The 115,343-nt window shown below is 70.6% G+C and carries 104 protein-coding genes and 2 tRNA genes (2 of these 106 cut by a window edge); 52 read left to right on the forward strand and 54 right to left on the reverse strand.

All coding sequences use genetic code 11. The features are described 5' to 3' along the window. A protein-coding gene (locus ABNF97_RS03905) for an HD domain-containing protein (RefSeq protein WP_349337667.1) crosses the window boundary here: on the forward strand, positions 1–425 show its 3' portion. It extends 142 nt beyond the left edge of the window; 425 of the gene's 567 nt are visible here — the last part of the coding sequence; the start codon falls outside the window, past its left edge; the stop codon is at positions 423–425. On the opposite strand, the gene ABNF97_RS03910 is transcribed toward ABNF97_RS03905, so the two are convergent. Together ABNF97_RS03910 and ABNF97_RS03915 are read right to left on the reverse strand one after the other, a co-directional pair. Next, positions 413–880: an NUDIX hydrolase gene (locus tag ABNF97_RS03910; protein WP_349337668.1), complete on the reverse strand. Its 468-nt coding sequence runs from the start codon at positions 878–880 to the stop codon at positions 413–415. The genes ABNF97_RS03905 and ABNF97_RS03910 overlap by 13 nt on opposite strands. A gap of 2 nt (positions 881–882) precedes the next feature. Next, positions 883–1,641, reverse strand: coding sequence for an XRE family transcriptional regulator (locus ABNF97_RS03915; RefSeq protein ID WP_349337669.1), 759 nt, complete (start codon positions 1,639–1,641; stop codon positions 883–885). A 524-nt stretch (positions 1,642–2,165) separates the two neighbouring features. Between ABNF97_RS03915 and ABNF97_RS03920 the strand changes: the two genes are divergently transcribed. After that, complete coding sequence (locus ABNF97_RS03920; protein ID WP_349337670.1) at positions 2,166–2,459, forward strand: hypothetical protein; 294 nt, start codon at positions 2,166–2,168, stop codon at positions 2,457–2,459. Then, complete coding sequence (locus ABNF97_RS03925) at positions 2,452–2,709, forward strand: hypothetical protein (RefSeq protein WP_349337671.1); 258 nt, start codon at positions 2,452–2,454, stop codon at positions 2,707–2,709. The genes ABNF97_RS03920 and ABNF97_RS03925 overlap by 8 nt, the downstream gene beginning before the upstream one ends. 286 nt (positions 2,710–2,995) lie before the next feature. Here ABNF97_RS03925 and ABNF97_RS03930 read toward each other — a convergent pair whose 3' ends face one another. Beyond that, positions 2,996–3,922: an SEC-C metal-binding domain-containing protein gene (locus tag ABNF97_RS03930; RefSeq protein ID WP_349337672.1), complete on the reverse strand. Its 927-nt coding sequence runs from the start codon at positions 3,920–3,922 to the stop codon at positions 2,996–2,998. A 52-nt stretch (positions 3,923–3,974) separates the two neighbouring features. Further along, positions 3,975–4,151 (reverse strand): type II toxin-antitoxin system RelE family toxin, encoded by a 177-nt coding sequence (locus ABNF97_RS03935; protein WP_349337844.1) that lies wholly within the window; start codon positions 4,149–4,151, stop codon positions 3,975–3,977. A gap of 387 nt (positions 4,152–4,538) precedes the next feature. Between ABNF97_RS03935 and ABNF97_RS03940 the strand changes: the two genes are divergently transcribed. After that, entirely contained in the window at positions 4,539–5,948 is a 1,410-nt protein-coding gene (locus tag ABNF97_RS03940; protein ID WP_349337673.1) for an IS1380 family transposase, read from the forward strand. A gap of 325 nt (positions 5,949–6,273) precedes the next feature. Here ABNF97_RS03940 and ABNF97_RS03945 read toward each other — a convergent pair whose 3' ends face one another. Beyond that, positions 6,274–6,534, reverse strand: a complete 261-nt coding sequence (locus tag ABNF97_RS03945) for a hypothetical protein (protein ID WP_349337674.1) — start codon at positions 6,532–6,534, stop codon at positions 6,274–6,276. A gap of 1,247 nt (positions 6,535–7,781) precedes the next feature. Here ABNF97_RS03945 and ABNF97_RS03950 point away from each other — a divergent pair. Next, positions 7,782–8,552 carry a DUF5131 family protein gene (locus tag ABNF97_RS03950; protein ID WP_349337675.1) on the forward strand — a complete coding sequence of 257 codons (771 nt, stop codon included), beginning with the start codon at positions 7,782–7,784 and terminating at the stop codon, positions 8,550–8,552. Positions 8,553–8,579: 27 nt separating this feature from the next. After that, entirely contained in the window at positions 8,580–9,743 is a 1,164-nt protein-coding gene (gene tcmP / locus ABNF97_RS03955) for a three-Cys-motif partner protein TcmP (RefSeq protein ID WP_349337676.1), read from the forward strand. 1,496 nt (positions 9,744–11,239) lie between these two features. Here the strand turns inward: tcmP and ABNF97_RS03960 are convergent. The 3 genes from ABNF97_RS03960 to ABNF97_RS03970 form a co-directional block, all read right to left on the reverse strand. Next, positions 11,240–11,596, reverse strand: coding sequence for a hypothetical protein (locus ABNF97_RS03960; protein WP_349337677.1), 357 nt, complete (start codon positions 11,594–11,596; stop codon positions 11,240–11,242). A 75-nt stretch (positions 11,597–11,671) separates the two neighbouring features. Further along, positions 11,672–12,226, reverse strand: a complete 555-nt coding sequence (locus ABNF97_RS03965; protein WP_349337678.1) for a GNAT family N-acetyltransferase — start codon at positions 12,224–12,226, stop codon at positions 11,672–11,674. A 15-nt stretch (positions 12,227–12,241) separates the two neighbouring features. Then, entirely contained in the window at positions 12,242–13,552 is a 1,311-nt protein-coding gene (locus tag ABNF97_RS03970; RefSeq protein WP_349337679.1) for an NsdA family TPR-like regulatory protein, read from the reverse strand. A 628-nt stretch (positions 13,553–14,180) separates the two neighbouring features. On the opposite strand from ABNF97_RS03970, the gene ABNF97_RS03975 reads away from it, so the two are divergent. From ABNF97_RS03975 to ABNF97_RS04040, 14 genes are all read left to right on the forward strand, one after another. After that, a complete protein-coding gene (locus ABNF97_RS03975) occupies positions 14,181–14,429 on the forward strand; it encodes a hypothetical protein (RefSeq protein WP_349337680.1) in 249 nt (82 codons plus the stop codon). Positions 14,430–14,511: 82 nt separating this feature from the next. Next, positions 14,512–14,664, forward strand: a complete 153-nt coding sequence (locus ABNF97_RS03980; RefSeq protein ID WP_349337681.1) for a hypothetical protein — start codon at positions 14,512–14,514, stop codon at positions 14,662–14,664. Between the two features lie 378 nt (positions 14,665–15,042). Further along, positions 15,043–15,774: a GntR family transcriptional regulator gene (locus ABNF97_RS03985; protein ID WP_349337682.1), complete on the forward strand. Its 732-nt coding sequence runs from the start codon at positions 15,043–15,045 to the stop codon at positions 15,772–15,774. A gap of 129 nt (positions 15,775–15,903) precedes the next feature. Beyond that, positions 15,904–16,326 (forward strand): hypothetical protein, encoded by a 423-nt coding sequence (locus tag ABNF97_RS03990; protein ID WP_349337683.1) that lies wholly within the window; start codon positions 15,904–15,906, stop codon positions 16,324–16,326. Positions 16,327–16,441: 115 nt separating this feature from the next. Further along, a complete protein-coding gene (locus ABNF97_RS03995) occupies positions 16,442–16,609 on the forward strand; it encodes a hypothetical protein (protein WP_349337684.1) in 168 nt (55 codons plus the stop codon). Next, positions 16,602–16,820, forward strand: coding sequence for a hypothetical protein (locus ABNF97_RS04000; protein WP_349337685.1), 219 nt, complete (start codon positions 16,602–16,604; stop codon positions 16,818–16,820). Before ABNF97_RS03995 ends, ABNF97_RS04000 begins: the two co-directional genes overlap by 8 nt. Positions 16,821–16,822: 2 nt before the next feature. After that, positions 16,823–17,053, forward strand: coding sequence for a hypothetical protein (locus ABNF97_RS04005; RefSeq protein WP_349337686.1), 231 nt, complete (start codon positions 16,823–16,825; stop codon positions 17,051–17,053). Next, on the forward strand, positions 17,044–17,964 hold the full coding sequence (locus ABNF97_RS04010) for an FtsK/SpoIIIE domain-containing protein (RefSeq protein ID WP_349337687.1): 921 nt from the start codon (positions 17,044–17,046) through the stop codon (positions 17,962–17,964). The genes ABNF97_RS04005 and ABNF97_RS04010 overlap by 10 nt, the downstream gene beginning before the upstream one ends. Then, positions 17,961–18,473, forward strand: coding sequence for a hypothetical protein (locus tag ABNF97_RS04015; protein WP_349337688.1), 513 nt, complete (start codon positions 17,961–17,963; stop codon positions 18,471–18,473). Before ABNF97_RS04010 ends, ABNF97_RS04015 begins: the two co-directional genes overlap by 4 nt. Next, on the forward strand, positions 18,470–19,327 hold the full coding sequence (locus tag ABNF97_RS34090; protein WP_502930436.1) for a DUF2637 domain-containing protein: 858 nt from the start codon (positions 18,470–18,472) through the stop codon (positions 19,325–19,327). Before ABNF97_RS04015 ends, ABNF97_RS34090 begins: the two co-directional genes overlap by 4 nt. Positions 19,328–19,338: 11 nt before the next feature. Beyond that, complete coding sequence (locus ABNF97_RS04025; protein ID WP_502930447.1) at positions 19,339–21,153, forward strand: replication initiator; 1,815 nt, start codon at positions 19,339–19,341, stop codon at positions 21,151–21,153. After that, positions 21,150–21,335 carry a helix-turn-helix transcriptional regulator gene (locus tag ABNF97_RS04030; protein ID WP_349337690.1) on the forward strand — a complete coding sequence of 62 codons (186 nt, stop codon included), beginning with the start codon at positions 21,150–21,152 and terminating at the stop codon, positions 21,333–21,335. Before ABNF97_RS04025 ends, ABNF97_RS04030 begins: the two co-directional genes overlap by 4 nt. Position 21,336: 1 nt before the next feature. After that, positions 21,337–22,311 (forward strand): site-specific integrase, encoded by a 975-nt coding sequence (locus ABNF97_RS04035; RefSeq protein WP_349337691.1) that lies wholly within the window; start codon positions 21,337–21,339, stop codon positions 22,309–22,311. Then, complete coding sequence (locus ABNF97_RS04040) at positions 22,296–22,577, forward strand: tyrosine-type recombinase/integrase (RefSeq protein ID WP_349337692.1); 282 nt, start codon at positions 22,296–22,298, stop codon at positions 22,575–22,577. Before ABNF97_RS04035 ends, ABNF97_RS04040 begins: the two co-directional genes overlap by 16 nt. 62 nt (positions 22,578–22,639) lie before the next feature. On the opposite strand, the gene ABNF97_RS04045 is transcribed toward ABNF97_RS04040, so the two are convergent. The 6 genes from ABNF97_RS04045 to gyrB all read right to left on the reverse strand — a co-directional run bounded on the left by ABNF97_RS04045 (position 22,640) and on the right by gyrB (position 30,111). Then, a tRNA-Ala gene (locus ABNF97_RS04045) sits at positions 22,640–22,715 on the reverse strand. 48 nt (positions 22,716–22,763) lie between these two features. Further along, positions 22,764–22,892, reverse strand: a complete 129-nt coding sequence (locus ABNF97_RS04050; protein ID WP_225945452.1) for a DLW-39 family protein — start codon at positions 22,890–22,892, stop codon at positions 22,764–22,766. A 43-nt stretch (positions 22,893–22,935) separates the two neighbouring features. Beyond that, positions 22,936–23,009: transfer RNA gene (locus ABNF97_RS04055), tRNA-Ile, on the reverse strand. A gap of 171 nt (positions 23,010–23,180) precedes the next feature. Further along, positions 23,181–24,245, reverse strand: coding sequence for a DUF3566 domain-containing protein (locus tag ABNF97_RS04060; RefSeq protein WP_349337693.1), 1,065 nt, complete (start codon positions 24,243–24,245; stop codon positions 23,181–23,183). A 3-nt stretch (positions 24,246–24,248) separates the two neighbouring features. Beyond that, positions 24,249–28,031 (reverse strand): intein-containing DNA gyrase subunit A, encoded by a 3,783-nt coding sequence (gene gyrA, locus ABNF97_RS04065; RefSeq protein WP_349337694.1) that lies wholly within the window; start codon positions 28,029–28,031, stop codon positions 24,249–24,251. A 136-nt stretch (positions 28,032–28,167) separates the two neighbouring features. Next, the gene (gene gyrB / locus ABNF97_RS04070; RefSeq protein ID WP_130461241.1) at positions 28,168–30,111 is read right to left on the reverse strand and encodes a DNA topoisomerase (ATP-hydrolyzing) subunit B; all 1,944 of its coding nucleotides are present in this window, start codon (positions 30,109–30,111) and stop codon (positions 28,168–28,170) included. Between the two features lie 579 nt (positions 30,112–30,690). Here gyrB and ABNF97_RS04075 point away from each other — a divergent pair. After that, positions 30,691–31,245, forward strand: a complete 555-nt coding sequence (locus tag ABNF97_RS04075; RefSeq protein WP_130461242.1) for a hypothetical protein — start codon at positions 30,691–30,693, stop codon at positions 31,243–31,245. Between the two features lie 22 nt (positions 31,246–31,267). Here ABNF97_RS04075 and ABNF97_RS04080 read toward each other — a convergent pair whose 3' ends face one another. The 5 genes from ABNF97_RS04080 to dnaA all read right to left on the reverse strand — a co-directional run bounded on the left by ABNF97_RS04080 (position 31,268) and on the right by dnaA (position 38,077). Next, positions 31,268–31,975, reverse strand: coding sequence for a DciA family protein (locus ABNF97_RS04080; RefSeq protein ID WP_502930448.1), 708 nt, complete (start codon positions 31,973–31,975; stop codon positions 31,268–31,270). 19 nt (positions 31,976–31,994) lie between these two features. Then, positions 31,995–33,170, reverse strand: coding sequence for a DNA replication/repair protein RecF (gene recF / locus ABNF97_RS04085; protein WP_130461243.1), 1,176 nt, complete (start codon positions 33,168–33,170; stop codon positions 31,995–31,997). Positions 33,171–33,173: 3 nt separating this feature from the next. Beyond that, positions 33,174–34,046 (reverse strand): phosphogluconate dehydrogenase (NAD(+)-dependent, decarboxylating), encoded by an 873-nt coding sequence (gene gnd / locus ABNF97_RS04090; protein ID WP_130461244.1) that lies wholly within the window; start codon positions 34,044–34,046, stop codon positions 33,174–33,176. Positions 34,047–34,072: 26 nt separating this feature from the next. Beyond that, the gene (dnaN, locus tag ABNF97_RS04095; RefSeq protein ID WP_349337696.1) at positions 34,073–35,206 is read right to left on the reverse strand and encodes a DNA polymerase III subunit beta; all 1,134 of its coding nucleotides are present in this window, start codon (positions 35,204–35,206) and stop codon (positions 34,073–34,075) included. 828 nt (positions 35,207–36,034) lie between these two features. Next, positions 36,035–38,077: a chromosomal replication initiator protein DnaA gene (dnaA, locus tag ABNF97_RS04100; RefSeq protein ID WP_349337697.1), complete on the reverse strand. Its 2,043-nt coding sequence runs from the start codon at positions 38,075–38,077 to the stop codon at positions 36,035–36,037. A 622-nt stretch (positions 38,078–38,699) separates the two neighbouring features. On the opposite strand from dnaA, the gene rpmH reads away from it, so the two are divergent. The 10 genes from rpmH (at position 38,700) to ABNF97_RS04150 (ending at position 48,505) form a co-directional block, all read left to right on the forward strand. Continuing rightward, positions 38,700–38,837 (forward strand): 50S ribosomal protein L34, encoded by a 138-nt coding sequence (rpmH, locus tag ABNF97_RS04105; RefSeq protein ID WP_101368834.1) that lies wholly within the window; start codon positions 38,700–38,702, stop codon positions 38,835–38,837. A gap of 35 nt (positions 38,838–38,872) precedes the next feature. Then, complete coding sequence (rnpA, locus tag ABNF97_RS04110; protein ID WP_130461247.1) at positions 38,873–39,307, forward strand: ribonuclease P protein component; 435 nt, start codon at positions 38,873–38,875, stop codon at positions 39,305–39,307. Then, positions 39,304–39,597, forward strand: coding sequence for a membrane protein insertion efficiency factor YidD (yidD, locus tag ABNF97_RS04115; protein ID WP_486484511.1), 294 nt, complete (start codon positions 39,304–39,306; stop codon positions 39,595–39,597). Before rnpA ends, yidD begins: the two co-directional genes overlap by 4 nt. Next, positions 39,594–40,646 (forward strand): membrane protein insertase YidC, encoded by a 1,053-nt coding sequence (gene yidC, locus ABNF97_RS04120; protein ID WP_130461248.1) that lies wholly within the window; start codon positions 39,594–39,596, stop codon positions 40,644–40,646. The genes yidD and yidC overlap by 4 nt, the downstream gene beginning before the upstream one ends. Positions 40,647–40,864: 218 nt before the next feature. Beyond that, a complete protein-coding gene (locus ABNF97_RS04125; RefSeq protein WP_349337698.1) occupies positions 40,865–41,539 on the forward strand; it encodes a Jag family protein in 675 nt (224 codons plus the stop codon). Positions 41,540–41,546: 7 nt separating this feature from the next. Beyond that, positions 41,547–42,503 carry a 16S rRNA (guanine(527)-N(7))-methyltransferase RsmG gene (locus ABNF97_RS04130; RefSeq protein ID WP_502930437.1) on the forward strand — a complete coding sequence of 319 codons (957 nt, stop codon included), beginning with the start codon at positions 41,547–41,549 and terminating at the stop codon, positions 42,501–42,503. Between the two features lie 220 nt (positions 42,504–42,723). After that, on the forward strand, positions 42,724–43,635 hold the full coding sequence (locus ABNF97_RS04135; protein WP_349337845.1) for a glycoside hydrolase family 5 protein: 912 nt from the start codon (positions 42,724–42,726) through the stop codon (positions 43,633–43,635). Positions 43,636–44,636: 1,001 nt separating this feature from the next. Further along, positions 44,637–45,653 (forward strand): ParA family protein, encoded by a 1,017-nt coding sequence (locus ABNF97_RS04140; RefSeq protein ID WP_486484915.1) that lies wholly within the window; start codon positions 44,637–44,639, stop codon positions 45,651–45,653. Positions 45,654–45,680: 27 nt separating this feature from the next. Next, a complete protein-coding gene (locus ABNF97_RS04145) occupies positions 45,681–46,712 on the forward strand; it encodes a ParB/RepB/Spo0J family partition protein (protein WP_130461251.1) in 1,032 nt (343 codons plus the stop codon). Between the two features lie 836 nt (positions 46,713–47,548). Continuing rightward, a complete protein-coding gene (locus tag ABNF97_RS04150; protein WP_349337700.1) occupies positions 47,549–48,505 on the forward strand; it encodes a hypothetical protein in 957 nt (318 codons plus the stop codon). A gap of 140 nt (positions 48,506–48,645) precedes the next feature. Here ABNF97_RS04150 and ABNF97_RS04155 read toward each other — a convergent pair whose 3' ends face one another. Next, the gene (locus ABNF97_RS04155) at positions 48,646–49,677 is read right to left on the reverse strand and encodes a D-alanine--D-alanine ligase (protein ID WP_130461252.1); all 1,032 of its coding nucleotides are present in this window, start codon (positions 49,675–49,677) and stop codon (positions 48,646–48,648) included. Between the two features lie 8 nt (positions 49,678–49,685). Next, positions 49,686–51,002, reverse strand: coding sequence for an aminotransferase class I/II-fold pyridoxal phosphate-dependent enzyme (locus ABNF97_RS04160; protein ID WP_130461253.1), 1,317 nt, complete (start codon positions 51,000–51,002; stop codon positions 49,686–49,688). A gap of 489 nt (positions 51,003–51,491) precedes the next feature. Between ABNF97_RS04160 and ABNF97_RS04165 the strand changes: the two genes are divergently transcribed. Then, on the forward strand, positions 51,492–52,151 hold the full coding sequence (locus ABNF97_RS04165; protein WP_130461254.1) for a GNAT family N-acetyltransferase: 660 nt from the start codon (positions 51,492–51,494) through the stop codon (positions 52,149–52,151). 80 nt (positions 52,152–52,231) lie between these two features. Here the strand turns inward: ABNF97_RS04165 and ABNF97_RS04170 are convergent, their stop codons facing one another. From ABNF97_RS04170 to murJ, 7 genes are all read right to left on the reverse strand, one after another. Beyond that, on the reverse strand, positions 52,232–53,401 hold the full coding sequence (locus ABNF97_RS04170; RefSeq protein WP_130461255.1) for an N-acetylmuramoyl-L-alanine amidase: 1,170 nt from the start codon (positions 53,399–53,401) through the stop codon (positions 52,232–52,234). A gap of 507 nt (positions 53,402–53,908) precedes the next feature. After that, the gene (gene trxA / locus ABNF97_RS04175; protein ID WP_130461256.1) at positions 53,909–54,232 is read right to left on the reverse strand and encodes a thioredoxin; all 324 of its coding nucleotides are present in this window, start codon (positions 54,230–54,232) and stop codon (positions 53,909–53,911) included. A gap of 35 nt (positions 54,233–54,267) precedes the next feature. Continuing rightward, positions 54,268–55,224, reverse strand: coding sequence for a thioredoxin-disulfide reductase (gene trxB, locus ABNF97_RS04180; protein ID WP_130465710.1), 957 nt, complete (start codon positions 55,222–55,224; stop codon positions 54,268–54,270). A 183-nt stretch (positions 55,225–55,407) separates the two neighbouring features. After that, positions 55,408–56,556 (reverse strand): RsmA family anti-sigma factor, encoded by a 1,149-nt coding sequence (locus ABNF97_RS04185; RefSeq protein WP_349337701.1) that lies wholly within the window; start codon positions 56,554–56,556, stop codon positions 55,408–55,410. Next, a complete protein-coding gene (gene sigM, locus ABNF97_RS04190) occupies positions 56,553–57,470 on the reverse strand; it encodes an RNA polymerase sigma factor SigM (RefSeq protein ID WP_349337702.1) in 918 nt (305 codons plus the stop codon). The genes ABNF97_RS04185 and sigM overlap by 4 nt, the downstream gene beginning before the upstream one ends. A gap of 46 nt (positions 57,471–57,516) precedes the next feature. Then, the gene (locus tag ABNF97_RS04195; protein WP_130461258.1) at positions 57,517–59,142 is read right to left on the reverse strand and encodes a protein kinase domain-containing protein; all 1,626 of its coding nucleotides are present in this window, start codon (positions 59,140–59,142) and stop codon (positions 57,517–57,519) included. Between the two features lie 501 nt (positions 59,143–59,643). Beyond that, positions 59,644–61,362, reverse strand: coding sequence for a murein biosynthesis integral membrane protein MurJ (gene murJ / locus ABNF97_RS04200; RefSeq protein WP_349337703.1), 1,719 nt, complete (start codon positions 61,360–61,362; stop codon positions 59,644–59,646). A gap of 153 nt (positions 61,363–61,515) precedes the next feature. Between murJ and ABNF97_RS04205 the strand changes: the two genes are divergently transcribed. Next, positions 61,516–62,994, forward strand: coding sequence for a CCA tRNA nucleotidyltransferase (locus tag ABNF97_RS04205; RefSeq protein WP_130461260.1), 1,479 nt, complete (start codon positions 61,516–61,518; stop codon positions 62,992–62,994). A gap of 20 nt (positions 62,995–63,014) precedes the next feature. Here ABNF97_RS04205 and ABNF97_RS04210 read toward each other — a convergent pair whose 3' ends face one another. Then, on the reverse strand, positions 63,015–63,566 hold the full coding sequence (locus ABNF97_RS04210; protein ID WP_349337704.1) for an NIPSNAP family protein: 552 nt from the start codon (positions 63,564–63,566) through the stop codon (positions 63,015–63,017). After that, positions 63,563–63,916 (reverse strand): Rrf2 family transcriptional regulator, encoded by a 354-nt coding sequence (locus tag ABNF97_RS04215; protein WP_502930438.1) that lies wholly within the window; start codon positions 63,914–63,916, stop codon positions 63,563–63,565. Before ABNF97_RS04215 ends, ABNF97_RS04210 begins: the two co-directional genes overlap by 4 nt. A 102-nt stretch (positions 63,917–64,018) precedes the next feature. On the opposite strand from ABNF97_RS04215, the gene ABNF97_RS04220 reads away from it, so the two are divergent. Beyond that, complete coding sequence (locus tag ABNF97_RS04220; RefSeq protein ID WP_130461263.1) at positions 64,019–64,645, forward strand: hypothetical protein; 627 nt, start codon at positions 64,019–64,021, stop codon at positions 64,643–64,645. Between the two features lie 426 nt (positions 64,646–65,071). Here ABNF97_RS04220 and ABNF97_RS04225 read toward each other — a convergent pair whose 3' ends face one another. The 5 genes from ABNF97_RS04225 to ABNF97_RS04245 form a co-directional block, all read right to left on the reverse strand. Then, positions 65,072–66,601 carry a flotillin family protein gene (locus ABNF97_RS04225; RefSeq protein ID WP_349337705.1) on the reverse strand — a complete coding sequence of 510 codons (1,530 nt, stop codon included), beginning with the start codon at positions 66,599–66,601 and terminating at the stop codon, positions 65,072–65,074. Positions 66,602–66,736: 135 nt separating this feature from the next. Beyond that, positions 66,737–67,249 carry an NfeD C-terminal domain-containing protein gene (locus tag ABNF97_RS04230; RefSeq protein ID WP_349337706.1) on the reverse strand — a complete coding sequence of 171 codons (513 nt, stop codon included), beginning with the start codon at positions 67,247–67,249 and terminating at the stop codon, positions 66,737–66,739. A gap of 57 nt (positions 67,250–67,306) precedes the next feature. After that, positions 67,307–68,299 carry a DUF6528 family protein gene (locus ABNF97_RS04235; RefSeq protein WP_349337707.1) on the reverse strand — a complete coding sequence of 331 codons (993 nt, stop codon included), beginning with the start codon at positions 68,297–68,299 and terminating at the stop codon, positions 67,307–67,309. A 254-nt stretch (positions 68,300–68,553) separates the two neighbouring features. Next, positions 68,554–69,798 (reverse strand): TolB family protein, encoded by a 1,245-nt coding sequence (locus ABNF97_RS04240; protein ID WP_349337708.1) that lies wholly within the window; start codon positions 69,796–69,798, stop codon positions 68,554–68,556. 48 nt (positions 69,799–69,846) lie between these two features. Next, entirely contained in the window at positions 69,847–70,371 is a 525-nt protein-coding gene (locus tag ABNF97_RS04245) for a SigE family RNA polymerase sigma factor (protein WP_349337709.1), read from the reverse strand. A 243-nt stretch (positions 70,372–70,614) separates the two neighbouring features. On the opposite strand from ABNF97_RS04245, the gene ABNF97_RS04250 reads away from it, so the two are divergent. Further along, complete coding sequence (locus tag ABNF97_RS04250) at positions 70,615–71,619, forward strand: phosphotransferase family protein (RefSeq protein ID WP_349337710.1); 1,005 nt, start codon at positions 70,615–70,617, stop codon at positions 71,617–71,619. Positions 71,620–71,696: 77 nt separating this feature from the next. Here ABNF97_RS04250 and ABNF97_RS04255 read toward each other — a convergent pair whose 3' ends face one another. Both ABNF97_RS04255 and ABNF97_RS04260 read right to left on the reverse strand, forming a co-directional pair. After that, positions 71,697–73,982 carry an MMPL family transporter gene (locus ABNF97_RS04255; RefSeq protein ID WP_349337711.1) on the reverse strand — a complete coding sequence of 762 codons (2,286 nt, stop codon included), beginning with the start codon at positions 73,980–73,982 and terminating at the stop codon, positions 71,697–71,699. Between the two features lie 83 nt (positions 73,983–74,065). Then, positions 74,066–74,629 (reverse strand): TetR/AcrR family transcriptional regulator, encoded by a 564-nt coding sequence (locus tag ABNF97_RS04260; protein ID WP_349337712.1) that lies wholly within the window; start codon positions 74,627–74,629, stop codon positions 74,066–74,068. A gap of 288 nt (positions 74,630–74,917) precedes the next feature. Here ABNF97_RS04260 and ABNF97_RS04265 point away from each other — a divergent pair, with 288 nt between their 5' ends. After that, on the forward strand, positions 74,918–75,421 hold the full coding sequence (locus tag ABNF97_RS04265) for a methylated-DNA--[protein]-cysteine S-methyltransferase (RefSeq protein WP_130461273.1): 504 nt from the start codon (positions 74,918–74,920) through the stop codon (positions 75,419–75,421). 1 nt (position 75,422) lies between these two features. On the opposite strand, the gene ABNF97_RS04270 is transcribed toward ABNF97_RS04265, so the two are convergent. From ABNF97_RS04270 to ABNF97_RS04280, 3 genes are all read right to left on the reverse strand, one after another. Further along, positions 75,423–77,585, reverse strand: coding sequence for a heavy metal translocating P-type ATPase (locus ABNF97_RS04270; RefSeq protein ID WP_349337713.1), 2,163 nt, complete (start codon positions 77,583–77,585; stop codon positions 75,423–75,425). A gap of 92 nt (positions 77,586–77,677) precedes the next feature. Then, entirely contained in the window at positions 77,678–78,757 is a 1,080-nt protein-coding gene (locus ABNF97_RS04275) for an inositol-3-phosphate synthase (protein WP_130461275.1), read from the reverse strand. 50 nt (positions 78,758–78,807) lie between these two features. Then, positions 78,808–79,425 carry a helix-turn-helix transcriptional regulator gene (locus ABNF97_RS04280; RefSeq protein WP_130465712.1) on the reverse strand — a complete coding sequence of 206 codons (618 nt, stop codon included), beginning with the start codon at positions 79,423–79,425 and terminating at the stop codon, positions 78,808–78,810. A gap of 190 nt (positions 79,426–79,615) precedes the next feature. Here ABNF97_RS04280 and ABNF97_RS04285 point away from each other — a divergent pair, with 190 nt between their 5' ends. From ABNF97_RS04285 to ABNF97_RS04295, 3 genes are all read left to right on the forward strand, one after another. Beyond that, positions 79,616–80,083, forward strand: a complete 468-nt coding sequence (locus ABNF97_RS04285; protein ID WP_130461276.1) for a DUF5318 family protein — start codon at positions 79,616–79,618, stop codon at positions 80,081–80,083. A gap of 200 nt (positions 80,084–80,283) precedes the next feature. Continuing rightward, positions 80,284–83,154: a transglycosylase domain-containing protein gene (locus tag ABNF97_RS04290; protein ID WP_502930439.1), complete on the forward strand. Its 2,871-nt coding sequence runs from the start codon at positions 80,284–80,286 to the stop codon at positions 83,152–83,154. Between the two features lie 171 nt (positions 83,155–83,325). Beyond that, positions 83,326–84,846 (forward strand): glycosyltransferase 87 family protein, encoded by a 1,521-nt coding sequence (locus ABNF97_RS04295; RefSeq protein ID WP_130461281.1) that lies wholly within the window; start codon positions 83,326–83,328, stop codon positions 84,844–84,846. 62 nt (positions 84,847–84,908) lie between these two features. Here the strand turns inward: ABNF97_RS04295 and ABNF97_RS04300 are convergent, their stop codons facing one another. Together ABNF97_RS04300 and ABNF97_RS04305 are read right to left on the reverse strand one after the other, a co-directional pair. Further along, positions 84,909–87,164, reverse strand: a complete 2,256-nt coding sequence (locus tag ABNF97_RS04300) for a hypothetical protein (protein ID WP_349337715.1) — start codon at positions 87,162–87,164, stop codon at positions 84,909–84,911. A gap of 13 nt (positions 87,165–87,177) precedes the next feature. Continuing rightward, positions 87,178–87,957, reverse strand: coding sequence for a deoxyribonuclease IV (locus ABNF97_RS04305; RefSeq protein ID WP_349337716.1), 780 nt, complete (start codon positions 87,955–87,957; stop codon positions 87,178–87,180). A gap of 194 nt (positions 87,958–88,151) precedes the next feature. On the opposite strand from ABNF97_RS04305, the gene ABNF97_RS04310 reads away from it, so the two are divergent. The 5 genes from ABNF97_RS04310 (at position 88,152) to rplI (ending at position 90,618) form a co-directional block, all read left to right on the forward strand. Next, positions 88,152–88,583: a hypothetical protein gene (locus ABNF97_RS04310; RefSeq protein WP_130461284.1), complete on the forward strand. Its 432-nt coding sequence runs from the start codon at positions 88,152–88,154 to the stop codon at positions 88,581–88,583. Between the two features lie 382 nt (positions 88,584–88,965). Next, positions 88,966–89,256 carry a 30S ribosomal protein S6 gene (rpsF, locus tag ABNF97_RS04315; RefSeq protein WP_101368798.1) on the forward strand — a complete coding sequence of 97 codons (291 nt, stop codon included), beginning with the start codon at positions 88,966–88,968 and terminating at the stop codon, positions 89,254–89,256. Positions 89,257–89,330: 74 nt separating this feature from the next. Then, positions 89,331–89,870 (forward strand): single-stranded DNA-binding protein, encoded by a 540-nt coding sequence (locus ABNF97_RS04320; RefSeq protein ID WP_130461285.1) that lies wholly within the window; start codon positions 89,331–89,333, stop codon positions 89,868–89,870. 44 nt (positions 89,871–89,914) lie between these two features. After that, positions 89,915–90,154, forward strand: a complete 240-nt coding sequence (gene rpsR / locus ABNF97_RS04325) for a 30S ribosomal protein S18 (protein WP_007073789.1) — start codon at positions 89,915–89,917, stop codon at positions 90,152–90,154. A gap of 14 nt (positions 90,155–90,168) precedes the next feature. Then, the gene (gene rplI, locus ABNF97_RS04330) at positions 90,169–90,618 is read left to right on the forward strand and encodes a 50S ribosomal protein L9 (RefSeq protein WP_349337717.1); all 450 of its coding nucleotides are present in this window, start codon (positions 90,169–90,171) and stop codon (positions 90,616–90,618) included. A gap of 216 nt (positions 90,619–90,834) precedes the next feature. Here rplI and ABNF97_RS04335 read toward each other — a convergent pair whose 3' ends face one another. Further along, complete coding sequence (locus ABNF97_RS04335; protein WP_349337718.1) at positions 90,835–93,474, reverse strand: hypothetical protein; 2,640 nt, start codon at positions 93,472–93,474, stop codon at positions 90,835–90,837. Positions 93,475–94,094: 620 nt separating this feature from the next. On the opposite strand from ABNF97_RS04335, the gene dnaB reads away from it, so the two are divergent. Beyond that, on the forward strand, positions 94,095–97,673 hold the full coding sequence (dnaB, locus tag ABNF97_RS04340) for a replicative DNA helicase (protein ID WP_502930449.1): 3,579 nt from the start codon (positions 94,095–94,097) through the stop codon (positions 97,671–97,673). Positions 97,674–98,009: 336 nt separating this feature from the next. Here the strand turns inward: dnaB and ABNF97_RS04345 are convergent, their stop codons facing one another. The 6 genes from ABNF97_RS04345 to ABNF97_RS04370 all read right to left on the reverse strand — a co-directional run bounded on the left by ABNF97_RS04345 (position 98,010) and on the right by ABNF97_RS04370 (position 104,404). Then, positions 98,010–98,405, reverse strand: coding sequence for a zf-TFIIB domain-containing protein (locus ABNF97_RS04345; protein WP_130461289.1), 396 nt, complete (start codon positions 98,403–98,405; stop codon positions 98,010–98,012). Positions 98,406–98,424: 19 nt separating this feature from the next. Then, positions 98,425–99,060 (reverse strand): phosphoribosyltransferase family protein, encoded by a 636-nt coding sequence (locus ABNF97_RS04350; RefSeq protein WP_130461290.1) that lies wholly within the window; start codon positions 99,058–99,060, stop codon positions 98,425–98,427. A gap of 360 nt (positions 99,061–99,420) precedes the next feature. After that, positions 99,421–99,789: a fluoride efflux transporter FluC gene (locus ABNF97_RS04355; RefSeq protein ID WP_349337720.1), complete on the reverse strand. Its 369-nt coding sequence runs from the start codon at positions 99,787–99,789 to the stop codon at positions 99,421–99,423. Between the two features lie 73 nt (positions 99,790–99,862). Continuing rightward, positions 99,863–100,354 (reverse strand): fluoride efflux transporter CrcB, encoded by a 492-nt coding sequence (gene crcB / locus ABNF97_RS04360; protein ID WP_349337721.1) that lies wholly within the window; start codon positions 100,352–100,354, stop codon positions 99,863–99,865. Further along, positions 100,351–101,769 carry a glycosyltransferase 87 family protein gene (locus tag ABNF97_RS04365; RefSeq protein WP_349337847.1) on the reverse strand — a complete coding sequence of 473 codons (1,419 nt, stop codon included), beginning with the start codon at positions 101,767–101,769 and terminating at the stop codon, positions 100,351–100,353. The genes crcB and ABNF97_RS04365 overlap by 4 nt, the downstream gene beginning before the upstream one ends. Positions 101,770–101,881: 112 nt before the next feature. Further along, positions 101,882–104,404 (reverse strand): putative bifunctional diguanylate cyclase/phosphodiesterase, encoded by a 2,523-nt coding sequence (locus ABNF97_RS04370; RefSeq protein ID WP_349337722.1) that lies wholly within the window; start codon positions 104,402–104,404, stop codon positions 101,882–101,884. A 900-nt stretch (positions 104,405–105,304) separates the two neighbouring features. On the opposite strand from ABNF97_RS04370, the gene ABNF97_RS04375 reads away from it, so the two are divergent. From ABNF97_RS04375 to ABNF97_RS04400, 6 genes are all read left to right on the forward strand, one after another. Continuing rightward, positions 105,305–105,781 carry a hypothetical protein gene (locus tag ABNF97_RS04375; protein WP_130461294.1) on the forward strand — a complete coding sequence of 159 codons (477 nt, stop codon included), beginning with the start codon at positions 105,305–105,307 and terminating at the stop codon, positions 105,779–105,781. Further along, positions 105,778–106,080 carry a winged helix-turn-helix domain-containing protein gene (locus tag ABNF97_RS04380; protein WP_349337723.1) on the forward strand — a complete coding sequence of 101 codons (303 nt, stop codon included), beginning with the start codon at positions 105,778–105,780 and terminating at the stop codon, positions 106,078–106,080. Before ABNF97_RS04375 ends, ABNF97_RS04380 begins: the two co-directional genes overlap by 4 nt. A gap of 93 nt (positions 106,081–106,173) precedes the next feature. Then, positions 106,174–106,665: a cyclic pyranopterin monophosphate synthase MoaC gene (gene moaC, locus ABNF97_RS04385; RefSeq protein ID WP_130461295.1), complete on the forward strand. Its 492-nt coding sequence runs from the start codon at positions 106,174–106,176 to the stop codon at positions 106,663–106,665. Further along, positions 106,662–107,144, forward strand: coding sequence for a molybdenum cofactor synthesis domain-containing protein (locus tag ABNF97_RS04390; RefSeq protein ID WP_130461296.1), 483 nt, complete (start codon positions 106,662–106,664; stop codon positions 107,142–107,144). The genes moaC and ABNF97_RS04390 overlap by 4 nt, the downstream gene beginning before the upstream one ends. A gap of 95 nt (positions 107,145–107,239) precedes the next feature. Further along, complete coding sequence (locus tag ABNF97_RS04395) at positions 107,240–108,508, forward strand: molybdopterin molybdotransferase MoeA (RefSeq protein ID WP_502930440.1); 1,269 nt, start codon at positions 107,240–107,242, stop codon at positions 108,506–108,508. A 1-nt stretch (position 108,509) separates the two neighbouring features. Further along, positions 108,510–108,977 carry a molybdenum cofactor biosynthesis protein MoaE gene (locus ABNF97_RS04400; protein WP_349337724.1) on the forward strand — a complete coding sequence of 156 codons (468 nt, stop codon included), beginning with the start codon at positions 108,510–108,512 and terminating at the stop codon, positions 108,975–108,977. A gap of 15 nt (positions 108,978–108,992) precedes the next feature. On the opposite strand, the gene ABNF97_RS04405 is transcribed toward ABNF97_RS04400, so the two are convergent. Together ABNF97_RS04405 and ABNF97_RS04410 are read right to left on the reverse strand one after the other, a co-directional pair. Then, positions 108,993–110,438 (reverse strand): glycosyltransferase 87 family protein, encoded by a 1,446-nt coding sequence (locus ABNF97_RS04405; RefSeq protein WP_349337725.1) that lies wholly within the window; start codon positions 110,436–110,438, stop codon positions 108,993–108,995. A 342-nt stretch (positions 110,439–110,780) separates the two neighbouring features. Continuing rightward, positions 110,781–111,326: a DoxX family membrane protein gene (locus tag ABNF97_RS04410; RefSeq protein ID WP_130461300.1), complete on the reverse strand. Its 546-nt coding sequence runs from the start codon at positions 111,324–111,326 to the stop codon at positions 110,781–110,783. A gap of 82 nt (positions 111,327–111,408) precedes the next feature. On the opposite strand from ABNF97_RS04410, the gene ABNF97_RS04415 reads away from it, so the two are divergent. After that, a complete protein-coding gene (locus ABNF97_RS04415) occupies positions 111,409–111,948 on the forward strand; it encodes a GNAT family N-acetyltransferase (protein ID WP_130461301.1) in 540 nt (179 codons plus the stop codon). A 176-nt stretch (positions 111,949–112,124) separates the two neighbouring features. On the opposite strand, the gene ABNF97_RS04420 is transcribed toward ABNF97_RS04415, so the two are convergent. The 3 genes from ABNF97_RS04420 to ABNF97_RS04430 form a co-directional block, all read right to left on the reverse strand. Beyond that, entirely contained in the window at positions 112,125–113,387 is a 1,263-nt protein-coding gene (locus tag ABNF97_RS04420; RefSeq protein ID WP_130461302.1) for a DUF8462 domain-containing protein, read from the reverse strand. Between the two features lie 240 nt (positions 113,388–113,627). After that, positions 113,628–114,092 carry an LppU/SCO3897 family protein gene (locus ABNF97_RS04425; RefSeq protein ID WP_130465717.1) on the reverse strand — a complete coding sequence of 155 codons (465 nt, stop codon included), beginning with the start codon at positions 114,090–114,092 and terminating at the stop codon, positions 113,628–113,630. A gap of 599 nt (positions 114,093–114,691) precedes the next feature. Further along, on the reverse strand, positions 114,692–115,343 hold the 3' portion of the coding sequence (locus ABNF97_RS04430) for an LppU/SCO3897 family protein (RefSeq protein ID WP_349337726.1). Its footprint extends 263 nt past the window's final position; the window shows 652 of its 915 coding nt (coding positions 264–915); its start codon lies off the right edge, out of view — the gene reads right to left on this strand; it ends in the stop codon at positions 114,692–114,694.

A 115,343-nucleotide genomic window follows, 5' to 3' on the forward strand; every position in this document is an offset into this window, starting at 1 on the left:
TCTTGATGGCTGCGGCCTGGCTTCATGATGTGGGGTACAGCCCGGACCTGGTGGATACGGGTTTCCACTCGTTGGACGGGGCTCGTTGGCTGCGGCGGCAAGAGGTTGACGAGCGTGTGGCGGGCCTGGTGGCGCATCATTCCTGTGCCTGGTTGGAGGCTGAGGAGCGTGGGCTCGGCTCGGTGTTGGGTGCGGAGTTCGAGCGGGAGGAGGGTCCGGTGGCTGATGCGCTCTGTTGCGCCGACATGACGACCGGGCCGGACGGGCAGAGCTTCGAGGTCCTGGATCGGCTTGCGGAGATTCGTTCCCGGTATGGGGCTGATCATCTGGTGACCCGGTTCATCAGCCGGGCCGAGCCGGAGATCGTGGCGGCGGTGCGCCGTACGGAGGAACGTCTTGGGGTCGGTCCGTCTCAGCCGATGTAGGGGGCGTGGCGGTCGTAGCCGTGTGCGATCCGTAGCCGGATCGAGGGATGGATGTCGAGGGCGTCCAGCTCGTCGCGTGGTACCCAGCGGACGTGGGTTGACTCGTCGCTCTGGGTCGGAGTCCCGGCCCGGAACTCGGCTCGGAAGCAGACGGAGAATTGTTGGCGTACTTCGCCGTTTGAGTATTCGACGACGTGGTGTGGGTCGGAGTAGACGCCGACGATGCCGGTGACTTCGACTTCGATCCCGGTTTCCTCGCGTGTTTCTCGTACCGCTGTTTCGGCGATGTATTCGCCGATTTCTTGTCCGCCGCCGGGGATGGACCATAGCCCGTTGTCGGTCCGCTGGATGAGAAGAACGCGGCCTTGGGCGTCTTTAACGAAGACGGTGACGGCGACGACGATGCTGTTGGCCTTTGGGGCGTCGGGTTCGTGGTAGTGGTCGATCCTTGCCATGGTTAGGCTGCTACCTCGGCTGGCCAGGCGGGGCGTGAGGCGGTCACGACCCGGTCGAAGCTGTCGGAGTAGGTGTCGAACAGGTCTCCGCCGGAGAGTTTGCGGATGTGCATGACGGGGGCGTGTGGGGCGGGGAAGCCGTAGACGTGGGTGTTGACCAGCATCTCGTCATCGAAGCGGTAGATCGAGTTGTAGAGGGTCGTTTGGTGGAAGCTGACGTGCGTGTTGTCGACGCCTCGTAGGTGTCGGTAGTACTGCATGACCTGTTCGATTTTTGCTTTCATCACTCCGACGGTGCCTTCCTCGACACTCTTCAGTGCGATTGCCTCGGCGTCGGGGTCGCCGAGCAGGATGCGAACCTTCACGCCTTCGGCTGCCTTGGCTTTCAGGAGTTGGATCAACCTCGGCTCTTGCTCGACCAGGAACAGGCCAGCGTAGACGAGAATCCCGATCTGGCTGGCGGCGTTACGGAGCAGCCGCCCCCACAGGTCGTGGGGTACGGCGGCCCGCCGGGGGTAGACCTGGACGACTTCGGATCGGGCGATCCGGGCTGCCTTCTCTGGGGATACGGCGCGGGGCCAGAGGTATGACTCGCTCTCGCGGACGAGGGCGGCGATGGCGTGGCGGTGCCGGGGGTAGGGGGTGCGGTCCTGCGTCATCCACCGTTCGACGCTCTTCGGGTCGACGCTCAGCTTCTCGGCGACGGTGACGGGGGTCAGCCCGTTGCGCAGGAGTGCGTCCCGTAGTCGGTCGTTCGGCATGTCCAGTAACTCCGCAGCAGGGGTGACAGGTAGGGACGACTTGAAGCTAGTCAAGACGTCCCAAGTTGTCCAGCGGTGGAGTCTGGGTGTCTCTCTTTCTGATCAACCCTGTTCGTATCGGTCCTACGACCTTCGACCGGTTGTCACCTGGAGAGAGATTCGATGTCGGATGGTGCAGGAACCACGAGCGATCCGCAGCGTTCCGCTGCCGGGCTGACGAACATCATCGACGCGTCTGCGGCGGTCGGCTCAGTGTCGATCTGTCCGCACTGCTCCGGCGCTGGCTGGAAGTACGTGACTGGTCGGGCTGGGCTTCGCTCGGCCGCGGTGGCGTGCGCTCCGGCGCGGTCGTTGGCGCGGCGGTCGTGTCTGGACTGCTCGGGCTTGGGTCTGCGTCTGGCGTCGGCCTCATCAGTTTGGCGTCGGGGGTGGGTGCCGACGCCTGGCCGTACGGTCGACGTGCGGCCGTCTGAATGCCCGCCCGCCTCGACGCCCCTCCAACCTCGGGAAGGGACGGCGTACTGATGCCGGGACCAGGCGGCGCCGTGGTGCCGAAGCCGGGTGAGGTGCTGTTGCTGGACAGACAAGCCTCGGTGCAGTTCGCCGGAGATCGGACGCTGGTGCTGCGGGTGATCAACGTATCGGAGCGTCCGACGTACCACGGTTGGTGCTGGCTGACCGGGTATGCCCTCGACCGGGACGGGCAAGCGACCGACCGGCGGGAGGTCTTCGTACAGCTGGCCGGGCTGCGCGTCGCCCCGCAGATCGTGCGGCCTCCCCAGCGGCCGGCCGCGCCGACGAGGGGGCGCGGTGTTTGACGTACGGGTCCAGCTCGGTGACGTGATCCGGATCGACGCCGCTGACCGGCTCCGGTCGACCGACGGGCCGGTCACGCTGTGGGTGACCGGGGTACGGCTGGTGGCGAACCGGCCGGAGCAGGACGAGTGGGTCTGGCTGGAAGGCGTGAAGATCGGGCAGGATGGCCGGTCGTCCGACCGGGCGCGGATCCTGGTGCGGGCCTCGCTCCTGGCCGTTCATCGGCAGCATCGCCCGGGGTCGGCGCGGTGAGTGTCTATCTGCCCGCTGCTGCCCTGGCAGAGCTGCGGGCGGCAGGTCCGGCTTGACTCGCATAGGCCGTCCAGCATGGATGAAACTTGTACTGACGTTGCACTCGATGATCATGAATCAAGCGTTACGTCTGGTCAGGGCAGTGTGTGGTGGGCCGGAGGTACCACCATGCGAACCACACCGCCACGATCGCCGGTGACCCGCTACCCCTGCCATCAACAAGAGCGATGGCGGGCAGGGCCGCGTTGTGACGGACTACCGTGTGCCGCGCGTCGGAGGGCGCCACTCAGACCGCACGGCCGCAACACTTCTTGTACTTGGCTGTCGATCCGCACCAGCATGGAGAGTTGCGCGGTGGCGGCCACGCGATCGTGCGCTCCTCTGGAAGTGTCTCGCTGTAGCGGGCCTTGAGCGCCGGATCGAGGGGAGACCCGCCAACCCGGTCGGCGAACTCGCAGAGGTCGGTGACAGTTGCCGGCACCACCCGGATGGTTGGCACACCGTCGTCTGCCAACTCACGCCACCGACGCTCCGCAGCCTGATAGTGCTCGTCGTCGGTCGTGTCGTGTTCCTGGGGCCACCGCCGTCGCGCCTCGGCCCGCTCCTGACGCTGAAAGATCACCATCCGCACCTGCCCTGGCACCCGTCCAGACTCCACGGCCTCCCGCACACCATCCACGTCGACGATCCGCTGCCGCTGCGGCGGCGTGGCCGGAACCAGCTCATCGGTAACGTCCGGTACCAGCCCCAACCGTCGACGGACATCACGACGGTTGCGAAGCATCACCGACGACATCTGCATCCAGCCATCCGAGCCGTTCAGCGCCCGCAGCTCCTCGGCCGACAGGCGGGCCACCGCCCGGTCGTACCAGCGCAACGCACCGTGCAGGTCCCCGCGCTCGGCAAGCAGTTCGGCGACCAGCGTGCAATGACCGTCGCTCGTCGCTGCGTCGTGAGCCAGGCGATCCAGCACGATACGCGCCTCATCGATGTCGCCTTGCTCGAATCGCACCTCGGCGAGCTGCACCATGGCGAGGCAGCCGTCCTCGCCGCCGTCAATGATCAGCCTGCTCAGCAGGTCAGCTGCCCGGTCGAGCCGCCCCGCCCGCCGCCATGCGTCGGCAGCCTCGAGCAGGATCTCACCTCGCTCGTCCGGATACTGCTCCGCCTCGGCCTCAAGGGCTGCTGCCTCGTCAGCCACGCTCGTCGACACGGTGCTCACGGTACTGAATGCCATCGCACATGAGGCAGGAGGGCCAGGGGCGTCAGGAGCGGTACACATCTCTTCGGTGATCAATGTCCACTACGGTCACGGTGTGGTTGTCGTCGTGGATGCGGTAGATGATCCGGTAGGTGCCTCGCCGGGCGCTGAATCGATCAGACAACGGAGGCAGCAAGGGCTTCCCGACCCGGTAGGGCTCTCGTACCAACGGCCCGGTCATGAACTCGTACGCGGCGACCGCGACGGCCTCTGGCAACCGTTCGGCGAGCGCTCGACGAACGGTTGGCGTGGTGCGCTGCACATCCCGCCACGAACCAGCAGGTCAGGAAGGTGAGTGGAGCCGAGGGGACTCGAACCCCTAAAGCGCGAGCACCAGGAAGATCGACGCGAAACGGACCGATCGCTGCCCCGACCTGCGCCACCGTCCTCGGCATCTCTCGACGTCTCGCATCTCTTACGACTCTCGTTTGTACTGGCGCTGTACTAGCCCGGGTGTTTCACGAGTGGTGATCCACATTGCGGGCAGGGATGACGAAAGTGCCTTCTGAACTGGGATGATGTGGCTTGTCGAAGGCTTTACATCATCGGAACGGAAGGCACTTTCCGCGTGCAGAGTACCTGGTCGCGTCCGAAGCTGATGGTCAGCACTGACGGCGCGGGCGTGGCCGCGCATGCCGGGACCCGGCTGCTTGCCGACCTGGCTGATGTCACCGGTCTGACCCGCTCGGTGAGCGACGTCCTGGCCGGGTTACGGCGTCGGGAGGTCGGTCATGACCCGGGACGGGTCGCGGTGGACCTGGCGGTGATGCTCGCCGACGGCGGGGAGGCGATCAGCGACCTCGTGGTGCTGCGTGACCAGCCCGGGGTGTTCGGGCCGGTGGCTTCCACACCAACGGCGTGGCGGGTCCTGGCCGGCATCGACACCGACCGACTGGCCGCCCTTCGGCAGGCGCGGGCGGCCGCGCGTGAGGTGATGTGGGCGCAGGCCGCCGAGACCGGCCGGCCAGTCCCCGCCGCGCGGGCCGGTGGACGCGATATCCCGGGTCTGGTCATCGACCTGGACGCCAGCCTGGTGATCTGCCACTCCGAGAAGGAGAACACCGGACCCACGTTCAAGCATTCGTACGGCTACCACCCGTTGTTCGGGTTCCTGGACAACACCGGAGAAGCCCTCGCCGCGCTGCTGCGGGCGGGTAACGCCGGGTCGAACACCGCCGCGGATCACATCACCGTGCTGGACGCCTGCCTGGCGCAGATCCCCGAGCCGCAGCGGTACGGCACCCCGGTCCTCGTCCGGGCCGACACCGCCGGCTGCACCAAGGAGTTCCTGGCCCACATCCGCAGTCTACGCGAGCACGGTGTCGACATCCGGTTCTCGATCGGCGCGGCGATCACCACGCCGCTACGGCAACGGCTGGCGTGGCTGGTCGACCAGCCGCAGCTGTGGCTCCCGGCCCTGGACACCGACGCCGATCTGCGGGAACACGCCGAGATCTGCGAGATCACCGGCCTGGTCGACCTCACCGGCTACCCGGCGGGCACCCGCATGATCGTCCGGCGGGAACGACCGCACCCCGGCGCACAGTTGTCCCTGTTCGACGAGGTCACCGGCTGGCGGCACCAGGTCTTCATCACCGACACCCCGCACGGTGACGCTCCGATCCAGCACCTCGAGGTCCGCCACCGCGCCCACGCCCGCGTCGAAGACCGCATCAGATGCGGCAAGAACACCGGCTTCGGCAGATTCCCGTCCCGGATCTTCGCCATCAACGCCGCCTGGCTCGAACTCGCCCTGACCGCCATCGACCTGCTGGCCTGGACCCAACTGTTGCTCCTCGACGGCGACCTGGCCCGTGCGGAGCCGAAGAAACTGCGTTATCGACTCCTACACGTCCCCGCCCGCCTGACCCGTGGTGGCCGACGGTTACGCCTGCGTATCGCCGCGACCTGGCCCTGGCGACACCACCTCGCCACCGCCTTCGCCCGCCTGACCGCGCTACCCCAACCCGCCACCTGACCAGCCACAACCCGCCCCCACAACCACAACCGGAAGGTCCTGGAGGACGCCGACACCCACGTCGGTTACCTCACCACACCCACCCCGGAACGCATGCATCAACATCGATACAAGGTAGATCGCCAGCCGCTGCCACAAGCCTCATGAAAGAGCAGGGCTAGTTGATCTTCTCGGCTCGGCGACGACCGAGTCCTGCTTTGCAGAGATCAAGACCGGTGGCGGCCGATGTCGACCACCGTCGCTGACCTGGGCGCCGTGTCTGGCAGCGTCGATCGTCGCCGTACGCCAATCGGCTAATTTGGCTGTACGAATGGCTGTACAGCGCTCACGCCTCCGGGCCGGTCTTGGCGCGCCTGTCGCGCTCGCGAAGCCGCCGCAAGCGCCGGAGGTACTGACCCGCGTAGGAGCGCTGCGCATCGTCCAGCGCCTGAGCATCTGGGTCTGCAAACGCCTCATAGTAGGAGACCTCGGCCGGGTCCTGGTCCTGCTCTATCAGCCGGCCGAGCGCCTCAGCATCCTGGGCAAGCGGCGACCTCTTCGCAGCCTCCTCGCGCCAGACGTGCCCGCTGATGTCGTCGTCCCACATTCAGCGATGGTAGACCGAACCAGGGTCGGCACCGTCAGTTTGGAAGATCGTTTCCGGCTGTCCGGGTCTGTCCGGAGTGCCTGGTCAGCGGCGGGGTAGCGCTGACCACTCCTGCCCGCTGGTGACCGTCTACGGCACCGGCTTATGGCCCGTGAATGGCCCGGCTCGGCGGCGCGGCCGACCGGCGTCGTGCGGCTTCCCGCCCCGGCCTTTTGGGCCGGGGCGGCTTGCCATGGCGCCGGGTCACCGCGCGCATGGACCACGTACTCCGGTGCCAAGCCGCGAAGCGGCGCGGCAGCGATCGCCCCACCCTCGACGGCGCCGGCCACCCTCGCGATCGTCACGGCCCTACTTCCGGAGCGTGTAATCGGCGTGGCATGATCGAATCATGGCCTTGGCCCCAGAGAGCTATGCCGCGTAGGGCACCGGATCGCGTACGCGCCGACACACATCGGCGCCGACGTCCTGGGGAGCGGATTGCCGTACTGCCGGGTGTGTCTCGGCGGGGCCAAGCGGAGATCGCCCGACTGGAGCGGACGCGGTTTCGTCCTGGCGCGGTCGCGGGCGCCTTGCGAGTGTGGGATTCGTTCGTTCGCGCGCCGCGTCGAGAGAGACAGGGCATGCTCGGGTGCGGGCGGGCTGAGTGCTGTCCCGACCCGACCGACTATCGACGCCTGATGGCACTGGCTATCCAGGTGCTGCCAGCCGCAGATGCTGCCGTCCTTCGTCGACGAGTCGATGCGCTCGACGCGCTGATCGACGACTGGGACGACTCGTTAGAGCCTTAGCACGCACGTGGCCCGCCGCGCCGGCCGATGCCGGCCGGAGGCCGCCAGCAGGCCGAGCGTGGCGGGCCGGCGCCGCGCTCGCGCGGCGCCCTTGATCCCAAAGAGAACGTTTCGGCAGTGAGATGGTGTCGTTGCCTCCCGGTCCACGACCTGATGTCGAGGCAAGCTGCTCTCGACAGCAGCGGTGACAGCAACTGGCGGGGACGCGGGCAGTGGCGGACCACCGGGCGCGGCCAGCCTTTCCGAGGTCGCGCACGCGGGCGGATCGAGGCGCCAAAGGCACACCTTCTGCGCCGGTCGGGGTCTGGTCACAACCACCCGGGCCACCCAAGCGTTACCTGTTGGAGCTAGAAGCAGAGCTACGTACGCTGCTTGTCTCGTTGGTCACAAGAAAGATTGAGCGTACACCTATCTATCCGTACGCATGTTCGACAGAATGGGCTTCGCCGGCGAGGAGGTATGAAGATGGCAGACAAGAGTCCCATCGAGTGGACCGAGGCCACCTGGAACCCGACCACCGGCTGCGATCGAATCTCTCGCGGCTGCGACCACTGTTACGCCCTCACACTGTCGAAACGGCTCAAGGCGATGGGCTCGCCTAAATACCAGACGGACGGAGATGCACGCACCTCAGGGCCGGGTTTCGGTGTTGCGGTTCATCCGGCCGATCTCACTTTGCCCTTGCGCTGGCGAGACCCACGAATCGTGTTCGTCAACTCCATGAGCGACCTCTTCCACGCCAAGGTGCCCTTTGAGTTCGTCGAGCAAGTCTTCGACGTCATGGCGGCGACTCCTCAGCACACGTACCAAGTACTGACGAAGCGGGCTTCCCGTCTGGGTAAGGTCGCCCGTCGACTGACCTGGCCCTCCAACGTTTGGATGGGCGTCAGTGTCGAGGATATGTCCGAGATTGACAGAATCGACCACCTACGAGCCGTACCGGCAGCGGTCCGCTTCATCTCTGCCGAGCCCCTCCTCGGCCCGCTGACATCTCTTGACCTCACTGGCATTCACTGGCTCATTGCGGGTGGAGAGTCCGGAGCAGGCGCCCGCCCCGTGGATCCGTGCTGGGTGCGCGCACTCCGGGACCAATGCCAGAGAGACAACGTTGCCTTCTTCTTCAAGCAATGGGGAGGCAGGACACCCAAGGCTGGCGGCCGAACATTGGATGGCGAGATTTGGGATGAAATGCCGGTATCACGGGCGGCATCCAGGTCGACGGTCGGCTAGACGCTGGGGGTAGCCGATCGCCTCAACATGTCGTACGGTATCGAGACAACTGCGTACCGTAGACAGGAGGAGGCCTTGCCGACGCCTGACGAAGTGCTCTGGGACAAGGACCTGCACACAGCAGTCAAGCACCTCGTGTACCGCAGTTACCTCAACGCCTGGTTTCCGATCCTGCTCCAATCGGCCTACGGGTCCAGCGGAATAACCTACGCCGAGGGTTTCTCAGGACCAGGCGAGTACAAGGACGGGTCGCCGGGTTCACCAATTATTGCTCTGAGATCCGCTCTCGGCTGTAGTTCGCCACCAAATCCAAGCAGGGAAGGCCGTTTTTTGCTGCTTGAAGACAACGAAGCAAGGGCCGACCACCTGCGTAACGTGCTTATACGCGAACTCGGGACGCTCGACAAGACCAAACTCGGAGCGCGTGGCTTGGTGGTCGACCCGCAGAAGGGTAACTGCAGGGAGGACCTTCTTCCTCTCCTTGATAGGCATCAGGTCTGGAATAAGCCACTACTTCTAATCCTCGATACCTGGGGCTCCGCTGTCGATTTCGAGATCCTGACTAGGACGGCCAATAGCAAGGCCGGCGAGGTGATCGTCACGATGCAGCCTAGCCAGTTTTGGCGGTTCGCCTCCGATCCTCGACATTACGGGGACAGGGTATTTGGTCCGGTGGTATGGCGGGAAGTCCAATTGCAGCCAAAAGACCAAAAGGCCCAGTATATCAAGTCCCAGTATCGCCGAGTGCTAAATGAGGCGGGTTTCCAATACGTGCTCGATTTTGAGTTAGCGGACGCGCGAAAGAACCTGTTGTACCTCGTCTACGGCACTAATTCAGATAGAGGCGTCGAGAAGATGAAGGACGCAATTTGGCGCGCGGACCCGTATCAAGGAATTGGCTATCGCGACCCCAGGGACCCCAATCAGGAAACTCTTCCGATACAGCCGGTGCCTCAACTAGGGCCGCTCCGGCGCCTTCTTCTGGAACACCTTGCAACTCTCCCCGAGCGGACTGCGACGCTGGATGAGTTGCGCCGGTTCACTCTCCTCAAGACCATCTTTCGCCCTGGGCAGACCTTGCAGGCTGTGCGTACGCTCGTAAGCGAAAGAAACGTTACAATTTTTCCCGAAAGTAGCCGTCTCGTTGGATCGACACAGATCACGCACACAGGTTCGATGACGTTGTTCTAGCTAGGTCTACTGCAAGGTCGAGACGACAGGACGCGGCCGACCAATTCGACGCGAGGAAGCTCGCGTGGCCTGACGTGGCTCGACCCAGGCTGTAACCTGCGGCAACGGTCCATTAGCGCCCGTGCGCGTTCGGTATGGTCCGTCCCGTCGCCGCCAACTTGGTCACCCAGTTCATCGAGACGGTCAGTCTGGGAGGTGCATGGCCTGGGTTTGGCCGGTGAGCGGCCCACAGGGCTGAGTAGTGGTGTCGTTCGGGACGAAGGGCGGAGCGGTGAGGGTGAGAGCGCTCCGCGCGCCGCTACTGACTGGTGTTGACCTTTGCATCGGGCACGCAGCGGGCACGCGGCGGGATTCCATGTCGATCTTGACGAAGACGCAGTGCGGCGACCTCGTCTCTGCCCGTCCGCCGATGTTCGCACCCGTAGTCGCCCAGGTCGTCGCCCGACCCGATCAGAGGGATCTTGATGTCAGCTTAGTGGGCTCTATGACACCTGGACCGCATCGCTTAGCTTGTGAGCATGCAGGCACAGACGCTGGCAGCCATCGCGGCATGCGTTGCCGCTACCCTAAGTCTCGTAAACGTTGGCTATCAAGCCTATTTGTCGAACAAGAACGAGGCCCGTAAGTGGCAGCGAGACAAGCTCCCTGACATCATCCGTTCCTTCAGTGGCTCCAATCACAAACTAAACGTTATGACCTTCTTCCAGATAGAGAATTGGCGGACTTCCAAAGAGGAGCAGGAGTCCGCCCTAAAGTCCGAGTATGAGCGATCGATGGAACTCCTCGATGCCATAGAAGTGACGGCAAGTCCTAAGGTTACCCTCGCAGCACGACAAGTCTCGCAATCAATCGCACAAGGAATAGACTACTTGCGCTTCAACAGCGACTCACAAGAATACGATAAGACTAAAGAGCGCGAACTGTACTGGCGATATGCCGAGGCTAGCTATGCATTTCTTTGTGCTTCTCGGAAGGAGTTAGGGCTACGTCCGGTGCCGCCGCCACCCGGTTTGCTTCGTTGGATGCAACGCGACTCCCCGCACGGACGCTGGCGGGTCGGGCGGTGGTCTGCTCGGCTTGCCCGGGTCGATGGCGGGCGGGATGGCCTACCGCAACCATCCACGGGCCGCGACCAGCCGACGGGAGCCCCGGCCATCCTGGAGCCGGAGCGCCCCCGCCGGAGGCGCTCTAACCGCAACCCCGGCGACCGCCACCAGGCCGCCGACGCGGCCGGTGTGCGCTCCCCCTAGGCCGCGCGGGCTCGTGGCCGCGCGGCCCGGCCGGCTGCCGGCCCACCACACCACCGGTCAACGGCCTGTCGTTCTGCGGCGGCTCACCGGGCTCCCCCGCTCTCCGCGCCAGCCGCCGGGCATCAGGCGTGACGGCTGCAGAGCGACAGCGGCAGCGGCCGGCGCGCGCCCAGGCGGCGGCGCGTGCGGCCCGTTGCGGGCCGCCTTGAAGGCGTATAGAAGTTTTTCACCGAACGGATGGGGTGTTTAGCGGGCTGCGCGTTGCAGCCTCTCCACCGAAGCGAAGATGGCTTGTTCGGGGCCTGGGCGGCTGGGGCGCCATGCCGCGAGGACGGGGCCGATGGCGTCGACCAGCGGGGAACCAGTCTCCTGCGATTCCGGGTTGGGCAGCTTGTCGAGCATGGCGATGGTGTCCAGCGTGAGCTGATACCGGTGGTGGTTGGCGTCATTGTCGTGCCAGTTCGGGGAGTTGCGCCATTCCTGTACTCGCGCGAGGACTTCGGCGGCAGCAGAGCGGATGGCAGCAGCGCGTTGCTTGGGTGTGGGGGTGGTGTCGGGGTGTGCGTCGTGGCCGTCGTCTGGGGGCGTGGCTGCGTCGCGCATGTCCGAATGCTACAGACCTGCGACGCATCGTGATCTTTCCCTACCGGCCCGGTGTACTGACCAGGAGCTGGAGTGCTACGTGTCGGCCGGACTGGTTGGCCATTCGTGGGCGAGGATGGAGTAGAGGAGGGAGTCTCGCCAGGTGCCGTTGGTGTGGACGTGGTCTCGTAGGTGGCCTTCGTACTGCATGCCGAGGCGTTTGGCTACGGCGATGGAGGCGGCGTTTTCGGGACCGATGGCGGCGGTGATGCGGTGGAGGTTGAGTGTGGTGAAGCCGTAGTTGATGAGGGTGCGGGCGGCGTCGGTGGCGTAGCCGTGGCCCCAGTGGTCGGGGTGGATGGCGTAGCCGAGTTTGGCGGCTTTGACTCCGCCGAGACCGAGCCGGCCGAAGCCGATCATCTGGTCGTGCTTGTCGGTGATGACGAGGTAGTACTCGTTGCGGGGCTCGGTCTGGGCTCGTTGGATGGCGCCTTCGATCATCGCGGTGGTCTGGTCGTGGTTGCGGCTGTCGTGGGAGAGCCATCGGGTGACGCGGTCGTCGCCGACGATGGCCAGGGTGTCGGTGACGTCGTCGGGGGAAAATTCGCGAAGGTTGACCAGGCTGCCGGTGATGGTGTCGATCGGGTACACGCGTCTGATCCTGGCTTATCGAGGGAGGGCGTTGGCGGGGGTGTGGGTGAAGTGCTCGATCCCGTCGACCAGGTCCCGGGCGTCGGCGGTGAGTCCAGCGCGGGTAACGGCCTGGTGGACACGGCGGACGGAGTGAACGATGCCGTTGATCCGCTGCTCGGCGGGCAACTCCAATACCGGGGTGATGGCGTCGGTGGCGGCGTCGAGGTCACGGCCGGCGATCCGGGCGATGGCTAGGTCGGTGTGGGATCCGGCCTGGTCGCCGAAGGCCCATGCCGGGTCGTGGGGGTCGGCGTAGGCGGTAACAGCTTGGGTGGCGTAGTCCTCGGCTTCGGTGGCCTGGTCGGGGAGCCAGGCCAGGGCGTCGGCGGCGTAGTAGAGGGTGCGGGGCTGGTTGAAGGTGCAGATGCCGCCCATGGCGTCGAGGTCGTCGGGGCGTACCCGGGTCCATGCCTGCTCGGCCTCGGTGATGGCGGCTTTGGCTTGTTCGGCGTTGCCGAGGGCGGCGTATGCGCGGGCGGCGTTGGCCGGGAGCCAGACCGCGGTGGTGCCGCCGGCTTCGGTGGCGTGTTCGCGGCCGGCGTCGGCGTAGCGGACGGCTTCGGCGTACCGGCCGGCCCAGTAGGCGACGAGGGATTGCATGCCGCGTAGCCAGGCTTGCAGTCCGGGGTGTCCGGCTTGTTCGGCGCAGAGTACGGCGGTGCGGGATTGGAGCATCGCGGCGTGTGGGTCGGCCAGGTCGTGCGACACCTTGGCCAGTAGACCGCTGGTGATCCCGGCCAGGAAGTGCAGGTCCCTCGACTGGTTCGGTGGTTGGCGGCGCTCCAGGAGGGTGAACAGGGTGTCTTGGGTTTCGGCGAGGTCGCCGATGAGCTGGTTGACCGGCTGTTGTGGGTAGGCCAGGGCGAGGCGTTGTACGTCTTCGGCGAGTTGTTGGATGGCGGCGGGGGTGGTGGCTTCGGCGGCGAGCATGGCGTACTGGCGGGCGCGTTGGGCGGCCATGGCGAGGATCGTCCTTTCCGGACCTGTCCCGGGTATGCCGAGGGTGGCGGCCTGTTCCGGGATGTTGGAGGGGTTGTCGGGTGCCCAGGGGCGTTGCAGCTCGTCGACCGGTCGGCCGAACAGGGCTTGCAGGGCGCGGCGGGTTGCCGGTGTCGATCCGGACAGGTCCCGTTCGCCGCGTGCCAGGCGGCCGAGGTGGCGGGCGCTGATCGCCGCACGGGGGTCGAGCCGGGAGAACTCCTCGGCCAGTTCCTCGTACGTGCGGTCACTCTGCTGGATCAGGTGCTCCAGCAGGGTGCGGGGTTCGCGCCGCTCTCGGGCCATCCGGCTCTGCCTCTCGTTGGTTGGGCTTGTCCCTACGCTGACCCGTCCAGGTCCTTGCATCAATACAGGTCCTCGGGATGTCCGCCGCATGTCCTCCACAGATGTCGATACGGGTCCTCGAACGGTCCCCGTCGATCAATCCACGATCGGTGTGTGACCGCTCCACACAGCGCAACCGCTGATTCGAGGCTAACCCGGACCGAGCCCGGTTCCGAGGGCTGGCGGGTTCACGTCGTGATCCGGGCGCGCCAGCAAGGGTTGCGGTGTCCAACCGTGCTTCGGCTGAGGTCCCCGATCGACCTCGGGGCCGGGCTGACGGTGTGGTGCCGGGGGTGCGGGGGCCACGGCTGGAAGGTGGCCAGTCCTCGCCGCGCGCTGCGCGCTCCGGCCCACCCCGGCCGGGTACAGCGGCGGGACTGCATCGACTGCGGCGGTACCGGTGCGAGCGGTTCATGGGTTCCCGGCGCGGACGGGGAGCCGGCCGGGGTGAGATAGGCCCGGGGTGGGTGCTGGGCAGAGAGTCGTGTCCGTCGACCCGACGGCGGCCGGTCCGTAGAACCCGCCCACCTCGGCGCCACTCCATGAGGGGACATCTGCCGTGGTGCCGAAAACAGGAGACCTCGTACGCGTGACCGGGCGTGCCTCGGTCCAGTTCGCCGGTGATCAGGCGTTGATCTTCCGGGTCGTGAAGGTGGATCCGAAGCCCACCTATCACGGGTGGGCGTGGATCACCGGCTACGTCCTCGACCAGGCGGGTCAGGCGGTGGACCGGCGGGAGATCTTCGTCCAACCCGCCGGGCTACAGATCCTCCGAACCCCGGCCCGGGTCCGGCCGGCAGGGGCGGTGCGGCGTCCGGCCGGCGGTCGTCGTGCTTGACGTACGCGTACAGCTCGGCGCGGTAATCCGCCTCGATGCCAGGGACCGGTTTCGACCCGAGATGGGACCGATCGCGGTGTGGGTGACCGGCGTCCGCCTGGCGTTGAACCGGCCGGAGCGGGATGAGTGGGTCTGGCTGGAGGGGGTGCAGATGATGCACGATGGCCAGTCCGGCAAGTCGGTGGAGATCCTCGTGCGTGCGTCGTTCTTCTCCCCGTACCGCGCCGACCGATGAGCGTCTACCTGTCCGGCGCGGCGCTGGACGAACTACGGGCGGCGCAGACGGAGGTTAACCGGCACACCGAGTCGAGCGCGGACGGCCGCTGTCCGTTGTGTGGTGAGGTCGGCCCGTGCGGGCGACGGGTGGCGGCGTTGCTGGTCTTCCGTCGTTACGGGCGGCTGCCTCGTCGGTTGCCTGGTGGGTCTCGCCCGGACCTGGTCGGCGCCTCCGGTTCGTGGCGGTGGTGGGGTGGGTAGGTATCGGCTCGCATGATCGGCTGATGGTGGCCCGGCTAGTGATCTGCGTTGGAACCCCTGGGGGTGATGGACAGGGCGCCAGCAGCATAGATAGCCTCTTGGCAAGTTGAGTTGTCGACTGAGGATGTGGGTACGGGTGCCAATCGAGGTCGCCGCGCCGAAGTACGTCGTGATCGTCAACGCGCTGCAAGAGCGGATCGAGAGTGGCGCCTACCCGCTTGGTTCGATGTTGCCCAGTGAGACGGAGTTGATCCGGGAGTTCAAGGCGTCACGCCCGGTCGTCGTGCGGGCGCTGGACCTGTTGCGCCAGGACGGGTGGATCGAGAGCAGGCAAGGCAAGGGCCGCTTCGTCCTCGGCCGGCCGGCGCGGGCCGGGCAGCGGAGTCGGGAACGGGCCTACGCGGCGCTGGACAGCGCCGAGCGGACCGATTCGACGGTGCTTGCCGCCGAGGTGGTGCCCGCTCCCCCGCGTGCGGCGTCCGCGTTGAACATCGCGCCCGGGACTCCCGTTCTCGCCCGGCGTCGCCTGGTCGTCGTCGACGACCTGGGGCCGGTCGAGCTGGGAACCGCGTTCGTGCCCCTCGACCTGGCCGACGGTACCAATCTCGGCACGACAGACCCGCTCTCGGACGGGCTGCTGCGCCATATCGCGTCCCGGAAGGCGGTCCGGTTCGATCACGTCGCCGAGCGGATCTCCGCCCGGCTCCCCTCGGAAGACGAAGCGTCGCTACTGCGGGTCGACCCAACAGAGCCAGTGCTGACGGTCCTGCTGTCCATCTGCGACCGGACCGGGTCGCCACTGCTGGCGGTTGACCTGCTGCTGCCGGCGTCCCGGCACGATCTCGAAGACGTCTACCCGCTCGACTGATCCAGCACCTTCGCTCAAGCACTTGACAAGTCAAGTTGGACAGACCTACCTTTGAAGCCACTTAACAAGTCAACTGGTTGAGTTGCTAGAGCGGTTGCTTCTCGGCCAGTTCACAAGGGGAGGCGCTACGTGGTTCCTGGTTCGATCAAGGTCCCGGTTCCGTTTGACTACGCGTTCCCGGCCGGTGCGCTGTTCCTCGGCGTCGGCCCACAGGTCGACTTCGACCGGCGGGGCGAGTCCGACGACCAGGCGCGGGACAAGGAGACCGGCGAGCGGATCTGGGTGGTCCGGGTCATTGACCTCGACCCGGAGGCGGGCAAGTTCGGCCGCTCCACCGAAGTCAAGGTGAAGGTCATCAGCCCGCAACAGCCGGTGCCGCCGGCGTCGGCGGTGCCGGGCTACCCGGCAGCGATCCAGTTCGAGGGCCTGACCGTCACGCCGTACGTCGACTCGCACCGCTGCAAGGCGTCCGGCCAGTGCAGGGCGCGCATGGCCTACTCGCTGCGCGCCACCGGGATTGTCCCTGCGTCGGCGGGCACCGCCGCCGGCTGACCGGCAGTTACGAACGCGCGGGGCGGGCTTTCGTCCGACCAAAGATTCCGGCCCGTCCCGCGCCTCCCAACCCGATCAACCCTGGAAAGGGGGATGGGCTGTGACGCCCATGGTAATGACTCCTGCCCGCGTCACGACGCTGCGTAGGGAGGTGTGGCGGCACTGCGAGTGCTGCGACGAACTGGCGGCCATGCCGCCACACGCGAGCATCTGCGACGTCTGCGCGGCCGGCGCCGGCCAGGCGTACCCGGCTGACCTGGTGGGCGGTGGCCGCGATGAGTGACCGGCTCTCGTCGTTCGCCGCCGACCTGTCCGCGCTACTGCGGACCATGCCCGGCCTCACCGCGACTCCGGCTGAGCGGGCCGCCTGGTTCGACCGTAAGGCGAACCTGCTGGAGCAGGTCGCCGACGATCCCGGCTCGGATCGGGCCGAGGTGTCGGAGCTGGCCCGTCTCGCCCGGGTGCAGGCCGATGAGCTGCGGCGGAGGTGCTGACGATGACTCGTTTCCGCTTCCCTGGCGTGCGGTTCCTGGCGTGGCACCTGCTCGTCATCTTGCGGCAGTTGTTGGGGTTACCGCCGGGGCCGCTGCTGGTCGATGCGATCCGTTGCCCGCGCTGTCGGCAGTGGGTGAAGCCGCGCCGGTTCGACCTGGAGCACATGGCGTGCAAGACCTGCGTGGCCACCCTTGCCCGCCCGGTTCGGGGTGGTGACTGGTCATGCCGTTGATCAACATCATTCCGGGGGAGAAGATCCCGGTTGCGCCGATGAACATGCGGCTTCCGGCGTGGCGGGTGCCCGGCTGGCTCCTCGTCGGCTGGTGGCTGCTACGCGGCCTCGTCCGCCTGGCCGTGCTTGCCGTGCGGTACTGGTGGCTGACCGGCCCGACTCTCGCCGCGCTGTGGGTGCACGCCCGGTACGGCCGGCTTGTCCTGGCCGCCGTCGTCCTGGCCGTCGCCGTGGGCTGTGTCGGCTGGTGGCGGTGGCATCCGCGGTCGTGGCTGCGGTTCGGCTGGTATCCGATAGTGGGCCGGTGGCGTCGGTTGTGGGTCTACCGGCGTGGCTGGGCGTCGACCATGGCCACCTGCGGCCTCGCGACCGCGTTCGCCGGTGACCGGTACGTGCCGCAACTACTCAAGGTGCGCTGTGACCGGCATGTCGATGAGGTCACCGTCCGGATGCTGCCCGGCCAGCTTCCCGACGACTGGGCGGGAGCGGCGCAACGGTTGGCGTACGCGTTCCGGCTCCGCGACGGCCAGGCACGCACCACCAGCCGCCCGGACCGGGTCGTCCTGCGGTTCCTACGCCGTGACCCCCTCGCCGCCACCGTGGCACCCCTGCCGGTTCCCGAAGTGCCGGACTTCACCGGGCTGCCGCTGGGCGTGCGCGAGGACGGGGCAACGTACCGGCTGCGGCTGGCCGGTTCGCATGTGCTGATCGCGGGGGCGACGAACTCCGGCAAGGGCTCCGTGCTCTGGTCACTGGTTGCATCCCTCGCGGGTGGTGTCCGGTCGGGGCTTGTCGAGTTGTGGTGTTCGACCCCAAGGGCGGCATGGAACTGGCTGCCGGGCTGCCGTTGTTCGCCCGGTTCGCTTACGACGACCCGGAGGGCATGGCCGGTGTTCTGGAAGAAGCCGTGAAACGGATGCGGCTACGGGCGGCCCGGCTGCGTGGCGTCGCCCGCCAGCACACCCCCACCGTCGATGACCCGTTGATCGTCCTCGTCGTCGACGAGCTGGCGTCACTGACGGCGTACATCTCCGACCGGAAGGTCAAGGAACGCATCAAGGACGCGCTGTCCCTGCTGCTGTCACAGGGGCGGGCGGTCGGGGTGCACATCGTCGCCGCGTTGCAGGACCCGCGCAAGGAGGTGCTGCCGTTTAGGGACCTGTTCCCGACCCGGATCGGGCTACGGCTGACCGAACCCGAGCAATGCGACCTCGTCCTCGGCGACGGTGCCCACGACCGGGGCGCACTGTGTGACCAGATCCCCGAAACAGCGGCCGGGGTCGGCTACGTCGCCTTGGACGGCGTGCGGGAACCGGTCCGGGTCCGCTTCTCGTACCTCACCGACGCCGATATCCGTGACCTCGGCCGCACCTACCGCCGGCTCTGCGGCAGCGACCCGCAGCCGGAGGTGTCGGCATGACCGGCGTGACCCGTAGCGAGCGAGTGGAAAGTGTGGTTCTGGTCGGCATCCTCCTGATCGTCGGCGGGCTGGCCGGTGCGGCGTCGTTCACCCATGTCCACGACTGGACGATGGCGAACTCCCCGGCCGGTACGGGGGACTGGTTCGGCTGGGCCAACGCCGCGATCTCCGAACTCATCCCCCTCGCCGCCCTGCTGACCATCCGCCGCCGTCGCCGCATCGGCGGTCCGGTCGGCTACCCGATGTTCCTTCTCGTCGCCGCCGTCGCCCTGTCCCTGTCGGCGCAACTGGCGGTGGCGAAACCGGGACTGTCCGGATGGCTGCTGTCCGCCGTCCCCGCTCTGGCGTTCCTCGGCCTGTCCAAACTCGTCCTCACCACCAAACCCGCCCCGCCGCCGTCCTCCGTCGCGTCCCCGGCCGGCGTCCCGGACTCGGCTTCATCAATGGTTGAGGACGAGCCTCGTCCTGTACCGGTACCCGCCCAGGTCGGCGGCCAGGACCAGCAGGACGGGACCGGCGACGGCCAGGACGAGAACGCCAATCGTCCCGACGGCCGGGACGAGCAGGCTGACCCCCAGGACGGCGGGGACGGATGGCAGGACGAGGGCCAGGCGGCGCCCGTAGACCTGGTTCAGCTCGCCCGGCAGGCTGCCGCGCAGCATCGGGCAGCAACCGGGCGGCCGATCACCCGTGACGAACTTCGCGCCGCGCTACGGGTCGCCAACGGGACGGCGTCCGACCTCCTGCGGCTGATCCGCGAACCCGACCGGCCCGCGCTCGTCCCCGTCCCCGCAACCGCGTTCGTAACCCGCAACGGCACCCAACGACCCGCAAGCCCCGAGGTGAACCGTTGACCGTCACCCCAATGCCTCCACCCACCCCGACCGTCCCGGTCGGCAATACTGGGCAACCTCGGCCCGGGTCTCGGGCCGACCGGATGCGTAAGCCGTTGGCGAAAGACGCGCTGCGGCAACTCGCCGAACAGCACGGCGTCTGCGTCCGCCCGCTGGCCCTACGCCGCACCGACACCGAAACCGGCGCCACCGAAGTCATCGAAGTGCCGTGCGGCGCGACCCTGGCAGCGAAGTGCAAGCCCTGCGCCGAACGGGGGCGGCGGCTGCGGATCCAACAGATCCGGGAGGGCTGGCACCTCGCCGACGAACCTGCCATCCGCCCCGACCACCCGGGCGAGGATGTTCTCGCGCTGGTCCGGGTCCGGGCACACATGGAGTTCGAACGCGAAGCACTCCAGTACCAGCCGATGCACCCCGACGAACGAGCCGCGCAACTCGCGGACCTCGACCAAGGCATCACCGAGCTTGACGAAGTCCTGGCGGCCACGGACCTGCGGGGGCACCTCACGCCCCGGGAGCGGATCGACCGGCCCCGGCGGAAGCGGTCGACCAAACGGCGGCAGGACTCACCCGACCTGCCCCGGCTGCCCGTTGACCCCCGCACCGTCGGCCGTGCCTACGCGGGCAGGGACGGCAAGACCTACCGGCCGTCGATGCTCGTCACGCTCACGCTCGGCTCGCACGGGCCGGTCCACTCCCACCTACGGCGCGGCGCCTACATCGCGCCCTGCGAGTGCGGCCAGCGACACGGCCCACACGATGACCTACTCGGCACACCCGTCGACCCGGCCAGCTACGACTACCGACGCGCGGCCTTGGACTCGATCCACTTCGCCCGGGTCCTCGATCGCTGGTGGCAGAACGTCCGCCGTACCGCCGGCTGGAACGTCCAATACGCCGGAGCCGTCGAACTCCAACGACGGCTCGCCCCACACGCGCACTTCGCGATCCGGGGCACCCTGCCCCGACGACTGTTGAAGCAGATCGCCGCCGCCACCTACCACCAGGTGTGGTGGCCAGCGTTCGACGAACCGGTCTACACCGTCGACAAGCCGCCGGTCTGGGATGTCGAGCAACAGGCGTACGTCGACCCCAAGACACGCGAACCGCTGACCCCGTGGTCGCTGGCGCTCGACGAGCTGGAGGAACCAAACTCCCGGCCGGCGTACGTGGCCCGGCTGGGCCGGATCGACGCCCGGGGGATCGAGCAGGGCACCAAGGATGCTGAGCGGTCGATCCGGTACGTGACGAAGTACGTCACCAAGGACCTGACCGACCAGGCCCGACCACGCTCCGACGCACAGAAGGCGCACTTCGACCGGCTCCACGCCGAACTCTCCGTCCTGCCCTGCTCGCCGACCTGCGCAAACTGGCTGCTGTACGGCGTTCAACCCGACGGGGTCAAGGCAGGCTTGACCCCCGGCCGCTGCACAGGGAAAGTCCACCAACGCTCCACGCTCGGCTTCACCGGCCGGCGCGTCCTCGTCTCCCGGCAGTGGTCCGGCAAGACCCTGGCCGACCACCGCGCCGACAACCGGGCCTGGATCCGCGCCATCCTCGCCGGCGGCATGGCCGACACCGACGCCGCCGACGAAAACCAGGGCGACGGGCACGGCCAGGCGGCCGACGACAACCCACAGCGGTACCGGTTCGAACTCGCCCGACCCGAAGACCCCGACGTCCTACCCCTGGAACACCGGATCCTGCGCGCCGTCTCGGCCCGCATCCGCTGGCGAACAGACCTCGACGCGGCTCGGCGACGCGCGACCGACGCTGTTTCGGCAACCGGACGCGAGACCACCGACAACGGGGAGAAAGGCAAGTGACCATCCAAACGATCGAGCCATTGTGGACAGTTGAAGACGTCTCCTCTTTCCTCGGCGTTCCCGTGTCGACGCTCTACCAGTGGCGCTATCGCCGTACCGGGCCGAAGGCTTCCCGGGTCGGCCGTCACCTCCGGTACGACCCGGCGGCCGTCCGTGCGTGGCTCGACCGGCAGGCAGGCTGACATGCCCATCGATGACCTGTGGTACCTGAAGGACCGTGGTGCGAACGGCAAGCGCCAACCGGCCAAGCGGCACGGCCAGGGCAAGCGCTGGCGCGTCCGGTTCACCGACGCTGCCGGGGAACCGCGTACCCGATTCTTCGAGCGGAAGGCTGACGCCGACGCCTTCGACGCGCGGGCGCGTTCTGGCATCGCCGATGAGCTCAGGGTCGAGCAGGCCAAACGCAAGGTGACCTTCCAGGAGTACGGCGAGCGGTGGCGGCTGTCCCGCGAGATCGGCTGGGCGCTCGAAACCCGCAAGCGGGTCGAGTCGAACCTTCGATGCCACCTCTACCCGGTGTTCGGCAGTCATCCGCTCCGCACGATTCGGCTCACGGCGGTGCTGGAATGGCTCACCCGCCGGCTCGACCAGGGCACCCCAAAGTCGTCGCTCAAGCTGTACTTCGAACTGCTCGACGCCGTACTCAACGCCGCAATGACCGACAAGATCATTACGGATAACCCCTGCGACGGGGTGAAGCTCGCCCAGGTGCTACGCGGCCTGTCCCGTGCCCCGAAGTGGGTACCGACCGAAGATGAGGTGTTGGCACTGCTCGACGCCGTACCGGCCCGGTATCGGGCGGCCATCTGGCTGGGGGCGGGGCACGGTTGCCGGCTGGGCGAAGCACTCGGCATGGAGGATGGCGCACGCTGTGTCGACTCCGACCGGGCAGAGCTGCACATCATCCAGCAACTCCGGTACGCGCCGCAGGAGCACGGCGGCTTCTACCTGAGTGAGCCGAAGGCGGGATCGTCCGGCACGGTCGACCTGGACCCCGTCGTCGCCCAGGTCCTCGACGAGCACACCCGCGACTTTCCGCCCGTCTCGGTCAACCTCGTCGACCTCACCACCGGGGAACCCGCTCGGCGGTCGGTGCCGCTGCTGTTCACCACCACCCACGGCAACCCGTCCACCGATCGGACGTGGTCCCGCGAGTAGGCCGGCTGGCGGGACGCGGCCGGCTGGCCGAAGGAATACGGGGCTTCCACGCGCTGCGGCACTTCTTCGCCACCACGCTGATCACGAATCACGCCGAACCGCAGGAGGTGCAGCGGCTGCTCCGACACAAGACGCTGCGGATCACGCTGGAGACCTACGTGCACTGGTGGCCGAAGCGGGAGCGTCCTCGGGGCGTGATCGGCTCGGTTCTCCGCTCGGCGTCTGCCCGGTCGAACCGCACCACGACGAACCAAGATCAAGCCTAGATTGTACTGACGTTGTAGTCGATGATCTTACATCAAGCGTTACCCCTGATCAGGGCAATGTGTGGTGGAGCCGAGGGGACTCGAACCCCTAACCCCTGCCTTGCAAAGGCAGTGCTCTGCCAGTTGAGCTACGGCCCCGGGCGGGACGATGCCGCCCCGAGGATGACAGGCGGTCCGGTCGACGACCTACCGCAGGTCGGGTGCGGTGGTGGCCTCGTGCCAGAGGGCGCGCTCGTCGTTGGATTCCTTGACCTTCTTGTAGACGAGAGCCGCGACACCCACCACGCCGACAACGAGCAGGATCTTCTTCAACATGGACGCATCCCTCACGCTCGACAGGCCGTCGGACGGTATGAAGTGGGGCTAGATGGAATCGAACCATCGACCTCAGAGTTATCAGCTCTGCGCTCTAACCGACTGAGCTATAGCCCCCCGCTGCGACGAGCAAGGTTACCGTACCTCCGGCGCCGACCCCAACTCGGGGCGACGGTTCGGAACCCGACCCGTCGACCAGGTACGACGCAGACCGTACCGTACCGGAACGACGAGCGCCGGGGCCACCGCTTTGCGGAGCCCCGGCGTCGGTAGCCGCTGTCCTGCCGCTCAGTCGCGCTCGGCGAGGGTCAACTCGACACCGCCGACCAGGTCGGCGCAGACGTTGTAGATGAACGCACCGAGGGTGGCCAGCGCGGTGAACAGCACCACGTTCACCAGCCCGATCAGGCCGGAGGTGAGGATGACGCCCTTGGCGGTGATCTGGAAGGTGTTGCCGCTCTGACCGCCGCTCGCATTGATCATGTCGGCCAGCGTGCCGTTCACACTGTCGAAGACGCCCATCGCGTCGAGCGCCAGGTAGAGCACGGAGGTCGCGACGATGACCACGATGAACAGCACCAGCGAGACGGCGAACGAAAACTTCATCACAGACCAGGGGTCGATCCGCTTGAGGTTCAGCCGGGCCCGGCGGGGACCGCGGGAGGCGGCGGAGCTGACCGTACTGCGGGCCGCGCGGACCGCCTCGGTCACCCGGGCTGCGCCGACCGCGCCCGGGGCTGCCGTGCCGACGCCCGCGGTTCCGGGAGCACCCGTCGCGGTACGCGTCGCCGTGCCGCCGAGGCCGAACCGGCTGCTGCCCGCCGCCGGGGCACCCCCACCGGCCCGCCCCGGCCGGAACGCGCCCTGCGGCGCGCCCCCGGAGATCGGCTGGGTCGCCTCGGCGGCGCTGGTGGCACCGGCAGAGCCCGGTCGGTCGGTACGGCCGGGGATCCGCTCGGTACGGTTCGCCTCGGCGGGCCGCTCCAGCCGGCTGGTGACGGTGGAGTCGCTCTTGCCCGCCTGATCGGACCGGTCCACTCCGGAGCTGCCCCGGGAAGCCGCGGCGGTTGCCGCCGGAGACGTCGCGGCAGCCGCGGCTTCCGTCGTCGCAGCCGCCGGCTTTCCGTCCTCGGCTGCCCCGGCCGACGGCGTGGTCGACTCCTCGGGCAGCTGGTCGGGTGGCGGCGGCATGCCCGGCGCCCGGGTGAACTTGGGGGACGGCGTGTCGGCACTGACCATCGCACGGCCGACGGCCGCGCGGCCGGTCGCCGGGGCACCGCTGGCGGCGGTCTCCTCGTCGACCGGGTTGGCCGAGGTCCCCGCAGCCCCCGACTTCGCCTGTGTCTCCGTCATCAACTAGTCCTGTTCGTCAGGCTCGTCGGCATTGCGAGCAATCGCCACAATAGTCACGCCGTCTGGTAGGTCCATCAGTTTGACCCCCATTGTGTTCCGATCACGCGTTCGGCGTACAGGCTTCACCGGAGTCCGGATCACACCGCCGTTGCTGGTGATGGCAAACAGCTCGTCGTCCGGGCTGATGACGACCGCGCCGACCAGACCGCCGCGGCGCTCTGTGATCTTCGCGGTCAGCACCCCTTTACCTCCCCTACCCTGCACGGGGTACACCTCGATCGGGGTACGTTTCGCGTAACCCCCGTTCGTCGCCACGAGGACATCCAGGTCCATGCCCTCGCGGACCACCTCCATCGCCAACAGCACGTCGTCGTCGGTGAACCGCATCCCGATCACTCCGGAGGTGGCCCGGCCCATCGGCCGGAGCGCCTCGTCGGTGGCGTTGAACCGGATCGCCTGCGCCTTCTTGGACACCAGTAGGAGGTCGTCCCCGGGTCCCGCCAGCGCCGCTCCGACCAGCTCGTCCTCGTCGCGGAGGTTGATCGCGATGATGCCGCCGGAGCGGTTGGAATCGAACTCCTCCAACCTCGTCTTCTTCACCAGACCGTTCCTGGTGGCCAGTACCAGATACGGCGCGACCTGGTAGTCCGGGATCTCGATCACCTGGGCGATCTGCTCGTCGGGCTGGAAGGCGAGCAGATTCGCCACGTGCTGGCCTCTCGCCACCCTACTGGCCTCCGGCAACTCGTAGGCCTTGGCCCGGTAGACCCTCCCCTTGTTGGTGAAGAAGAGCATCCAGTCGTGCGTGGAGCAGACGAAGAAGTTGCTGACGATATCGTCCTGACGCAGCGTCGCGCCACTGACCCCCTTGCCGCCCCGACGCTGGGAGCGATAGAGGTCGACCTTGGTCCGCTTGGCGTACCCGGTCCGGGTGATGGTGACCACCACGTCCTCGCGGGCGATCAGGTCCTCCATCGAGACCTCGCCCTCGAAGGGCACGATCTTGGTCCGGCGTTCGTCGCCCCACTTGGCCACGATCTCGCCGAGCTCCTCGGAGACGATCCTCCGCTGCCGCTCGGGCTTGGCCAGGATGTCCTTGAGATCGGCGATCTCCAGCTCGATCTTGGCCAACTCGTCGATGATCTTCTGACGCTCCAGCGCGGCGAGCCGGCGGAGCTGCATGTCCAGGATCGCGGTGGCCTGCACCTCGTCGATGTCGAGGAGCTGGATCAGGCCCTGCCGGGCCTCCTCCACCGTCGGTGACCGCCGAATCAGCGCGATCACCTCGTCCAGCGCGTCCAGCGCCTTGACCAGACCCCGCAGGATGTGCGCCCGCTCCTCGGCCTTGCGCAACCGGTACGCCGTACGCCGCCGGATCACGTCGATCTGGTGGTCGACGTAGTGCCGGATGAACTGGGCCAGGTTGAGCGTGCGCGGCACCCCGTCGACCAGGGCCAGCATGTTGGCGCCGAAGGTCTCCTGGAGCTGGGTGTGCTTGTAGAGGTTGTTCAGCACCACCTTGGCGACCGCGTCGCGCTTGAGCACCAGCACGATCCGCATGCCGGTACGCCCGGAGGACTCGTCCCGGATGTCGGCGATCCCGGCGAGCTTGCCCTCCTTGATCAGCTCGGCGATCCGCTCGGCCAGGTTGTCGGGGTTGACCTGGTACGGCAGCTCGGTGACGACGAGGCTGGTCCGGCCCTTCTTGTCCTCCTCCACCTCCACCACCGCGCGCATCCGGATCGAGCCCCGCCCGGTCCGGTAGGCGTCCTGGATCGGGGTGGTCCCCACGATCAGCCCGTGGGTCGGGAAGTCCGGCCCCTTGACGATCCCGATCAGCGCGTCGAGCGTGGTGGCCTCGTCGGCGTCCGGGTTCTCCAGGCACCACTGCACCGCGTCGGCGATCTCCCGCAGGTTGTGCGGCGGAATCTTGGTGGCCATGCCGACCGCGATGCCCTCGGAGCCGTTCACCAGCAGGTTCGGAATCCGGGACGGCAGGATCGTCGGCTCCTTGGCCCGGCCGTCGTAGTTGTCCTGGAAGTCGACGGTGTCCTCGTCGATGTCCCGGAGCATCTCCATGGCGAGCGGGTCGAGCTTGCACTCGGTGTTGTGGCTGACGAATCCGTTGCTGACGAAGGAGTGGTCGTCGGTGTCGACCCGCAGGCTGTAGACCGGCTGCACGCCCGCATCGGCAACCTCGGCGACTTTGGCGTAGTAGAACCGGCCGTCCACCAGCGGCTCGACGACGTCGCGCACCTCCCGGTCGGTGATCCGGGCCAGGATCTCGTCCCGGTCCCGCTCCCAGCGCTCGATCCGGTCGACGTTGTGCCGGCGCAGCCAGTCCCGCTCGGTCCAACGCTGCGCGCCGTGCTCGCGGATGAAATCGCCGACGTACGGCACGTGATCGCTCGACAACGCGGTGCTGCTGCCCGGCGAGCCGGCCAGCTCGGACTCCAGCTTCGCCTGCTTGCGGCCGAGGAAACCGACGTGCTGCGCGAAGAGCCGGGCGTCGCGCCGGTTGGTCACCACGACCTTGATCTCGCCGTTGTCGTACCGGCACTGCCTGCTGATCACGCCGAACTCCAGCAGCAGTTGCTGGACCTCACGGGCCAGCCGCTCGCTCCGGGTCGAGTACGAGATCTGCATCGTGTTGCGGGGCAGCAGCGAGGACGAGCCGTCGCCCTCGAACAGTGCCTGCAGGAAGGCCCGCTTGACCGCCGCCGGCCCCTGCCAGACGAACTCCGGCACGAACTTCGCCGCGCTCCGCGCCCCGACCAACTCGCCGACGATGGAACGAGCCACGTCGTCCCGCCAGCCGCGCAGTTTGTGCAGCGTCTTCCCCGTCACCGTCGTCTCGGTACCGACGTGCCGTCGACCTCCCACTGCGAGGTCGTAGGCGGCAAGTATCCGGACAAAGAACTCTCGGTCACAGTTGTCGAACCCGACGCGCTCCTGGGACGTCCACCCTTCACTGACGAGTGCGCCGGCCAGGACCGCCGCCTCGACGTGCTCCAGCATCGGGTAGCCGATCTCGTCCGGCACCGTCCGCTGAAGCACCACCCGGTCACCGGGGCGGACCTCGGCGAGCAGCTTCCAGAGGAGGGTCGGCACCCCGGCCACCTGCACCAGGCAGAGCACCGGATGGTTGTGCGTACCGGTCAGCTCGTAGCCCTCGCGGGTGCGCAGCCGCAGCGTCGGATGCTCGCCGGAGTGGAAGAACTTCGAGGCCCGGACCAGGTCGCCGTTGCGGTCCCGGACCTTGAGGTCGATGTCGGTCTCGGAGCTGGGCGCGGCACCGGGAACGATCTGGTCGATCCGAACCGACCCCTCGGCGGCACGAATTCGGGCATTTCCGCTGATGCAGTAACGCATCGCCGCAGCTGGATCATTTCCGGGCGAACCGAAGTTGCCGTTGCCGTCGACCAGCGGGTAGCGCAGCGACCAGGTCTGGGCCATCCGGACCAGCGCGTCGTAGATCGCCGAGTCGCCGTGCGGGTGGAACTGACCCATCACGTCGCCGACCACCCGGGAGCACTTCACGTACCCCCGGTCCGGGCGGTAGCCCGAGTCGAACATGGCGTAGAGGATCTTCCGGTGTACGGGCTTCAACCCGTCCCGTACGTCCGGCAGCGCCCGCCCGACGATCACGCTCATCGCGTAGTCGAGGTAGGAGCGCTGCATCTCCACCTCGAGCCCGACCGGCTCGATCCGGTCGTGCTGGGCTACCGCGCTCGCGGCCGCTTCCTGCTCCGGCTCGTTAGCGGAGGACTCGGGAATATCCGTCACTGTCAACCCTTATCAGACTCAAAGCCGTGTTTCGCTGTGGATAACGGCTGTGGAAACCGTGGAAGCTGTGGATAACTGTGTGGAAACGGCGGTCCCGGTCAACCGTTCGGCCGACCCGGGGACCGCCGTACCGCCACTAGATGTCGAGGAACCGGACGTCCTTGGCGTTGCGCTGGATGAACGAGCGGCGTGCCTCCACGTCCTCGCCCATCAGGACGCTGAACAGCTCGTCGGCGGTGGCCGCGTCGTCCAGGGTGACCTGGCGGAGGGTGCGCGTCGCCGGGTTCATCGTGGTCTCCCACAGCTCCGGGTAGTTCATCTCGCCCAGACCCTTGAACCGCTGGATGTCGTCCGGCTTGGCGTTCGGCTTCTTCTGCTGGCGCAGCGCGATCAGCCCGTCCCGCTCCCGGTCGGAGTAGGCGTACTGGGCGTCGTCGCCCTTGCGGTTCCACTTGATCTTGTAGAGCGGCGGTGCGGCCAGGTAGACGTGCCCCAGCTCGACCAGCGGCCGCATGAACCGGAACAGCAGGGTCAGCAGCAGGGTCTGGATGTGCTGCCCGTCGACGTCGGCATCGGCCATCAGAACGATCTTGTGGTAGCGCAGCTTCTCGATGTCGAAGTCGTCGTGGATGCCGGTACCGAGCGCGGTGATCAGCGCCTGGACCTCGTTGTTTTTCAGCACCCGGTCGATGCGGGCCTTCTCCACGTTGAGGATCTTGCCCCGGATCGGCAGGATCGCCTGGGTACGCGGGTCCCGGCCCTGCTTCGCCGAGCCGCCCGCCGAGTCACCCTCGACGATGAACACCTCGGACTCGCGCGGATCGGTGGACTGGCAGTCAGCCAGCTTGCCCGGCATCGAGCCGGACTCCAGCAGCGACTTGCGCCGGGCCAGCTTGCGGGCCTGCTGTGCCGCGATCCGGGCCCGGGCCGCCTGGGTCGCCTTGGTGATGATCAGCTTGGCCTCGCCCGGGTTCCGGTCGAACCAGTCGATCAGCCACTCGTTGCAGACCCGCTGCACGAAGCTCTTCACCGGGGTGTTGCCGAGCTTGGTCTTGGTCTGCCCCTCGAACTGCGGGTTGGTCAGCTTGACCGAGATGATCGCCGCCAGCCCCTCCCGGATGTCTTCGCCGGAGAGCTTCTCGTCGTTCTTGAGCAGCTTCTTGTCCGCGCCGTACCGGTTGACCACGCTGGTCAACGCCGCCCGGAAGCCCTCCTCATGGGTACCGCCCTCGTGCGTGTTGATGGTGTTGGCGAAGGTGTAGACCGACTCGCCGTACGACTCGTTCCACTGCATGGCGATCTCGACCGACATCCCCTCCTCCTCGGCCCCGAACTCGACCACGGTCTTGTGGATCGGGCTCTTGGAGGCGTTGAGGTGGCGCACGAAGTCGGAGATGCCGTTCTTGTAGCAGAAGGTCACCTCGCGCGGCTTGCCGTCCTCCTCCTGCACCCGCTCGTCCCGGAGCTGGATGGTCAGCCCCCGGTTGAGGAAGGCGTACTCCTGGATCCGGCGGTAGATGGTTTCGAAGACGAAGTCGACGCTCTCGAAGACAGACGGGTCCGGCCAGAAGGAAACCGACGATCCGGTGATGTTGGTGGTCTCACCCTTCTCCAGCGGTGAGGGCTTGGAGTTGTGGTAGCTCTGACGCCAGACGTAGCCGTCCTTGTGGATCTCCACGAACATCCGGGTGGAGAGCGCGTTCACCACCGAGACACCGACGCCGTGCAGACCGCCGGAGACCGCGTACGCCTTGCCGTCGAACTTGCCGCCCGCGTGCAGCACGGTCAGCGCCACCTCGACGCCCGGCTTCTTCAGCTTCGGGTGCAGGTCGACGGGGAAACCCCGCCCGTTGTCGGTGACCCGGACCCCGCCGTCGGCGAGCAGCACCACCTCGATGGTGTCGCAGTAGCCGGCGAGCGCCTCGTCCACCGCGTTGTCGACGACCTCCCAGACCAGGTGGTGCAGACCCCGCTCACCGGTCGATCCGATGTACATACCGGGCCGCTTGCGGACGGCCTCCAGGCCCTCCAGAACGGTGATCGACTCGGCGCCGTACTCCTGCTTCTTCTGCGCTGCCACCTTGGCCACTTTCTCGCGCGTCCACACCCTGCGGGCGTGGCTGCGCGGGTTCGGTGGGCGGCCCGCGACAGGCGCGCGGACCGGCACCACGAGGAGTTCCGGGTACGGTCGAACGCGCCGGTCGCCGCGGCTGCCCACGGATCGCGATCGGCTCGGACCCGGTGCGGTGCCGGCCGGACCGATTCCGGGATCCGGATCCCGCTCCACACCGTGTCGTCGTCTCGCCGTCAATCCTACTGTGCCCAGATGACATATTGGGTATGCGGCACCCCTGCGCGGCGCCCTGAGAACCTCGTAGGCGGCCGTACCCCCTCGCCCACGACTCCCCCCACACGCCTGAGATCCAATCGGGGCCGGATCCGGGGGACCGTCCCGCCCTCACCGGCCGAGACCCCCCAGCCCGGCCGTCGGCGCCCGGTAGAGGTCAGGATGGGCGTACCCACCCGGGGGTCGCGCGGAGGGTGAGCGGTGCCGTAACTTGGCGACGCCGGAAGTAAGCTCCGTGGCCAGGATGCCCGGTAAGCGCATCGGGCGGTTCAACCGACCGGTTTCGTCAGGTGCATGGAGAGGTGACGCCCGATGGGGCTGGACAACGTCGCGGTGCGCTGGCCGCGGACCGGCCGCTTCTACGATCCGGTCGCTCCGGCCGAGTTCGTCGACTTCGGCGAGCTGGCCGACGCGCCCGAGGTGGCCGCGCCGACCGCGGCCCTCGCCGGTTACATCGCGAAGAACGGTTCGGTCCGGGCAACCGCCTACACCGAGCTGGTCGACCTGCTACTCGGGCTGGACGGGGTGCTCTACGCCACCGAGGCCGCGGCCGAGGACGAGGACCCGGTGATCGACCCGGACGGCTGCGCCTGGATAGCCGGCGGTCTGGAACGCTTCGTGGACGGGCACCGCGAACACGGCGAGTCCGTGACCTTCGACACGGTCAGCGCCGTACTGCGGGCCGCGCTGGCCGACGGCCGCCTGGCCGAGCAGCAACTGCGCTGGCTGGACAGCCGGCTCGACGCACTGCGCGACGAGTCCGGGGCGCCGCCGCAGTGGAGCTTCCCCCGCTCCGAGCTGGCCGTACTGGCCGGTTTCTACCGCAGGTGCGCCGAACGCGGCTTCGCCGTCTACGCCGACTCCTGACCGTTCCCCCGCCACCGGCGACTCAGCCGTAGGTGTCCCGGGGGCCACGGCCGAGCACCCGTCGCGGACCCCGGGACCAGGACGGCGCCGTCGGGCCGTGCACGTGCAGCCGACGGACCACGCCGTGCCCGACCTCGGCGGCGATCCGCCGCAGCAGCGAGCCGGCGAGCAGCCGGAGCTGCGTCGCCCACGCCGTCGACTCGGCCTCGACCGTGAGTTCGCCGTTCTCCAGCTTCACCGGGCGGCTGTGCTCGGCCACGTCCGGGCCGACCACCCGCTCCCAGGCGCCGAAGACGGTCGCCTCGGCGGCCGGCTGCTGCCAGCCCCGGGCCTTCACCAGCCGGGCCAGCACCGTACCCAGCAACTGCGGATCCCGGGGATCTGGCCCGGGTCCGGAGTAGCCGCGCGGCCGGCGCCGCTGCCCGCCCGCCCGGCCACCGGCCGAGCCGGCACCGCCCGCCGCGCCGTCGGCCGCCGGGTCCGCGTCCAGGTCGCCTCCCTCCGGGGTACGCCGACGCGGGCCGGACGCCCTCCGCTTGGCGAGTGCGGCATCGAGGACCGCCCGGGCCAGCGCCGGGCCGGCCAGCTCGCCGTCTCCGGCCGCCGTCGGGTCGGCCTGGGCACCCGCCGACTCGGTCGGGTCGGGGGCACCCGCCGACTCGGTCGGGTCGGGCCGGGCCGGGCCGGGCGTCGTAGCACGCGGCCGGTCCCGATCGGCCGGCGCCCGCACCGGACGGGACGCCCCCGGGTCAGTCGTCACGGGACACCCGCCCGTCCGAGACCTCGTACCGGGCGCCCCGCAGCGCCTGCGGTACGTCGTCGGCGACCGCGCAGGTCACCAGGAGCTGGCTGGCCCCCGCGACCAGTTCGGCAAGACGATCCCGGCGGCCACTGTCCAGCTCGGCGAAGACGTCGTCGAGCACCAGCACCGGTTCGACGCCGTCGGCGCGGAGCAGGTCGTAGCCGGCGAGCCGGAGCGCCAGCGCGTACGACCAGGACTCGCCGTGGCTGGCGTACCCCCGGGCGGGCAGGGCGCCGAGGGTGAGGGTCAGCTCGTCGCGGTGTGGCCCGACCAGTGTCATGCCACGGTCGATCTCCGCCGACCGGGCCTCGGCCAGCGCGGTCGACAGTGCCGCCTCCAGCGTCGACCGGTCCGGCACCGGGTCGGTCAACTCCACCGACGGCCGGTACGCGATCGACGCCGCGCCGCGCCCCGCCGCCACCGCGTCGTACGCCTTCGTCACGTGCGGGCCGAGCGCGGCAACCAGCTCCAGCCGGCCGGCCAGCAACTCCGCCCCGTGCCGGGCCAGGTGGGTGTCCCAGACCGCCAGGGTCGACAGGTCGCCGCCGCCCTCGGCCGCTCGCTCGGGGTCGGCGCGGGCGGCCCGTCCCCGCCCACCGGCGGTCTTCCGGGCCAGATAGGCGGTACGCAGCAGCGCGTTGCGCTGCTTCACCACCCGCTCGTAGTCGGTGCGGACGGCGGCGTACCGCGGCATCCGGGTGACCAGCAGGTCATCGAGGTAGCGCCGTCGCTCGGCCGGGTCGCCCCGGACCAGTTCCAGGTCTTCCGGGGCGAAGAGCACCAGCCGCAGCGCACCGAGCACGTCTCGGGCCCGGCGAGCGGGCGAACGGTTCAACCGGGCCCGGTTGGCCCGGCCCGGCGCGATCTCCAGCTCGACCAGCAGCTCCCGGCCGTCGTGCACGATCGCGCACCGGAGCACCGCCGTCGCGGCACCGGCCCGGACCAGCGGGGCGTCGGTGGCGACCCGGTGGCTGGCCAGGGTCGCGACGTAGCCGAGCGCCTCGACGAGGTTGGTCTTGCCCACCCCGTTCGGGCCGACGAACACGTTCCCACCCGGCTCCAGGTCGACCCCGACCCGCTCGTACGAGCGGAAGTCGACCAGTTCGAGCCGGCGGACGTACACGGGTCAGTACTTGCGGACGGCGTGCCCGCCGAACTGCTGACGCAGTGCGGAGACGGCCTTCAGCGCCGGCGAGTCCTCCTGGCGGGAGGCGAACCGGGCGAAGAGCGCGGCGGTGATGACGTTCAGCGGTACGGCGAGCCGGACCGCCTCGTCCACCGTCCAGCGTCCCTCGCCGGTGTCCTCGGTGTAGTCGCTGAGCTGGGCCAGCTCCGGGTCCTCGTCGAGAGCCCGGTCGAGCAGGTCGAGCAGCCAGGACCGGACCACGGTGCCGTCCCGCCAGGACTTGAAGACACCCGGCACGTTGGTCACCAGTTCGGAGGCGGTGAGCAGCTCGTAGCCCTCGGCGTAGGCCTGCATCAGGCCGTACTCGATGCCGTTGTGCACCATCTTGGCGTAGTGCCCGGCGCCGACCGGTCCGGCGTGCACGAAGCCGAACTCGCCCTCCGGCTTGAGCGCGTCGAAGATCGGCATCAGCCGTCCGACGTGCTGCTCGTCGCCGCCGACCATCAGGCCGTAGCCGCTCTCCCGCCCCCAGATGCCGCCGGAGACCCCGACGTCGATGTAGCCGAGGCCGTGCCGGTCGAGCTTCTCCGCCCGGGGCAGGTCGTCACTGAACTTGGAGTTGCCACCGTCGATGACGATGTCTCCGGCCGAGAGAACCTCGATCAGCCCGTCGACGGTCGACTCGGTGTAGGCCACCGGCACCATCACCCAGACCGCCCGGGGTGCGGCCAGCTTCTCGGCCAACTCCGCCAGGCTCGCCACGTCGGACAGCGCCGGGTTCTGGTCGTAGCCGATCACCTCGTGCCCGGCGGCGCGCAGTCGCTCGCGCATGTTGCCGCCCATTCGGCCGAGGCCCACCAGGCCGAGTTGCATGAACTTTCCTTCCAGAACCGGTGCGATCAGCGGGTGACCCTGATCGGCATGATCAGATAGCGATAGCCGGGGATGATTTCCCCGTCCTCCCCGGAGGGGGAGATCACCGCGGGTTTGAAGGCGTCGACGAAGGTGAAGACCGCGAGCGCCGAGCCGAGGTTCTGGAGTCCGTCGATCAGGTACTGCGGGTTGAAGCCGATGGTCAGCGGCTCCCCGGTGAAGGTGGCGTCCATCGCCTCGCTCGCCCGGGCCTCCTCGGTGCTGCCGGCCTCGACGACGAGGCCGTCCGAGCTGAAGTTGAGCAGCACCGGCGTGGTCCGGCCGCCGACCAACGACACCCGCTTGACGACCTCGACGAGTGCGGAAACCGCGACCCGGGCCTCCGCGTTGGAGCTGGCGGGGAAGAGCGACCGCACCGGCGGGTAGTTGGCGCCGTCCAGCAGCCGGCTGGTGGTCCGACGGGTACCGCCGGCGAACCCGATCAGCCCCTCACCGGCGGCGCCCTGGGCGAGCGCCATCGTGACGTCGCCGCCGAGCGGCCCGAGGGCCTTGGCGGTGTCGTGCAGGGTCCGGGCCGGCACCAGCGCGTTGATGCTGACCTCCGGGTCGTCCGGCCGCCACTCGATCTCGCGCAGCGCCAGCCGGTAGCGGTCGGTGGCGAGCATCGCCAGGGTCGAGCCGTTCAGCTCGATGCGTACCCCGGTCATCATCGGCAGCGTCTCGTCCCGGCCGGCGGCGATCGCGACCTGGCCGACCGCGGCGGCAAAGGTGGCCGCGTCGATGGTGCCGGCGCTGCCCGGCATCTCCGGCAGGGTCGGGTAGTCCTCGACCGGCATCGTCGGCAGGGTGAACCGGGCACTGCCGCAGACCAGTTCCAGGTGCGCCCCGGCGGCGGCGATGTCCACCGGCTTCGCGGGCAGCGCCTTGGTGATCTCGGCCAGCAGCCGGCCGGAGACCAGGGCCGCCCCCTCCGCCTCGCTCTGCACGTCGACGGTCACCTGGCTGGACACCTCGTAGTCGAAGCCCGAGACGTGCAACCCGCCCTCACCGACCCGGAGCAGTACGCCGGCCAGCACCGGGACCGAGGGACGGTTGGGCAGACTCTTCGCGGTCCACGCCACGGCGTCGGCGAGCGCGTCACGCTCCACGCGGAACTTCATGCCATGCCTCCGGGTCGACGTCAGCGACAACTGTCTCATGCCGGCGGCCGCCTTCCGGCCCCGCCAACCGTGCGGGTCTTCCTCGCACCTTAGGACCCGGTCGCATCGGCTGTGCGTCCGGCCCCGGTACTTCGGCAGATCCTGACCCGTGGGTACGACGGATCAAAAGAGTCCACAGGATGCCCAACGCCGATGATTGGTTTTTGTTCTCTTGAAGAGATAACTCAATCGTCTTCATCGGTGCTGTGCAAACTGTGGAGAGGCGACCTCTGCGCAGGTCAGCGCTTTGTCCACCGGTGTACGAGGTGTGGACAACCGGGGTCGGAACCGGGGTCGCGATCCACAGGCACCGCCGTCCGCGAAGTTGTCCACGCTTGTCCACCGGTCATCCACCGGGTTACCCACCGGCTTTTCCCCATCTGTGGGTACAGCCGGACAAAGATCGATAGGCACTGTCCCCAGAACCTTCAACAGCCCGTACACAGGCCGCCGCGACCGGTGGACAACTCCGTAACCGTCGGTAACTGTCCACACACGTTTCCCCAACCCTTGTCCACAGGTTGTGGGTTCTCCGTCGGAGGCCGAACCGAGGTTATCCACCGACGGTGGACAACCGGCTGTGGACAGCCTGGGTACAACGGACCGCCCGTGCACGACGGGACGCCTCCCGGCCCTGCCGCGACGCCACCTCCGGCGGCAGCTCCGGTCCGGTGCCACCCGATCGGCGGTACGACCGGCCGGGGACCGGACCGAGGGCCGGGTACGACCGAGGGCCGGGTACGGACCGGTGCGGCCCGTACCCGGCCCTCGCGGGTCCGGTTGGTCGGGTCAGGTGTTCTGCTTGATCCGGTTGGTCAGCTCGGCGATCTGGTTGTAGAGCGAGCGGCGTTCCGCCATCTGCTGCCGGATCTTCCGGTCGGCGTGCATCACGGTGGTGTGGTCACGCCCGCCGAACGCCTGGCCGATCCGGGGCAGCGACAGGTCGGTCAGCTCCCGGCACAGGTACATCGCCACCTGTCGGGCGTTGACGAGTACCCGGGACCGGGACTGCCCGCGCAGGTCCTCCAGGCTCACCCCGAAGTAGTCTGCGGTGGAGATCATGATCTGGTCGGCGGTGATCTCCGGCCCGGAGCCGTCCGGGATGAAGTCCCGGAGCACCTCCTCGGCCAGTGCGAGCTCGACCGGTGACCGGGTCAGCGACGCGAACGCGGTGACCCGGATCAGCGCCCCCTCGAGTTCCCGGATCGAGTTGGCGATCCGGGAGGCGATGAACTCCAGCACGTCCGGCGGGGCGAAGAGCCGCTCCTGGGCCGCCTTCTTCTGCAGGATCGCGATCCGGGTCTCCAGGTCGGGCGGCTGGATGTCGGCGAGCAGCCCCCACTCGAACCGGGTACGCAGCCGGTCCTCCAGCGTCGCCAGGTCCTTCGGCTTCCGGTCCGAGGTGATCACGATCTGCTTGTTGGCGTTGTGCAGGGTGTTGAAGGTGTGGAAGAACTCCTCCTGGGTCCGCTCGCGGTTCTCCAGGAACTGGATGTCGTCGATCAGCAGGATGTCGACGTCCCGGTAGCGGCGCTGGAACGCACTCGTCTTGTCGTCCCGCAGCGAGTTGATGAAGTCGTTGGTGAACTCCTCGGTCGAGACGTACCGGACCGAGCGGGCGTTGCCCAACGTCGTCGCGTAGTGCCCGATGGCGTGCAGCAGGTGGGTCTTGCCCAGGCCGGAACTGCCGTAGATGAACAGCGGGTTGTACGCCTTGGCCGGTGACTCGGCGACCGCGACCGACGCCGCGTGGGCGAACCGGTTGGACGAGCCGATCACGAAAGTCTCGAACATGTACTTTGGGTTGAGCCGGTTGCCGCCGACGTCCCCGGCCCCGCCCACCCCGCCCGGCCGGCGGTCGTCCCGGCCACCCGGCCGGTGTAGGGCGTTGCCGCCGCCCCGACCCGGACCGTTGTCCGGCCCGCCGTCCCGACCCGGTCCGAGCCGTCCGGCGCCGTCCCGGGTGTCGTGGTACCGGCGGTCGGCCGGCCGGTGGTCCCCGAACTGGCCGAGGTCCCCGGTCTCGCCCCCCCGCTCGTCGAAGCCCCGCCGGTCCTGGTGCGGAGCGCTCGGCCGGTACGGCTCCGGGTACGGCGCGCTGAACAGCGGCTCCTGTCCGTCCCGGCTGGCCGGGATCAGGTTGCCCCGGGCGGTGTCGTGGCGTCCGGCACCACCGGGAGGCACCTGCGCCGAGCCGGTGAACGTCGGCGGCTTACGGCCGTCGGCCTGGTCCGGCACCGGGTTCCGGCGCTCGGGCGCCTCAGGGCCGGCACCGGCCGGAAACTCCTGCTCGGGTCGGACCGGGTACTCCCGCTCGGACTCACCGGGGAACCCGCCGGGAAAGCGGAGCGGCTCGGCCCGGTATCCGCCGGGCGGGTCGGGGTCGGCGTACCCGGCGGGATCCGGGTCGTAGCCGGCCGACGCGTCGGCACCGTCGTGTCCACCGGGCTGGTCGGCGCCGCCCGAATAGCCGGGCGCACCGCCGGGGACGGGATACCCCGCGGGTACGGCCGTCCCCGCCGGTTCGGTGCCGGCCGGATAGCCGGAGCCGGCCGGGCGGGACTGACCGTCCTCCGGCGGCCGTACGGTGACCGCCACCTGGACGGCCCGGCCCAGCCGGCGGGAGAGCGCCTCGGTGATCGCCGGGCGGAGTCGCGACTCGATCACGTCCCGGGTGAAGGCGTCCGGTACGGAGAGCAGCGCGGTGTCCTCGATGATGGTGTGCAACCGGGTGAGCCGGAGATAGGCGCGCTGCTGGGCCGAGATGATCTCGTCTGCCAGCTCCTCGGTCGTCGCCGCCCACACCGCGCCAAGGTCGATCGTGTCGGCCACCGTCGCGCCACCCCCATCGCCTCTGCGTCTCCGGCCGCCGTTGTCGTTCCAGTCGACCGTTCCAGGCTTGCTGACGTGCTCGAACAGGCACGACGCGGCGCTCGGCGGTTGCCGGCGCCGTCCACAGGTTATCCACAGCCTGTGTATCGACCGATTGTGTCGCCCGGCCGGGCGGCCGTGTCGTCGGCCCCCGGCTCGACCGGCGTTGACGCGGGTTCATCTGTCGAACGATCGACGAGCTTGTCCGGTTTTGCCCGCCAGCGGCATCCCCACCCCTTGACGCTGACGTGCAATCGGGCACGCTAACAGCGTTGTCCACAACCCTTCAACCGTCAGTCCCGAGGAGACCTGTCGACATCAGCGAAAACCCCGCCGACCGTCCTCGGCCCGGCGACGGTCACCGATCATGGTCGTTTGACGGCGGTTGTTGGGCTGCGTAGGCTCCAACGGTTGCTCTCCCACCCCTCTGCTAGGGTGACGGGAGACTGTTGACCGCGGCCCGACACAGGCCGTCGCTGATGCCTGGACGGCATCGGCACCCGGCCGTCCCGGCGGTCGACGCCTGACAATCACACGACCCCGCTGTCGCACGACCGGGGCGTACGACGACGGAGAGCCTGACGTGAGCAAGCGCACCTTCCAGCCGAACAACCGCCGGCGCGCGAAGACCCACGGCTTCCGGCTGCGCATGCGCACCCGGGCTGGTCGCGCCATCATCGCGGCCCGCCGTGGCAAGGGTCGCACCCGCCTGTCGGCCTGACGGCTGGCAGGGCCGATCCGGGGATGTAGGCAGTCGTGCTGGCGGCCGCACAGCGACTGCGGCGCAGCAGTGACTTCGCCGCGGCGATCCGGGGTGGGCGTCGTGCCGGTCGAGGATCCGTGGTGGTCCATCTCGATCCGGCCGGTGACCCCGGTCCACCTTCTTTCCCGATGACCACGACGACATCGCAGCCGGCTCGCAGCGCCGGCGCGGGAGATCAGCCCGCGCCGGCCCGGGCCGGCTTCGTCGTCTCCAAGGCGGTGGGTGGCGCGGTGGTCCGGAACAGGGTCCGGCGTCGGCTGCGACACCTGGTCCGCGATCGGCTGCCGGGCCTGCCGGCCGGCACGACCCTGGTGGTACGCGCACTTCCCGGCGCCGCCGAGGTCTCCTACGCCCGGCTCGGCGCCGACCTGGACGCCGCGATCGCGGCGGCGCTCGCGCCCCGGAAGTCCCCCCGGCGGTCCCGATGACGGCGCCGCCCGACGGTACGCCGGGAATGACACTCGGTGCCCGAGTGCTGGCCGGAGCCATCGTCGCGTACCGTCGTTGGATAAGCCCGGCGCTGCCGGCCCGCTGTCGGTTCTACCCGTCGTGCAGCGCGTACGCCCTGGAGGGGGTCGCGCGGCACGGTGCGCTCAGGGGAGCCGTCCTGGCGGTCCGGCGGCTGTTGCGCTGCCACCCCTTCCACCCCGGTGGATTTGACCCGGTACCGGAGCCGGGCGCACGCCGCCATGCCGATGTGACTGGAGCCCCGAATTGAGTCTCGACTGGATCTACTGGGCGATCTCGTGGGTCCTGCTGAGCTGGCACTCCGCCTGGGACGCCATCGGAGTGTCGGAGAACGCGGTCCTGGGCACCAACTGGTCCTGGATCCTGGCGATCATCTTCCTGGTGGTCACCCTGCGGGTGGTCCTCTTCCCGATCTTCGTCAAGCAGATCAAGTCGCAGCGGGCGATGCAGGCGCTCCAGCCCCAGCTCAAGGCCCTCCAGGAGAAGCACAAGGGTGACCGGGAGACGCTCCAGAAGGAGATGATGGAGCTCTACCGGAGGGAGAAGGCCAACCCGCTGATGGGCTGCCTTCCGATCTTCCTGCAGGCTCCGGTCTTCATCGGCCTCTTCCACGTGCTGCGCCGGCTCAGCCCGACGAACGAGCAGAAGACCCTGTACGGCTGGACCGAGACGCAGTTTGAGAGCGCGACCCACGCCCGGCTCTTCGACGTGCCGATCGCCGCCAAGTTCGGCTCCACCGCGGCGGAACTGGCCCAGCTGAACGCCAGCGGCACCTCGGTGAAGATCCTGGCCGGCGTCCTGGTCGCCATCATGATCGCCACCACCTACCTGACCAGCCGGCAGATGATCCTGAAGACCGGGTGGGCCGAGGACCCGCAGCAGCGCATGATCCAGCGACTGATGCTCTACGGCATCCCCGCCTCGCTGCTGGTCTCCGGCGCGATCTTCCCGATCGGTGTGGTCATCTACTGGGTCACCAACAACCTCTTCACCCTCGGCCAGCAGCAGTGGGTGCTGCGCAAGTACCCGCCGCCGCCGACCCCCGGCCGGCTGCCGAAGCCGGGCGAGTCGGCTGCCCGGCGTACCACCGGAACCGCAGGCGGCACCCGCCGGGGCACCGACGCCCGCAAGCCGGTGCAGCCCGGCAAGCCGGCGAAGCCCGCCGGACGGTTCGGGCGGTCCAAGGCCAACGGCGCGCAGCCGGAGAAGCCGGCCGTCGACACGAAGGCGCTGGCTCCCAAGCCGGGCGCCAAGCCGGTCAACCCCAAGAAGGGGCGTCCGGCGAAGCGTCAGGGTTGACGCGACCGGCCACCGACCGCGACTGTCGATCGGTGGCCGGGTAGGACTTCGGGCCGTGCTGCCACACCAGCGCTGGCGCCGGCCGGAATCCGCCGCGCCCCGTGACGTCGGGCATCGTTGCCCGTGCAGACGTGCCCGTGGCACTCGGCGATCTCCCGTCGGGCCCGGGAAACCAGCGGGACCGTACGGTCCGGCAGAGAGAGTACGGAGATGAGACGGTGACCGACACCAGTATTCCGCGCGCCGAGCAGCCCACCGGCGACGCTGACCCGGTCCTGCCGGCGGGCTCGCCCGAGGACGCCGAAACCACCTCGGCCGCTGCGGTCGCCGAGGACAACGCGGACGCCGGCCCGGAGCAGGACGACGACGTGGAGGGCGACGAGGTCGAGCAGGGCGGCAACAACGGCGGAAAGCCGGCAGCGGCGACCAGCGACGCCGACCTGTTCCGGCAGAGCGAGATAGCCGCCGACTACGTCGAAGGGCTGCTCGACATCCTCGACTACGACGGCGACATCGACGAGTTGGTCTCCGCCGGCCGGCCGGTGGTCGAGGTGGTCGGCGGGCGCCTGCAGGCGCTGGTCGGGCAGCGCGGCGCCACCCTGGAGGCACTCCAGGAGCTGACCCGGCTCGCCGTGTTCCGGCAGACCGGAACGCCCAGCCGGCTGCTGCTGGACGTCGGTGGCTACCGGGCGACCCGCCGCAAGGAGCTTTCCGCCGTCGCCAAGAACGCGGTCGAGAAGGTCAAGCAGCACGGCGAGGCCGTCCGGCTGGAGCCGATGTCCGCCTTCGAGCGCAAGTGCGTGCACGACGTGGTGAACGCCATCGCCGGGGTGGAGAGCGAGTCCGAGGGCGTCGAGCCGAACCGCCGGATCGTCGTACGACCGGTCGACTGAGCGGTCGATGACCCACCGATCGGTTTCCGGCCCGGGTGGCGAACCGCCGCCCGGGCCGTCGCCTGTTCCGGGCGGAGACGACGGGTCCCCTGCCGTGCCGCTTCCGGCGGAACTCGTCGAGCCGGCCCGTACCCTCTTCGGGGATCGGCTTCCGCTCGCCGTCGCGTACGCGGAACTGCTGGCCGGCCCGGGCGTACTGCGTGGCTTGATCGGCCCCCGTGAGACGCCCCGGATCTGGGATCGGCACCTGCTCAACTGCGCGGCGGTGGTGGAACTGCTGCCGGTCGACGCCTCCGTCGTGGACGTCGGCTCCGGCGCCGGGCTCCCGGGAATCGTCCTCGCGATCGCCCGGCGGGACCTGGCCGTCACACTGGTCGAGCCGCTGGCCCGGCGAGCGGTGTTCCTGGCCGAGGTGGTCGCCGCGCTCGACCTCGCGGACACCGTCACAGTGGTCCGGGCCAGGGCGGAGGAACTTGCCGCGAGCCGGCGCGAGGGTACCGGCGCTCGGCGACGGCGGGGTGGTCGCGCCAACCGTCCGTCGGTGGTGGAGGCCGACGGGCCGCTCTCCGTCGAGGCCGGCGGCCCGCTCGACCTGGCGAACCTCCCGGCGGGGTTGCGGGTGCCCGCCGATGTCGTGACGGCTCGCGCCGTCGCTCCGCTCGACCGGCTCGCCGGCTGGTGCCTTCCGCTCGCCGTGCCCGGTGGACGCCTGCTGGCGCTCAAGGGAGCCAGCGCCGCCGAGGAGGTGGCCGAGCACGCCGACGCGGTACGCCGGCTCGGCGGAGCGCCGCCGATCGTCCGGCAGGCCGGCCGCGGGGTGGTCGACCCGCCGACGACAGTTGTGGAGGTGGTCCGGGAGCGTGCCGGCCGAATGCCGGCACCGGGTGCGTCGGTCGGCCGGCGCGGTCGTCCGACCCCGGGCCGCGGCCGACAGGACCGTCCCGGTGAGGCGTCGACGCTCTGACGGAGGCGTCGTCGCCGCCGGCAGCGGCAGGCGGCCGGGACTGTTTCGATGTATGTCGAAAGATTACCGGCTCTTCGGTTGAGGGTTCGTATGCCGACACGTTGGGCGCACGGTCCGGCCGGGTTGCGCCTGCCCCAGCTACGTCCGGGCCCATGTACTCGGCAAGGATGTCGCACCGGTGGCGCCGCCGGGCGTCCGTAGGGTGGGCATCGTGCTCGGGATGAACTTCGGCAACGCCCTCGACGCGCCGCCGGGCGAAGGGCTCGAACTGTCCGAGCGCTACTTCGAGGCGGTGCGCCAGGCCGGCTTCGACACCGTGCGGCTGCCAGCCCGGTGGGCCGGGCACGCCGCGCGCACTGCGCCGTACCCGATCGATCCTGTGTTCTTCGCCCGCGTCGACCGGGCCGTCGGTCTGGCGCTCGCCCATGAACTCGCCGTGGTCCTCGACCTGCACCACTTCCACGAGATGCAGGACGACCCGGCGGGCAACACCGACCTGTTCCTCGCGTTGTGGCGGCAGATCGCCACCCGGTATGCCGACCGGCCGTCGCGGTTGTGGTTCGAGTTACTGAACGAGCCACGCCCGCCGATGACAGACGAGCAGTGGAACGCGCTGGTTGAGCCCGCGCTGGCGGTCGTACGCGAGTCCAACCCGACCCGGACGGTGGTCGTCGGACCCACGGCGATGAACGACCTTGCCGTGCTGCCGGCGCTGCGCCTGCCCGACGACCCACACCTGGCAGTGACCATCCACTACTACGCACCGTTCGCCTTCACCCACCAGGGCGCGCACTGGGTTGCCGGCGCCGACAGGTGGCTCGGCACGAGCTGGGGCAGCGCGGCCGACCTGGCGGCCGTCGAGGCGGACCTGCGCCGCGCAGCCGATTGGGCCGGCGATGCCGGGCAGCGGCTCTTCATCGGGGAGTTCGGCGCGTACGAGCGAGCCGACCCGGCGGCCCGCGCCCGATGGACCCGCGCCGTGCGCCAGACAGCCGAGAGGCTCGGCATCGGCTGGATCTACTGGGAGTTCGGCACCGACTTCGGCGCGTACGACCCGGCCGCTGACGCCTGGCGGGAGCCGCTGAAGGAGGCGCTGCTCGGGCCCGACCGCGGCACGGCCACGCCCAGCTGAGCCTCCCTACGGCAATCCTGAAACTACGCACCCGCACCGCGACCACCCGACGCCACCGCGGACACCTCAACCCCGCTCAACTTCGACGAGCCAGATTTCCGGGGTTCTCTGCCACATCGAGTTCGCCCGGACGACACCCGCCGGGAAACGGTCGATCGGCCGGAGCAATCAAAGTCACAATTGTCGGCAGTCGGGCCGAGGCGTCGAATCCGCTGATCAGACCCGATCCCTGAGGGCAAGATCTGCGCCACGGCCGGTTTTCATCCTACGGACAGCCGTGGCCCCGGTCGCCCGACGGCCGTAGGCTGACCGCGCGTCGATAGTGTAGACCGGGCGGCGGGTGGCGCCTCAGGCCCTTCGCTGCTTCTTCGCCGGGCCGCACGCTAACGCCCGAGGCGCGGGCATGGGCGCTGACCGGGCCGACACCATCCGAAGCTGGCAGGGATGACACGGTGCATGACAACGGTAGGTATGACGATCCAGAGATGACGGACTCCGGGGGGTACCACTCCGGCGGCGCCGATGTTTCACGTGAAACCGACTACGAAGGTTGGTCTGCCAGCGGTCGAACCCGGCCGCCGGTCCGGAGTGACGGCTCCGACGGCCAGCCGACCGGGTACGAGGCCATACCGCCGCCAGGTCCGACTCGTGGCACCGCCCGGGTCACGCCGCCGCCCGGCATACCCGAGCCCGCCGGGCCGGGGTATCCCTCGGTGGGCTCACCGTTCACAGCGGATGCGGTCGACCAGCGGGCGGCACCCGATCTGCCCCGGCAACCGGCACCCGGACCGGAGCCGGAGCAGTTCGGGAAGGGACCGGATCGGCGACGGCCGGCGGGGCGGGCGACGGCACCGACCTTCTCGGCGCCACCCGAGGTAACGCAACGGCCGGAGGAAACGCAACGGCCGGTGGCACCGCAGCCCGCCGCGCAGGCGCAGATGCCCCCGCCCGTCGAGGCTCAGGCTCCGGTGGTCCCGGTCGAGCCGTCGGCAGCGCCGGGGGTGCACGGGGTGAGGCCGGACGCCCGCCGGACAGCCCGGTCCGAGTCGCCGGCCGACACGCCGCCGGCCGTACCGGAGACCTTCCCTGAGGACGCCGAGTCCGACGCGTACGTTTCACGTGAAACCTCGTCTCGCGAACAGGACGATCCCCCGTTGGCAATGGAGGCAATGCGCGCTGTGCAAATCCTGAACCCGAGCGGTGAGGTGACGATGCCGCGTCCGGACCGGCCACGGATCATGTGTGTGGCGAACCAGAAGGGAGGCGTCGGCAAGACCACCACCACGGTCAACCTGGCGGTGGCCCTGGCGCTGCACGGCAACCGTGTCCTCGTCGTGGATCTCGACCCGCAGGGGAACGCCTCGACCGGCCTGAACGTGCCGCACCATGCCGGCGTACCGGACGTCTACGACTGCCTGATCGACAACGTGCCGCTGGCCGAGGTGGCCCAGGGGGTCGAGGGTATCCCCGACCTCTGGTGCGTACCGGCCACCATCGACCTGGCCGGTGCCGAGATCGAGCTGGTCTCGGTGGTAGCCCGGGAGTCCCGCCTCGCCCGCGCCATCGCCGCCCACCCGGCCGAGTTCGACTACGTCTTCATCGACTGTCCGCCCTCGCTCGGCCTGCTCACGGTCAACGCCCTGGTCGCCGCCCAGGAGGTGCTGATCCCGATCCAGTGCGAGTACTACGCACTGGAAGGCCTCAACCAGCTGATCAACAACATCAACCTGGTACGGCAGCACCTGAACCCCACCCTGGAGGTCTCGACGATCCTGCTCACCATGTACGACCGGCGGACCCGGCTCGCGGACGCGGTCGAGCAGGACGTCCGGAACCATTTTGGTGACAAGGTGCTGCAGGCGGTGATCCCGCGCAACGTGCGGGTGTCGGAGGCTCCGAGCTACGGCCAGTCGGTGATGACCTACGATCCCGGTTCGCGGGGCGCCACGAGCTACTTCGAGGCGGCCCAGGAGATCGCGATGCGCGGGGTCAAAGAGTCTGTTGGCCGCAATGCATAGCTCGGTGGATGCGTCGGGAGGCGTGGCATGAAGAACCGTCCGCGGGGCGGGCTGGGTCGAGGACTGGGCGCGCTGATTCCCACCGCACCGGAACCAGCGGCCGGGGTGGTGACGGCGGAGCCTCCAGTCGACCGACCGGAGGGAACGCGATCGCTGCCGGGTGAATCCACCTGGTCCGCGTCCGTACCGGCCGCTCCGGTCCAGCCGGCCGTCCCGGATCTGGCGCCCGTTCCCGGGGCCCGGTTCGCCGAGATTCCGCTCGACGCGATCGTGCCCAACCCGAAGCAGCCGCGGCAGGTCTTCGACGAGGAGGCCCTGGAGGAGCTCAAGCTCTCGATCCAGGAGGTCGGGTTCCTCCAACCGATCGTGGTACGCCAGCTTGCCGGTGAGCGGTTCGAGCTCGTGATGGGTGAACGGCGCTGGCGCGCGGCCCAGGCGGTCGGCCGGGAGTCGATCCCGGCGATCGTCCGGGACACCCGGGACGATGCGATGCTCCGGGACGCTCTGCTGGAGAACATTCACCGGGCCAACCTCAACCCCCTGGAAGAGGCGGCGGCCTACCAGCAACTGCTGGAGGAGTTCGGCGCCACGCACGAGGAGCTGGCTCGGCGGATCGGCCGCAGTCGCCCGCAGATCTCGAACACCATCCGGCTGCTGAACCTCCCGGCGGAGGTGCAGAAGCGGGTGGCCGCCGGTGTACTCTCCGCCGGGCATGCCCGAGCGCTGCTCGGCCTGGAGGATCCGACGGCGCAGGAGGAACTCGCCCGGCGGATCGTGGCCGAAGGGCTGTCGGTGCGGGCCACGGAAGAGGTCGTGAAGCTGGCCGAGATATCGCCCAGCCGCCCCAGCCCGGCCAAGCGGCGCGCGAAGGTCCACGCCCCAGGGCTGACGGATCTCGCGGACCGGCTCTCGGATCGATTCGACACCCGGGTCAAGGTGGACATCGGGCGGAACAAGGGGAAGATCACCATCGAGTTCGCCACCGTCGACGACCTTGAGCGGATCGTCGGCCTCATTGGGATGTCGGGCTCGGACGCCGAGCCCGACGAGTCGGTCTGACCGCCGGGTCCCCACCTCACGGCCGCTGGGAGGTGGGCCGACCCGGTCCGACAGCGTGGTGATGGCCGCGCCCTCGATAGTCGGGGGTCGCGGCCATTCCCATTGATCTGCCGGGGTGCGCCCTGCCGGGGCGGGAGCCGAGGCGGGCGGTCGCTGGTTTCACGTGAAACCAGGGCACCCGGCACGGTCGCCTTGGCCGCCGGAACGGCAACCGCACCGCACGGCCGAGGGCGCTGTCGTCGGGCTGTCGGGCCGTCGGGCCAGACAGGTCTGCGAGTCGCACCCGCCGCTGCCTGACAGGGGCACGCCGACAAGAAAGGGCGCTACCCGGGGGACCGAAAGGCTGGCGGATCTGTGCCCACGCAGACCGGCATCGCCTACTCCGTTCTCGGCGTGGGACATCGATCCAATCCATGGTGGGTACTGCGCCCGAGACGGCGCCTGGTAATCCACAGGCGTTGTCCACAGGCACCCCTCGTTTCACGTGAAACAGCGCGTGGAACGCGGTATTGGCCTGTGGATGACGGCGGTGAAATTCGCTGAGATTGCCCCCAGCCGGGTGGCGGATGCCTCAGGAATCGGCGCGTCTCGGGAGACGTACGGCTCTCTCCGCGCCGTGTCCGTGCGTCCACCTCGACCGCCGGACGATCCCGGATCCAGGCGGCGGAGCCACACCTCGGGAACCGTTCCGATGTTGACGTAGTCGAGCGGTCCGATCCCGCCGCCCGCCGGACGAAGAGCGGCTGACGGCGCTCGAATCCGGCGCCGACCGGCCGGTGATCGGCAGCCAAAACAGGGTAGGGACACCGGTCCCGAACTCGGTTAGGGTCAGCGTCGTGCCCCACACCCCTCCCGCTGTACCAGACTTCACCAGGTGGCCTTCGTTCCCCTTCGAAGGCGAGTTCCGGGTCAAGCACCTCGACGAGCCCGTAGCGGTCGAGCCGCCGCGCAAGGGCGAGGGTTCCGGCGAATGCCATTCCTGCAATGCTCCCGACGAGGCCTATATCTGGGTCAGTGAACGCTGGCGAGTACGCGCCATGGACCGGCCGACCGGCCTGCCGATGGTGCTGATCCTCGAATCACGCTCGCATCTGGACCTCGGCGACCTGCCCAACCTGCTCGCTGCCGAACTCGGGGTGATGACGGTACGGCTTGAGCGGGCCGTGCGGTCCCTGGACGGGGTCGCCCGGGTTCACGTGAATCGCTGGGGAGACGGTGCCGCACACCTGCACCTCTGGTTCCTGGCGCGGCCGTACGGGCGGCTCCAGTTGCGCGGCACCTTCCTGTCCCTGTGGGACCACATCCTGCCCCCGATCCCCGAGGCACAGTGGCGGGAGAACCTGGCGCTGGTGGCCGCCTGGCTCGCCGAGTTCGGTGGACGTCCGCTGGCCGAGCCGCCCCGCATCCAGTGGCAGGCGCCGTCGAGCCTGGCTCAGCAGGGGGCCGTGCAGCGAGCCACCACCCCGGCCACCGGAGCAGCCGCGGAAGAACCAGCAGCAGCCGAGCCCAGCACTCCGGCCCCGACTACCCCGACAATGCCGGACCCGAAGCCCGACCCGGCCCCGGAGGCAGAGCCGGCCCCGGAGGCAGGGCCGGAGCCGGAGGCAGGGCCGGAGCCGGAGGCAGAGCCGGGAGGAACCGAGGCCACGGCCTCGACCGGGGATCCCGGTCCGGCCACCCGCCGCGAACCCCAGGGCGGGTCCGGCCAGCCGGGCGTACCGGGGCTCGTCTCCGAACGCCTAACGGGTGGCGGCGGACCCTTGCCGGGCCCTGCCATCCGGCCATCGACCTGAGACACGCCATCACTTGGCCAAACCAGGCCGCCGAATCGTCGCCGCGCACACGCGCCCGCCCCGTACCCCAGCGGGCGCGGCCGGCGACCCGCGGCGATGGTGAAGGCCGCCGAGAAGGCCGGCCGGGCGAGCGGCTCAGCTCAGGGACGGCCGAGGGTACGGCGCTGAGAGGCGCGGACGACCAGTGTGCGGAGCAGCCCACCGAAGTCGAGTCCGGCGGCGCCGACGGCGAGCGGAAGCAACGAGGTCTCGGTCATGCCCGGCGAGACGTTGACCTCCAGTACGTGCGGTCGGTCGTCCTCGTCGACGATCAGGTCCACCCGGGACAGGTCGCGTAGTCCGAGGGCGGAGTGGGCCGCGAGAGCGGTCTCCGCGACCCGGGCCGCCGCGGTTGCCGACAGCCGGGCCGGTGCGTGCCACGTGGTGAGCCCGGCCGTGTAGCGGGCGGCGTAGTCGTAGACCCCGTTCCGGGGGACGATCTCGACGGCGGGCAGCGCACGCGGGCCGTCGCCCAGGTCGACCACCGAGACCGCCACATCCATTCCGGGCACGTAGCGCTCGACGAGCGCCGTCGAGTCGTACGCGAAACAGCCGACCATCGCCGCAGGCAGCGCGGCCGGATCCCGGACCACGGCGGCGCCGAGCCCCGAGCCGCCCTGGGCAGGCTTGATCATCAGTGGTAGCCCGAGCCGGTCGACGATCCGGTCCAGCACCGCCACCGCGCCGAGTTCGGAGAACCGGTCGTGCGGCAGCGCCACCCAGTCCGGGGTGGGGATGCCGCCCTCGCGGAGCACCGCCTTCGCCGACGGCTTGTCCCAGGCCAGCCGGGACGACCGGGCGTCACAGCCGACGTACGGCACGTCGCAGATGTCGAGTACGCCGCGCAGCGAGCCGTCCTCCCCGGTCGACCCGTGCAGGGCGATCACCACCGCGTCCGGGGGATCGTCCCGGAGCAACGGCAGCAGCGAGACGTCGGCATCCCGGAGCTCCGCCTCCACACCGGCCGAGCGGAGCGCGTCGAGCACCCGCCGACCGGACTTCAGCGACACGTCCCGTTCGTACGAGAGTCCGCCAGCGAGTACCAGGACGCGTAGTTCCGGCGCAGGATCGTGAGGTACGGGGTCCGGCCATTCGGCGGCCTGGAGTGGATCGTCGGCAGAGTGCGTACTCATGCCGGAGATCATGCCAAGTCGGGACCCGGCACATCCGCGCCGGCCTGCCCACGACGGCGCCGGGACGGGGCGCCGACGGCGCCGAAGACCTCGCGCATCGCGGTCTCCTGCTCCATCACGGTCGCCAGCCGGCGCACACCCTCGCGGATCCGCTCCGGGGGCGGGAAGGAGAAGTTGAGCCGCATGTGGCCCGCCCCCGTACCGTCGGCGTAGAAGCCGGTGCCGGGGACGTAGGCGACCCGGGCGGCGATGGCCCGCGGCATCATCGCCTTGGCGTCCAGACCGTCCGGCAGCGTCGCCCAGACGAACAGCCCGCCACCCGGCTCGGTCCAGCTCGTGCCGGCCGGCATGTAGTCGGCCAGCGCGTCGAGCAGAGCGTCCCGGCGTTCCCGGTAGACCTCACGGTAGGTCTTGAGCTGCTCCCGCCACGGCATCGTCGACAGATAGGTGGTGACGGCCGCCTGGGCGAACGCGCTGGGGCAGAGGATCTGCGCCTCGCTGGCGATGACCAGCTTGTCGCGCACGGCGTGTGGAGCGAGAATCCAGCCCACCCGCAGCCCGGGCGCGAAGGTCTTGGAGAAGGTGCTCAGATAGAAGACGCCGTCCCGACGGCGCGCCCGCAGCGGTGCCGGCGCCTCGCGGTCGAAGCCGAGCTGGCCGTACGGGTCGTCCTCGACCACCAGCAGGCCGGCCCGTTCGCAGATGTCGAGCACCCGCTCCCGGCGTTCCTCGGTGAGCGTCACCCCGGTCGGGTTCTGGAACGTCGGGATCGTGTAGAGGAACTTCGCGCGCCGGCCCGAGCGGGCGACGTCGGCGATAGCCAGCTCCAGCGCCTCCGGGATCAGGCCGTCGGCGTCCATCGGTACGTGCACCACCTGGGCCTGGGCGCTCTGGAAGACGCCGAGCGCGCCGACGTAGGTGGGCCCCTCGGCGAGTACGACGTCGCCGGGATCGAGGAAGAGCCGGGCGATCAGGTCCAGCGCCTGCTGCCCGCCGACCGTCACCACCACGTCCTCCGGGGAGGCGCCGCAGCCGGCGTCGATGCCGGAGAGCGCCATCACCTCGCAGATCCGCTCCCGCAGTTCCGGCGCGCCCTGGCCGATGCCGTACTGCAGGGTGCTCGCCCCCTGGTCGGCGGCGAGCTTGTTGAGCATCTCGCCGACCGCGTCCAGCGGCAACGCGGCGATGTACGGAGCGCCGCCGGCCAACGAGACGACCTCCGGACGGCTGGCGACGGCGAACAGGGCTCGGATCTCCGATGCCGTCATCCCGCGTACCCGTCGGGCATAGCGGTCCGTGTAGTCGTCCAGCGTCGTACCGGTCATGCCGGTGCCTCCTCGCTGCGCTCGTCGTGCCTGCCCACTCGCTGTGCCTGCCCATGACGGCCGTTCCCGCCGGGACGGTCACCGAACCGCATTCAGCGAACCAGGTCAACCGCATTCGGCGAACCTGGTCGTCAGGTCCTGCCCCGGTGCCCTCGGCACCTCGAACGCCGCGCCCGCTCGCCGTCTGGTCCGCCGGACTCCGCCCTGCGGGCGGGGGCGGAGGGCTGGCCGGCAACACCGCCGGCTGGCGCTCGTCGTTCGATGGTAATCCGGATCACCCCATCAAGCCCTTCGGCCCAGTGGCCCGTCCACATGTCGGACCGGTTGACCTGCCCGGTTCACCGGCTGACCGGGTGGAACGGTGGGTAGTCGACCTGTACCCTCCCGAGCCGGGCGGTTCCGGCGTACGATCGCTCGTTGGGGGTAGGGGCCGGAGATGGCGATATTTTGCGTCTTTGGGCCTCCAGGATGATTTGTGGGGATGCGCCGATGTCGCGACGTCTGGTCAGTCTGACCCTCGACACTCTCGAAGACCTGCCCACGCCGTGTCGCCGGTGCGTCTACTGGGAGCTGGATCCGGTGGCGGCCGAGCGGGCCCGCGAGGCAGGCGATCCCGGCCTGGAGAAGGAGGCATGGGTCTCGCAGACGCTGCTCGAATGGGGCTCCTGCGGAAAGCTGGCATACGTCGACGGTATGCCCGCCGGATTCGTGATGTACGCCCCGCCGGCCTACGTTCCCCGGTCGATGGCCTTCCCCACCTCTCCGGTCTCGGCCGACGCCGCACTGCTGACCACGGCACACATCATCACCGCCTTCGCCGGTGGCGGGCTGGGCCGGATGCTCGTGCAGGGGGTCGCACGGGACCTGACCAAGCGGGGCATCAAGGCGATCGAGGCGTTCGGCGACGCCAAGTTCGGCGACGCCGGCGAGGGCGCTGGCGGCTGTGTCGCCCCTGCCGACTACTTCCTCTCCGTCGGCTTCAAGACGGTACGCCCGCATCCGCGCTTTCCCCGCCTCCGGCTGGAGCTGCGTACCGCGCTGTCCTGGAAGTCCGACGTCGAGTACGCGTTGGAGAAGCTGCTGGGCTCGATGAGCCCCGAAGGGCTGCTCCGGCCGGTACGCCCCGCCACCCGCTCGGCCGCCGGCTGACGGGCCTCCGGTTCACAGCCCGCACCAACCACGATGAAGGCGAACCCGGTTCACGGACGCACCGACCGGGGCCTGCGGCGTCAGTCGGGGGCGGCGGACCCGGCGGCGACCATCGCCCGCAGCTCGCTGACGTCGATCGAACCGGTCGGCACGTCCTCCTCGACCGGGAAGTACATCCGCTGCACCGCCGCGACGATGGCGTCCACGACCCGGTCCCGGAAGCGGGGATCGACCAGCCGCGCCCGGTCGGCCGGCGAGGTGAGGTAGCCGACGTCGACGCGTACCGCCGGCATCCGGGTCAGCCTGAGCAGCTCCCACGTCTTCGCGTGGGTGTGGCAGTCGCGCAGCCCGGTCCGGGCCACGATCTCCCGCTGGACGAGCCCGGCCAGCCGCTCACCGACGCTTGAGGTCACGCCGTTGGCGGTGCCGTAGTGGTAGGTGGCGACCCCGTCCGCCTCCGGGTTGACGTGCCCGTCGATGTGCAGCGAGATGAGCAGGTCGCCGCCGAGTTCGTTGGCCAGGTCGGCGCGGGTGAGATCGGCCAGCGGCGCGGCCGGCGCCGGGCCCCGGGTGAGGTGCACCCGCATGCCGGCGGCGGCGAGCCGGCCCTCCAGCCGGGCGGCGAGGTCGTAGGCGAGGTCCGCCTCGGTCCACCGCAACGCGCCGTCCTGGACCACGAATCCGGGATCGAAGGGGTCGTGACCGGGGTCGATCACGATGACCTTGCCGACCAGGTTCGGACCGGACTGGCGGAACGCGTCGGCCTCCCGGAGCAGGGTCGGCCGGCCGCCGACCACCTTGCGGCCGAGCCGGCGCAGCGCGTTCATCGTCTGCGGGCCACAGGCACCGTCGGGGGGCAGCCCGACCTCACGCTGGAACTGGGCGACCGCGCGGGCCGTCCGGGCGCCGTACACGCCGTCGGCGCGGCCGACGTCGTAGCCCATCTCGAGCAGGCGCTCCTGCAGCGTCCGAACGTCCTCGCCGATCAGCGGGTCGGGAATCGCCTGGTAGAGGGTACGGGCGCCGAGGCGCCACCGGGCCGCGTCCAGCGCCCGCCAGGTCTCCGGGCCGACCTGGCCGTCGACGCTGAGCCCACGGTCCTGCTGAAAGGCGCGTACCGCGCGTTCGGTCTCCGCCTCGAACTCGTCGGCGCCGGGTGGCCCACCGGCGGGCAGCAGGCTCAGCCCGACGAGAACGGCTCGGATCTCGGTGACCGCACGTCCCCGGTCACCGCGTCGGATCGGACGCACGGACAACCTCCTCTGCGTACCTGCGGCTGACTGCCCGGCTGCCGGGCGGTGTGCCGGATCGGCCCCTGCGGCCGGTCCGGCGGCGGACGGCTCGTCGCTCCTCCGGGCGGCCCAGGCGGAACCGCCTCGACGGGTCCGGCCCGGTCGCGCCGGCCCGCCGACGCGCGGAGGAACGCTTCCGGAGCGTACCGTGGCGCTCCGGAGCACGCCCGTCCTTGACCGTACGGCATCCGGCAAACTCGCCGTCGAGCTGCGGATATACCCGTTCCGCCGGGCCCGGACGCATGCCGGAGCCGATTGCCGCCTGATCCGTGACACGCGGCGACCGGCTAGCGACCGGTGGCCGGCGACCGGCGCCCGGGTCTCGGGTCTCGGTTCAACCGGGGCGGGTGGATCTCGTCGAGCATGCCGAGCTTGTCGCCGGGGTCGGCGCGGCGGCCGAAGACGCCGATGCGCCCTCCTCCGGGGGATCCGGGGGCGGGCGCATCGGCGTGGCGATGACCTGCGTTACAGAGCAGTCTCGATGAGCTTGATCAGGTCGCTCTTCGGGCGGGCACCTGCGATGGACTGAACGGGTTCGCCGCCCTTGAACATCGTCAGGGTCGGCACCGACAGCACCCGGTAGGCACGGGCGGTCTCCGGGTTGTCGTCGATGTTGAGCTTGACGATCCGGACCTTGTCCCCCAGTTCGCCGGCGATCTCTTCCAGCAGGGTGTCGACCTTGCGGCACGGCCCGCACCACTCGGCCCAGAAGTCCACAAGTACCGGCGTATCGGACTGCAGCACGTCACTGGCGAAGTTGGCATCCGTGACGGCGCTTGTTGCTCCCACTAGTCCTCCTCGGGGGTTGCTTCGTGCTTTGGGATTCAGTCTTCCGCGAGCGTTGCGAGGAACCGCTCGGCGTCGAGCGCGGCGGCGCAACCGGTACCGGCCGCGGTGATCGCCTGGCGGTAGGTGTGGTCGACCAGGTCGCCGGCGGCGAACACCCCGGGGATGTTGGTCCGGGTACTCGGTGAGTCGACCTTGACGTAGCCGTTGTCGTCCAGCTCGATCTGGCCCCGGAAGAGCTCGCTGCGCGGGTCGTGGCCGATCGCCACGAAGACTCCGTTGACGTCGAGCGTCTTGGCCTCGCCGGTGTGCGCGTTGCGCAGGCGTACCCCGGAGACCTTGCCGTCGGAGCCGAGCACCTCCTCGACCACGCTGTTCCACTCGACGTGGATCTTGTCGTTGGCCAGCGCCCGGTCCGCCATGATCTTGCTGGCCCGGAACTCGTCGCGGCGGTGCACGATCGTCACCTTGCTGGCGAACTTGGTGAGGAAGGTCGCCTCCTCCATCGCCGAGTCACCACCGCCGACCACCACGATCTCCTGGCCCCGGAAGAAGAAGCCGTCACAGGTGGCACAGGACGACACGCCGTGGCCGAGGTACTCCTGCTCGCCCGGCACACCCAGCGGCCGCCAGGCCGAACCGGTGCTCAGGATGACCGCCTTCGCCCGGTACGCCGTCTCACCCACGTACGCCGTGCTCGCCGCCCCGGAGGCCGGTACACCGGTGTCGACCAGCTCGACCCGGGTCACGTCGTCGGTGACGAACTCGGCCCCGAACCGCTCTGCCTGCTTGCGCATCGCGTCCATCAGCTCCGGGCCCATGATGCCGTCCGCGAAGCCGGGGAAGTTTTCCACCTCGGTCGTGGTCATCAGGGCACCACCGGACTGCACACCCTCGATGACCAGCGGTTTCAGGTTGGCGCGCGCGGCATAGATCGCCGCGGTGTAACCGGCCGGCCCAGAGCCGATGATGATCAGGTTGCGGACCTCGTCCACTGCCGTCTCCCGATGTGTCTCTCTGCGCCACCAGCGCCAGGCGCCGACGGCGGTCCGAGCGCCGGCCACGTACGGCACCGGCACCTGCAAGCCAGAACGTCATCGTACGAACCGGGGATTCCCGAGCCGGTCATCCGGTGGGTCATGTCACTGCGTCGACGAAACAGCCGATGAGGTGTTGATTCACCCTACCCGGCTCTGGTAGGTGAGGTCCGCACCGGCGCCGGGTGAACCGCAGGCCGGACCGGTCACCCAGGCCCAGCGCGTCCCGGACCCGTCGGTGAAGACGACGACGAGCGCGGCCCGGCCCTGGAAGGTGGCGTAGTCCACCAGGTCGACCGCGACCGGGCCCTGGGCGTGGGCCACCGCGATCGCGTCGAGGCAGGCGGCGAGGACCGACCGGTCGGCCAGCCGCTGCAGCGAACCGCCGGGGGTGCCCATCGGCTGGCAACACGACGAAGCGGCGGTCGCCGGGCTCCGGTCGGCGTCCTGCCGGGCCGGATCGGGACTGCGGGCCGGCGGCGTGGACCGGGTGGGCGCCCCGGTCGAGGCGGCCTGCTCGGTCAGCTCGGAGACGGTGTCCGGGAGCGAGTCGGGGGTGTAGTCGGTGCCGGTGAAGAGGACCCGCTCGGCGGAGGGCTCGACCACCGTCCGGGGCGGGCCGGAGCCGAGGATCTGCGGTGCGGCGGCGTCCTCGCCGGAGTTCAACGCCGTACTCGCGGAGTCGTCACGGGCGCCGACGCCGCCGTCGACGAGACCCCGGACGGCGAACCCGGCGAATCCGACGACCACGGTAGCGAGCAGGACCGGACCGGCCAGCCGTCGCGCCCAGCGCCGCCGCCGACCCGGTCGACCGGGGCCACCACCCGACCGGGCCGGCCGGGTCGACAGCTGTCGACGGGGCCGCCCGGCCGGACGCGTCGGCCCGCCCGTGCCGGCGCCGCCCGTCGATCCGAGCCCGGCGTCCGGGCCGGCACCGGACCGGGTGACGGCACCCGGCTCGGTGCCGGCGAGCGGTTGGTCCGTGCGGTCGGTGACCGGAGTGCTCCCGGCGGTCGGGTCGTCGGTGCGGGGCACGGTCGCGCCGGCCAGCGCCGAGGTGAGCCGGTCGAGCACCGCGGCCGGCATCGGGGTCGGGTCGGCGGCCCAGCCCGCCAGGTCGAGGCGTACCGCGTCGAGCCCGGCGGTGAGGTTGGTGTGTGCCTCGGCCCAGGCCGGGTCCTGCTCGATCAGCCGGGCGACCTCGACCTGCTCCGGGGTACCGTCCAGCGCGCCACCGACATAGTCGGCCAGCAGGTCGAGATCGACCTCCCCGAACTGGCCCCCGGTCACGATTCCTCCTGGTCCTGGTCGACCCGGCCGGCGCGCCGGTCCGATGTCACCTGCTTGCTCGCTCCGCGCCGGATCGATTCCGATCGGACGCCGCCGCCGGAGCCGAGGTTCCCACCGGTGACGGAGGGCACCCTGGGGCTCGGCGCGGGATCACGGCCGCTTCCCGCCGGCCGGAGGTGCCCGAGCAGGACGGCGAGCCGGGCTCGACCCCGGGCGCACCGGCTCTTCACGGTGCCCTCGGCGACACCGAGGATCTCGGCCACCTCGGCGACCGGATAGCCCTGCAGGTCCACCAGCACCAGCGCGGCCCGTTGCTCGACCGGAAGTTCCGCGAGCGCCTGCCGCACCACGAGCGTGGTGTCGTGGTCGGTGACCGGGGCGGCAGGCTCGACGCCGCCCTGCCAGCGCGCGGAGTCGGACGGGCGGGTGCTGTCCGGCAGCGGCACGGTCGGGTGGGCCTGCCGACGGCGGATGCGGTCGAGGCACGCGTTCACCACGATGCGGTGCAGCCAGGTGGTGACGGCGGCCTCGCCCCGGAACCGGGCCGCGGAGCGGTGTGCCGACAGCAGGGCGTCCTGGAGGGCGTCCGCCGCCTCCTCCCGGTCGTTCACCGTACGCAGCGCCACCGCCCAGAGCCGGTCCCGGTGCCGGTGGAAGAGGGTCGCGAAGGCGTCCGGGTCACCGTCGACGTGCGCCCGGAGCAGTGCCGCGTCGTCGGAGTGGCCGGTCGGGTCGGGCTGGGCTGAGCCGACCGGCCGGGGCGTACGGCGGCTCCGGCCCTCGAACTGCGGCCCGGTCGCCCCGGCGTCACCCACGGTCGGACCCGTCGGCCGGGCGGGGTCGGTCGGCGCCCATGGACGGGCGGCGGGTGACCCGGCGCGGCCGGCAGCGTCGGGGCCCAACCCGCCGGTCATGGCCGCACGATAGCCGAATCACGCACGCGCTGGGATGAACGGCAGGTCACCGACTCTGGACCGTGATCTCCTGGACACCGACCTTCCACCGGGTGGCACCCGGCTCGGTCTCCGGCAGGTCGGTGATCCACAGCATCAGGTACTGGTACTTCTGCCCGGGTACGAACTGGCTGAACAAGACTCTGGTGCTGTCGGTCTTCTCGTACGCGTGGCCGATCCGGTTGCTGAACGCCTCGACCAGGTCCCGGTCGCCGCTGGAGGTCGCCGGGAAGTCCCTGCTGCCCGAGCGCAGCTCGGCGGAGACACCGCTCTCGGAGAAGTCCACCTGCACGCTGGTGACCTCGCGGGGCTCGCCCAGATTGATCAGGATGCCCATCCCGGCCTTCGTGTTACCGAAGTTCGACTTGTTCCGGTAGGTGTCGGTCTTCCAGCCCTCGTTGGCGTCGCCGTCGACGACCTTCTCCACGCCCTTCAGCTCGGTCCGGTCGCCGTCCGGGTCGATCACCCGGACCTGGTCGGCCCTGATGTCGAGCTTGCGTGGAGGAGCGGCCGGTGGCTCCGGGTCACCGGCGACCGCCGGCTCGGTGCTGGCCCCGGCGCTCGGGGTCGGCGCGGCCTGGCCGCCGCTCGGGTCCGAGCCGCCGACCAGTGCGTTGATGCCGAGCGAGAGCCCGACCAGCGCGACCACCAGCAGGGCCGCGATCCCGATCAGCATCCGGCGGTTGCTGGGAGTCGGCAGGTCGGGGCCACCGTCGTCGCCGGAGGTGAAGCGGAGCGGTCCGCTGTCGAGGTAGTGCTCCTCGGCGGCGGCGTCGAGCCGGCCCAACTCGGCGGCGAGGACGTCCGAGGACGGCACCGCGAGCTGCGGGTCGAGCAGGTCCATCGTGAGGTCGTCGAGGTAGGCGGGTACACCGGCCCGGACCTGCCGGGGGGCCGCGATGGTGCCGCTCGCGTCGCGGACGGCGTCCGGCAGCGGCGAGCGGGACCGCCGGGTCGAACCGGCGGTGAGGGACGCCTCGGCGTGCGGCCAGTGGCCGGTCAACGCGTAGTAGAGGACGCCGCCGACCGCCCGTACGTCGGTTTCCGGGGTGTCCGCGCCGTCGGTACGCGCGTCGGCGAGCACCACCCGGCCGTCGTCGCCGACCATCACGGTGCCGGGGTGCAGGTTGCCGTGCACCATGCCGGTGGCGTGGATGGCGGCGATGGCCCCGGAGACGGCATGCGCGATGCTGGTGGCCCGGGCCGGGTCGAGTACCCCGTCGGCGACGAGTTCGCGCAGGGAGTGTCCGTCCACCCACTCGCGGACGACGTACGCCCGGTCCTCCTCGTCGATCGCGTCGTAGACACCGACCAGGTTGGGGTGGATCACCCGGCTGGCCGCCACCGCCGCCTGGAGCATCTCCTTCGCCGAGTCGCCGCCGGGGTAGCGCAGCACCACGGCGACCGGTCGGCGCAGCACGACGTCGACACCGCGCCAGACCTGCCGGCCCGCGCTGTCGTCGTTGATGTGTTCGGCAAGTTCGTACCGCTCGGCCAGGATCTCACCGACGGCGGGGGCACCGAAGGTCATCACGGACGGAGCCGCTTCGTCCGCCTCCTGACCTTCGCCGACCTGGGTCACCCGTCCTCCCTCGGTGATCGTGTCGATCGATGGACCCGTGCTGCTAGGCATCTGGCTTCCCGCTCCGCCTTCGAAGGAAATCGGACGGCCACCGGCACTCCTAGCCTAGGCGCTCGCCGCACCCGTCGAGAGCGACCTTACCCGGGTCTGACTGATCCCCGACACGTCATCTTGCGGCCGTGCGCCGACCTGCTGGGCCGATGTGTCGGGAAGCTTGTTGGATCGCCCGCTGTCAGCCAGCTTTTCGGCCGTGCTTTGGCAAGTTATAGGTTGATTTCACCAATTTGCTACCGGGTCGGTGTGCCGGCCCGCCGCCTCCACCCGGCACCTTCGTCGTCCGGGGCGTCGGCGTACACCCGGCACCTTCCCCCGTGCGCCGGAAGTATGCCGGATGCCCTGCGCCGACAGCATCCGGGTGGTCGCCAACCCGCGCAGTGGCACCGGCAGCCGATCCCGGCAGAGTTGTCCACAGCCTGTGCATAGCGATCCCGAGCATGCCTCGTCGGGTTTCCACAGGTACGTCCCCAGCCCGTACCCCGACCGATCGGCGGTTCACCGACCGAGCCGGCGCCGGACCATGCCGACCACCGTGGTTATCTCCTGGATCCGCAGTAGCAGCGCCAGACCGAGGTAGGTGGCCCCGATCGCCGCTCCACCGATCGCCACCTCCAGGAAGCCCAGCCACCGGTTCTCCAGCGCCGAACCCGGCAGCAGGATCACCACGAGCAGGCCGACCAGGGCCGCGCCGAGGGCCGCCACCAGCACCCGGCCGAAGGTGTTGACCATTCCGGCCAGGCCGATCCGGCCGATCCGGGGGCGCAGCAACCAGGCGGAGATCACCGCCGCGGCGACGTACGAGACCGCGTTGCCGAACATCATCCCGGAGGCGAGTACCGAGATGGAGAACGCGGCGAAGACGAGCACCTGCACCAGGATCCGGAGCAGGACGACCGGGACGTTGATCAGGGCCGGCATCCGGGTGTCCGGCAGCGCCCAGAACGCGAAGGTGAAGACCTGGCTGACCGCGAACGGGATCAGCGCCAGCGCGGCGACCAGCAGTACCGGCGAGATCGCGCCCGCGTCCCCCCGGGCCGCGCCGTAGTCGAAGAGGCTGACCGCGATCGGTTCGGCGAGTACGGCGTAGCAGACCGCGATCGGCGCGAGTACCGCGGTGACGGTGCGGACCGCGCGGGACACGTCGGCCGCCATGTCCTCGAAGCGGCCGTCCGCGGCGGCGGCGCTCATCCGGGGCATCAGGGCGGTGATGATCGAGACCGCAATGATGCCGTGCGCCATCATCAGCAGCAGGAAGACGTTGTTGTAGATGGCCGGGCCGGCGGTCTCGCCCTTGACCCGGTTGAGCAGGTTGAAGAGCACGACCAGGCCGAGCGAGTTGACCCCCACGTAGCAGAACATCCAGCCGCCGAGCCGGCCCAGCTCGCGCAGGCCCAGCTCCCGGAAGTCGAACCGCCACCGCCAGCGGAAGCCGACCCGGCGCAGCGCCGGCAGCAGGCCGCCGGCCTGGACCACGATGCCGAGCAGGGTGCCGCCGCCGAGCAGCAGGATCCGACCCGGACCCAGCTCGGCCGGCTCCAGGACCCGGGCGCCGTAGATGGCGATGTAGAGCGCGCAGGCGGCGATGATGACGAGGTTGTTGAGGATCGGTGTCCACATCGGCGCCGCGAAGTGCCCGCGGGTGTTGAGCACCGCGGCGACCAGCGCGCTCAGCCCGGAGAAGAAGATGATCGGCAGCAGCAGCCGGGAGAGTGCGGTGACCAGGCTCTGGTAGTCGTCGCCCCGGCCACCGGCGACGATCTCGGTCAGGATCGGGGCGGCCAGGATGGCCAGCACTGCGGCCACGCCGAGGGCGAGCACCGCCAGGGTCAGCAGACGCTGGGCGTACGCCTGGCCGCCGTCGGGGTCGACCCGGCGCCGGCGTACCAGCACCGGCACCAGCACGCTGGTCAGGATGCCGCCGAGCAGGAACTCGTAGACCATCTGCGGGATGATCAGGGCGGTGGCGTACGCGTCGTTGACCGCGAAGGCGCCGAGCGCGGCCGTCACCATCAGGGTGCGCAGGAAGCCGGTACCCCGGCTCACCAGGCTGCCGATCGCCATGATCGCGCTGTTCCCGGCGGCGCTGCCGGCGGTCTCCGGCGGCGGCGCGGTGCTCTCCAGGACCGGCTGCGCGGAGATCAGCGTGGCGCCGTCCTGCGGCGGTGGGACGCCGTCGGGCATGGCGTTCGCGCTGCGGTACAGCCCGCCAGCCATGTCAGCCTCCCAAGGGGTACGGCGGGCAGGACACCCACCGGCACTGTTGGAACCTTAGTCAATCCGGTCTTCCACCCGCCCGACCGAGTCACCGGTCCGGCCGGCGTGCCCGGCGCCAGCCGGTGCCGGACGGTTCAGTACGCTGGCGATCCCATGTCCGAAACATCCGCCCCGAACAGCGCCGCCGCGCCGCCGTCCACCAGCCGGTCGGCCCTGAGCGCTGCCCAGCGCAACGCCGTCGCCGAACTGCTCCGCGTCTCGCCGGTCGCCGACGAGTTGGGCCGCCGGTTCGGCCGGGCCGGTCACGAGCTGCACCTGGTCGGCGGCTCGGTCCGGGACGCCCTGCTGGGCCGGCTCGGCGAGGACCTCGACTTCGCCACCGACGCCCACCCGGACGAGACGCTGCGGCTGCTCAAGGGCTGGGCCGAGGCGACCTGGGAGACCGGGCGCGAGTTCGGCACGATCGGCGCCCAGCGGAACGGGCTGCGGCTGGAAATCACCACCTTCCGGGCCGAGTCGTACGACCAGCGCAGCCGCAACCCGGTCGTCCGGTACGGCACCGACCTCGCCGACGACCTGCGGCGCCGCGACTTCACCGTCAACGCGATGGCGGTCAGCCTGCCCGGGCACGAGTTCACCGACCCGCACGGCGGCCTGGCCGACCTCGCCGACCGGGTGATCCGGACCCCCGGTACCCCCGCCGAGTCGTTCGGGGACGATCCGCTGCGGATGCTCCGGGCGGCCCGGTTCGCCGCGCAACTGCGCTTCGCCGTCTCGCCGGAGGTCCGAACGGCGATGCGGGCGATGGCGGCCGACCTCGACCGGATCACCGCCGAGCGGATCCGGGACGAGTTCACCAAGCTGCTCTGCGGGGCCGATCCGATCACCGGGCTGCGGCTGCTGGTCGACACCGGCCTCGCCGACCGGTTCCTGCCGGAGCTGTCCGGGCTGAAGCTGGAGATCGACGAGCACGCCCAGCACAAGGACGTCTACGAGCACACCCTGATCGTGGTGGGCAACGCGGTCCGGCTGGAGGAGGAGGGCTGCGACTTCGTCCTGCGGATGGCCGCGCTGATGCACGACGTCGGCAAGCCGGCCACCAAGGCGGTCGGGCCGGACGGCCGGGTCAGCTTCCACCACCACGAGGTGGTCGGCGCCCGGCTGACCAAGCAGCGGATGAAGGCGCTGCGCTATCCGAAGGACGTGATCGGCCAGGTCGTCGCGCTGGTCGGGCTGCACCTGCGGTTCTACGGGTACGGGCGCGGCGAGTGGACCGACTCGGCGGTTCGCCGGTACGTCACCGACGCCGGTGACCTGTTGCCCCGGCTGCACAAGCTGACCCGCTCCGACTGCACCACCCGGAACCGCCGCAAGGCCGCCGCGCTGGCCGCCGACTACGACGCGCTGGAGGAGCGGATCGCGCGCCTCCAGGCCGAGGAGGACCTCGCCCGGGTCCGCCCCGACCTCGACGGCAACGCCATCATGGAGTTGCTCGGCGTGGGGCCGGGGCCGGTCGTGGGTCGGGCCTGGCGGTTCCTGAAGGAACTGCGCCTGGAGCGTGGCCCGCTGGACCGGGACGAGGCCGAGGCCGAGTTGCTGCGCTGGGCCCGGGAGCAGGGCGTCACCGAGTGACCGCCGCTGTTTCCGCACGGTCAGCACAGCGCCGAGCGGGCCGTCGGGGCCAGCCGCAACTGTCGCGGTGGCGAGCTGAGCGCGGCGGACAGCGCGGGCAGCACCTCGTCCCGCCAGCGGGCAGACCCGTCCAGGCGCCGGAGGTGGTCGTCGAACTGCCCGGCGTCGGTGAACCGGGTGAGCCAGCAGACGACGTGTTCCCCGGTGTGTACCGGCAGGTCCGGGAAGGTGTTCTCGGCGTACTCGGTCGACAGGCAGGCGACGGGTGCGGCGCCGGTCTCGGCGAGCAGCGGCCGGATCCGCTGGTGGAAGAGGTCGGTGAACGCCGGGTCGACCGGGCCGCCGTAGAACTCGTGCAGTGCTGCGGCCCGGCGGGGCATGTCGGGGAATCCCCGGAGCCAGACGAAGCGGTCCGGGTCCGCCAGGTCGTGGAACTGCCCGACGACCGCCATCCCGGCCGCCTCCTGCGACTCGACGAACTCGCGGTCGAAGAGGTCGACCAGCACGTCGCGCCCGCCGCGGTGCAGGGTGTACTGCCGGAGTTCCACGACCGGGTGGCGTACCTCGTTCATTCCCGCCCCGTCTCCAGAGTGCCGTCCGGTTCCGTCTTCAGGGTCTCGTCCAGCACGTCGGCGATCGACGTACCCGAGAGTTGCCGGCGCAGCGCCTGGTCGACGTCGCCGTAGAACCGTCCGAGGGCCGGCCGGATGCCCCTGCCGACCGGGCACTCCAGGTTCGGCTCGCCGTGGTGCAGGGCGAACAGCGGCTCCCGCTCGACCGCGGCGTACACGTCGAGCAGGGTGATCTCGTGCGGCGGTCGGGCCAGACGCCAGCCCGCCCCGACGCCGTGCCGCACGGTGACCAGCCCGGCCCGCCGGAGGTCACCGAGACTCCGCCGGATGACCACCGGGTTGGTCCGCACGCTCGCGGCGACCTGGTCGAGTCAATGCCGGAACGGATGGTTCGGCTGCCGCGCCCACTCCGATACCGTCCTATCCGGCGTACGACAGGCGGGGAGGTGATCGTGGCCGTCTCGGGTAGACCGGGCGACCGCTCCTTCCTGGTACCGATGGTGGCGCTGGCGTCGACGCTGGTGGCCCTCGTCGTCGCGATCGTGCTCGTGCTGGTCATCCAGAACGGCGGGTCGGGGGATCCGGCCGGCACCGGCCCGACGGCCACCGGCACCGGCGGCACCCCGCCGGCTCGGAGTACGCCGAGCGGCGCACCGATCACCGATGGCTGCCTGGTCGGCACCTGGCGGGTGACCCTGCACGACGAGCAGGTGGACGTGCCCGAGGTGGGCCGGCTGCGCTTCACCGGCGGCGCCGGGTCGACGCTCTCGCTCAGCGCCGGTGGCGCCGGGATCGCCGACTACGGCAGCGGCACCGCCTTCACCAGCAGTCACGCGGGCCAGGAGGTCGTGCTCGAACTGCGGGGCAGGGTCGACTACCGCTACGCGCTCGCCGGTGACCGGATCGAACTGCGGGACGTACGCTCCGCCGCCGAGGTGCGGCTCCGGGTCGGCGCCGGTACGCCCGGACCGTGGCGCGCGTTCACCGCCTCGACCGCCCCGTCGAACTACACCTGTACCGACGACCGGCTGACCCAGAAGTCCCTGGTCTTCACCACCCTGTACGCCCGCTCGGAATAGGGAGCCCAGAGACGACTGGGAGGAGGCCGGCGGAGACTACGTCGACACCTTCGTGGCACCGGGCTGGAAGGTCGGCGGGTGCGCCAACTGGAGCCTCACCGACCCGATCCCGACCCCGTGCCCGGAGTGCGCCGGCCCGACGCTGCTGGCCCTGGTCGTCGCCTCCGGCGAGTACGACGGCGGGACCCGGGACCGATGGCGTCCGGTCGAGCGGCCCCGTCCGGACGACGAGCCGGCGGACCGGTTCGCTTCGGGGCCGACAGGCGTGACCGTCGGACGCTGGGGCTCGCTGCGATCTTCGTCTGCCTCACCTGCCCCGGCGCGCCGTTCCTGCTCGACCTCCAGTAGCACCCCGGCCCGGGACAGCAGGCGGCCCGGCACCGGAGCGGCAACTCCGGAGCCGGGCCGGGGTGGAACGTCGTCAGGTCAGCTCTTCGACTCGACCGCCTTGCCGCCGTTGGTCAGCGTGCCGTCGACGACCTGGTCGGCACCGCCACGGGCCGCACCGAGCCGGGCGAGCAGCCCGGCCAGGTCGACCCCGGTCAGGTCGCTGCCGAGTTGGAGCCCCTGGGCCACGTTCGCCGCCACCGACTTGGTCAGCGAGGAGGCGCCGTCGGTGGAGATCACCGTGATCTTGTCGATCGCGCTGACCGGGGCGCTGGCCGCCTCGACCACCTGGGGAAGTACCTTGACCAGCAGGTCGAGCACGGCCGCCTCGCCGTACGCCGAGAATGCCTCCGCCTTGCGGGACATCGCCTCGGCCTCGGCCTGGCCCCGGGCGAGGATCGCCGCCGCCTCCGCCTGACCCTCCCGCTCGACCGCGTCGGCGATGGCGGTACGCCGCCGCTGCTCGGCCTCGCCCTCCTTGGCACCCTCGATCGCGTTCGCCTCGGCCAGCGCCGCCCGGCGGGCCCGCTCGCCCTCACCGGTCAGCCGGGCCTGCTCGGCTACCGCCTGCGCGGCGGCGATGGTGGCCTGCCGCTCGGCGTCGGCGGCCAGCACCGCCGCGTTGCGGGCGGCCTCCGCCTCCTGCTCGACCTTGTACCGGGCCGCGTCGGCCGGCTTGCGGACCTCGGTGTCGAGCTGGCGCTGCTTCAGCTCGGCGTTGCGCTCGGCGACCTTCTGCTGCTCGGTGAGGATCGCCTGGTCCCGCTCTGCCTGGGCCAGCGGGCCGGCGGCCGCGGACTTGGCCTTGGCGGCGTCGATCTCGGCCTGGATGCCGGCCTGCTTCAGCGCCAGGTTCCGGTTCGCCTCGGCGATCGCCTCCTCGGCGAGCAGCCGCTCCTGCTCGGCGACCTGCCGGGCCCGGGCCTCGGCGATGGCCGCGTCCTTGAGCACCCGAGCGGCTTCCGGCCGGCCCAGGTCCTGGAGGTAGGAGCCCTCGGCCAGGATGTCCTGCACCTGGAAGGTGTCGAGCACCAGACCCTGGTTGGTCATCGAGTGCTCGGCCTCCTCGGCGACCGCGCTGGCGAAGGCCGCCCGGTCCCGGATGATCTCCTCGATGGTGAGCCGCCCGACGATCGAGCGGAGCGCTCCGGCCAGCACCTCGCGGGTGAAGCTCTCGATCTCGTCCTGCTGGTGCAGGAACCGCTGCGCGGCCGCGCGGATCGCGTCCTCGGTGCCGCCGACCTTGACGATCGCGACCCCGTGCAGCTCGGCCCGGATTCCCTGCTTGCTGACCGCACCCTTGATGCTGACGTCGATCCGCCGGCTGGACAGGTCGAGCGACTGGAGCTTCTGCACCACCGGCAGGACGAAGACCGAGGCGCCGAGTACGACCTTCTGCCCGGACATGTCGGTGGAGCGGCTGCCGTCGGCGCCCTGCGTCGTACGGCCCTTGCGGCCGGTGACGATGAACGCCTCGTTCGGCCCGGCGACCTTGATCCGGGAGAGCACGAACATGACCAGGATGAGGACCAGGAGCACCGCTCCGCCGATGGCGACGAGGATCAGCATGGGTACCGTCCATTTCGGATTGGGGGTTGGCGTGCGTGGTCGACCGCCGGGGTTCGGGGGTGGTGGATGTGGCGTGCCGGGGTCTGGCGCCGATGTCCCGGCGGCGGCGATCGTCGTCGGGGACCCGGCCCGGAGTCAGTAGGTCTCGACCAGGACGCTGGTCTCGGTCAGCGCCTCGACGACGAAGATCTGCGCGCCGAGCGCTATCGGCCGCTCGGCCCTGGCGTTGAGTTTCACCGGCTGGCCGCCCACCCGGACCCGCACCTCGCCGTAGCCGGCACTGGGGATCGGGGTGACCACCACCCCGAAGGCCCCGACGAGGTCGTTGCGGGTCGGGGTGGCGTCCGTCCGCATGTTGCGGGCCGCCCGGGACATCCGGGCCGCCAGCCAGGCGGCCGGGACCGCGGCCAGCGCGCCCAGACCGGCCGCGCCAGCGACCTGGCCGAGAGTACGGCCACCGAGCAGTTCGTTGGCGACGGCTCCGCCGAAGCCGAGTACGCCGGCGAACCCGGCGATCGCCTCCAGGCTGATCGGACCGTCGACGTCAGGATTTCCGATGTGGACGAGTTCGGTGCCGAGCAGTGCCAGCGCGAGCACCGCGACACCGGACCCGCCGATGATGAGGAATACCAGAGTCCCCGCTGCCACGACCTGAAAGGTAGCTGTCAGAAGCAAGCCCTCCGGAGTGCCGTGGCGGTCACGCCGTCACTCGAAGGCGGTCGTCCAGTTACGGACCTTGTAGAACTCCGCGCCCGACCGGGTCTTCGTCTCGGTCGCGGTACCGGTGGAGTCGAAGAACTGCACGGACGGGCTGCCCCAGGTCTTCGAGCCGGTGTTGTCGGCGCGTACCCAGGCACGCTCGCCGCCGGGAGCCTGGTTGACGTACGCCTTCACCCGGGTCGTAGCGGAGATGCTGGTCAGGGTGCGGCTGCTGGTGTCGACCGAGTAGACGCCGGTGGTGTGCGTGATGAAGAGCGTGTTCGGATCGGTGTACGACGGTTGCAGGTCATGCCCGAGGTTCGGCTTCGTCACCCCGTCCGAGTTGGTGTACGTACCCAGGTTGATCGCGGTCCCGGTCGCCGCCAGCCGGGTGTTCCGGTACGTCCCGTTGACCTTGTAGGACACCAGCTTTCCCTGGCCGATCGCCCAGAGGTACTTGTACGTCGGGTCGTAGAGCACCCCGTGCGCCCCGGGCAGCGAGATGGTCTGGACCAGGGCGAGTGTGCTGGGCTTGCTGATCGCGGTCGGCGCGTACAGCTTGAGCGTGCCGCCGGAGCTGGCGACGATGATCGAGCCGTTGTCCGGGATCCGTTCGATCGCGTGCGGGTTGCCGCCCGGGGTGGCCTGCCACAGGATGTCGGCGGTGGTGGCCCGGGGCTGGCCGCTCTTCACGTCGATGATCGCCGCCCGGCCGCCGGACGCGGTCACCAGCGCGACGGTGCCGAAGGCGGAGGTGGCCCGGATCCGCACCCCGGAGAGGTTCTGCCAGGCGCCGCTGGTGGTTCCCGGGTCGAACTGCCAGTACAGGTTGGCGTCGGTCCAGGCGACGTTGCGGTTCCAGACCAGCACCCGGTTGCTGACCTGCTCGGTCGTGGCCAGGTAGTAGTCGTCGGCCGCGGCGGCCGGCCCGCCGGTGCCGACGCCGACGGTGGTGCTGACCGCGACCGTGACAAGAGCTGCCAGGATGGCCCTGCGCATGGGGGTCCTCCGAGGGGTTGCCGGTGTCGCCGGTCTGACCGGCCGGACATCGGCTCGACAATAACCTCTGTCGATGCTCCCGTGGAAGAAAAAATTCTTCATAGCTTGGACGCCGGCGGGTGGCAGCGGATCGGGGCCTGGTTCACCGCGGCCACCCGGGCCGGACGTCCGTGCGACAGTAGCCGTTCGCAATCGAGATCGGGGCGGAGAACCTCCCGGATCCGGGGCGTCTGTACCGGATCGTTACCCGACGATCACCTCGCGGCGATCGTGATCTCGTAGCTCGCGGCCAGTTCCGCCGGTAGCTCGACCCGCTTGCGCTCGACACCGGCCGGATCGACGAGTACCGCGGTGAGCGTGCCGGGCCGAGACGTGTCCAGATAGAGCAGGAGGTCGGTCCCGACCCACGTCACGTCGGCGCTCGGCAGTTGCCGCACCACCTTCCCGGTGCTCGTCGAGACAACCTGCGCCGCCAGTTCCCCGCCGCCCGCCGCCGCCGGCTTTCCACCACCCTGTGCCGCCGGCTTTCCGCCGGCCCGTGCCGCCGGTCCGCCGCCGTCCTCCCACATCGAGGACCTGGAGACCACCACCAGCGAGCCGTCCGGCGACCACGCCGCCGAACTGGCGACGGCACCCTCGACCGGCAGGAAGCGGGTCGGCATGCCGTCGTCGGCGGCGAAGAGCTGTATACCGGATTGTCTGGGCCGGTTGCCCTCCCGGGAATCGAAGACCCGCTCGGTCAGCGGCAGCGCCACCTCCCGGCCGTTCGGCAGCCAGGTGAATCGGCAGAGACCGAGGCAGCCCGTCGGACGCGTCTTGAGCGGGTAGTACTCCACGGCTGCCCCGTCGGCGGTGAGCAGCCCGATCGAGTAGATCCCGGTTTCCTCGTCCCGGAGCGTAGCCAGCAGTCGTCGCCCGTCCGGCGACCACTCCACGGCCATGACCATGCTGCCGGTCCGGAACCACTGCGGCTTGCCGGTCGTCAGGTCGTACAGCCCGATCTCGGTGGGGCGGTCGGTACGGCGTACCGCGGCCACCGGCAACCGCGCGGACGCCCGTACCGACGTGTAGCTGGCCGGGACGCTGACGTAGCGGCGCCGCTCGGAGTCGTATACCCAGGTCGGGCCTGGCTGCCGGGGCGAGTCGGCAGTCAGCAGCAGAGCCCCGCCGGGCAACTCCACCGGCCCGTCGCGCCAGTCCCCCGACGCCGTCGGCGTTGGCGTCGGCGGCATCCGGGTCGGCGGACTCGCCGGCGTGGTCGCCGCCGGTGGCCCGCCGACCGACAGGGCCGGTGGCCGCGGGTCGGGCCGGAGCCAGACGTACGGTGCCGCGATGGCGCCGATCGCGACGGCCGCCGCTGCCATCGCGACCGCCTGCCGGCGTCGGCGCATCCGCCGCCCCGCCACCATGGCGGTGGCCGCGAGGTCCGGCGGCTGGTGTGGGCTGCCGGCCAACTCGCGTACGGCCTCCCGCAGCAGCCGATCCGCACGCTCGCTCATCGCAGTGCCTCCGCGCCCTCGTTCATCGCAGTGCCTCCGCGCCCTCGTTCATCGCAGTGCCTCCGTCCGTTCGGTCAGCTCGGCGAACTCCGGCACCAGTTCCCGGAGCTTGCTCAGCGCCCGGGACGCCTGGCTGGCCACCGTGCCGGGGCGGCAGCCGAGCGCGGCGGCGGTCTGCTCCACGGTCTGGTCCTCCAGGTAACGCAGCACGAGTACCGCCCGCTGCCGGGGCGGCAGCATCATCAGCGCGTCTCGGAGCATCATCCGGACCGCCGTGTCGTGGTCGTGCTGGGTCGCGGTGGCCGCCGGTTCGGGCACCTCGGCGTGCGGCACCTCGGCCCGCCGGCCCCGCCGCCGCCAGGCCGAGACCTGGTCGTGGTACAGGATCTGTCGTACGTACGGCTCCGCGTCGCCCCGAATCCGGGGCCACCGGGCGTACGCCTTCGCCAGCGCGTTCTGCAACAGGTCCTCGGCGGCATAGCGATCACCGGCGAGCGCCTGGGCGACCCGGAGCAGCACATCGCCCCGCTCGTGCACGAACGCGGTGAACTCCCGCTCCGACGCCCGACCCACGACACACCTCCCACCCCTCAGACGCCGGGGACCGGGAAAAGTTTGCCCGGAGGTTCGTCGGGAGGTTCATCTGGAGGTTCGCCGGGAGCCTGGTCAGCGGCGGCGGACAGGGCCGGCGCCGGGCGGTTCGTCGGAGCCGTCATGGGCGGAGCCGTCACACCGGGGTATCGTTCCGTCCCGATCCGACCGGCGGAGGCTGCCGAGGCAGACCGGCCCGCCCGGTGGGACGGGACAGGGGGAGCGATGGCTCGGCGATCCGCCGACCGGGAGCAGTTGGCTGCCGTGGTCCGGGCCGGTCTCGGCGCCGACCGCAGGATTGAAGAGCTGACCCGGCTGCGCGGCGGTACGAAGAAGGGCGTATACCGGCTCACCCTCGATGACCGCTGCACGGTGGTGGCGTACGTCTGGAGTCCGGGGGAGAACTACTGGCCCGACCGGCCCGCCGTCCCCGCCGACGCTCCATCGGGCGACGTGCTGGCGGACGCATCCGACAGTGAACTGTTCGAGGCGGCCAACGCGGCACTCGTGGCGGCCGGCGTCCGTACGCCGGAGATCCTCCTACTCGACCGGAGCCGGAGCCGTTGTCCGGCCGACGTCGCGCTGGTGCAGGACGTGCCGGGGCCGAACCTGGAGCAGCGGTTGGCGGCCGAGCCGGCGGCGACGGCCGACACGATGGCCCGGCTGGCCGAGGCGCTGACGGCGATGCACGCCCGTCAGGACACCCGGATCGGCAGGCTGGCCACCCTGGCCCGGTCGGCGGGGTCGTCGCCAGCGGGGGGAGCCTCGCCGGTGGAGACGGTTCGGAACCGGGCGCTGGCGGACCTCGCCGAGGCCGCCGGTCGGGACGACCGGATCGCCCGGGATCGGGTACGGCTGGCCGAGCTGCTGCACGGCCTGGCCGACGAGACACGACCCCGGACGACGTACCGGCTGGTGCACGGAGAACTCGGCCCGGACCACGTACTGGTCAACGCCGACGGTGAGCCGGTGCTGATCGACATCGAGGGGCTGATGTTCTTCGACGTCGAGTGGGAACACGTCTTCCTGCGGCTGCGCTTCGGCGCGCACTACGATGCGCTGGCCACCGAGGGCCTCGACGAGCGGCGGATGCGGTTCTACCAACTCGCCCAGCACCTGTCGCTGGTCGCCGGCCCGCTGCGGCTGCTCGACGGTGACTTTCCCGACCGGACCTTCATGCTGGATATCGCCGCGTACCACACCGACCGCGCACTGTCCTTCACCGCGTAGCGCGGGAACGGGCAGCACGAGAGCGTGGGCTGTCACTGCCCCTCCAGGGGCAGTGACAGCCCACGCTCGGGCGGTGCTCAGACTCCGGCGGGGAGTCGCTCGGGCTCGGTGTCGGTGGTCAGGTGCCGACGCAGGCGTTCACCCTCGATGTCGACGTTCGGCAGCAGCTTCGCCAGCCAGCCCGGCAGCCACCAGGCGCCCCGGCCGAGCAGTGAGATCACCGCCGGCACGATCGTCATCCGGACCACGAACGCGTCGATCGCGACCCCGACGGCGAGGGCGAAGCCCATCGACTTGATCACCGGGTCGTCGAGCAGTACGAAGCCGGCGAAGACCGATGTCATGATCAGTGCGGCGGCGGTGACCACCCGGGCACCGTGTCCCATGCCGTTGATGGTGGCCTGGGTCGGGGTGTCGCCGTGCACGAAGTCCTCCCGCATCCGGGATACCAGGAACACCTCGTAGTCCATGGCCAGGCCGAACAGGATGCCGATCAGCAGGATCGGCAGGAAGCTGACCAGCGGACCCGGGGTGTCCAGCCCGACCAGCTCACTGAGGTGACCCTGCTGGAAGACCAGCACGGTGAGCCCGAACGTGGCTCCGACGGTGAGCAGGAAACCCAACGCCGCCTTCAGCGGTACCAGCAGCGACCGGAACACCAGCATCAGCAGCAGTACCGACAGGCCCACCACGAGCAGCAGGTACCACGGCATCGCGTCGGCGAGCTTCTTCGAGACGTCGATCCCGACCGCCGTCTGGCCGGTCAGCGCCACGTCGGTGTCGGCGAGCCGATCGATCGGGCCGACCTTCTCCCGGATCTGCTGCACCAGCGTCTCGGTCGCCGGATCGGTCGGGCCGGTCGTCGGGATCACCGCCAGCAGGGCGGTCAGCCGGTCCCGGCTCAGGTTGGGCGGGCTGACCGCGAGCAGGTTCTCGGTGCCCTGCAACATGGCGGTGACCTGCTGGGCGGCCGTGCCGGTCCGTTCCGGTGAGTCGCTGGAGACCACCAGGGCCAGCCGGTTGTTGAACCCGGGACCGAAACCCTCGGTGATCAGGTCCGCGGCCTCGCGCTCCGGCGTACCGTGCGGGCTGGTGCCGTGGTCCGGCAGCGCGACCCGCATGTCGGCGGCCGGCAACGCGAGCGCGCCGAGCCCGAGCACGGCCACCAGGATCAGCGGTACCCGCAGCCGGATGACCAGCCGCGCCCAGCGGAATCCGAACGCCTCGCTGCCGGCTGCCGCCTCGCGCCCGGCTGCCGACCCGCTGCCGGCTGCCGACCCGCTACGGATCGCCGCCTCGCTACCGGCTGCCGAGCCGGCATCGGCGGCCGGTGCCGTGCCGGTGGCGGTGTGCCGCAGCCGGCGCGGCAGGATGCGCCGGCCGGCGAAGCCGAGCAGCGCGGGCAGCAACGTCAACGCCACGAGTACGGCGACCGCGACGGTTCCGGCGGCGGCAAGTCCCATGATCGTCAGGAACGGGATGTTGACCACGGCCAGCCCGGCGAGCGCGATCACGACGGTGATCCCCGCGAAGAGCACCGCCGAGCCGGCGGTGCCGATCGCCCGTCCGGCCGCCTCCTCCGGCTCCAGCCCTTCCAGCAGGTTCTGCCGGTATCGCGAGGTGATGAAGAGCGAGTAGTCGATCCCGACCGCGAGGCCGAGCATCAGGGCGAGGATCGGGGCGGTACTGGTCAGCTCGACGATGCTGCTGAGCGCGTACAGGCCGGCCATTCCGGCCGCGACCCCGATCAGCGCGTTGAGCATCGTCATCCCGGCGGCGACCAGTGAACCCAGCGTCACGACCAGTACGACCAGCGCGATGAGTACGCCGATTCCCTCGGTGCTGCCCACCTCGGGCACGCTGGACATCACCTCACCGCCGTGTTCGACCCGTAACCCGGCGGCCGTCGCCGCCGAGCCGGTCTGCTCGTACGCCTCGCGCTGCGCATCGGTGACCTTGTCGGCCTGCTCGGCGAACTGCACCTGTACGAGAGCGTGCCGGCCGTCCTGCGAGAGCGCCCCGGTGGTGAAGGGGTCGAGCGCGCCGACCACGCCGGGCAGGGTGCCGGCCTCGCGCACCAGCTCGGCCACTGCCACCTGGCGGTCCGGCGTACCGAGCTGCTGGCCCTCGGGTGCGGCGACCACGATGGTGCCGGTCGCGCCGCTCGCCTCCGGGAACTCCCGCTTCAGCGCGTCGATCGCCCGCTGCGACTCGGTGCCGGGGATGGAGAAGTTGGTCGATGTCGGGCCCATGAACGCCAGCGCTGCCCCGCCGAGCGCGGCCAGCAGGACGAGCCAGAGGACCACCACGAGCCGGCGGCGCCGGAACGAGGCCCGGCCGAGTCGGTAGAGCAATGTCGCCATGTTGGTCGCTTCCTTGGTCGTCGGATCGGGGTGTCTTGCCGGTGTGGCGGTCGGTGCCCGTGCGATGTGGCCGGCAACGGCGATCAGCTGCGGTTGGCGGGGCTTGCCGCGGGTGCCGGATGGAGTGCGCGGCGGGCGACCCGGACCAGCGCGGAGCGGAGTTCGACGGCGTCGTCGTCGGGTCGGTCGATGACGATCGCGGAGATCCCAGCGAGCAGCACCTGTGCGGCGATCTCGTCGGCCGGATCGGCCGATCGGCCGGCGAAGGCCGCGATCAGCCGGGCGGTCGCCGGTTGCAGGCCGGCGAAGGCCGGATGCTCGAGCAGGTACGGCAGGTCGTGGTAGATGAGCGCGACCTCCCGCCGGTATGTCACCACCAGGTCGACGAAGCCGTCGATGGCGGCTTCCCGCGCGGCGTCGGCATCCAGCCCGTCGAGTTGCGCGTCGAGCTCGACCAGCTCGCGGGCTGCCGGGGCGACCAGGGCGAGGAGGATCGCCTCCTTGCTGTCGAAGTGGTAGAGCAGGGTGGCCTTCGAGCAGCCGACCTCGACCGCGATGTCGTGCAGGGACGTGCCCTTGAACCCGGCCTGCGCGAACCGCTTGGCCGCCACAGCCAGGATCTCGGTGCGGGTCCTGCCGCGTGTCATCGCGCTCTCACCTCCGCGCTTCAGCGTGCCTTGACCGATCGGTCAGTAACTAACCGATCGGTCAGAATGTGAGCCGCATTACGGGAAGGACTTGGCTGCGGGCCGACCGGGGCTGGACAGCAGAGGCGTTACCGACCGTCGGTAACGCCTCTGCTGTCCAGGTGAGCGAGGGCGTGTGCCCCGAGGGGTGGCGCTGGTTACCTACCGCGCGCCGGTGGCCGGGTCGTGCACGGCGCCGCCAAGGCAGCGGCGCGTGCGGCCGGTCGGTGGGCTGGGCAGAATGGCGGGATGCGCTGGACCGTGCTCGACTCCCCGATCGGCGAACTCTCGGTCGGGATCGACGACGTCGGGGTGTGCGGCGTGCGCTTCGGCCCGGTGGAGACGGCGGCTCCGGCCGCGGCCCTCGACGTGGACTCCGACCCCGATCACCCGAGGCTGGCGGTGGCGGTCGGGGAACTGCGGGCGTACTTCGCCGGGGAGTTGACGGAGTTCGCGGTGCCGCTCTCGGTACCCCGGGGCTCGGAGTTCGAGCGGGCGGTCTGGACCGAGATGTCGAAGATCCCTTACGGCGAGACGCGCACCTACGGTGAGGTGGCGGCGGCGGTCGGCGACTCCGGCGCCGCCCGAGCGGTGGGGGTGGCCTGCAACCGCAACCCGATCCCGGTGATCGTTCCCTGTCACCGGATCGTCGGCGCCGGGGGCAAGTTGGTCGGCTTCGGCGGCGGCCTGCCCCGGAAACGCCGGTTGCTCGAACTGGAGGCCCGGGTCGCCTTCGAGCGCGCCTGGGGCTGACTCACCCTGCCGGCGGGGCCAGCCGGACCCGGCGGAGGAGTTGGGCGTTCAACGCCACCACGATGGTGGAGCCGGACATCAGGACGGCGGCGACCGCGGGACTCAGCGCGATCCCGGCCCAGGCGAACACCCCGGCGGCGAGCGGCAGCGCCACCACGTTGTAGCCGGCGGCCCAGGCCAGGTTCTGGATCATCTTCCGGTACGAGGCCCGGGACAGCCGGATGACCCCGGTGACCCCGCGCGGGTCGGACGAGGCGAGCACCACCCCGGCCGACTCGATCGCCACGTCGGTACCGGCGCCGATCGCGATGCCGACGTTGGCCCGAGCCAGTGCCGGGGCGTCGTTGACCCCGTCACCGACCATCGCCACCGTCGCGCCCCGGCGCTGGAGGTCGGTCACCTTGTCGTCCTTGTCCGCCGGGAGCACCTCGGCGAAGACCTCGTCCACCCCCGGTCGGAAACCGAGCTTTCCGGCGACCGACTCGGCGACCGGCCGAGCGTCACCAGTGATCATGGCGATCCGGCGTACCCCCTCGGCCCGTAGTTCGGCGAGCGCCTCGGCGGCCTCCGGGCGTACCTCGTCCTCCAGCGCCAGCGCACCGAGCACGCGTGGGCCGGCGTCGTCGAGGCGTACCAGGTAGAGCACCGAGGCGCCGCGCGCCGACCAGTCCGCGGTCACCCCGCCGAGTTCGGCGCCGGGCCGGGCGGCCAGCTCGCGCAGCAGCGCCGGACCGCCGACCGCGAAGTCCTGCCCGTCGACGGTGGCCAGCACGCCCCGGCCGGCCAGCGACCGGAAGCCGGTGGAGGTCGGCACGCCGCCCCGCTCGGCGGCGGCGACGATGGCCCGGGCGAGCGGATGTTCGCTGTCCGCCTCGACCGCGGCGGAGAGCCGCAGCACCTCGTCGTCAGCGCCGGCTGTTGCCGCGCCAGCTGCCCCGTCGCCGGCTGTCTTCGCGGCGAGGCGGGGGTCGGCGGCGAGGGCCGGGTCGGCGGCGAGGGCCGGGTCGGCGGCGAGGGCGGTGACGGCGTGGGCGCCCCGGGTCAGGGTGCCGGTCTTGTCGAACAGCACGGTGTCGACGGTGCGCATCCGTTCCAGCGCCAAGCGATCCTTGACCAGGATGCCGGCCTTGGCTGCCACGGCGGTGGAGAGCGCGATCACCAGCGGGATGGCCAGCCCGAGCGCGTGCGGGCAGGCGATCACCAGCACCGTGACGGTACGCACCACCGCCTCGTCGACGTCGCCCAGCGCGGACCACACCACGAAGGTGACCGCGGCCGTGGCGGCGGCGATGTAGAACAGCCAGGCGGCGAAGCGGTCGGCGAGCACCTGGGCGCGACCGCTGGACTGTTGCGCCTGGGCCACCAGCCGCTGGATGCCGGCAAGCGCGGTGTCCTCGCCCACGGCGTCGACCCGGACCCGGATCGCGGAGTCGGTCGCCACGGTGCCGGCCACCACCCGGTCGTCGACGGTACGGGAGACCGGGCGGGACTCACCGGTGATCATCGACTCGTCCACCTCGGCGGTGCCGTCGGCGACCCGGCCGTCGGCCGGTACCCGGGCGCCGGGGCGGACCAGCACCACGTCGCCGACGCGCAGCTCGGCCAGCGGCACCGGGCGTACGCCGCCGCCGGCCTCGACCCGTTCGGCCTCGTCCGGCAGCAGCGCGGCGAGTGCGGCGAGCGCACCCCGGGCCTGGCCGATCGCCTTCATCTCCTGCCAGTGCCCGAGCAGCATGATGGTGACAAGTGCGGCCAGCTCCCACCAGAAGTCGAGATCGAACGCACCCAGGCTGGTGGCGAGCGAGGCGACGTACGCGACGGTGATCGCCATCGCGATCAGCAGCATCATCCCCGGCGTACGGTCGCGCAGCTCGTGGAGCCCGCCGACCAGGAACGGCCAGCCGCCGTAGATGAGGACCACCGAGCCGAGTACCGGCCCGACCAGGGACATGCCGGGAAAGTCGAGCGAGTAGCCGAACCAGTCCATCACCATGTGGCTGGTCAGCACGATCGGTACGGTCAGCGCCAGGCTCAGCCAGAACTTCCGGCGGAACGCCTCCGGATCGTGCCCGGCATGTTTGTCGTGCCCGCCGTGCCCGCCGTGCCCGGCCTGTCCATCGTCCTCGGCGTGCTCGTCGTGCCCGGACTGGTGGTCGTGGTGCACGACCGGTCACCCCCTCGGGGAGGAAAGCGTACCGGAGAGCAGCAGCGGGGACGGACCGTTTCCGATCCGCCCCCGCTCGCCGCGTTCCGCTGTCAGCGTTCGATCGTGCCGGCGATGAAGTCCTCGACGGCCTGGTGGGCCTCGTGGTCGGCGTACTGCTCCGGCGGCGACTTCATGAAGTAGCTCGACGCCGAGAGGATCGGACCGCCGACGCCCCGGTCGAGGGCGATCTTCGCGGCCCGGACCGCGTCGATGATGACGCCGGCCGAGTTGGGCGAGTCCCAGACCTCGAGCTTGAGTTCGGCGTTCAGCGGGACGTCGCCGAAGGAGCGCCCCTCCAGCCGGATGTACGCCCACTTGCGGTCGTCCAGCCACGGCACGTGGTCCGACGGCCCGATGTGCACGTCGCCCTTGTTGATCTCGTGCGGGATCTGGGAGGTCACCGACTGGGTCTTGGAGATCTTCTTCGAGACCAGGCGGCTGCGCTCCAGCATGTTCATGAAGTCCATGTTGCCGCCGAAGTTGAGCTGGTACGTGCGGAGCAGCTCGACACCCCGGTCCTCGAAGAGCTTGGCCAGCGCCCGGTGCACGATGGTCGCGCCGACCTGGCTCTTGATGTCGTCGCCGACGATCGGCAGCCCGGCGTCGGTGAACTTCTGCGCCCAGGCCGGGTCGGAGGCGATGAAGACCGGCAGCGCGTTCACGAAGGCGCAGCCCGCCTCGATCGCCGCGGTGGCGTAGAACTTCGCGGCCTCCTCGGAGCCCACCGGCAGGTAGCAGACCACCACGTCGACCCGGGCCTCGCGCAGCGCCGCGACGACGTCGGCCGGCTCGCGGTCGGACTCCTCGACGATCTCCCGGTAGTACTGGCCCAGCCCGTCCAGGGTCGGGCCGCGCTGTACGAGCACGCCGGTCGGCGGTACGTCGCAGAGCTTGATGGTGTTGTTCTCGCTGGCGACGATCGCTTCCGCGAGGTCCATGCCCACCTTCTTGGCGTCGACGTCGAACGCCGCGACGAACTCCACGTCCGAGACGTGGTAGTCGCCGAAGGTTACGTGCATGAGACCCGGGACGCGGTCGCCCGGGTCGGCATTGCGGTAGTACTCGACGCCCTGGACCAGGGACGAGGCGCAGTTACCCACACCGACGATGGCGACGCGGACGGAGCCCATCGCGTTTGCCTCCTTTGTGTTCATCACGGCCGCTCCGACTCATTCCTGGACTACCCAGGCGGAGGCGGGATGTTCTCTGTTGACGAACCCGGGGCGGTGCCCGGGGTGGACCCATCCGGGGTCCGGCCGGAGCGCTCGTTGGCGATGAGCTCCTCCAACCAGCGGACCTCGCGCTCACAGGCGTCGAGGCCGTGTCGCTGAAGTTCGAGCGTGTACGCGTCGAGCCGTTCGGCCGCTCGGCTCAACACGTCGCGCAGGCCCTCGCGACGCTCCTCCACCTTGCGGCGCCGGCCCTCCAGGATCCGGAGTCGGGTCGCTCGGTCGGTACGGGCGAAGAATGCGAAGTGCACTCCGAACCCGGTGTCCTCGTAACTCTCTGGACCGGTCTGGGCGATCAGCTCGGCGAACCGTTCCTTGCCCTCCGCGGTGATTTTGTAGACGACCCGTCCTCGACGGCTGGTCAGCGCCGGGATCTCCTCCGCGCTGGCCGGTGTCTCGGCCGCCTCGGTGATCCAGCCGGCCGCCTGCAACCGACGCAGGGTCGGATAGAGCGAGCCGTAGCTGATCGCCGCCCGGATCGCCCCGAGCTTGGCGGTGAGTTCCTTGCGGAGCTCGTAGCCGTGCATCGGGGACTCCTGTAGGAGACCGAGGATGGCGAGCTCGAACACGAGCACCCCTCTCCGTCGGACCCGATGGCTTCCCGCCGTTGGGAGCCGTTCACCGGCCCGATGTATCGGCCCGATACATCGCACCGTAGACCCTCCGGGGCGGCGAGGCAAACCCCCCGTACGGCACGGGTCCAATTACAGTCAGTGACGGTGGTCGCCTCGTCCGGCCGGACGCAGTACTCTTCTGCCCATGCGTTCCCAGCGCCAGGTCGTCGACTACTCGCTGCAGAAGCGAGCGGTGCTGCGTGAGGTGCATTCGGGCCGGGTGGCGACGTACGACGTGTGCGACGCCTCGCCGTACCTCAAGAACGCTGCCCGGTTCCACGGCGAACCGACCGAGACACTCTGTCCGGTCTGCCGCCGGGAGAATCTGACCCACGTCCACTACATTTATGGCGATGAACTCAAGCAGTCGGCCGGCCAGGCCCGCACCCGAGCGGAGTTGTCGGTGCTGGCGATGACCCTGCGTGAGTTCCAGGTGTACGTGGTGGAGGTGTGTCGCGGCTGCGACTGGAACCATCTCGTCGAGCAGTTCCTGCTCGGCCGGGACGGTGTCTCCGGTGACGACAGCCTGGGCGCTGCCGAGTCGGCCGCGGGTGGGGCCGCGGCCGTGTCGACGGGCCACTCGGTCAGACGAAGGCGCGAGGCACGCCGGTGACCGCGACTCGTACCCCGGCCCCAGGGATTTCTCCCCGCCGGCGGGACGAGTCTTATCTCGTAAACCGGATAAGTCCGGTTTTTTCCTTTATCGCGCCATCCGTAGACGGGCATGTCCGCGTCCGGGTGAAGCGTGTTCCAACTCACGGCAACCCGGTGGTGGCGCGCATGGCCATCACCGCGACCGGCAGGGTGTGACGAATGAACTCGTACGGCGATCCTAGTTCCGCGCGCGGTCGGGCCCAGTTCCCCGGCGCGAACGGCGACCACGGAGCAGCGGACGATCCATCCCGGCGCACACGAGACGGCGCTGATGACCGCCCGGCGGGCGGCGACCGGGGGGGCTGGCCGGCCAACGGCGCGTCGGGCGCGGCGAGTGGTGGCGGCCGTGCCTCGTCCGGCCGCGCGACCCCGCCGGGGCGCGCCTCGGTCGGCGGCGGCTGGGCGGCTCCGGTCTCGCCTGCCTCGGGTTCGGCCTCGGTCGGCTCGGCCTCTGCGGGCCGGGCGCGGGTTGGTGGCAGTGCGTCGGTTCCCGGCTCGGGCGGGGACTACGGCGCCGGCGGGGACTACGGCGCCGGTCGCGCCTCCACCGGTCGCGCGAGCGTGGGCACCGCCTCGGTGAGCGGCGGCGGTGCCGGGGCCGTGGGCGGCCGGGCGAGGGTCGGTCGGGCCGTCGTGCCCGTTTCGCCGGCCGGTCCGGGCGGGCCCGACGAGCCGAGCGACTCCGGTCGGTCCGGTGGCCGGCGCGGCCGGCGCGGCCAGCTCGACGAGGCGGCGCTGAAGCGGGCCAAGAGGCGCAAGCGGATGAACCTGGTCATCGCGGCGTTCGCCGTGTTCATCATGCTGACCGGCGGTGGGGTGGTGGGGATCACCTACTACTCGACAAACGTGGTGATGCCGGACCAGATCCCGCTGCCGGTCGGCACCACGATCCTCTCCAAGGACGGTAAGAAGCTGGTCACCCTCGGGCAGCAGGCCAGGACCATCGTGCCGCTGGCGAAGATCCCGCAACACGTGCAGTGGGCGGTGGCGGCGGCCGAGGACCGGAAGTTCTACGAGCACGACGGGGTGGACTACGTCGGCATCGCCCGTGCCGCGTGGAACAACTTCACCGGCGGCACCAAGCAGGGTGCGTCCACCATCACCCAGCAGTACGCCCGGAACGCCTACCAGAACCTGGCCGACGACAGCTACCAGCGCAAGCTGAAGGAAGCGATCCTCGCCTCCCGGTTGAACGACGAGTTCGACAAGGACGAGATCATGCAGCACTACCTCAACACCATCTACTTCGGCCGGGGCGCGTACGGCATCGAGATGGCGGCGGTGACGTTCTTCGGCAAGTCCGCCGAGAAGCTCGACGTCGGCGAGGCGGCGGTGCTGGCCGGGATGATCAAGCAGCCGGTCAACGACCCGCAGACCGGGGTGAAGGGCTTCGACCCGGCGCAGAACCGGGAGGCGGCCGAAGCCCGGTGGAACTACGTGCTCGACGGCATGGTCGAGAAGAAGTGGTTGGACCCTGCCAAGCGTCCCACCGAGTACCCCAAGGTGTTGAAGCCGAAGGACGCCAGCGCTTCGGTCGGGGTGAAGACGCCGGTCGGTAACGTGGTCAACTACGTCAAGGCCGAGATGGACGAGATGGGGCTGTGCCACAACGGGGCGGTGCCGGAAGGCAGCACCAAGCCGAACTGTGAGGTCACGCTCGCCACCGACGGTTACAAGATCACGACCACCATCGACCCGAAGCTGCAGGCCGCCGCGGAGAAGGCGGCCCAGCAGGAGAAGAAGACCTCCCCGCTGCACGGCCAGCCGAAGAACCTGCAGGCGGCGCTGGTCTCGATCGACCCGAAGAACGGTGAGGTGCGCGCCTACTACGGCGGCAACAGCGGCGTGGGCATCGACTACGCCGGGGAGAACATCATCGGGGGCAAGCTGACCGGCGGGCATCCGGCGGGCTCCTCGTTCAAGGTCTACACCCTGGCGGCCGCGATCGCGGAGGGCATCTCGATCGAGTCGCACTGGGATTCCACGCCGTTCAAGCCGGAGGGCTTCAAGGACAAGATCGTGAACGCCGGCCGGAATCCCAGCTGCAAGAAGTACTGCGAGCTGATTGAGTCGACCGTCAAGTCGTACAACGTGCCCTTTTACCACATCAGCGAGAAGATCGGCCCCGACAAGATCGTCAACATGGCGCGGCAGGCCGGGATCAGGACGATGTGGACGACCGACCCCAAGGGATCGCAACCGGTCGACCTGACGAAGAAGAAGCCCGAGGAGGTCGCGCCGCACCCGTTCTTCCACGTCGTGGCGTACGGGCAGTACCCGATCACGGTGCTCGACCACGCCAACGGGCTCGCCACGCTGGCCAACCGGGGCAAGTACAACAGGGCCCACTTCATCAAGACGATCGAGCAGCAGGACAAGGAGACCGGCGCCTGGCGGAAGATCGGCGGCGCGCAGCTCAAGCCGGCCCAGCGGATCAGCACCGAGGTGGCCGACGAGGTCACCTCGGTGCTGAAGAAGATCCCGGGCGCCAACGGGGCCAACCTGGCGGGTGGGCGGCAGGCGGCCGGTAAGACCGGCACCTGGCAGTACGGCGACACCAAGAGCAACGCCGACGCCTGGATGGTCGGATACACCCCGGAGCTGGCCACCGCGGTCTGGATCGGCAGCGACGACCCGAAGAAGCCGAAGATCCGGACCGAGGGTGGCGGAGACGTCAGCGGTGGCAACCTGCCCGCCGACATCTGGAAGCAGTACATGGACGATGCGCTCTCCGGCAAAAAGAAGAGTGCGCTTCCGGACTCCAGGGGCATCGGAGACCGCGATGCCGGCAACGGCGTGAAGCCGCCGGACCCGCCGCAGTGCCCGTTCCCAATCAACGGCCTCTGCCCGCCGAACACCGGTGGTCCCGGACCCGGTGGTCCCGACAACCCCGATCTCCCCGGCTTCCCGGACCTTCCCGGTGGCCCGGGCGGCCCCGACAATCCGGGTGGCGACCCGGACGGCGGCGGGGGCGGTCGTGGCGGTGGAAACGCGACCCTGCCCAACACGACGACGGGCACCCGGGATTGAGATCCTGAAATCGGGCCACGTGGCGGCGCCCCCCCCCAGCTCCGGTCGGGGGCGCCGCCGTCTCTCCGGTCCAGGTGGGCGTCGAAGCTTACCGGCAGGGCCGGCGCGACCGGATTGCCGGCTGGCTTCGGTGCTCGTCGCGACGGCCCGGATACGGCAGGATGCGTAGTCATGAGCGCGCAGTCGCCGGCTGGCATCGACGAGCCTGAGAATGTCGACCCCCCGAAGGCCGACCATCCGTCCCGGTCCGACGGCTTCGTTCGCGGGCTCTCCGAGGCCATCGGCGGCCCGGTCGGCGCACACGCAAGCGGCAGCGAACGCCGGGGCACCCAGGCCAGCGGCCGGTTCTGGACCGCCGCCCGGATCGTGCTCGCGCTGACCTGCCTCACCCTGGCTCTGCACTGGGTGCAGAAGTCGCCCTGCCAGGACGGCGCCTGGCAGAACAACGTCCAGTACACCCGGTTCTGCTACACCGACGTGCTCGCCCTCTACTACGCCGAAGGGCTCAACGAGGGCAAGGTCCCCTACCGGGACCATCCGGTGGAGTACCCGGTGGTCACCGGCTACTTCATGGGGGCGCTCGGCCTTCCGGTGCACAGCGTCGGGGTCGACCGGCCGGATATCAACCAGGCACAGTGGTTCTACAACCTCAACGCGCTGGTCCTCGGCGCGCTCGCGGTGGCCACCGTGGCGATGATCCTCGCGTTGCGCCGCCGCCGGCCGTGGGACGCCGCGATGTTCGCGCTCTCCCCGGCGCTGCTGGTCACCGCCACCGTCAACTGGGACCTGCTCGCCATCGGGTTGGCCGCGATCGGCATGTACGCCTGGGCGAAACGACAACCCCTGGCCGCCGGCATCCTGCTCGGGCTGGCCGCCTCCGCGAAACTCTGGCCGCTCTTCGTGCTCTGGCCACTTCTCCTGCTCGGGCTGCGTACCGCGCGGGTGAAGGAGATGGTGGTGACGATCGGTTCGGCCGTCGCCACCATCGTGGCGGTGAACCTGCCGATCGCACTCCTCTACTTCGACAACTGGCGACGGTTCTTCGACCTGAACAGCGAGCGGGCGGTCGACTGGGGCACCCTCTGGTACATCGGCCGCTACCTGGACAGCAAGTGGAACAGCGGCAGCCCCGGCGACCAGGGGCCGTTCCAGTGGCTCAGCAACAACATCCCAACCCTGAACACCCTGTCGTACGCCCTGATCACCGTCGCCTTCCTCGCCATCGGCGCGCTGGCGCTCTTCGCGAAGCGTCGACCCCGGCTGGCCGCGCTGGTCTTCCTGATGGTCGCGGCGTTCCTGATCTTCAGCAAGGTGTGGTCGCAGCAGTTCAACCTCTGGCTGTTGCCCCTGCTGGTGCTGGCCCGGCCGCGCTGGGGAGCCTTCCTCGCCTGGCAGTTCGCCGAGATCGGCTACTTCGTCGCGTTCTACGGCGAGTTGCTCGGGGCCGGCGGCAAGCAGGTCTTCCCGGAGGGGGTCTTCGTACTCGCCGCCACCCTTCGGCTGACCACCGTGGTGGTGCTCTGCGTACTGGTCGTCCGGGACATCCTGCGGCCCGAGGGCGACCCCGTCCGCGACACCTACCTCGACGACCCCGACGGCGGGGTCTACGACGGCGCACCGGACGCATCGTGGCTGGCCCGACTCCGAGCTGGCCGGCCGACGCCGGCCGAACCGGCACCGGCCACCACCTGAGTCCCGCCCGGGCGGAGCCGGGCAGGACCCCATCGGGGCGGGATCGACGGGTACGGCCGGGATCAGAGCCGGTAGACGACCGTCTCCCCGACGTCCTCCCGGCTGATCCCCAGGCTGTCGACCGGCAGGTCGACGGTGGCCTGCAACGGAGTGCCGGCCACCCGCTCCCGGAGCACGATCACCGTACGCACGCCCATGCCGCGCAGGAAGTCGATGCTCGGCTGGTCGGGGAAGTTCGCGGTGACCTGGCGTACCTCGGCGAGCCGCTCCGGGGTGAACCCGCTGCCCCCGTTGACGATGTCCTGGAACCGGCTGGTCGACCAGAGCATCACGTGCTGGTCGGTCTTCTGATCCGAGGGGAGCACCAGGATCGGGCCGTTGGCGACCCGCATCGACGCGGGCTGTACCGGTACCACCGGGTGCGGCGTGGTGTTGAGCCCCTCGGCCAGCACCAGCACGATCGGCAGCAGCGTGACCAGCCGGAGGAACGGTCCCGGCCGGGGCGGCACCCGTTCGGCGGCCGAGATCTGCCGGGCCCGCGCCGCGTACGCGCCGACCGAGCCGGCGGCGAGGACGCCGAGCAGCAGGGTGACCCAGATCATCAGCCGCCCCGGGGTACGCAGACCGTCCCAGCCGGGCAGATGCTCGAAGAGCGGCTGGTAGGTGTAGGTGCCGCCGAAGAACCGGGTGCCCATCGCCAGCACCCCGCCGGCGAGTACGGCCGCCAGCAGCAGCAGGCGTTGGCGTACCGTCCAGATCGAGAAGAAGAGGCCGGCGAGGGCGAGCGCGAAGAGGACGTACCCCGGCAGCAGGGTGGTCTCCGGTAGCCCGGGCAGCCCGGCCCGGACCGGCTCGTGCAGGTCGCCCCAGATCAGCGACTCCGGCGGGGCGGTGAGGAAACCACCCGGCGGCGGGGAGTAGTTGTGCAGCTCCTCGGCGGTACGCCGGGCGTGGGGGTGCAACTCGGCGACCTTGAAGTACGGGATCGCCAGCAGGCCGCCCGTCGCCGCGAAGATCGCGCCGCCCCAGAAGTCGGCCAGCAGCAGCCGGAACCCGAACCACCGCCGCCGTGGCCGACGCAGGATCCGCCGGACCAGCCAGCTCAGCAGCACCACGACCACGATCAGACCCATCACGTACGCGAAGGCGAGGCCGATGCCGAATCCGAGGCTGAGCTGCCAGGCAGCGACCAGCCAGCCGGCGAACGCCCAGCCGGAGCGTCGACGTTCGGGCCGGTAGCCGTGCCGCAGCGACCAGCCGTGTCCCCGGGCCAGCATGGCCAGGGCGAGCGGGATGCCGCCGTTGGAGAGCACGTGCAGGTGACCGGCCTGACCGAGCAGCCACGGCGCGTACGCGAAGCTGATCCCCGCCACGACGGCGCCGATCCGCCCCGCCCCGAGTTGCCGCACCAGCGCGTACGCCCCGAGCACGGCGAGCGCGTGGGCCAGTACGAAGAGGATGTTGTAGCGGAGGATCGCCGCCTCCGGACCCTGCCCGATCATGCCCGCCGGGGCGTACCCGAGCAGGGTGTCGGAGAAGGCGAAAGTCCAGGTCTCCGGGAAGAAGGCATTGCTCTGCCAGAGCTGGGCCGGCTTGGTCAGCAGGATGTGCCCGGACCAGGCCACCTGCCAGGCCTGTAGCGCCGGGTCCCAGTAGTCCTGCGGCAGGGTGTGCCGGGGATAGCGCAGTGTCGGCCAGGTCATCAGGACCGCCAGGGCCAGCGCGCCGAGCCCGGCCAGGGTCCACTCGTGTACCAGTCGACGACCGACCGCCCGACCGATCCGCCGGACCCGTCCGGGTACCACCTCGGGAGCTGGCGCGAACGCGGCGAACGGATCGGCGGGCTTCGCCGGCTCGGCTTCGCCGGCCGCCTCGCCCTTCCCGTCCCCGGCGTCCTTCCCGTCCTTGCTTTTCCCGTCCTCGGCGTCCTTGCCGTTGCCGTTCTTGCTTTTCCCGTCCTCGGCGTCCTTGCCGTTGCCGTCCCCGGCGACGGCGTCCTTGCTGGTCTGGTCCCCGCCGCTGTCGGGCTGCGCCGGGTCCCCGGGCGGGGTGCCGGTGGGGGGCGAGCCGTCGCCCGCGTCCGGTACGGCCGACCGCAGGATCGCGGTGGTTCCGGGTTCGGTCGACGCCGCCCGCGTGCCGCCGTCTGCCGCCCGCGCGCCGCTGACCCCGGAGTCCGGGGCGGTGGGCGCATCGGATGCTGCCGGGGTCTCCGCCGGCCCGGTCGTGGCCGCCTCGTCCGGGGGCGGGGCCGGATCGGTGCCCGTCGGCGTGCCGGATCCGGTTGTCTCGTTGGCGTTGGACTGGTCCGTCGACATCGGGTCCCCGCCCCTATCGGCCCACGCGGTCACGAAGATAGGCGATGTCCGCGGCCTGGCCGTCGACCCCGCCGGGGGTCTCGACGATGACCGGCGCACCGGCCGCCCGGACCACCGCCACCACCAGCTCCGGATCGATGGTGCCGCCGGTCAGGTTCTCATGGCGGTCCCGGCCGGAGCCGAAGGCGTCCTTGGAGCCGTTGGCGTGGATCAGGTCGATCCGGCCGGTGATCGCCAGCACCCGGTCGACGACGTTCAGTAGCTCCTCACCGCCCGCGTGCGCATGACAGGTGTCCAGACAGAAGCCCACGTCGTACTCGCCCACCGCGTCCCAGAGCCGGGCCAGGTTGTCGAACCGGCGGGCACAGGCGTTGTCGCCGCCGGCCGTGTTCTCGATGAGCACCGGAACGTCGTGCCCACCGGACTCGGCGGCCTGGGCGAACGCCTTGCGCCAGTTGTCGAATCCCCTGGCGAGGTCGTCGCCCGCGTTCACGTGCCCACCGTGCACGACCAGACCCTTGGCGCCGATCGCCGCGGCGGCGGTGGCATGGCCGAGCAGCAGCTTCCGGCTGGGGATGCGGATCCGGTTGTTGGTGGTGGCGAGGTTGACGACGTACGGCGCGTGGACATAGAGGTCCACCTCGGAATCACGCAGCCGGGCCGCGTCGGCCCGTGGCCGCGGTGTCTTCCAGTCCTTCTGCGGATCGGCGAGGAAGAACTGGACCGCGTCCGCCTTCCGGAGGGCAGCCTCGTCCAACGGATCCGTGGCGTCGACATGGGCTCCGATACGCATGGAGGCGAGCCTACGTCGCGCCGGCCGGCCGGGCGGGGACGGGCGCACCTCTCCGGCCCGGCAGCTCGGCGGCGCGGCCCCGGGGCGGTACGCGTCACCGCCCGGGGAGTGGATCGTTTCTCCAGGTGAGATCCGTTCGCCCGGCGTACGGGCCGGGCCGGGTCGATCCACGAACTGTGCCGGAAGAGGAAGACGTGGTCCTGTCACTCCGACGCCGCCGAGCCACCGCGGTGGTCGCCGCGCTCTTCGCGGGCGCGCCACCGCTGCTGTTCGGCTTCGCGGCCGGCGTGCCGGAGCCGCCGTCCAGAGCCGGGATGGTGCCGGCCGGGGTCTTCCCCGCCGGGTCGGTCGGGCGAGTCGAGGTGGGGTCGGTGCCGCGTGGTCCCGACGTGGCCGACCCCCGGAGCGCCGGGGCGCCGCAGGATGCGGCGCCGGGCAGCTACCCTCCGCCGCTCGACCGACCCGGCGGGGCTGCCGCCGTCCCGGTGGATCCGGCCGATCCGGCCCGGCCCGCCGGACAGGTCACGCTGCTGGCGCTGGTGGCCGCCGTTTGTGTGGTCGGAGTCTCGGCAGGAGCGATTCGGGCAATTCTCGCTCAACGCACAAGACAGATGGTTATCGCGTAAGCTGACAATACAATAGGCTCCGCGGGGCGCCTTCCATCCAACTCATCGGTGTGGTCGTTCCTCCCCAGGTCCCACCCAAAGAATGCGGACGGGATGCGCCCCGCGGCTCTGCGTTCAGCAGCCTCCTCCGGTCACCGCGACCGGAGGAGGCTCCTGTCGTCGGTCGGCGTCCGGCGGCGTCGCCGGTCATCGCCGGACCGGCCAGGCTCGCCGGGGCAGCCCGGCTCGCCGGGTCCGCCGACGTCCTCTGCCGGTGCACCGGGTATTCTGCTCAGGTTGTCCGTGGCGTGCCGGGATCCCTCCCGAGACCGTACGGGCAACGACGCATGACCTCCTGCCACGGAAGGACCGTGGCCGCTAGCCCAGAGGAGGTGAGCACGTCTTGCGTCATTACGAGATTATGGTCATCCTCGATCCAAGCCTCGAGGAGCGCACCGTCGCCCCGTCGCTCGACACGTACCTCAACGTGATCCGGACCGCGGGTGGCTCGGTGGAGAAGCTCGACGTGTGGGGCCGCCGGCGCCTCGCGTTCGAGATCGACAAAAAGGCCGAGGGAATCTACGCCGTCATCGACCTGCAGGCGACGCCTGCGGCGGTGGCCGAGCTGGACCGGCAGCTCCGACTCAACGAGTCCGTGCTGCGCACCAAGGTCATCCGGCCGGAGACGCGCTGACGCGTTTCCGGCACGCCCGGATCAGCCTCATCCGTCCTGTCGTACTGCTCTGGCAGCCTTTCAGGGACTGATGAGTGCGCGAGGAGATGGTCATGGCAGGAGATACCACCATCACGGTCATCGGCAACCTGACCGACGACCCCGAGTTGCGTTTCACCCCGTCCGGCGCCGCGGTCGCCAAGTTCCGGGTCGCCTCGACGCCCCGGTTCATGGACCGGACGACGAACGAGTGGAAGGACGGCGAGCCGCTCTTCCTCTCGTGCACCGTCTGGCGGCAGGCCGCCGAGCACGTCGCCGAGTCGTTGCAGCGCGGCACCCGCGTGATCGTGTCGGGCCGGCTGCGGCAGCGGTCCTACGAGACTCGTGAGGGTGAGAAGCGCACCGTCATCGAGCTGGAGGTCGACGAGATCGGCCCGTCGCTGCGGTACGCCACGGCGAAGGTGCAGAAGATGTCGCGCTCCGGCGGCGGCGGGTTCGGCGCCTCCGGCGGTGGTGGGGGCGGTGGCCAGGGCGGCGGAGGCAACTTCGACGACCCGTGGGCCACGGCGGCTCCGGCCTCCTCGCGTTCGTCCGGTTCGGGCGGCGGAAACTTCGACGACGAGCCCCCGTTCTGACCCGCGTGCGGAGCACTCGGGATCGCAAACCAGGAGCAAGAGCAATGGCAAAGGCTGCGGCACTGCGCAAGCCGAAGAAGAAGGTGAACCCGCTCGACAAGGACGGGATCACCTACATCGACTACAAGGACACCGCGCTGCTGCGCAAATTCATCTCCGACCGCGGCAAGATCCGCGCTCGGCGGGTGACCGGGGTCACCTCCCAGCAGCAGCGGCAGATTGCCCGTGCGGTCAAGAACGCGCGTGAGATGGCGCTTCTGCCGTACACGGCCACGGCGCGCTGAGGGGAGGCACCGACATGAAGATCATCCTGACCCAGGAGGTGTCGGGCCTCGGTGGCCCCGGCGACATCGTCGAGGTCAAGGACGGTTACGGCCGCAACTACCTGCTGCCGCAGGGCTTCGCGATCGCCTGGACGAAGGGCGCGGAGAAGCAGGTCACGGTCATCCAGCGGGCCCGCGCGGCCCGGGAGATCCGGGACCTCGGTCACGCCAACGAGGTGAAGGCCCAACTTGAGGGTCTCAAGGTCAACCTGACCGCGCGCGCCGGCACCGGCGGGCGGCTCTTCGGCTCGGTGACCCCGGGCGACGTGGTGGACGCGGTGAAGGCGGCCGGCGGGCCGTCCCTCGACCGGCGTCGGCTGGAGTTGCCCGGCGCCATCAAGTCGGTCGGCAGCCACCAGGTGCGGGTCAAGCTGCACCCGGAGGTCACCGCTCGGTTCGACCTGAAGGTCGTACCGGGCAAGTAGCCGGCCCGGCGACAGACAGCAGTTCCGGGGTGCCGTCCGATCGGGCGGCACCCCGGAGTCGTCTTTCCGGTCTTCGAGAGTCGTCTTTCCGGTCTTCGGCGACGGGTAGGGCAGTCCCTCCGTCAGCCGGGCCAGCGTCCGGGGGCGGTGGGCGGGCAGCCGGGATCCCGGGCACGCCCGGCGGTCCCGGCTTGCAGTGGCGGTCGGCGGACCGCGTCAGCCGATCGGTTCACCGCTGATGGCGCTGAAGAAGACGGTCGACAGCCCTCCGCCGACGACCGCGGCCGCGAGCCCGACGGTCACCGCCCGCCAGGTGCGGTTGAACCAGCGCATCAGGGCCGCGACCACCAGACCGGTGGCCAGCGCGGCGAGGAACCGGGGCACCCCGGCCAGCAGGGCGGCGATGGCCTGGCCGCGCTCCGACTCGCAGGCGCCGGAGGCTCCGGGTACGCAGTCCACCGGCACACTCCCGTCGAGCGTGAGTACCCAGACGAAGACGGCCAGTACGGCGACCGCGTACCACGCGACGGTGTAGAGAACGGCGGTCAGTGGACCGCTGGGGCGCGGATCGAGCAGATCGTCTTCGAGGCGTCGACTCAGTGGGCTGGGGCGGCCGGTCCGGGTCGCCGAGGGGACCAGGCTGCCGCTCGGCGCGCGCCGACGACTCGTACCCGTTCCGCCGACACCCCGGGCCGAACCCACCGTACCGGCACGGCCACGACCCGGCGCCGGTCGCCGGACCGGCGTGGTGGGCTCGCTCGCCCGACGCGCCGGCGACACCGGCCGGGCCGAGGGCGGGTACGCCACCGCCGGAGAGCGCGGAGCCGAGTCCGGGATGCCCATCCAGCGTGGGTCGTCGCCGGCCAGCCGGGTGCCGGACCAGAACCCGTCACCGCCGGTCGGCTCGGTACCGGCCGCGTGCCGGGAATCGCCGTCGGTAGGGATGTCGCGTCCACCACCGGCATCCCTGGCCAGCCCGGCGAGTTCTCCGTGCCGCCACTCGCTGGTGTCGGTGAACCGGTCCCACTGGCCGGTGTCGGTGAACCCGTCCCACCGGCCTGCATCGGCGCTCCGGTCCCGGCGGCGGCCGGCGACGGCAGCCCTCGGCGACTCGGAGTCGGTGACCGGGTCCAACATACCGGTGTCGGTGAGCCGGTCCCACGGTCCGGCGTCGGTACGCCAGCCCGTGCCGGCTCCGGCGTCGGTACGCCGGCCCTCGCCCGCGGCCTCCCCGCGCCATTCGGGCCGGGCACCGGCGTGTCGGCCCGGGGCACCCCGCTCGTCAGCGCCCCGGTGTACCGGTCCGGCATCGTCCCGGTGCCGGCGGACGGGCTCGGCGTCCGGGGCGCGTCGCCGTTCGCGGGCAACGGGACCGGCCGGACCCCGCGGCGGATCGCCGCTCCGCGTCCGGCGGCCGGTCCCGGCGCCCGAATCGCCTTCGCCGGGTGACCGCACCCAGCGAGCGGTCGCTCTCGCCTGTTCGGCCTCCGAGCCCGGCTCGACAACGGTGGCGGTGTCCGGCCGCTCCGCCACCTCGGTCGGCTCCTCGGCGCGGTGCCGGGAACGCCGTCCGGCGGGTGGCGGTCGGCTCGGATCGTCGGGCTCCCATCCGGCGGCCGGCGCGGCACGGCGTCGACGCCCAGGCGCGGGCTGCGCCGAGCCGTACGCCGGGTCGGGCTCCCGCTCGTCGGCCGGACCCCATCGGCTGGGCGCTGGATCGTCGGGCCGGCCCCATCGGCTGGGCTCCCGCTCGTCGGCCGGACCCCATCGGCTCAGCGTGGGATCGTCGGCCCGGCTCCGCTGGCCGGGCGTGGGATCGTCGGCCGGCTCCCGCCAGCCGGGTGGGGTGTCGGCCCGGCCGCGGCGACCGCTCGACGGCGGATCGGCGGCTCCGGTACCCCAGCCGGAGGTGGGTACGCCGGTCGGGTCGTCGTCCGGTTCGGCCCGGCGTCGTCGGCCCCGGCCGGATGTCGTGGGGCGGTCGCCGAGCGGTCCGCTGTGCGCGCCGGCACCGGTGGTGGGCGCCGCGGCGGCCCATCCGCCGGAGGTGGGCGCGTCGGCGATCCATCCGCCGCTGGTCGGTGCCGCGCCGCTGGTCGGTGCCGCGCCGCTGGCTGGGGGTCCGCCGACCCACCCGCTGGTGGGGGCAGCCTCGACCCAACCGCTGGTTGGCGCGGCGGCGGCCAGGTCGTCGACCTCGCCCCCGGGCCAGCCGGCCCCGGCGCGACGCCTGCCGCGCCGGCCGGGCACCCCGGTGTCGGTGATCTCGCTCCGCGTGTGCTCGGTCGAGGCACCGCGCCGACCGGCACCGTCGCGCCATTCCGCACCGTCGCGCAGACCGGCACCGTCGCGCCAACCCGTTCCATCGCGCAGACCGGCACCATCGTGCCAGCGGTCTCCGGTGCTTTCGCCGCCAGGTGTCTCCGCAGCCGGACCGCTCGGACCCCGCCAGTATTCGCCGCTGCTGTCCCAGCTCACCTCCGGGGCGACCCGTCGACGCCCGGACCGTCGGCCGCCCTCCGTCGCCGGCTCGGCCGCCGGGCCGGTGTGATGGTGTCGGCCCGCGTCGCCGCGATCCGGCTCGGACTCCGAGGTCCACTCAGGGGTGTCGGCGTACGCCCGGGAGGAGCGGGGCTGGGGCGGCTCAATGGACTCCCGGGCCCAGGACGGTGTGTAGCTGTCGACCGGGTCCGGCGCGCCACGGTACCGGGCTCGCCGCCGGCTCGGCGTGCGATAGGCGACGTCGGGACGCGAGTAGGGGTCCTCCGGCCAGGCCGTCGCCGGGTCGCTCCGGCCGCCGCCGTCCTGCCACTCATGTCGGGCGAGCTCACCCCGCCCCCGATCCCGATGGTCCACAGCCGAGGCGTGACCTTTCTGGTTTAGTCGATCGAGAGGAGTCTGCTAGGTCGTTCGCGAGTAGCCGTACGCAAGATTGCCGTCGCCCGATGATACGCCGTCCCGGTAGCCCGAATTTGACCTGTTTCTTTCCTCCACATGGTGGGGATCGAGTCGGCGCAGGTCAGGCCCGTTACAGGCTACCTTCCCCAGTCGGTATCCACAGCCTGTGCACAGGGCCGCGCACACCTCGCCGGCAACCATCCACAGGTTGTCCCGAACTCCGTCCACCGTCGTGCTTGAGTCCCTGACCTCGACGTCCGTATCGTTGCCCCCTGACCCTGCCACCGTGCCGACATCTCCCCCGGTCAACGCGGCTGGCCGGTCCGGGTCCGGTCCGTCGCCGACCGGGTCGCGGGGCAGTCGAGAAATGTCGTACCTCGGCGGTTCGCTGGGAGCCAGCCGGTGTGGCGGAGGGGGATGCCGTGTCGATCACCGACGACGTACGAGGGGAGTCGCGCCCGTCACGCGGAGAGTCGCGACCGCCGACGCCGCCGTCGGACGTCCCGGCGCCGCGCGACGGCCAGTTCGACAAGACCCCACCGCAGGACATCGCGGCCGAGCAGTGCGTGCTCGGCGGGATGCTGCTCTCCAAGGACGCCATCGCGGACGTCGTGGAGATCCTCCGGACCACCGACTTCTACCGGCCGGTGCACTCGACCGTCTTCGACGCGATCCTGGACCTCTACGGTCGCGGCGAGCCGGCCGACGCCATCACCGTCGCCGCCGCGCTTGCCGACTCCGGCGACCTGGCCCGGATCGGCGGTGCGCCCTACCTGCACACGCTGATCGCCAGCGTGCCGACGGCCGCCAACGCCGCCTACTACGCGCGGATCGTCGGCGAGCGCGCGGTGCTGCGCCGCCTGGTCGAGGCCGGCACCCGGATCGTGCAGCTCGGCTACGGCTCGGCCGGCGGCGGCGGGCGGGATGTCGATGACGTGGTGGACCTGGCCCAGCAGGCGGTCTACGACGTCACCGAGAGGCGGGTCAGCGAGGACTTCGCGGTGCTCGCCGACATGCTCCAGCCGACGCTCGACGAGATCGAGGCGGTCGGTGCGCAGGGCGGGGTGATGACCGGCGTGCCTACCGGCTTCACCGACCTGGATCGGCTGCTCAACGGGCTGCACCCGGGGCAGCTGGTGATCGTGGCCGGCAGGCCCGGTCTGGGAAAGGCGCTCTCCCTGGACACCCCCCTACCCACGCCCAATGGTTGGACCACCATGGGCAGGGTGCGAGAGGGCGACTATCTGCTCGGCGCGGACGGTCGGCCCACCCGGGTGACCCACGCGTTCGAGGTGATGCACGGCCGGCCGTGCTACGAGGTGGAGTTCTCCGACGGGTCGGTGATCGTCGCCGACGCGGAGCACCTCTGGAAGACGACGACGCGCGCCAGCCGTAGGAGTTCCGCCACGCTACAGGAGCGGGTCGGTCGCGAGTTCGCGCAGATCGTTCCGCAGGCTGTCCGAACCCTGCCGGACGTGGTGACAACCAGACAGATAATGCACACACTCCGTACGCGGACCGCCGGCCGCCGGCCGACCCACGCCGTCGAGAACTGCGCCCCGCTGGAGTTGCCCGAGCGCGAACTGATGATCCCGCCGTACGTTCTCGGGGTCTGGCTGGGCGAGGCGGGTCACCGGAGATTCGGATCCCCGGTCGGCCGGCTGCGAGATCTCGAAGCTCTGGGCAACACGCACATTCCCGGCGAGTACCTGAGGGCCTCCGAGGCCCAGCGACGTGCTCTGCTCGCCGGGCTGATGGACACCGACGGCACCGTCGCGCCGGCCGGCAACCTCCAATACACCTCGACGTCGCGCCGGCTGGCACTCGACGTGCACGAACTCGTGGTCAGCCTCGGATACCGGTGCAGCATCACCGAGGAGCGCGTGCGGGGCGCGGGGCCGGCTACGGCGTACACCTTGACCTTCAGCACGCCGGATGAGATCTTCCGACTCGAACGGAAGCGGGAGGTGCACCGCGACCGTCGCCGGGCAACCACGACCGGGTCCCGGGTGCGGCACATCGTCGCGGTACGCCCGGTGCCGAGCGTCCCGGTGCGCTGCGTGACCGTCGACAACGCCGACCACCTCTACCTGGCCGGCCGGTCGATGATCCCGACACACAACTCGACGGCCTCGATGGACTTCGCCAGGAACGCCGCGATCCGCCACAACTGCGCGAGCGCCATCTTCTCGCTCGAAATGAGCAAGGTCGAGATCGTGATGCGACTCCTGTCGGCCGAGGCCCGGGTGCCGTTGCACGTGCTGCGTAGCGGGCAACTCTCCGACGACGACTGGACCAAGCTGGCCCGCCGGATGGGCGAGATCAGCGAAGCGCCGCTCTTCGTCGACGACACCCCCAACATGAACCTGATGGAGATCCGGGCCAAGGCCCGCCGGCTCAAGCAGCGGCACGACCTCAAGATGATCGTGGTGGACTATCTCCAGCTGATGAGTTCGCCGAAGCGCACCGAGAGCCGCCAGCAGGAGGTCGCCGAGCTGTCCCGAGGGTTGAAGCTGCTGGCCAAGGAGGTCGAGTGCCCGGTGATCGCGGTCAGTCAGCTGAACCGTGGCCCGGAGCAGCGTACCGACAAACGTCCGCAATTGTCCGACCTGCGCGAATCTGGTTGTCTGACGGCCGAGACCCGGCTCATCCGTGCCGACACGAACGCCGAGGTCACGCTCGGCGAGCTGATGGCGCACGGCGCGCGGGAGATTCCTGTCTGGGCCCTGGACGAGAAGTTGAGGTATACCGCCCGGACTCTCACGCACGCGTTCCCCAGCGGGACGCGTCAGGTCTTCCGGCTGACTCTCGCCTCGGGCAAGCAGATCGACGCCACCGGCAATCACCCGTTCCTGACGTTCGGCGGTTGGGTTCCCCTGCGGGAACTCACGGTCGGCGCCCCCGTCGCGACGCCTCGGCACATTCCCCCGCCGCTGGCCATCCGACCGTGGCGAGAGGCGCGCGTGATCATGCTTGCGCACCTGCTGGGTGACGGATCCTTCGAACGGCGGCGGCCCGTCCGGTACGCCAGCCAGGACGAGGAGAATCTTGCCGCCGTAACGGCAGCGGCGGAAGACTTCGGCATCACCGCGATTCGCGACGACTGCACGGCGGCCCGGGTCAGCACCCTCCGTCTTCCCTCCCCCCACCGTCCGGCTCCGGGGCGGCGGAACCCGATCGCCGAGTGGCTGGACGGCCTGGGGCTGTACGGGCTGCGCGCGCACGAGAAGGTCGTACCATCCGACGTTTTCTCGCTACCCAAGGAACAGATCACACTCTTCCTGCGGCACCTCTGGGCGACGGACGGTTCGGTCACCGTGCACCGGGCGGGCAGGGGCGGGCGGATCCACTACGGGTCGACCAGCCGCCGGCTGCTCGAAGACATCTCCCGCCTGCTGCTCCGGTACGGCATCACGACGCGGCTGAGCGCGGTTCCGACCGGGACGCACCCGACCCGGTACACGCTGGAGATCTCCGGGCGGGACGATCAGCTCCGGTTCCTGCGGGAGATCGGGGTGTACGGCGAACGGGGCAGGGACTGCGCTCGACTGATCTCGGCCATCCAGTCCACGGTCAACAATGCCAATGTCGACACCGTGCCCCGCGAGGTGTGGGGTCGGGTGCGGGAGGTGCTGACCGAGCGCGGCGGGACGCATCACGAGTTCGCGCTGACCGAGCGCGGCGGGACGCATCACGAGTTCGCGCTGACCGAGCGCGGCACGTCGCACCGCGAGTTCGCCGCCTCCCTGGAGATCCAGGCCAGCGGGAGCGCGCGGCGGAAGCGGGCGCCGGGCCGTGCCCGGCTTGCCGAGGTCGCGCAGGTGCTGGACTCTGCGGACCTTGAGCTGCACGCCACCAACGACGTCTGCTGGGACGAGGTGCGTTCCATCGAGCCGTTGGGCGAACGCGACGTGTACGACGCGACGGTGCTCGGCGTACACAACTTCATCGCGAACGGGATCGCCGTACACAACTCGATCGAGCAGGATGCCGACGTCGTCATCCTGTTGCACCGCGACGACTACTACGACAAGGAATCGCCCCGGGCCGGCGAGGCGGACTTCATCGTCGCCAAGCACCGCAACGGACCGACGGACACCGTCACCGTCGCCGCCCAACTCCACCTGTCCCGGTTCGTCGACATGGCCATCGTCTGAGCCCGCCCGGCCCAAAGGTGCCCGGCCCGAGGGTGCTCTGTGGGCAGCACACCTCACCGGCCCGCCGCCGTCGCGGGTGGGATGGTGCCCACCGCCTCGGTGACCAGGGTGGCGAGGGACGTGTCACGCCGTCCAGCCCCAACCAGCTCCGCGAAATGGCGAGATCCCCGCACCGGCAACGCGGGCCTGCCCGTCGAGGCGACGCGCGAGGTTCGTTGCCGGTGCGGGGATCCGCGAAGACCCCGACCAGCCGGCCGAGCCGGTGAGCCGCCCAGCGGCTGCGGCCCATACCCGCCCAGCGGCTGGGGCCCGAAACCGCCCTGCCGGCGGGGCCGGTCAGTCGAAGAAGTCGTTCAGGAAGCCCTTCCGCTTCTTGTGCCGGTAGTGCCCGTGATAGCCGTAGTGCGGCTGTCCGTACGCCGGGGCCGGTGCCGGCGGGTACCCGTGGCCGGGCGGCGGCGGTGGCGGCGGCGGTACGTGGCTCGGGCCTCCGTAGGCGGGCTGGTGCGGGGCCGGCGGCGGAGGCGGCGGGTATCCGCCCCCCGGGGCGGGTGCCTGCTGCGGCGTCGGCGAGTGCTGCTGACTCCAGTTCGCCTCGGCCTCGAACAGCTTCTCCAACTCGCCCCGGTCGAGGAAGATGCCACGGCATTCGGTGCACTGGTCAACCGTGACGCCGCTGCGCTCGTACTGGCGCATGTCGCCACGACACTTGGGACAGGTCATCTGCATCACCCGACGGTACCCGGTCGAATCACCTACTTCCCGTCAGCGCGGCCACCACTTCCGAGTCCGGTACCTCGTGGAAGTCGTCGTAGTAGCGGCTGACGGCGCTGAAGTCGGCCGGGCGCTCCGGGCAGACCACCTCGTCGGCGGCGCGAAGCAGTATCTCGTACGCCTGCGGCGCGCCGACCGGGACGGCGAGCACCACCCGTCGGGCCCCGAGTTGCCGGGCCACCCCCACGGCCGCCCGCGCGGTGGCGCCGGTGGCCAACCCGTCGTCGACGATCACCGCGGTCCGGCCGTCCAGCCGCAGCGGCGGCCGGTCCCTGCGGTAGAGCCGCTCCCGCCGTTCCAGCTCGGCGGTCTCGGCCCGGACCACCGCGTCCACCTCCTCCGGGGCCAGCCGGTCGGCGATCTCCGCGTTGAGTACCCGCAGGCCGCCCGGTCCGACGGCCCCGAAGGCCACCTCGGGCGCCTCCGGCAGGCCCAGTTTCCGGACCACCAGTACGTCCAGCGGAACACCGAGTCGATCCGCCACCGCCGCCGCCACAGGCACGCCGCCCCGGACCAGCCCCAGGACGACCACGTCGGGGTCGCCGCCGATCGACCGGAGCAGGTCGGCGAGTGTCGCCCCGGCCTCCGCCCGGTCCCGATAGGTCGCGTTCATCAGGAGCCGCCGGAGAAATCCCTGGCCTTCGCCATGGGGAGGAAGGAGCGGTCAGGTGTGGTGTGGGTTTTCGGCATCGCGTCGACTCCTCTGCGTCGGCGGGGACTGTCGGTCTGTGTCGGCTGTATGCGGCAGTGTCCTGCTGTGCCTGCTGTGCCTGCTGTGTTGGCGCAAGTGTCGGAGACGGCCCGGCTTCCCACCACGGGAAGCGTCAAGCCTCAGGTTTACGCCCCGTTGGCCGACCCTGCTCGGCAGACACCCAGAAAAGCCGTCGGGAGAGCGCGTGGCCCGCCTTCGGGCAGTTCCCGGCTCGGCGCCGAAGCCGCGTTGCCGGCCCCACCCGTCGAAGCCGGTGGCGGGTCACCGCAGGTTGCCGAGCTGCCAGCCGAGGGCGGCGGCGCCGAGTCCGACGGTGAGGGTCCCCAGTACGTTCAGTATCGCGCGGCCCCGTCCCCCGGGCCCGGCCCCGAGCAGGTGCACGGTCTCGTAGCCGAAGGTCGAGTACGTGGTCAGGGCACCACAGAACCCGGTGCCGAGCAGCGCGCCGACCCAGCCCGGCAGGGCGCCGCCCGCCCCGGCGACCAGGCCAAGCACCAGCGAGCCGGCGACGTTGACCGTGAACGTGGCCCATGGCGCGGGCCGCGAGCCGCGCTCGACCAGCCAGTTGACCGCGAACCGGCAGACCGCCCCGAGGGCACCGCCGAGCAGTACCACCGCCCAGCTCAGCATCGCGGTCCCGCCCGCCCGGTCACGATGCCCGGCCCGGTCGCGACGGCCTGCCCGGTCGTGACGGCCTGCCCGGTCACGATGCCCGGCCCGGTCGTGACGGCCTGCCCGGCCACGACCGCACCCGGTCCGCCGCCCAGATGCCGAGGCGGACCGCGGCCAGCGCTCCGGCGAGCGTGCCGAGCAGGTAGCCGACGGCGACCCCGGGACGGCCGGCGGCGAGAAGCGCCCGGCTCTCCACCGCGTACGTCGAGAAGGTGGTGAAGCCGCCCAGGATTCCGGTACCGAGGAACGGCCGGACCAGCCGGTGCGGGGTGGCGGCCGTGGTGACCAGTCGCATCAGCAGGCCGATCAGGGCACACCCGGAGAGGTTGGTGACCAGGGTCGCCCAGGGTACGCCGGTCGCGGCGTGCGGCCAGAGCACCGCCAGCCCGTACCGGCCGGCCGAGCCGAGCGCCCCGCCGAGGGCGACCACGGCGACGACATCCCAGCCGGGCCGGTACGGCGACGCCGCCGGCTGGTCGGGTTCGTCCGGCTCGTGGGGCTCGTTGGGGTGGGACGGGTTCACGGGTTGGCCGTCGGCACCGGTGTGCGGCCGGAGTCCGGGCTTGCCTGCGGGGTGCGGGCGAGCCTGAGCGCGGGGACCCAGCCGAGCAGGGCGACCGGATAGAGCAGGTACCCGAACCGGGTCGACGGCATCAGCAGGATCGCGGCGAGCAGCCCGTACCCGCAGAAGAGCGCGGCCGAGGCGGCCGTGCGGGGCGGGCGGCGCAGCAGTAGGACGGCGATCAGCAGTCCGGCTGCGACCAGCAGCGCGGCGGCGACCACCCGGCCGGCCGGCAGCGCCTGCGCGATCAGGTACCCGGGGAACGGCGACGCGGCCGGGCTGCTGAGCAGGCCGTGGCCGAGCGGAAAGCGCAGCACGTTCTCGACCAGCGCGGCCGAGTCGACGAGCTGGGCCGGGACGAGCGCGACGAGCGGCAGGCCGACCGCCCCGACAGCCAGCCGCAGCCCGGTCCGCGGGCCGCCCCGGACGACGGCGTGCACCAGCAGGACCAGCGCGACCGGCCAGGCGAAGAGTTTCAGGGCCGCGGCCAGCCCGACCGCGAGCCCGGCGCCGAGGTAGCGGTCCCGGGCGGCGCAGGCGAGGGCGAGCAGGCAGAGGGCGAGGACCGGCAGGTCGTCACCGCCGGTCGCCAGGGTCAGCGCGCAGACCGGCAGTACCGTCCCGAGCTGCACCGCCCGGACCAGCGCGGCGTCCCGGGCACCGGCCCGCTCCGCCGGCAGCGTGGCGGGTTCGCCGGCGATCGTGCCCGCCGGCGGTGGGACGGGCCCCGGCGATGATGACCGGGTACCGTCGGCGACCGCCGCCGGGCGGCGGAGCAGCAGCACGGCCAGACCGAGCGCGACGGCGGTGGCGAGGGCGAACCAGATCCGGGCGTCCGTCCACCACGCGGTGCCGGCGACGGCGCGGGGCAGTCCGAAGAGCGCCATCCCCGGCTGGTACGGGGTGTAGCCGAGAAGTTGCTCGCCGCCTGGCAGTGCGGCGATGGCGTCCCGGGTCAGGTACGGCGTTCCGTGGTCGAGCAGCCGGGTGCCGGAGTTCTCGACCACCACCACCTCCTCCTGGGCCCGGTCCAGCCGGCCGCCGACCCGTTCGACCGCCTGCCGGACCAGCGGCAGCAGTGCGGTGGCGGCCCAGACGGCGACGGTCAGCCCGCCCCGGGCGGCGGTGCCGGCCAGCCTGGACTCGGGCCGGTGGCGCCGGACCAGGAGCTGACCGAGTACCGCCAGCGTGCCGAGCAGGTAGCCGGCGGCGGCGATGCTGCCCCAGGCCCGGTGCGGCAGCAGGGTGGAGGTGGCCGCGGTGATTGCGGCGAAGCCGGTGGAGAGGAGGTAGAGCACCAGGTCGGCGGCGAGACCACCGGCGGCCCGGTCGGCCCGGCGCCAGTAGCCGCGGCCATCATCCGCTGAGATGTCCAGTTCGTCCGTGGCACTCACGCGGGCAAGTGTGGCAGACGTCCGGTGGCACCCGTGTCGGTGACGCCGGCACCCGTGGCGGTGACGCCGGTGGCTGCGGCAGGCGCTGGGCCAGCTAGGCCCCCAGGTGCGGCAGGCGTTCGGGGCGGCGGGGGCCGGGGCGGCGGCCGGGGGAGAGCCGGACCACGGCGCCCTCGTCGTGCAGTGCCGGGGCGAGCGTGCCGGGGCGACCGCCCGCCCCCTGGTGCAGGGCGGCGAGCAGCCGGGCGGCCGGCATCGGTCGGGCGAAGAGGTGGCCCTGCCCGGCGGCGCAGCCCAGCTCCCAGAGCGCGCGACGCTGCGGTTCGCTCTCCACGCCCTCGGCGACCACGGTCAGGTTGAGGCTGCGGCCGAGGTCGACCGTGGACCGGATCACCGCGGCCGCTTCTGCCGAGGTTTCCATCGCGGTCACGAAGCCCCGGTCGATCTTCAATTCGTGTACGGGAATCCGGGACAGCACCGACAGCGACGAGTAGCCGGTGCCGAAGTCGTCCAGGGCGAGCCGGATGCCCGCGTCCCGGAGCTGCCCGAGCACCTGGTCGACCACCTCGAGCTGGCTGAGTGTCAGCGTCTCGGTCAGCTCCAGCACCAGCCGGTCGGGCGGCAGGTCGTGCGCCCGCAACCGGGCCAGTACGGCGCCGGGGAACCGGGCGTCCAGCAGGCTGCGTGGTGAGACGTTGACCGCCACCGGCAGGTCGAAGCCGGCCTCCCGCCAGGAGTTGACGGCGATCAGCGACTGGTCGAGTACGGCCTCGGCGAACGCCGGCAGCAGCCCGGACCGTTCCACCGTCTCCAGGAACCGGAGGGGGTCGATGGTGCCCCGGGCCGGATGCCGCCACCGGGCCAGCGCCTCGGCGGCCACCACCTCGCCGCTGCCGAGGTCGACGATCGGCTGGAAGTTGACGGTGAACTCGTGGTCGGCCACGGCCCGGGGCAGGTCGCCGCCGAGCGAGAGCCGGCCGAGGTCGGCGGTGTCCCGGGCCGGTGCGTACGTGGCGATCCGCCGTCCGGACCGCTTGGCCTGGTACATCGCCACGTCGGCGCGGCGCAGCAGTTCGGTCATCCCGCCGCTGCTCGGTGCGACCGCGATGCCGCCGCTGGCCTCGACACTGATCCGCATCCCGTCCAGCTCGATCGGCTCGTGCAGCGCGCTGAGCAGTGCCTCGGCCCGGTGCGCGGCGACCGCCGGCGCCGGCAGGCCGTGGAAGAGCACCGCGAACTCGTCGCCGCCGAGCCGGGCGACCAGGTCCTCGCCCTGGACAGCGCCGCGCAGCCGCTCGGCCACCTGGATCAGCACCCGGTCACCGGCGGCGTGCCCGAGGGTGTCGTTGACCTCCTTGAAGTGGTTGAGATCGATCAGCAGCAGCGCGACGACCCCCTCGGCACGGCGCTGGCCGAGCCGCTCGGCACCCCGGTCGAGCAGGTGGCGCCGGTTGGCCAGGCCGGTCAGCGCGTCGTGCGCGGCGGCGTGCGCGTGCTCCTCGGCCACCCGGTTCAACTCGGCGTACGCGGTGGCGTTGCGGACCGCGGTGCAGAGCGCCGAGGCGAAGGTACGCAGGGTGTACTGCTCCCGCTCGGAGAGTTTGACCGGCCCCCGGAAACGCAACCGCAGCATCCCGATGTCGCTGCCGTCGTACCCCTTCATCTCGATCGGGATGACCGACCCGTTGATAGTGGAGGGAGCCGCAGTGAGCCCGTCGTACGTGACGGCCTCGCTGTTGCCCCGCACGGTGCGTCCGTTGGCCTGCAACCCCACCTCGACCTCGTCGGCGGAGAAGAGGACGGCGGCTTGGGCGACAGCCGTGTGCAGCACAGCGTTGATGTCCACCACGTTGAGCGCGTCCGTGGTGTGCGCCAGGTCCTGCCAGGCCTGCCGCTCGGCCCGGGCACGCACCCGAGTCGAGTACGCCAGGTGCAGGCTGAGCGCCAGCGGCGGCACGGCGATCAGCAGCCGGGTCTCGATCGTCAGGAGAACCAGCGTCGAGACGGCGACGACGAATCGCATCAGGAAGCCGATGAGTCTGAGGTCCCAGTTGGCGCTGAACTGTTTGCGGATCTTCGTCCGGCTCGCAAGCGCGATAACCGGAATGGCGATGGCTTCGTCGAGAACGACCAAGATGGCGAACGCCGCCGCGAGTGGTAGGACCATGCGCTGTACTTCACCGGGTGGCCAGACCCATCCGAGGACCGTCAAGGTGCTGCCGGCGGCGGTCGCCATCAGCGTGTTCTTGCTGATCGTGAAGACTGCCTTGATCAACGGCAGGTGCAGGAGACGGACCACGACGGCGAGGCCGATCCCGGTGCACAGCACCATCCATGAGGTAGGTGCCACAGCGATACCGATGACGATGGCGGTCTCGTTCCAGGTGATGGCTTGGGTGGCCGAGCGGATCCGGATGGGAGCCTTCACGGTGGCGCTGATCACGACCGTGAAGACCAGCGTTGCCACCGTCGCGAGATCAGCGACCGACCGGGGCGGGTCGGCGATGACATCCACGATGGCGAGGGCTGTGGCGGTGCCTGCGCAAACAGCGACGAGACCGATGAGCGGCAGGAGCCGCTGATCAGTCTCGTTGTCGCGTCGCTGCACCTGACTCACATCGGTTCCTGACGTCACCGAGACGAACTGCTTGGTAACCGTAGCAACCGAACGCTGTCAGTGTGTTGGTCGAATCTCTCTCAGTACCACTCGCTGCCGCGCATCGTCGCCACTCCCTTCGCCGTACGGGACCTACGTAACGCCCGGAATTCGGGGATTGCCCCTTATCGGGTGCCGCGTCCGATCGATGAGCGAAGCTTAGGACGAGTAACAGCTGGTTAGCGACAATAAATGTCGGTATAATCAGTATTAGCCAACTAGCTCAGCATTCGCTACGCTCTGTCCGTATCTGGAGACTGAGAGCGCTAGGTCAGGTGCGTACCAACGTTAGGAAGCGGGGCTGCCAGGCTTCCCTTCGGATGCCCGCTCCCGAGGGGTCTGGGGGAAGGCCTGATTCGCTGACCGCAAAGATACGATCACGCAGCGCCGCCAGTTGGCGGTGTCGTTGATTGGTGCGACCGCACTTATGTGATTGGCGTCGAGTCTCGGCGAACCAAGCAGCAGTCTCCATCGGCTGACCTGGTAGAACTCGCTTCGTGTCCATCTGCTGACCCTGGGTTTCCCCTCATGATGGCGCATCTACCATCCTTGATGTTCGCCTCATCGGGGGCGAGTTGCTCCGTCTCGCGCACAATGGCCAAAATGACGCTGATGAATGTGGCCGTGTGTGGGTCGATAGACTGCATGGGGTCACGCACAACTCGTCGCTTTTGGGCGTTCTGGGGCAGTAGATGATTGAAGTCCGGCTGCTTGGACCGTTCCAGGTCGTGACCGACCGGAAGTCCTGCCACTCGGCGCGCCGAAGCAGCGGCCCGTACGGCCTTGTTCTGATGGTCCGCGAAGCGTACCGTCGTTCTAGCTTTCCATATGGAAAGTATTATCCGTAGGGGGAGTTGGTCGATGGTTGGCATGGACCCGGAGCGGGCTGCACGAGAACTTGCCAAGGCTGACCAGCAGCTACGTCGAGGCGCGGCGCTAGTGCTGCTCCCGCGCTGGTGGCAGCCGGCAGGCGGCTTGTTTTTCGTGCTGCTGTGGGCGAGGTGGGATGTCCCGGAGCCAGCTCGGCGTTGGTATGCGCTGCTACTTCTCGTAGTTATCGCCGGACTCGTGGTGGGCATGGTGCGACTGCGGCGGAACGCGCGCGCCCGACCGCTGCGGATGAAGAGCGGCTGGCGTACATGGGTGTTGATCTGGATCGTCGCGATCACGTCCTGCGGCGTCGTACTCGGCAGCGGCCTGACGCTACGGAGTCTTGCGGTTCCGCTGCCCATCACGGTGAGCAGCATCGTGGTGGTTAGCGCACTCATGCTGATGAAGTGGAGTGGTCAACGCTGGGGAGGTAGCTATCTTCAACGGGTCAGCCGGGGCCAGTGGTGAGCGGCGATCCGATCAGGCCCGATCCGGTCATCAGCACCACGACCCGGCTGTCGTTGATGGCTGTGCTCGCCGGGGTGCAGGCAGTCGAGTTCGGCGCGGTCCGCGACGCCACCGGCTTGAGTGACTCGGTGGTCTCGAAGCAGGCGGCCGCGCTCGAAGCCGTTGGCTATCTGACGATTCGCAAGGGACATGTGGGACGCAGGCCCCGCACCTGGCTCTCGCTCACCCCTGCTGGACGGACGGCACTACGCAGGCACATCGCGGCGCTGCGTCGGATCGTGGACCTCGCGGGCGGTTGAGCTGTATCGAGGCATCGAAGCCCGGGCCGACGTCGCGGCGGTCACCGCCCGCCACAGGCGTGCTGCGACGACCTGGCCGGTAGGCTCGCGGACGTGACCGAGTCCGCGCACCTCACCCACGTCGACGCCAGCGGATCGGCCCGGATGGTCGACGTCTCCGCCAAACCGGTCTCGGTGCGCCGGGCCGTCGCCGCCGGCCGGCTGCGTACCACCGCCGAGGTGGTCGAGTTGCTGCGCCGGGACGGGTTGCCCAAGGGCGATGCCCTGGCCGTCGGTCGGCTCGCCGGCATCATGGGCGCGAAACGCACCCCGGACCTGATCCCGCTCTGCCACCCGATCGCCCTGCACGGGGTGACCGTCGACCTGGAGCCCGGCGTCGACACGGTCGAGATCATCGCGACGGTCCGGACCGCCGACCGGACCGGCGTCGAGATGGAGGCGCTGACCGCGGTGGCCACCGCCGGGCTGGCGCTGGTCGACATGGTCAAGGCCGTCGACCCGGCGGCCTCGATCGAGGGGGTACGGGTGCTGCGCAAGGAGGGCGGCAAGACCGGCGACTGGATCCGACCGGCGGACCGGCCGTGATCCGGGCGAGGGTGGTGGTCGCCTCCAACCGCGCGGCGACCGGCGTCTACGCCGACACCAGCGGCCCGCTGCTGGTCGAGGGCCTGACGAAGCTCGGCTGCCTGGTCGACGAGCCGGTGGTGGTGCGCGACGGCGATCCGGTCGGCGTCGAGTTGCGCCGCGCGGCGGCCGAGGGCGTCGACGTGGTGCTGACCAGCGGCGGCACCGGCATCAACCCGACCGACCGGACCCCCGAGGTCACCCGGGCACTGCTCGACTACGAGATCCCGGGCATCGCCGAGGCGATCCGGGCGCACAGCCGGGACAGGGTGCCGACGGCCGCGCTCTCCCGTGGCCTGGCCGGGGTACTCGGCCGGATGCTGGTGGTGAACCTGCCCGGCTCCACCGGTGGCGCCCGGGACGGGCTTGCCGTACTCGGGCCGATCCTGGAGCACGCCGTCGACCAGCTCCGGGGCGGCGACCACCCGCGTACCGACTGAACTCGTCGGCGGGCGGTCGTACCGCGAGGATAGGCTCGGACGGTGAACGTGAGAAGCACGCGGCAGGGGGCCCTACCCGAAGCGGGTGGGGCGGCGTGAGCACCGAGGCGGCCGTCGCCGCCGATCCGTCGGCCGGTCCGCCGACCCTGGACTGGGTCGAGGCGCGGTCCAGGGTGTACGACGCCGGCCGCGCCGCCGCACCGGTGCCGGTCGAGTTGCCGGTCGCCGAGGCCGACGGCCAGACCCTGGCCGAGCCGCTGACCACCCTCACCGACCTGCCCGCCTTTCCGACGTCGAGCGTGGACGGTTGGGCGGTACGCGGCACCGGGCCGTGGCGGCTCGTCGGCCGGGTGCTCGCCGGCAGCGCGCCGGCACCGCTGGCCGAGGAGGGCACCGCCGTCGAAATCGCCACCGGTGCGATGCTGCCGGCCGGTGCGGCCGGAGTGCTCCGGGTCGAGGAGTCGACGCGTACCGCCGACGGGCTGGTCGCCGGCACACTGCGGCCGGCGCCGGAGTGGCGGGCCCCCGGCGAGGAGGCGCATGCCGGTGAGGAGCTGTTTCCGGCCGGTACCCCGGTCGACCCGGGCGTGATCGGGCTCGCCGCGTCGTGCGGCTACGACACCCTGCGGGTTCGCCGGGCGCCTCGGGCCGCTCTGATCATCTTCGGTGACGAGTTGCTCACCGCCGGCCGCCCCGGTGCCGGCCGGGTACGCGACTCGCTCGGCCCGGCCGTCCCCGCCTGGCTGCGCCGGTACGGCTGCACCATCACCGCCGCCGACGTCGTCGGTCCGGTGGCCGACACCCTGGAGGCGCACGTCGAGGCGCTCCGCCAGGGACTCGCCACCGCCGACCTGGTCTGCACCACCGGTGGCACCATGCACGGGCCGGTCGACCACCTGCACCCGGCCCTACGCGACCTGGGTGCGGAGTACGTCGTCAACACCGTGGCCGTGCGCCCGGGCTTCCCGATGCTGCTCGCCCGGGTGACCGGGCCGGACGGTCGGGCCCGGTTCGTCGCCGGGCTGCCGGGCAACCCACAGTCGGCGATCGTCGCGGTCGTCTCGCTGGTCGCCCCGCTGCTGGCCGGGCTGTGCGGCCGGGCGATGCCGGAGCTGCCCCGGGTGACGCTGGCCGAGCCGGTGGCCGGGCGGGGTGACTACACCCATCTGGCGCTGGTCCGGGTGGACCCCGCCGACAACACCGCCAACCCGGTCCGGCACGTCGGTTCGGCGATGCTGCGCGGGCTCGCCGGGGCGGCCGGATTTGCCGTGATCGCCCCGGGTACCAAGGGTGAACCGGGTGATCGGGTGCCGGTCGTCCCCCTGCCGCTGCTGCCCGGAGAGCGCCCCCAGCAAGGAGTGTGAGATGAGCGTACGGAGCGAGCCGGCCGTCGACACCGGAGCTGTGCCGTCGACCGGCCGGTTGCATGCCGCCGTCGGCACCGCCCCGCTGGACGTCGCCTTCCACGAGTCCGTGGTCGCCGACGCGGCCGCCGGTGCGGTGGTCTCCTTCCAGGGAGTGGTACGCGACCACGACCACGGCCGCTCGGTGCTCCGGCTGGAATACGAGGGCCACCCGAGCGCGGCGGACGTGCTGCGGGAGGTGGCCGCCGAGATCGCGGCCGATCCGGACGTACGCGCGGTGGCGGTCTCGCACCGGCTCGGCCCGCTGGAGATCGGCGATGTCGCCCTGGTGGCGGCGGTGAGTACCGCGCACCGGGCGGCGGCGTTCTCGGCCTGCGCGCGACTGGTCGACGAGGTCAAGGCCCGGCTGCCGGTGTGGAAGCGGCAGCTCTTCGCCGACGGCACCGAGGAGTGGGTGAACTGCCCCTGACGCCCGGGTCCGGGGCTATCGCTGGCTGGCGAGTCGGCGGTCGAACCGGGCGTGCTCGGCGTAGAACGCCGGCTCCGCACCGGGCCGCCACGGCAGCGCGGCGACCAGCAGGATGATCGCCAGGGCGAGCGAGTTCTCCATCAGCGCGCCGAAGAAGCCGTCCTGGTAGTGCGACACCTCCGGCAGTTGGTGCTCGTACGGCCAGATCGGTGAGATCAGGAAGAGCAGGTAGAGCCCGAGCGCGGCCGCACCGTGCCGCAGGCCGGTCAGGGTGGGGAACCAGATCGGTGTGCGCAGCCCGGTGATCGTGTTCGGGCCGTTGGCGGCGTTCGGCAGTGGAGGACGCGGCCAGGGGCCCCGGCTGGCGGCCCGGCGTCGGCTCGCGGCGTCGGCGAGGATCAGGATCGCCGGGATGACCCAGACCAGGTGGTGCGACCAGGAGATCGGGCTGATCACGTTGGTGGTGAGCCCGACCAGGGTGAACGCGGTCAGCTCGTCGCCGTCGGCGTGCGAGTGCGAGGCGCGGGACAGCCCGAGCGCCAGCAGCAGCATCGCGAACGCGAGCCAGAGCAGGGTCGGGGTCTCGATCGAGTCGTAGAGCCGGGCGAGCACACCGGCCAGCGACTGGTTCGGCGTCATGTCCGCCGCGCCGACCCGCTCGGTCTGCCAGAGCACCGACGTGAAGTAGGCGGTCGACTCGCGGCCGGCGATCGCGAAGGTGCCGACGGTGACGGTGATCGCGGTGCCGACCGCGGTCATCGCGGCCCGCCACTGCCGGGTGATCAGCAGGTAGACGATGAAGAGCGCCGGAGTGAGCTTGATCGAGGTGGCCAGGCCGATCCCGATCCCCGCCCAGGCGCCGCTGAAGAAGAGCCGGCGCAGCGGTCCGTCACCGGCGGTGATCCGGCTGCCACGTCGGGCCCGCCAGCGCAGCGCCACCAGGTCGGCCATGACGAGCCCGAAGAGCAGCAGGTTGACCTGGCCGTAGCCGAGCGTCTCCCGGGCCGGCTCGATGGCGACCGCCATCGGCACGGCGAGGCCCAGAGTGAACCAGAGCGACCAGCCGAGCCGGTCGGTGATCGGCTTGAGTAGCGCGGCGAGCACGACCGCCAGGGTCGCGACACTGGCGATGATGTTGATCCACCCGGCGAGGCCGAGCGGGATGCTCGCCATCGGCAGCATGACCAGGCCGGCGAAGGGCGGGTAGGTGAAGCCGAGGGTGGTCCTGGGTGCGATGAAGTCGTAGAGCTCGTGTCCGCCCGCCCACCAGACCACCGCGCCGTGGTAGATCTTCATGTCGAAGAAGTTGTACGGCCGTCCGAACGTGGCGATGGCGAGCCACGCGGCGTAGCAGACGACGGCGACGACGCCGATCCGTACGACTGCTCGACGGTCGATTCCACGAGCAAAGCGGCGGACTGAGGCGAGGCGGCCTAGCCGTCTTTCGACGGTCGCCGGCATGGCGTGGCCACCCCCGTACCGATGTCGGTCTTCCGCCCAGGTCCTCCAGGGAGCCTAGAACGGTGGGTCACTGGAATGCCTCCCGCGTTATGCGACCGTGTCCGATCCCACACTGGTTCGCGACATTTCCACCGCGTTAACGCAGGGAGTGCGGTTCAGGTGTTTCACAGCCGCTCAGTCAGGTGAAACTAGCATATGTCCGGCATGGACCATGCGCCGATCGGCGATCCCGACCCCCGGCGCCCCGGGAACATCGGCAGCCCGGGAAACCACCCGGCAACCCCGGAACCGGCCCTCGCCACCAGGCCTGCGGCGGTCAGCCCGGCCCCGGACGTGCGGCGATCAGCCCGGCAGCCGCCGGCCAGCCGCTGCGGAGCGTACGGCGATTCGCGCGTCACGGCGGGCGCCGCGTACCACCCGGCGTACCCGTCGACGACCGCTGCCCACCGCGTGGCTGGCCCGCCAGCCCAGCCCGGGCCGGCCCTCGGTGTCCGCCGCCGCCAGCAGCAGCCCGCCCATCAGTCCGAGATTCTTCATGAAGTGGATCTGGTGGGTCTGCCGCTGCGCCGGGTCGTCATGTTCCCAGAACGGATGGCCGGCGAGGGTGGTCGGCACCAGCGTACCGGCCAGCAGTGCGGCGGCCGGCCGGGTGAAGTGTCCGGTGGCCAGCATCAGCCCACCGAGGAGCTGGGCGACACCGTTCGCCCGGACCAGACTGACCGGGTCGGTCGGCATTCCCTCGTGGATGCCCTGCAACAGCGGGGCGACCTTGCCCGTCACCCGCTTCGCCCGGTCCACGTGCAGTTCGGGATTGGCCACGGCGCGGGCGCCGCTGACCACGAAGATCGTGCTCAACAGGGTACGAGCCACCGTGCGTACGGGTTTCATGCCCAAGTCTTACCCGATCGCACCGTTCTTCACCCCTCGAAGTGGGAGACTGGACGGCGCGGTCGCGGTACCGTCGCGAACTGTGACGATTGTGCGGCTTCGCGCAGAGGGCCCAGCCGACGCCCTGGCGATCCGTCAACTGCTCGCCGAGGCGTTCGCCGGCCCGGACGTCCGGCTGCCCCCGGAGGCGCGGCTCGTCGAGGCGTTGCGGGGCAGCGGCGCCTGGCTGCCCGAGCTGTCCATGGTGGCCGAAGTCGACGGTGAGCTGGTCGGTTACGCCCTGCTGAGCCGGGTCGAGGTGTGGCCGGGCGCCGTGCCGGCGCTGGCGCTCGGCCCGGTGGCGGTGCGGCCGGCCCGGCAGCGCCGAGGGTACGGCCAGGATGTCGTCCGGGCCGCGCTCGACGCCGCCGCCGAGCTCGACGAGCGCCTGGTCGTGGTGCTCGGCACCCCCGCCTACTACCGCCGGTTCGGGTTCTCCCCGGCCGCCCGGTTCGGCCTGACCAGCCCCTGGTCGGGCCTTGGTGATCCGTGGCAGGCGCTGGTGCTGCCGTCAGTGGACGGCTCCGACGACCCGGTGCCGAGTGGCGAGGTGACCTTTCCGCCACCCTGGTCCCAGGTGTGAGTCTCCGCCCGGTCGGCGAAGGTGGTGGTCGGTCGCGGGTGCCGCCGCCTCGCGGGGGGCTGGTCGCGGGGGTGGTGGCTGGTCGCGGCGGCGCCGGCCGCCCCGCTGCCCCGGGTGTCGACCGGCAGGTCCGCCGGGGCCGCGGCGGTCGCGGGACGCGCCGGGCGGCGCGCCGGTCAGGCCGGCTGGGTGCGCAGGTACCGGCCGAAGTGCGGGACCGTGAAGGCCACCGTGCCGCGCTCACCCGAGTAGATCAGCCCCTTCTTGATCAGTGCGTCCCGGGCCGGCGAGAGGCTGGCTGGCTTGCGTCCCAGCGAGCGGGCGATCTCGGCGGTGGAGACGGCGGCGTCCATGTCGTCCCGGTGACCGCCGCCGGTGCCGTCGTCACCGTCCGGCGCCGCCACCAGCGAGAGCGCGGCCATTGCCCGCATGTACTCCCGCTCCGCCGGGGTCGCCCGCTCGAAGCGGGAACCGAAGAACCCGACCGCCAGCTCGGCCTCGGCCTCGGGCGCCGCGACCCGTACGTCGGCGGCGGTCACCGGTGACCGGGGTGCGGAGTCCCAGGTGGCCTTCCCGTACGCCTGGACGAAGTACGGATAGCCGCCGGACTTCTCGTAGAGCAGGTCGAGGGCCTTCGGCTCGTACTCGACCTGCTCTCGGGCGGCGGGTGCGCAGAGTGCCTGGTCGGCGGCGATCCGGTCCAGCCGGTCGATGCGCTGGTAGCGGAAGAGCCGTTCCGAGTAGGACTTGGCGGCGGAGAGTACGGCCGGTAGGTGCGGCAGCCCGGCACCGACCACGATCAGCGGCCCGCCGAGCTGGGACAACTCGTGACACGCCGCGCAGAGCCCGGAGACGTCCTCCGGGCCGAGGTCCTGCATCTCGTCGAGGAAGACCGCGACCCCGGTGCCCACGTCGGCGGCGACCTCGGCCGCGTCGGTGAAGAGTTCGACCAGGTCGATCTCGATGTCGCCGGAGTCGGCCCGGCCGCTCGCCGCCGGTACGTCGATGCCGGGTTGCCAGCGGTCCCGCAGCCGGGTCGCCCCGGCTCCCCGCCCCGCTGCGGCCGGAGCCGAGCGCAGCGCGAACGCCTTGAGTACGCCGAGGAAGTCGTCGATCCGGTCGGGTGCCCGATGCCGGGGCGCCAGCTCCCGGATCGCCATGTGCAGGGCGGCGGCCACCGGACGCCGGATCGACTGGTCCGGGCGGGCCTCGATCTTCCCGGTTCCCCACAGTCGGTTGATGGCCTGGGAGCGGAGCGTGTTGAGCAGCACGGTCTTGCCGACTCCGCGTAGGCCGGTGAGGACCAGGCTGCGCTCGGGGCGGCCCCGGGCGATCCGCTCCAGCACGATGTCGAAGACCTCGAGCTCGCGCCCCCGCCCGGCGAGTTCGGGCGGGCGCTGGCCGGCGCCCGGCGCGTACGGGTTGCGGACCGGATCCACGTATCGCACGCTATCGGGTCATCTAGCTGGGACGCTAGACATCCGTAGATCGGTGTACCCGTGTCGCGCCCGGGAATCGGACGTCGCGGCGTCGCGGCGACGGCCCTGGAGCCGTAGGCCGGCGCGGCGGAAAGGTGCGGGCGTCGAGCGGAAGGTGCGGGCGTCGAGCGGAAACTAGGGCTGTCTAGCGTGGACGCTAGACAGCCCTAGTTTTGCTTACCGAATCGGATCGGGTGCTGCTCAGCGTCGCTTCAGGCAGAGCACGAAGTCGCCCAGGTCCAGCGAATCGTCCCAGACGTAGTTCGCGTCCGACTCCGGCGAGCCGAAGATCGGGTCGTCCTTGCACTGCTTCGGGTCGGTGGTGAACGGGATCCGGGACAGCACCTCGTAGGTGTCCGGTCCACACGGCACCTTGCGGAGCTTCGGCTCGTCGTCGGTACCGTCGTTGACCAGGCAGTCGCCCACCGCGTACCGGTAGGACGAATTTGACGGGGTGCTGGCGGGACGGCTCGGAGTCGACCCCGAACTGCTCGGAGCGGGAGCCCCGGTGCCCGGGCCCGAATCCTCGCCGGACTGATTGACCAGCCACCAGGTGCCGCCGCCGAGACAGGCACAGAGCAGCACCAACACGATGCCACCGACGATGAGGGCGATCTTCAGCCCGCCACCGGACTTCGGCCCGGCGCCGGGCGGACCGCCCGGCACACCCGGCGCACCGGGAGCGCCGCCGTACGGCGCCCCGGGCGGACCGGGCTGCGGCTGGGCGGCCGCCCCTGGGTACCCGGACGGGTACGCCCCACCGATGGTCGGCGGCTGCCCCCAGGCCGGGCTCGGGGCATCGCTCGGCTGCCCGTGCCCGGTGCCGGCCGGCTGCGGGTTGCCGGGAGACGGGTGGCCAGTCGATGGGTAGCCGGGCGACGGGTAGCCCGGAGACGGTGGTTGCGGCGGATAGCCGGGCGATGGGTAGCCGGGCGATGGGTAGCCGGGCGATGGTGGTTGCGGCGGATAGCCGGCGTCCGGAGCCGGCGGATAGCCAGGGCCGGGCGACGAGGGCCCCGCTGGTGGCGGCGGGCCGCCACCGGCTGGCGGGCCCGACGAGGGATACGGGTTGGGATCGTCGGGCTGCCCACCGGCGGGTGTTCCGTAAATCGACATGCTTCTCCTGGATAGGGCGCACGCCCCGACCGCGTCACGGAAACCCGGGGTGGCAGGCGCAGGGGTCGGGGTGGGCGCAGGGATACGCGGCAGGTCGCTCGGACCCCCGCTCGTCGCGTCGGCGTGCCGGATGCCGGCACACCGGGAAACTATCGTTTCCGAAGGCAGAGCACGAAGTCCAGTTCGTCCAGCTCGCTGTTGAAGAAGTAGAAGTTCGTGTAGTTCTGCACCTGGGAGCATTTGGTCTTGGCGTCCGAGGCGCCGGTGGTGACGCCGTTGTAGCGGGCGAGCACCTCGTAGGTCTGTGGCGCGCACTTCGTGATCGCCAGCTTCGGCGCAGCCTCCGTACCCTCGTTCCGGACGCACTGTCCGGCCTTGACGAACCGCGCGTCCGTGGAGGGCGGATCCGGTGCCGCCGGCGCGGTCGTGGGTGCCGGCTGCTCGACCGGATAGCTGGCCTGGTCGGCCGGCTCCTCGGTCTGCTCGTTGGCCGGTGGCAGGGCGTCCGACGGCGTGTCGTCGCGGCCGAGCAGGTAGACGCCGATCGCCGCACCGCCGAGAACCAGCACCGCCAGCCCGACCAGGACGGCGGCGAACGCCCGGCTGCCGCCACCCCTCGGCATCGGGTCGGCTGTCGAGGTGGACCACGACGGGTCCGGGACCGGCGTCGCCCACACCGGATCGGCGTCGGACGTGGTCCACCCGCCCGGCGCCGGAGCGTACGGCGCGGATCCGCCGGAGTGGTGCGGCGACGGAGCGTACCCGACGTCGTGTCGCTGGGTCGGTGGATAGTCGGCGCCG

Source organism: Plantactinospora sp. B6F1 (assembly GCF_040120695.1).
Classification (GTDB): Bacteria; Actinomycetota; Actinomycetes; order Mycobacteriales; family Micromonosporaceae; genus Plantactinospora.

Bases quoted from the DNA above. Each gene is read 5' to 3' on its own strand.
- ABNF97_RS03910 (WP_349337668.1), bottom strand. From the start codon at position 880: ATGGCAAGGATCGACCACTACCACGAACCCGACGCCCCAAAGGCCAAC.
- ABNF97_RS03915 (WP_349337669.1), bottom strand. From the start codon at position 1,641: ATGCCGAACGACCGACTACGGGACGCACTCCTGCGCAACGGGCTGACC.
- ABNF97_RS03920 (WP_349337670.1), top strand. From the start codon at position 2,166: ATGCCGGGACCAGGCGGCGCCGTGGTGCCGAAGCCGGGTGAGGTGCTG.
- ABNF97_RS03935 (WP_349337844.1), bottom strand. From the start codon at position 4,151: ATGACCGGGCCGTTGGTACGAGAGCCCTACCGGGTCGGGAAGCCCTTG.
- ABNF97_RS03945 (WP_349337674.1), bottom strand. From the start codon at position 6,534: ATGTGGGACGACGACATCAGCGGGCACGTCTGGCGCGAGGAGGCTGCG.
- ABNF97_RS03950 (WP_349337675.1), top strand. From the start codon at position 7,782: ATGAAGATGGCAGACAAGAGTCCCATCGAGTGGACCGAGGCCACCTGG.
- tcmP (WP_349337676.1), top strand. From the start codon at position 8,580: ATGTCGTACGGTATCGAGACAACTGCGTACCGTAGACAGGAGGAGGCC.
- ABNF97_RS03960 (WP_349337677.1), bottom strand. From the start codon at position 11,596: ATGCGCGACGCAGCCACGCCCCCAGACGACGGCCACGACGCACACCCC.
- ABNF97_RS03970 (WP_349337679.1), bottom strand. From the start codon at position 13,552: ATGGCCCGAGAGCGGCGCGAACCCCGCACCCTGCTGGAGCACCTGATC.
- ABNF97_RS03995 (WP_349337684.1), top strand. From the start codon at position 16,442: ATGACTCCTGCCCGCGTCACGACGCTGCGTAGGGAGGTGTGGCGGCAC.
- ABNF97_RS04000 (WP_349337685.1), top strand. From the start codon at position 16,602: ATGAGTGACCGGCTCTCGTCGTTCGCCGCCGACCTGTCCGCGCTACTG.
- ABNF97_RS04005 (WP_349337686.1), top strand. From the start codon at position 16,823: ATGACTCGTTTCCGCTTCCCTGGCGTGCGGTTCCTGGCGTGGCACCTG.
- ABNF97_RS04010 (WP_349337687.1), top strand. From the start codon at position 17,044: ATGCCGTTGATCAACATCATTCCGGGGGAGAAGATCCCGGTTGCGCCG.
- ABNF97_RS34090 (WP_502930436.1), top strand. From the start codon at position 18,470: ATGACCGGCGTGACCCGTAGCGAGCGAGTGGAAAGTGTGGTTCTGGTC.
- ABNF97_RS04025 (WP_502930447.1), top strand. From the start codon at position 19,339: ATGCCTCCACCCACCCCGACCGTCCCGGTCGGCAATACTGGGCAACCT.
- ABNF97_RS04035 (WP_349337691.1), top strand. From the start codon at position 21,337: ATGCCCATCGATGACCTGTGGTACCTGAAGGACCGTGGTGCGAACGGC.
- ABNF97_RS04050 (WP_225945452.1), bottom strand. From the start codon at position 22,892: ATGTTGAAGAAGATCCTGCTCGTTGTCGGCGTGGTGGGTGTCGCGGCT.
- ABNF97_RS04060 (WP_349337693.1), bottom strand. From the start codon at position 24,245: ATGACGGAGACACAGGCGAAGTCGGGGGCTGCGGGGACCTCGGCCAAC.
- ABNF97_RS04075 (WP_130461242.1), top strand. From the start codon at position 30,691: ATGGGGCTGGACAACGTCGCGGTGCGCTGGCCGCGGACCGGCCGCTTC.
- gnd (WP_130461244.1), bottom strand. From the start codon at position 34,046: ATGCAACTCGGCCTGGTGGGCCTCGGCCGAATGGGCGGCAACATGCGC.
- dnaN (WP_349337696.1), bottom strand. From the start codon at position 35,206: ATGAAGTTCCGCGTGGAGCGTGACGCGCTCGCCGACGCCGTGGCGTGG.
- yidD (WP_486484511.1), top strand. From the start codon at position 39,304: ATGACGGCGCCGCCCGACGGTACGCCGGGAATGACACTCGGTGCCCGA.
- ABNF97_RS04130 (WP_502930437.1), top strand. From the start codon at position 41,547: ATGACCCACCGATCGGTTTCCGGCCCGGGTGGCGAACCGCCGCCCGGG.
- ABNF97_RS04135 (WP_349337845.1), top strand. From the start codon at position 42,724: ATGAACTTCGGCAACGCCCTCGACGCGCCGCCGGGCGAAGGGCTCGAA.
- ABNF97_RS04145 (WP_130461251.1), top strand. From the start codon at position 45,681: ATGAAGAACCGTCCGCGGGGCGGGCTGGGTCGAGGACTGGGCGCGCTG.
- ABNF97_RS04155 (WP_130461252.1), bottom strand. From the start codon at position 49,677: ATGAGTACGCACTCTGCCGACGATCCACTCCAGGCCGCCGAATGGCCG.
- ABNF97_RS04160 (WP_130461253.1), bottom strand. From the start codon at position 51,002: ATGACCGGTACGACGCTGGACGACTACACGGACCGCTATGCCCGACGG.
- ABNF97_RS04165 (WP_130461254.1), top strand. From the start codon at position 51,492: ATGTCGCGACGTCTGGTCAGTCTGACCCTCGACACTCTCGAAGACCTG.
- sigM (WP_349337702.1), bottom strand. From the start codon at position 57,470: ATGACCGGCGGGTTGGGCCCCGACGCTGCCGGCCGCGCCGGGTCACCC.
- ABNF97_RS04195 (WP_130461258.1), bottom strand. From the start codon at position 59,142: ATGCCTAGCAGCACGGGTCCATCGATCGACACGATCACCGAGGGAGGA.
- murJ (WP_349337703.1), bottom strand. From the start codon at position 61,362: ATGGCTGGCGGGCTGTACCGCAGCGCGAACGCCATGCCCGACGGCGTC.
- ABNF97_RS04205 (WP_130461260.1), top strand. From the start codon at position 61,516: ATGTCCGAAACATCCGCCCCGAACAGCGCCGCCGCGCCGCCGTCCACC.
- ABNF97_RS04210 (WP_349337704.1), bottom strand. From the start codon at position 63,566: ATGAACGAGGTACGCCACCCGGTCGTGGAACTCCGGCAGTACACCCTG.
- ABNF97_RS04225 (WP_349337705.1), bottom strand. From the start codon at position 66,601: ATGCTGATCCTCGTCGCCATCGGCGGAGCGGTGCTCCTGGTCCTCATC.
- ABNF97_RS04235 (WP_349337707.1), bottom strand. From the start codon at position 68,299: ATGCGCAGGGCCATCCTGGCAGCTCTTGTCACGGTCGCGGTCAGCACC.
- ABNF97_RS04240 (WP_349337708.1), bottom strand. From the start codon at position 69,798: ATGAGCGAGCGTGCGGATCGGCTGCTGCGGGAGGCCGTACGCGAGTTG.
- ABNF97_RS04250 (WP_349337710.1), top strand. From the start codon at position 70,615: ATGGCTCGGCGATCCGCCGACCGGGAGCAGTTGGCTGCCGTGGTCCGG.
- ABNF97_RS04255 (WP_349337711.1), bottom strand. From the start codon at position 73,982: ATGGCGACATTGCTCTACCGACTCGGCCGGGCCTCGTTCCGGCGCCGC.
- ABNF97_RS04260 (WP_349337712.1), bottom strand. From the start codon at position 74,629: ATGACACGCGGCAGGACCCGCACCGAGATCCTGGCTGTGGCGGCCAAG.
- ABNF97_RS04265 (WP_130461273.1), top strand. From the start codon at position 74,918: ATGCGCTGGACCGTGCTCGACTCCCCGATCGGCGAACTCTCGGTCGGG.
- ABNF97_RS04275 (WP_130461275.1), bottom strand. From the start codon at position 78,757: ATGGGCTCCGTCCGCGTCGCCATCGTCGGTGTGGGTAACTGCGCCTCG.
- ABNF97_RS04285 (WP_130461276.1), top strand. From the start codon at position 79,616: ATGCGTTCCCAGCGCCAGGTCGTCGACTACTCGCTGCAGAAGCGAGCG.
- ABNF97_RS04290 (WP_502930439.1), top strand. From the start codon at position 80,284: ATGAACTCGTACGGCGATCCTAGTTCCGCGCGCGGTCGGGCCCAGTTC.
- ABNF97_RS04295 (WP_130461281.1), top strand. From the start codon at position 83,326: ATGAGCGCGCAGTCGCCGGCTGGCATCGACGAGCCTGAGAATGTCGAC.
- ABNF97_RS04300 (WP_349337715.1), bottom strand. From the start codon at position 87,164: ATGTCGACGGACCAGTCCAACGCCAACGAGACAACCGGATCCGGCACG.
- ABNF97_RS04305 (WP_349337716.1), bottom strand. From the start codon at position 87,957: ATGCGTATCGGAGCCCATGTCGACGCCACGGATCCGTTGGACGAGGCT.
- rpsR (WP_007073789.1), top strand. From the start codon at position 89,915: ATGGCAAAGGCTGCGGCACTGCGCAAGCCGAAGAAGAAGGTGAACCCG.
- rplI (WP_349337717.1), top strand. From the start codon at position 90,169: ATGAAGATCATCCTGACCCAGGAGGTGTCGGGCCTCGGTGGCCCCGGC.
- dnaB (WP_502930449.1), top strand. From the start codon at position 94,095: ATGCTGCTCTCCAAGGACGCCATCGCGGACGTCGTGGAGATCCTCCGG.
- ABNF97_RS04350 (WP_130461290.1), bottom strand. From the start codon at position 99,060: ATGAACGCGACCTATCGGGACCGGGCGGAGGCCGGGGCGACACTCGCC.
- ABNF97_RS04355 (WP_349337720.1), bottom strand. From the start codon at position 99,789: ATGCTGAGCTGGGCGGTGGTACTGCTCGGCGGTGCCCTCGGGGCGGTC.
- ABNF97_RS04375 (WP_130461294.1), top strand. From the start codon at position 105,305: ATGGTTGGCATGGACCCGGAGCGGGCTGCACGAGAACTTGCCAAGGCT.
- ABNF97_RS04400 (WP_349337724.1), top strand. From the start codon at position 108,510: ATGAGCGTACGGAGCGAGCCGGCCGTCGACACCGGAGCTGTGCCGTCG.
- ABNF97_RS04405 (WP_349337725.1), bottom strand. From the start codon at position 110,438: ATGCCGGCGACCGTCGAAAGACGGCTAGGCCGCCTCGCCTCAGTCCGC.
- ABNF97_RS04410 (WP_130461300.1), bottom strand. From the start codon at position 111,326: ATGAAACCCGTACGCACGGTGGCTCGTACCCTGTTGAGCACGATCTTC.